98 protein-coding genes are annotated in these 111,074 nt (G+C 44.1%); 52 read left to right on the forward strand and 46 right to left on the reverse strand.

Annotated elements, in window-relative coordinates; all coding sequences use genetic code 11:
* Positions 1-81: 81 nt before the first annotated feature.
* From AAE02nite_RS17245 to AAE02nite_RS17265, 5 genes are all read right to left on the reverse strand, one after another.
* Positions 82-798: a sulfite exporter TauE/SafE family protein gene (locus AAE02nite_RS17245; RefSeq protein WP_146900432.1), complete on the reverse strand. Its 717-nt coding sequence runs from the start codon at positions 796-798 to the stop codon at positions 82-84.
* Between the two features lies 1 nt (position 799).
* Entirely contained in the window at positions 800-1,276 is a 477-nt protein-coding gene (locus AAE02nite_RS17250) for a FixH family protein (RefSeq protein WP_146900435.1), read from the reverse strand.
* Positions 1,277-1,300: 24 nt separating this feature from the next.
* A complete protein-coding gene (gene ccoG / locus AAE02nite_RS17255) occupies positions 1,301-2,701 on the reverse strand; it encodes a cytochrome c oxidase accessory protein CcoG (protein ID WP_146900440.1) in 1,401 nt (466 codons plus the stop codon).
* Positions 2,702-3,156: 455 nt separating this feature from the next.
* Positions 3,157-4,338, reverse strand: a complete 1,182-nt coding sequence (locus AAE02nite_RS17260; protein WP_146900443.1) for an MFS transporter — start codon at positions 4,336-4,338, stop codon at positions 3,157-3,159.
* A 39-nt stretch (positions 4,339-4,377) separates the two neighbouring features.
* The gene (locus tag AAE02nite_RS17265; RefSeq protein WP_146900446.1) at positions 4,378-5,946 is read right to left on the reverse strand and encodes an aryl-sulfate sulfotransferase; all 1,569 of its coding nucleotides are present in this window, start codon (positions 5,944-5,946) and stop codon (positions 4,378-4,380) included.
* 232 nt (positions 5,947-6,178) lie between these two features.
* Between AAE02nite_RS17265 and AAE02nite_RS17270 the strand changes: the two genes are divergently transcribed.
* Positions 6,179-6,859, forward strand: a complete 681-nt coding sequence (locus AAE02nite_RS17270) for a sulfotransferase family protein (protein ID WP_146900449.1) — start codon at positions 6,179-6,181, stop codon at positions 6,857-6,859.
* Positions 6,860-7,184: 325 nt separating this feature from the next.
* Here AAE02nite_RS17270 and AAE02nite_RS17275 read toward each other — a convergent pair whose 3' ends face one another.
* The 3 genes from AAE02nite_RS17275 to ccoN all read right to left on the reverse strand — a co-directional run bounded on the left by AAE02nite_RS17275 (position 7,185) and on the right by ccoN (position 10,896).
* Entirely contained in the window at positions 7,185-8,387 is a 1,203-nt protein-coding gene (locus tag AAE02nite_RS17275) for a c-type cytochrome (RefSeq protein WP_146900452.1), read from the reverse strand.
* Positions 8,384-8,581 carry a hypothetical protein gene (locus AAE02nite_RS17280; protein ID WP_146900455.1) on the reverse strand — a complete coding sequence of 66 codons (198 nt, stop codon included), beginning with the start codon at positions 8,579-8,581 and terminating at the stop codon, positions 8,384-8,386. Before AAE02nite_RS17280 ends, AAE02nite_RS17275 begins: the two co-directional genes overlap by 4 nt.
* A 131-nt stretch (positions 8,582-8,712) precedes the next feature.
* On the reverse strand, positions 8,713-10,896 hold the full coding sequence (ccoN, locus tag AAE02nite_RS17285) for a cytochrome-c oxidase, cbb3-type subunit I (RefSeq protein WP_146900458.1): 2,184 nt from the start codon (positions 10,894-10,896) through the stop codon (positions 8,713-8,715).
* 416 nt (positions 10,897-11,312) lie between these two features.
* Here ccoN and AAE02nite_RS17290 point away from each other — a divergent pair, with 416 nt between their 5' ends.
* From AAE02nite_RS17290 to AAE02nite_RS26565, 6 genes are all read left to right on the forward strand, one after another.
* Positions 11,313-11,636 carry an ArsR/SmtB family transcription factor gene (locus tag AAE02nite_RS17290; RefSeq protein ID WP_146900461.1) on the forward strand — a complete coding sequence of 108 codons (324 nt, stop codon included), beginning with the start codon at positions 11,313-11,315 and terminating at the stop codon, positions 11,634-11,636.
* Between the two features lie 6 nt (positions 11,637-11,642).
* Positions 11,643-12,113: an SRPBCC domain-containing protein gene (locus tag AAE02nite_RS17295; protein WP_146900465.1), complete on the forward strand. Its 471-nt coding sequence runs from the start codon at positions 11,643-11,645 to the stop codon at positions 12,111-12,113.
* Between the two features lies 1 nt (position 12,114).
* Positions 12,115-12,495 (forward strand): DoxX family protein, encoded by a 381-nt coding sequence (locus AAE02nite_RS17300; protein WP_146900470.1) that lies wholly within the window; start codon positions 12,115-12,117, stop codon positions 12,493-12,495.
* A gap of 10 nt (positions 12,496-12,505) precedes the next feature.
* The gene (locus AAE02nite_RS17305; protein ID WP_146900473.1) at positions 12,506-13,084 is read left to right on the forward strand and encodes a YdeI/OmpD-associated family protein; all 579 of its coding nucleotides are present in this window, start codon (positions 12,506-12,508) and stop codon (positions 13,082-13,084) included.
* A gap of 95 nt (positions 13,085-13,179) precedes the next feature.
* Complete coding sequence (locus tag AAE02nite_RS26560) at positions 13,180-13,353, forward strand: hypothetical protein (protein WP_218033514.1); 174 nt, start codon at positions 13,180-13,182, stop codon at positions 13,351-13,353.
* Positions 13,354-13,361: 8 nt separating this feature from the next.
* Positions 13,362-13,598: a hypothetical protein gene (locus AAE02nite_RS26565; protein ID WP_218033515.1), complete on the forward strand. Its 237-nt coding sequence runs from the start codon at positions 13,362-13,364 to the stop codon at positions 13,596-13,598.
* Between the two features lie 149 nt (positions 13,599-13,747).
* Here the strand turns inward: AAE02nite_RS26565 and AAE02nite_RS17315 are convergent, their stop codons facing one another.
* Complete coding sequence (locus AAE02nite_RS17315; protein ID WP_371863488.1) at positions 13,748-15,094, reverse strand: acetylxylan esterase; 1,347 nt, start codon at positions 15,092-15,094, stop codon at positions 13,748-13,750.
* 157 nt (positions 15,095-15,251) lie between these two features.
* On the opposite strand from AAE02nite_RS17315, the gene AAE02nite_RS17320 reads away from it, so the two are divergent.
* The 4 genes from AAE02nite_RS17320 (at position 15,252) to AAE02nite_RS17335 (ending at position 18,160) form a co-directional block, all read left to right on the forward strand.
* Positions 15,252-15,704 (forward strand): GNAT family N-acetyltransferase, encoded by a 453-nt coding sequence (locus AAE02nite_RS17320; RefSeq protein WP_146900476.1) that lies wholly within the window; start codon positions 15,252-15,254, stop codon positions 15,702-15,704.
* A 170-nt stretch (positions 15,705-15,874) separates the two neighbouring features.
* A complete protein-coding gene (locus AAE02nite_RS17325; RefSeq protein WP_146900479.1) occupies positions 15,875-16,939 on the forward strand; it encodes a methyltransferase in 1,065 nt (354 codons plus the stop codon).
* 7 nt (positions 16,940-16,946) lie between these two features.
* On the forward strand, positions 16,947-17,192 hold the full coding sequence (locus AAE02nite_RS17330) for a VF530 family protein (protein ID WP_146900482.1): 246 nt from the start codon (positions 16,947-16,949) through the stop codon (positions 17,190-17,192).
* A gap of 71 nt (positions 17,193-17,263) precedes the next feature.
* On the forward strand, positions 17,264-18,160 hold the full coding sequence (locus tag AAE02nite_RS17335) for a universal stress protein (RefSeq protein ID WP_146900485.1): 897 nt from the start codon (positions 17,264-17,266) through the stop codon (positions 18,158-18,160).
* A gap of 806 nt (positions 18,161-18,966) precedes the next feature.
* Here the strand turns inward: AAE02nite_RS17335 and AAE02nite_RS17340 are convergent.
* Both AAE02nite_RS17340 and AAE02nite_RS17345 read right to left on the reverse strand, forming a co-directional pair.
* On the reverse strand, positions 18,967-19,593 hold the full coding sequence (locus AAE02nite_RS17340) for a carbonic anhydrase family protein (protein ID WP_146900488.1): 627 nt from the start codon (positions 19,591-19,593) through the stop codon (positions 18,967-18,969).
* Positions 19,594-19,621: 28 nt separating this feature from the next.
* A complete protein-coding gene (locus AAE02nite_RS17345) occupies positions 19,622-20,026 on the reverse strand; it encodes a bestrophin family protein (RefSeq protein WP_146900492.1) in 405 nt (134 codons plus the stop codon).
* A gap of 637 nt (positions 20,027-20,663) precedes the next feature.
* Here AAE02nite_RS17345 and AAE02nite_RS17350 point away from each other — a divergent pair.
* Both AAE02nite_RS17350 and AAE02nite_RS26340 read left to right on the forward strand, forming a co-directional pair.
* A complete protein-coding gene (locus AAE02nite_RS17350) occupies positions 20,664-21,785 on the forward strand; it encodes a sulfatase-like hydrolase/transferase (RefSeq protein WP_146900495.1) in 1,122 nt (373 codons plus the stop codon).
* 367 nt (positions 21,786-22,152) lie between these two features.
* Entirely contained in the window at positions 22,153-22,320 is a 168-nt protein-coding gene (locus AAE02nite_RS26340) for a hypothetical protein (protein WP_170252629.1), read from the forward strand.
* A gap of 210 nt (positions 22,321-22,530) precedes the next feature.
* Here the strand turns inward: AAE02nite_RS26340 and AAE02nite_RS17355 are convergent, their stop codons facing one another.
* Both AAE02nite_RS17355 and AAE02nite_RS17360 read right to left on the reverse strand, forming a co-directional pair.
* A complete protein-coding gene (locus AAE02nite_RS17355; protein ID WP_146900498.1) occupies positions 22,531-23,481 on the reverse strand; it encodes an NADP-dependent oxidoreductase in 951 nt (316 codons plus the stop codon).
* 100 nt (positions 23,482-23,581) lie between these two features.
* Positions 23,582-23,839 carry a hypothetical protein gene (locus AAE02nite_RS17360; protein WP_146900501.1) on the reverse strand — a complete coding sequence of 86 codons (258 nt, stop codon included), beginning with the start codon at positions 23,837-23,839 and terminating at the stop codon, positions 23,582-23,584.
* Positions 23,840-23,988: 149 nt separating this feature from the next.
* Here AAE02nite_RS17360 and AAE02nite_RS17365 point away from each other — a divergent pair, with 149 nt between their 5' ends.
* The 5 genes from AAE02nite_RS17365 to AAE02nite_RS17385 all read left to right on the forward strand — a co-directional run bounded on the left by AAE02nite_RS17365 (position 23,989) and on the right by AAE02nite_RS17385 (position 30,994).
* Positions 23,989-24,456 (forward strand): MaoC family dehydratase, encoded by a 468-nt coding sequence (locus tag AAE02nite_RS17365; protein ID WP_146900713.1) that lies wholly within the window; start codon positions 23,989-23,991, stop codon positions 24,454-24,456.
* A 397-nt stretch (positions 24,457-24,853) separates the two neighbouring features.
* Positions 24,854-28,222: a UvrD-helicase domain-containing protein gene (locus tag AAE02nite_RS17370; protein ID WP_146900504.1), complete on the forward strand. Its 3,369-nt coding sequence runs from the start codon at positions 24,854-24,856 to the stop codon at positions 28,220-28,222.
* A gap of 265 nt (positions 28,223-28,487) precedes the next feature.
* Positions 28,488-29,030: an ester cyclase gene (locus AAE02nite_RS17375; RefSeq protein WP_146900507.1), complete on the forward strand. Its 543-nt coding sequence runs from the start codon at positions 28,488-28,490 to the stop codon at positions 29,028-29,030.
* A 164-nt stretch (positions 29,031-29,194) separates the two neighbouring features.
* Positions 29,195-29,512, forward strand: coding sequence for a hypothetical protein (locus tag AAE02nite_RS17380; RefSeq protein ID WP_146900510.1), 318 nt, complete (start codon positions 29,195-29,197; stop codon positions 29,510-29,512).
* 417 nt (positions 29,513-29,929) lie between these two features.
* Complete coding sequence (locus AAE02nite_RS17385) at positions 29,930-30,994, forward strand: alpha/beta fold hydrolase (RefSeq protein WP_146900513.1); 1,065 nt, start codon at positions 29,930-29,932, stop codon at positions 30,992-30,994.
* 264 nt (positions 30,995-31,258) lie between these two features.
* Here AAE02nite_RS17385 and AAE02nite_RS17390 read toward each other — a convergent pair whose 3' ends face one another.
* Together AAE02nite_RS17390 and AAE02nite_RS17395 are read right to left on the reverse strand one after the other, a co-directional pair.
* The gene (locus AAE02nite_RS17390; protein ID WP_146900516.1) at positions 31,259-31,783 is read right to left on the reverse strand and encodes an RES family NAD+ phosphorylase; all 525 of its coding nucleotides are present in this window, start codon (positions 31,781-31,783) and stop codon (positions 31,259-31,261) included.
* On the reverse strand, positions 31,776-32,180 hold the full coding sequence (locus AAE02nite_RS17395) for an Xre family toxin-antitoxin system antitoxin (RefSeq protein WP_146900519.1): 405 nt from the start codon (positions 32,178-32,180) through the stop codon (positions 31,776-31,778). The genes AAE02nite_RS17390 and AAE02nite_RS17395 overlap by 8 nt, the downstream gene beginning before the upstream one ends.
* Positions 32,181-32,376: 196 nt before the next feature.
* On the opposite strand from AAE02nite_RS17395, the gene AAE02nite_RS17400 reads away from it, so the two are divergent.
* On the forward strand, positions 32,377-35,265 hold the full coding sequence (locus AAE02nite_RS17400) for a PD-(D/E)XK nuclease family protein (RefSeq protein WP_146900522.1): 2,889 nt from the start codon (positions 32,377-32,379) through the stop codon (positions 35,263-35,265).
* A 260-nt stretch (positions 35,266-35,525) separates the two neighbouring features.
* Here the strand turns inward: AAE02nite_RS17400 and AAE02nite_RS17405 are convergent, their stop codons facing one another.
* Positions 35,526-35,819 (reverse strand): LysM peptidoglycan-binding domain-containing protein, encoded by a 294-nt coding sequence (locus AAE02nite_RS17405; protein WP_146900525.1) that lies wholly within the window; start codon positions 35,817-35,819, stop codon positions 35,526-35,528.
* 302 nt (positions 35,820-36,121) lie between these two features.
* Here AAE02nite_RS17405 and AAE02nite_RS17410 point away from each other — a divergent pair, with 302 nt between their 5' ends.
* From AAE02nite_RS17410 to AAE02nite_RS17430, 5 genes are all read left to right on the forward strand, one after another.
* Positions 36,122-36,529: a lipocalin family protein gene (locus AAE02nite_RS17410; RefSeq protein ID WP_146900528.1), complete on the forward strand. Its 408-nt coding sequence runs from the start codon at positions 36,122-36,124 to the stop codon at positions 36,527-36,529.
* Positions 36,530-36,667: 138 nt separating this feature from the next.
* On the forward strand, positions 36,668-38,173 hold the full coding sequence (locus AAE02nite_RS17415) for an ATP-binding cassette domain-containing protein (protein WP_146900532.1): 1,506 nt from the start codon (positions 36,668-36,670) through the stop codon (positions 38,171-38,173).
* Positions 38,174-38,427: 254 nt separating this feature from the next.
* Entirely contained in the window at positions 38,428-39,777 is a 1,350-nt protein-coding gene (locus tag AAE02nite_RS17420) for a DNA recombination protein RmuC (protein ID WP_146900535.1), read from the forward strand.
* A 91-nt stretch (positions 39,778-39,868) separates the two neighbouring features.
* Positions 39,869-40,747, forward strand: a complete 879-nt coding sequence (locus AAE02nite_RS17425) for a substrate-binding domain-containing protein (RefSeq protein ID WP_146900538.1) — start codon at positions 39,869-39,871, stop codon at positions 40,745-40,747.
* A gap of 19 nt (positions 40,748-40,766) precedes the next feature.
* Positions 40,767-42,554: a M2 family metallopeptidase gene (locus AAE02nite_RS17430; protein WP_146900541.1), complete on the forward strand. Its 1,788-nt coding sequence runs from the start codon at positions 40,767-40,769 to the stop codon at positions 42,552-42,554.
* Between the two features lie 101 nt (positions 42,555-42,655).
* Here the strand turns inward: AAE02nite_RS17430 and AAE02nite_RS17435 are convergent, their stop codons facing one another.
* Together AAE02nite_RS17435 and AAE02nite_RS17440 are read right to left on the reverse strand one after the other, a co-directional pair.
* A complete protein-coding gene (locus AAE02nite_RS17435) occupies positions 42,656-43,372 on the reverse strand; it encodes a pirin family protein (RefSeq protein ID WP_146900544.1) in 717 nt (238 codons plus the stop codon).
* A 166-nt stretch (positions 43,373-43,538) separates the two neighbouring features.
* Positions 43,539-44,312 carry an XRE family transcriptional regulator gene (locus AAE02nite_RS17440; RefSeq protein WP_146900547.1) on the reverse strand — a complete coding sequence of 258 codons (774 nt, stop codon included), beginning with the start codon at positions 44,310-44,312 and terminating at the stop codon, positions 43,539-43,541.
* A gap of 597 nt (positions 44,313-44,909) precedes the next feature.
* On the opposite strand from AAE02nite_RS17440, the gene AAE02nite_RS17445 reads away from it, so the two are divergent.
* Entirely contained in the window at positions 44,910-46,115 is a 1,206-nt protein-coding gene (locus tag AAE02nite_RS17445; RefSeq protein WP_146900550.1) for a S8 family serine peptidase, read from the forward strand.
* Between the two features lie 53 nt (positions 46,116-46,168).
* On the opposite strand, the gene recQ is transcribed toward AAE02nite_RS17445, so the two are convergent.
* On the reverse strand, positions 46,169-48,304 hold the full coding sequence (recQ, locus tag AAE02nite_RS17450) for a DNA helicase RecQ (RefSeq protein WP_146900554.1): 2,136 nt from the start codon (positions 48,302-48,304) through the stop codon (positions 46,169-46,171).
* A gap of 131 nt (positions 48,305-48,435) precedes the next feature.
* On the opposite strand from recQ, the gene AAE02nite_RS17455 reads away from it, so the two are divergent.
* Positions 48,436-48,783 (forward strand): four-helix bundle copper-binding protein, encoded by a 348-nt coding sequence (locus AAE02nite_RS17455; RefSeq protein ID WP_146900557.1) that lies wholly within the window; start codon positions 48,436-48,438, stop codon positions 48,781-48,783.
* Between the two features lie 71 nt (positions 48,784-48,854).
* Here AAE02nite_RS17455 and AAE02nite_RS17460 read toward each other — a convergent pair whose 3' ends face one another.
* The 10 genes from AAE02nite_RS17460 to AAE02nite_RS17505 form a co-directional block, all read right to left on the reverse strand.
* Entirely contained in the window at positions 48,855-49,193 is a 339-nt protein-coding gene (locus AAE02nite_RS17460; protein ID WP_146900560.1) for a phage holin family protein, read from the reverse strand.
* 66 nt (positions 49,194-49,259) lie between these two features.
* Positions 49,260-50,369, reverse strand: coding sequence for an agmatinase family protein (locus AAE02nite_RS17465; protein WP_146900563.1), 1,110 nt, complete (start codon positions 50,367-50,369; stop codon positions 49,260-49,262).
* A 490-nt stretch (positions 50,370-50,859) separates the two neighbouring features.
* Positions 50,860-51,492, reverse strand: coding sequence for a chemotaxis protein CheC (locus AAE02nite_RS17470; RefSeq protein ID WP_146900566.1), 633 nt, complete (start codon positions 51,490-51,492; stop codon positions 50,860-50,862).
* 43 nt (positions 51,493-51,535) lie between these two features.
* Positions 51,536-53,188: a chemotaxis protein CheA gene (locus AAE02nite_RS17475; protein ID WP_146900568.1), complete on the reverse strand. Its 1,653-nt coding sequence runs from the start codon at positions 53,186-53,188 to the stop codon at positions 51,536-51,538.
* Between the two features lie 18 nt (positions 53,189-53,206).
* Entirely contained in the window at positions 53,207-54,310 is a 1,104-nt protein-coding gene (locus AAE02nite_RS17480; protein WP_146900571.1) for a chemotaxis protein CheB, read from the reverse strand.
* A gap of 45 nt (positions 54,311-54,355) precedes the next feature.
* On the reverse strand, positions 54,356-54,721 hold the full coding sequence (locus AAE02nite_RS17485) for a response regulator (RefSeq protein WP_146900574.1): 366 nt from the start codon (positions 54,719-54,721) through the stop codon (positions 54,356-54,358).
* Positions 54,722-54,763: 42 nt separating this feature from the next.
* A complete protein-coding gene (locus AAE02nite_RS17490) occupies positions 54,764-55,282 on the reverse strand; it encodes a chemotaxis protein CheW (protein WP_146900577.1) in 519 nt (172 codons plus the stop codon).
* A gap of 5 nt (positions 55,283-55,287) precedes the next feature.
* Positions 55,288-59,976 carry a HAMP domain-containing protein gene (locus tag AAE02nite_RS17495; RefSeq protein ID WP_246151129.1) on the reverse strand — a complete coding sequence of 1,563 codons (4,689 nt, stop codon included), beginning with the start codon at positions 59,974-59,976 and terminating at the stop codon, positions 55,288-55,290.
* A 96-nt stretch (positions 59,977-60,072) separates the two neighbouring features.
* Positions 60,073-60,822: a ParA family protein gene (locus AAE02nite_RS17500; protein WP_170252630.1), complete on the reverse strand. Its 750-nt coding sequence runs from the start codon at positions 60,820-60,822 to the stop codon at positions 60,073-60,075.
* 286 nt (positions 60,823-61,108) lie between these two features.
* Positions 61,109-61,585, reverse strand: a complete 477-nt coding sequence (locus AAE02nite_RS17505) for a SixA phosphatase family protein (RefSeq protein ID WP_146900584.1) — start codon at positions 61,583-61,585, stop codon at positions 61,109-61,111.
* Between the two features lie 160 nt (positions 61,586-61,745).
* On the opposite strand from AAE02nite_RS17505, the gene topA reads away from it, so the two are divergent.
* Together topA and AAE02nite_RS17515 are read left to right on the forward strand one after the other, a co-directional pair.
* On the forward strand, positions 61,746-64,175 hold the full coding sequence (gene topA, locus AAE02nite_RS17510; RefSeq protein WP_146900587.1) for a type I DNA topoisomerase: 2,430 nt from the start codon (positions 61,746-61,748) through the stop codon (positions 64,173-64,175).
* 90 nt (positions 64,176-64,265) lie between these two features.
* The gene (locus tag AAE02nite_RS17515; RefSeq protein WP_146900590.1) at positions 64,266-64,961 is read left to right on the forward strand and encodes an SIR2 family NAD-dependent protein deacylase; all 696 of its coding nucleotides are present in this window, start codon (positions 64,266-64,268) and stop codon (positions 64,959-64,961) included.
* A gap of 128 nt (positions 64,962-65,089) precedes the next feature.
* On the opposite strand, the gene AAE02nite_RS17520 is transcribed toward AAE02nite_RS17515, so the two are convergent.
* On the reverse strand, positions 65,090-66,175 hold the full coding sequence (locus AAE02nite_RS17520) for an o-succinylbenzoate synthase (protein ID WP_146900593.1): 1,086 nt from the start codon (positions 66,173-66,175) through the stop codon (positions 65,090-65,092).
* 320 nt (positions 66,176-66,495) lie between these two features.
* On the opposite strand from AAE02nite_RS17520, the gene AAE02nite_RS17525 reads away from it, so the two are divergent.
* Positions 66,496-67,833, forward strand: coding sequence for an MATE family efflux transporter (locus AAE02nite_RS17525; RefSeq protein ID WP_307725553.1), 1,338 nt, complete (start codon positions 66,496-66,498; stop codon positions 67,831-67,833).
* 61 nt (positions 67,834-67,894) lie between these two features.
* On the forward strand, positions 67,895-68,467 hold the full coding sequence (locus AAE02nite_RS17530) for a DUF922 domain-containing protein (protein ID WP_146900597.1): 573 nt from the start codon (positions 67,895-67,897) through the stop codon (positions 68,465-68,467).
* Positions 68,468-68,722: 255 nt separating this feature from the next.
* Here the strand turns inward: AAE02nite_RS17530 and AAE02nite_RS17535 are convergent, their stop codons facing one another.
* On the reverse strand, positions 68,723-70,276 hold the full coding sequence (locus AAE02nite_RS17535; protein WP_146900600.1) for an FAD-dependent oxidoreductase: 1,554 nt from the start codon (positions 70,274-70,276) through the stop codon (positions 68,723-68,725).
* 201 nt (positions 70,277-70,477) lie between these two features.
* Between AAE02nite_RS17535 and AAE02nite_RS17540 the strand changes: the two genes are divergently transcribed.
* Positions 70,478-70,816: a tRNA-binding protein gene (locus AAE02nite_RS17540; RefSeq protein ID WP_146900603.1), complete on the forward strand. Its 339-nt coding sequence runs from the start codon at positions 70,478-70,480 to the stop codon at positions 70,814-70,816.
* Here the strand turns inward: AAE02nite_RS17540 and AAE02nite_RS17545 are convergent.
* Positions 70,808-71,179 carry a DUF4296 domain-containing protein gene (locus AAE02nite_RS17545; RefSeq protein WP_146900606.1) on the reverse strand — a complete coding sequence of 124 codons (372 nt, stop codon included), beginning with the start codon at positions 71,177-71,179 and terminating at the stop codon, positions 70,808-70,810. The two genes, AAE02nite_RS17540 and AAE02nite_RS17545, sit on opposite strands and share 9 nt — an antisense overlap.
* Positions 71,180-71,240: 61 nt before the next feature.
* Here AAE02nite_RS17545 and AAE02nite_RS17550 point away from each other — a divergent pair, with 61 nt between their 5' ends.
* The 5 genes from AAE02nite_RS17550 (at position 71,241) to AAE02nite_RS17570 (ending at position 75,391) form a co-directional block, all read left to right on the forward strand.
* Complete coding sequence (locus AAE02nite_RS17550) at positions 71,241-72,119, forward strand: DUF58 domain-containing protein (RefSeq protein WP_146900609.1); 879 nt, start codon at positions 71,241-71,243, stop codon at positions 72,117-72,119.
* A 10-nt stretch (positions 72,120-72,129) separates the two neighbouring features.
* Positions 72,130-73,047, forward strand: a complete 918-nt coding sequence (locus AAE02nite_RS17555; protein WP_170252631.1) for a hypothetical protein — start codon at positions 72,130-72,132, stop codon at positions 73,045-73,047.
* On the forward strand, positions 73,010-74,059 hold the full coding sequence (locus AAE02nite_RS17560) for a vWA domain-containing protein (protein WP_146900615.1): 1,050 nt from the start codon (positions 73,010-73,012) through the stop codon (positions 74,057-74,059). The genes AAE02nite_RS17555 and AAE02nite_RS17560 overlap by 38 nt, the downstream gene beginning before the upstream one ends.
* Before the next feature lie 259 nt (positions 74,060-74,318).
* Positions 74,319-74,996, forward strand: coding sequence for a YggS family pyridoxal phosphate-dependent enzyme (locus AAE02nite_RS17565; RefSeq protein WP_146900618.1), 678 nt, complete (start codon positions 74,319-74,321; stop codon positions 74,994-74,996).
* A gap of 2 nt (positions 74,997-74,998) precedes the next feature.
* Entirely contained in the window at positions 74,999-75,391 is a 393-nt protein-coding gene (locus AAE02nite_RS17570) for a DUF423 domain-containing protein (RefSeq protein WP_146900622.1), read from the forward strand.
* A gap of 188 nt (positions 75,392-75,579) precedes the next feature.
* Here the strand turns inward: AAE02nite_RS17570 and AAE02nite_RS17575 are convergent, their stop codons facing one another.
* The 6 genes from AAE02nite_RS17575 to AAE02nite_RS17600 all read right to left on the reverse strand — a co-directional run bounded on the left by AAE02nite_RS17575 (position 75,580) and on the right by AAE02nite_RS17600 (position 86,731).
* Positions 75,580-76,926 carry a M20 metallopeptidase family protein gene (locus AAE02nite_RS17575; RefSeq protein ID WP_246151131.1) on the reverse strand — a complete coding sequence of 449 codons (1,347 nt, stop codon included), beginning with the start codon at positions 76,924-76,926 and terminating at the stop codon, positions 75,580-75,582.
* 346 nt (positions 76,927-77,272) lie between these two features.
* Complete coding sequence (locus AAE02nite_RS17580) at positions 77,273-78,526, reverse strand: DcaP family trimeric outer membrane transporter (RefSeq protein WP_146900625.1); 1,254 nt, start codon at positions 78,524-78,526, stop codon at positions 77,273-77,275.
* Between the two features lie 1,498 nt (positions 78,527-80,024).
* Complete coding sequence (locus tag AAE02nite_RS17585; RefSeq protein ID WP_146900629.1) at positions 80,025-81,563, reverse strand: B12-binding domain-containing radical SAM protein; 1,539 nt, start codon at positions 81,561-81,563, stop codon at positions 80,025-80,027.
* Positions 81,564-82,190: 627 nt separating this feature from the next.
* On the reverse strand, positions 82,191-83,090 hold the full coding sequence (locus AAE02nite_RS17590; protein WP_307725554.1) for an NAD(P)-dependent alcohol dehydrogenase: 900 nt from the start codon (positions 83,088-83,090) through the stop codon (positions 82,191-82,193).
* A gap of 246 nt (positions 83,091-83,336) precedes the next feature.
* The gene (locus AAE02nite_RS17595; RefSeq protein WP_146900632.1) at positions 83,337-85,664 is read right to left on the reverse strand and encodes a helix-turn-helix domain-containing protein; all 2,328 of its coding nucleotides are present in this window, start codon (positions 85,662-85,664) and stop codon (positions 83,337-83,339) included.
* A gap of 329 nt (positions 85,665-85,993) precedes the next feature.
* Complete coding sequence (locus tag AAE02nite_RS17600; RefSeq protein ID WP_146900634.1) at positions 85,994-86,731, reverse strand: DUF4197 domain-containing protein; 738 nt, start codon at positions 86,729-86,731, stop codon at positions 85,994-85,996.
* Positions 86,732-86,800: 69 nt separating this feature from the next.
* Between AAE02nite_RS17600 and AAE02nite_RS17605 the strand changes: the two genes are divergently transcribed.
* From AAE02nite_RS17605 to AAE02nite_RS26345, 4 genes are all read left to right on the forward strand, one after another.
* Positions 86,801-88,042, forward strand: coding sequence for a competence/damage-inducible protein A (locus tag AAE02nite_RS17605; RefSeq protein ID WP_146900637.1), 1,242 nt, complete (start codon positions 86,801-86,803; stop codon positions 88,040-88,042).
* Positions 88,043-88,140: 98 nt separating this feature from the next.
* Positions 88,141-89,511 carry a dihydrolipoamide acetyltransferase family protein gene (locus tag AAE02nite_RS17610; protein WP_146900642.1) on the forward strand — a complete coding sequence of 457 codons (1,371 nt, stop codon included), beginning with the start codon at positions 88,141-88,143 and terminating at the stop codon, positions 89,509-89,511.
* 75 nt (positions 89,512-89,586) lie between these two features.
* On the forward strand, positions 89,587-90,093 hold the full coding sequence (locus AAE02nite_RS17615; protein WP_146900645.1) for a hypothetical protein: 507 nt from the start codon (positions 89,587-89,589) through the stop codon (positions 90,091-90,093).
* A 251-nt stretch (positions 90,094-90,344) separates the two neighbouring features.
* Positions 90,345-90,512, forward strand: a complete 168-nt coding sequence (locus AAE02nite_RS26345; protein WP_170252632.1) for a hypothetical protein — start codon at positions 90,345-90,347, stop codon at positions 90,510-90,512.
* A 208-nt stretch (positions 90,513-90,720) separates the two neighbouring features.
* Here AAE02nite_RS26345 and AAE02nite_RS17620 read toward each other — a convergent pair whose 3' ends face one another.
* On the reverse strand, positions 90,721-93,348 hold the full coding sequence (locus AAE02nite_RS17620) for a valine--tRNA ligase (RefSeq protein ID WP_146900648.1): 2,628 nt from the start codon (positions 93,346-93,348) through the stop codon (positions 90,721-90,723).
* Between the two features lie 130 nt (positions 93,349-93,478).
* Here AAE02nite_RS17620 and AAE02nite_RS17625 point away from each other — a divergent pair, with 130 nt between their 5' ends.
* Entirely contained in the window at positions 93,479-93,790 is a 312-nt protein-coding gene (locus tag AAE02nite_RS17625) for a hypothetical protein (protein ID WP_146900651.1), read from the forward strand.
* A 337-nt stretch (positions 93,791-94,127) separates the two neighbouring features.
* Here AAE02nite_RS17625 and AAE02nite_RS17630 read toward each other — a convergent pair whose 3' ends face one another.
* On the reverse strand, positions 94,128-94,478 hold the full coding sequence (locus tag AAE02nite_RS17630; RefSeq protein WP_146900654.1) for a 4Fe-4S dicluster domain-containing protein: 351 nt from the start codon (positions 94,476-94,478) through the stop codon (positions 94,128-94,130).
* 111 nt (positions 94,479-94,589) lie between these two features.
* Here AAE02nite_RS17630 and AAE02nite_RS17635 point away from each other — a divergent pair, with 111 nt between their 5' ends.
* The 11 genes from AAE02nite_RS17635 to AAE02nite_RS17685 all read left to right on the forward strand — a co-directional run bounded on the left by AAE02nite_RS17635 (position 94,590) and on the right by AAE02nite_RS17685 (position 104,637).
* A complete protein-coding gene (locus tag AAE02nite_RS17635; RefSeq protein ID WP_146900657.1) occupies positions 94,590-95,600 on the forward strand; it encodes an aldehyde dehydrogenase family protein in 1,011 nt (336 codons plus the stop codon).
* A gap of 382 nt (positions 95,601-95,982) precedes the next feature.
* Positions 95,983-97,254: a M20 family metallopeptidase gene (locus AAE02nite_RS17640; protein WP_146900660.1), complete on the forward strand. Its 1,272-nt coding sequence runs from the start codon at positions 95,983-95,985 to the stop codon at positions 97,252-97,254.
* On the forward strand, positions 97,255-97,896 hold the full coding sequence (locus tag AAE02nite_RS17645) for a trimeric intracellular cation channel family protein (RefSeq protein WP_146900663.1): 642 nt from the start codon (positions 97,255-97,257) through the stop codon (positions 97,894-97,896).
* A gap of 399 nt (positions 97,897-98,295) precedes the next feature.
* On the forward strand, positions 98,296-100,605 hold the full coding sequence (locus tag AAE02nite_RS17650) for a putative monovalent cation/H+ antiporter subunit A (RefSeq protein WP_146900666.1): 2,310 nt from the start codon (positions 98,296-98,298) through the stop codon (positions 100,603-100,605).
* Entirely contained in the window at positions 100,602-101,012 is a 411-nt protein-coding gene (locus AAE02nite_RS17655) for a Na+/H+ antiporter subunit B (RefSeq protein WP_146900669.1), read from the forward strand. Before AAE02nite_RS17650 ends, AAE02nite_RS17655 begins: the two co-directional genes overlap by 4 nt.
* A gap of 1 nt (position 101,013) precedes the next feature.
* Positions 101,014-101,376 (forward strand): Na+/H+ antiporter subunit C, encoded by a 363-nt coding sequence (locus tag AAE02nite_RS17660; protein ID WP_146900672.1) that lies wholly within the window; start codon positions 101,014-101,016, stop codon positions 101,374-101,376.
* Positions 101,366-102,895: a proton-conducting transporter transmembrane domain-containing protein gene (locus AAE02nite_RS17665; protein ID WP_146900676.1), complete on the forward strand. Its 1,530-nt coding sequence runs from the start codon at positions 101,366-101,368 to the stop codon at positions 102,893-102,895. The genes AAE02nite_RS17660 and AAE02nite_RS17665 overlap by 11 nt, the downstream gene beginning before the upstream one ends.
* Positions 102,892-103,371 carry a Na+/H+ antiporter subunit E gene (locus AAE02nite_RS17670; protein WP_218033517.1) on the forward strand — a complete coding sequence of 160 codons (480 nt, stop codon included), beginning with the start codon at positions 102,892-102,894 and terminating at the stop codon, positions 103,369-103,371. Before AAE02nite_RS17665 ends, AAE02nite_RS17670 begins: the two co-directional genes overlap by 4 nt.
* A 2-nt stretch (positions 103,372-103,373) precedes the next feature.
* Positions 103,374-103,649, forward strand: coding sequence for a cation:proton antiporter (locus AAE02nite_RS17675; protein WP_146900680.1), 276 nt, complete (start codon positions 103,374-103,376; stop codon positions 103,647-103,649).
* On the forward strand, positions 103,642-104,031 hold the full coding sequence (gene mnhG / locus AAE02nite_RS17680; RefSeq protein ID WP_146900684.1) for a monovalent cation/H(+) antiporter subunit G: 390 nt from the start codon (positions 103,642-103,644) through the stop codon (positions 104,029-104,031). Before AAE02nite_RS17675 ends, mnhG begins: the two co-directional genes overlap by 8 nt.
* A 321-nt stretch (positions 104,032-104,352) precedes the next feature.
* Positions 104,353-104,637, forward strand: coding sequence for a hypothetical protein (locus AAE02nite_RS17685; RefSeq protein WP_146900688.1), 285 nt, complete (start codon positions 104,353-104,355; stop codon positions 104,635-104,637).
* A gap of 23 nt (positions 104,638-104,660) precedes the next feature.
* Here AAE02nite_RS17685 and AAE02nite_RS17690 read toward each other — a convergent pair whose 3' ends face one another.
* The 6 genes from AAE02nite_RS17690 to pyrF form a co-directional block, all read right to left on the reverse strand.
* Entirely contained in the window at positions 104,661-105,542 is an 882-nt protein-coding gene (locus AAE02nite_RS17690) for a nucleoside phosphorylase (protein WP_146900691.1), read from the reverse strand.
* A gap of 91 nt (positions 105,543-105,633) precedes the next feature.
* On the reverse strand, positions 105,634-106,584 hold the full coding sequence (trhO, locus tag AAE02nite_RS17695; protein ID WP_146900694.1) for an oxygen-dependent tRNA uridine(34) hydroxylase TrhO: 951 nt from the start codon (positions 106,582-106,584) through the stop codon (positions 105,634-105,636).
* Between the two features lie 231 nt (positions 106,585-106,815).
* A complete protein-coding gene (locus tag AAE02nite_RS17700) occupies positions 106,816-107,448 on the reverse strand; it encodes a NeuD/PglB/VioB family sugar acetyltransferase (protein WP_146900697.1) in 633 nt (210 codons plus the stop codon).
* 41 nt (positions 107,449-107,489) lie between these two features.
* A complete protein-coding gene (locus AAE02nite_RS17705) occupies positions 107,490-108,764 on the reverse strand; it encodes a hypothetical protein (protein WP_146900701.1) in 1,275 nt (424 codons plus the stop codon).
* Positions 108,761-110,053: a DUF2851 family protein gene (locus AAE02nite_RS17710; RefSeq protein ID WP_170252633.1), complete on the reverse strand. Its 1,293-nt coding sequence runs from the start codon at positions 110,051-110,053 to the stop codon at positions 108,761-108,763. The genes AAE02nite_RS17705 and AAE02nite_RS17710 overlap by 4 nt, the downstream gene beginning before the upstream one ends.
* 37 nt (positions 110,054-110,090) lie before the next feature.
* The gene (gene pyrF, locus AAE02nite_RS17715; protein ID WP_146900707.1) at positions 110,091-110,918 is read right to left on the reverse strand and encodes an orotidine-5'-phosphate decarboxylase; all 828 of its coding nucleotides are present in this window, start codon (positions 110,916-110,918) and stop codon (positions 110,091-110,093) included.
* Positions 110,919-111,074: the final 156 nt, after the last annotated feature.

The raw sequence follows: 111,074 nt of genomic DNA on the forward strand, positions 1-111,074 counted from the left end.
TTTGCTTATCTACCTTTAAAGCTTAGGCAGGAATGGAGTATCTCATTACCTCATCCCTAACAACTTATAACTTATAACTAACTACTTCTTATGACAGCAAGCCAAAGAAGCCTGGTGATGCGGGGTGGCCGCCTGTGCTTTGGGGCTTACGTACGGAATACCTAAGTTCAGACCGCGCAGAATAAACAAACAGGCAATTACACAGGCCATATACGGCACCGCTTTTTTAAAGAAAAAACGGGTTTGCGGTTTTATTAATTTACCCGATAAAGAAACGAGCAACATCAGGGGCAGCGTTCCCAAGCCAAAGAGCGCCATGTAGGTCATCGCCAAAGGCAGGGTTTTCATGGCAATGGCCCCGGCCAAAGCAATATACACAAACCCGCAGGGCAGTAACCCGTTCAGCAACCCCACCACCAGCAGCGCGAACATATTCTGTTTCTGGTAATAACGCGCAAAAGTTTTCCGGACCCATAATAAAATTTTCTGAATAAAAGAAATATTACCCAGCGGCCGGGAGATGAGCGCGGGCATTACCGCCAGAATAAAAATCAAGACACCGGCTATAATCGAAACCAGTTGCTGAACGCCCACCAGTTGCAACGATTGGCCAAATGCCCCTGCCAGCAGCCCTAAACCGGCGTAAGTAATAATGCGACCACCATTGTATAAAAGGCGGCCGGTAACAAAATGCCAGCCCGAGCCCTTGCCAACAGGTAAAGCAACGGCTATCGGGCCGCACATGCCCAGGCAATGAAAACTGCCCAGTAATCCCATTAAAAAACCTGCCCAAACCATTTTACTTCAGCGTTATCCGGGTTTCGTTGTAATAATTTTGGTTGCCCCGGTTGTAGCTAATCTTTACCCGCCACAAACCTTTGGCTAACTTTTCGGTATTCAGTATCTGGTTCTGCGATTCGTTTAGATTTACCGGCACCTCAAAATCCTGAGAGCCATCGGATGGACGGAAAAAGCTGATGGTACCGGATATTTTTTCACCGGCAGCGGCCGGAATATGCAGGATAACCTGGTTGGTACCGGCCGGAGCGGCCACACTTACCTCCTGGTTTTGCGCGGCCGTGCGGTTCATAACCTCAATATGGTTCTGGTAGTCCAACTCCTGCTGGTAATAATCTTTGCTAACCAGATTCACTTCGGATCGCATGGCCTGGGTAACAAAGAATATAATATAGCTCATAAAACAGATAAAGGCGCCGGTAATAACATAGGGTAAAAACCACCCGCGTTTTCTTTTATTTACTGCTGTTGTATTCATTTTTAAAGTTCTCTAATATTGTTATTATTTGGCCGGCCCCATAAATTTGGTTTTCTCCACGGCTATTAATTTACCTTGGCTGTATACCCCTATTTCTATTTCGGAATTAATACCTTTTAAATATTGAAGCGGAATTTCGGCCAGGAAAACACCTTCGGTAATACCTTGCTTGGGTAATACCAGGTTATTTTTTACTACCTGAATGTTACCTTGGGCCGGTTCCATCAGTTTGAGGGTAATCGGCATCTCTTCGTTGGTTTTATTAATAACCGAAATATTATACAGGTTAATAATATTGCCTTTATCGCTTTTCTGGAACAGCATGCCCGGGGTGCGCAAAATGGTGGCATCTACGTTATTGCGGGTTACCAGCAGCGTTATCAATATTCCCATCAGCACCAGCAGCACGGCGGTATAGCCTTTAATACGGCTGGTTAATTTCCACTTCTCGCCCTTTTCAATGCCTTCCATGGAGTCGTAGCGGATTAAGCCCTGCGGTTTGTTTATCAGGTCCATGATGTTGTTGCAGGCATCAATGCAGGCGGTGCAGTTAATGCACTCCAGTTGGGTACCATTGCGGATGTCGATACCGGTAGGACAAACCTGTACGCATTGGTTGCAATCAATACAGTCGCCGGCGGTACGTTCCTGGCCTTTCCGTTGCTTTTCGCGGGGCTCACCGCGTACAAAATCGTAAGCAATAACGGTGGTTTTCTTATCCATCATTACCCCCTGTAAACGGCCGTACGGGCAAACAATGGTACAAACCTGCTCCCGGAAGCTGGCATAAACCCAGTAAAACATGCCGGCAAAAACCAGCAACGTACCCAAACCTGCCAGGTGGTTCAGCGGCGAATCCAGCACGATAGCTTTTAGTTCATCAATGCCAATAATATAAGCCAGAAACAGGTTGGCAATCAGGAAAGAGATAGCCAGGAAGATGGTGTGTTTGGTGCCTTTTTTTAATATTTTTTCGCGGGTCCAGGGGGCTTTATTCAGGGCCTTTTGTTTGTTGTAATCGCCCTCAATAAAATATTCGATGCGGCGGAAAACCATTTCCATAAAAATGGTCTGGGGACAAACCCAACCGCAGAAAACCCGGCCGTAAACCACGGTAAACAAAATAATAAATACCACCAGGGTTAAGAAAGCCAGCAACAAAATAAAGAAATCCTGGGGCCAGAATATTTGTCCGAAAATAATAAATTTGCGAGCCGGAAAGTTGAGCATTAGCACGGGCAAGCCATTTATTTTTAAAAACGGCACGGCAAATAAAATAGTTAGTAAACCATAACTTACCAGTTTGCGGGCATTAAAATATTTGCCTACTGGCTTCTTCGGATAGAGCCACACCCGCTTCCCCTCTTTGTCTACTGTAGAGACCGTGTCGCGGAAGTGGTCGAAATCGGTTGCAACGTTAGCCATAATTTTTATCTGGTTGGCCTAATTTAAGTAAGGCGCTTTTTCACTTTTTGACCTTACAAAATTGCTTATTCTCCTACCGGATTTTTATGACGGCGGTCACTATTATGGCTGATCTTAGTCAGGGAGAATTATTATGGTGGTAATTGATTGACAAATAGTTTCTAAGAACCTTTATCGCTTTTGGAGAAAAAGTTAAAATGGAATTTGCTAATTATGAATTTAAGTTGATGGTATTTACCCCGGTGCATTTTGTACTTCCCTTTTTGCATTAGGAAATCAGTTGTAAATAAATAATGATTTCAACTTATGATATACCCATCTGAGAGACTGATTAACCGAAATAAGCAGTTTTCCATCAGCCTTGATTTCGTTTCATTAAACTTACGTTTTGGGTCAGTTTTTATCAACCGAAATAAAGACAAATGGATACATTACCATTAAATAAAGGATGGAATTTACCTGGCCGGTAAACCAGGGGTGGTTTTGCTGGTCCGGCTTAACAGCGGAAGCAGAAACCCGATGGATAGGAGAAAAAGTAAACTCGCAGCCAGCATAAAAGTGGCGGGAAGAGATAAAATATTTAAAACCGGGTAAATAATAACCGGCGACAAGAACTGGCCCAGGAACCAAAAGGTGGTAAGCTTGCCAATTTCCTTTCCCCGAATTTCTGCCGGCGCAATTTTCATTACCCACATATTGGTATTCGGAATCATCATACCCATACCCAATCCGGTCAGCATCATGGCCAGTAAAACCAGTACATAAGTGCTGGCAATAGACAAAAGCGCAAAACCGCCAGCCATGAGTAAATATCCCATCGAAAATATAAAAAGCGCACTAAACCGATCTTTTATTTTAGCAAAAGAAAAAGAGGAAACGGCCGAAAAGGCGGTACTGATAGCAATAGCAGCGCCTGCTAAGGCATTTTTATCGATTCCCATAGCCCGCAGGTAAAACGGAATTTGTACCGGGATTAAAAAGAAAATAATCCACAGAAACATGGTATTTAAAAACAGCAGCCAGATTAAACCTGGTGATTTTACCAAGGATTTAGCCTGGTGATCTTTAGCTACTACTACCGGCTCATACAAAAATAAGATACTCAGGGGCAGAACCACCAGCGAAAATAAATAAAGCAGGAAGGGATAGCGCCAGCCCAGGTCGGCCAGAATACCGCCGAGGCCAATAAATAAAATGCCCCCCAGCGACATAAAAGCTATCTGGATTCCTACAAATTTTTGTCGCTCCTGCCCCTCAAAGTAATCGGCAATGAGGGTAATTACAATGGGCATTGACATACCCACCGCTATACCCAGTAATGCTCTGGAAATTAGCAGGTAGTACAGGTTGTGCAGGAAAAAGCCGCTGGCACCGGCCCCGGCATATAATACCAGCGAAACCCACAATATTTTCAATCGCCCGTACCGGTCGATGAAGCGCCCGGTTATAGGGGAGCATATGGCAATCATAAGGGCCGGCAAGGTTAATACCAGTTTAACCAGAAAGGCAGCATTCTTCACTTCCTTGAAAGCCTCAGCCATTTGGGGAATGGCCGGAGAAATGGTAATAACCGACATAATGGTCAGGCTACTTACCAGAAGCAGGGTAAGCTTTAATTTCCATTGGCTATTATTCATTGAGGTTAATTTACTTTTTCAAAGGAATTTGACTTACCATTATTTTTTAGCAACTGGTGGGGGCGGCAAAACAAAAGGTTTTGGTTGAGGCTTAAGGGGTTCCAGTTTGCGGTTGGCTAAGGCCGGATGACTGGCCGGAATAAAGGTAGCCCGAAACCCTGTATACGTCAGTGGCACGGGGGGAATTGGATCGCCGTTTGGTTTGCGAATATCCCCGCGGTAAGGATTTAAAAATTCCCACAGAATTTCACCTTCTTTATTCACCTCAAAAAACCGGCCTCTGGCTCCTTCATCAATAAAAGTATGGCCGTTGTCCATGCGGTGGGCCCCGGAAATAAAATCGCTCCAAAAAGAAATTGTATCGGAAGCTATATAGCTCCAAACCGGTTTAGCCGGACCAAATGCTTTACCTTTTTCTAAAACGTACGCTCCCGGTTTATTAACCGGAGGCGCTATTTCATATACGGCCGAATAGTTCAGACTGTCCCGGCCAGGTATGTCGTTATTAAATACCGTTAAATTACCGGCTCCGGGCTTTCCTTTTTCAATCCAGCGAATATCGTGCTGGTGGTGTAGAACCTGGTTAGTAGAATCTCCTCTGCGGTAATTGCCCGGGTTTCCCCACCGGTAGAGGAAATCACCGCCTTTTCCCCAGCGGCCTCCCTTATGGCCGGCGGCCTCCTGGGTGGTGGTGCTGTGGTCTATAATAAATATTTCACTTAAGTTCGGCGAACTGAAGGCTATCTGGTCTAAATCGGCATTATATTTAACTGCATTAAAATGGTAAATATCAGAACCTAAGTTTTCCGGGGTTTGGTTTCGCCAGGGTGCCATTTTCCCCAGCTTCCGCAAGGTATTCATGCTATCCCGCGTTATTAAGGGCTTAACCGGCTTACCCACATTAAAGTCTAACAATTCGGGGTGGTCGGCCGGGTTTCCGTAGTTCGCTTTCTTGGCGTCGTAATCCTGAACCAAATGGTCCATCATGTGCCATTCCCATACCACCTTTCCTCCCCGTTCTCCCTGCGGTTCTATTTCTACTATTTTGTCGGGCCAGATGCCGGCTTTGGGTATTAGTTCGGGTTTACGGCCGGCCGCCAGGGCTTCTGCCCCGGTTTTTGCCTCCCAGGCAATGGCCAAAATATTACCATTGGGTAGCACTGTAAAATCGTGGTGGGCATGGTATAATTCATTGGCGTATTCAAAATCCCATAATAGGTTGCTATCCCAGGAAATTTTCTGAATTCTACCGGTTTCACCCCCACCGGCAAATACCGGGAAATCCGGGTCGTGGGCATTTTGTATCAAAGAACCATCGTTGCTCAGGTAGGCGCCCATCACCCCATAATTTCCTTTCCATTCGTGCACGACCTCCCCTTTGCGATTAATCAGGTATACCGAAGCCGAGTTTGGTACGGCAAACATCACATAACCATCGGTTATCCCCTCGGTGGTTTTGGTTAGTCCACGCTTTATGCCATGGCCAAACATGTTCCGGTCTTTGCCGGTGAGTTGTTTTTTTTCAACTGTTTCTTTTTTATCAACCCCGCAGGAAAACCAGAAAAATATACTTAATGGTAGCAGGAAAAGTAAAAGTGGCTTTTTCATGGTACAAGAATAAGATTAAACCGAGGGTAAGAATTGAATTAAATAAAGGAGCGAAAGCTATAATCCAAGTGGGTTAGTCAATAACAATATTTAAGATTAATTTATAAAATATATTTATTTTTTCCAATTTTTTTATTAAATTGTCTGACTAATATTGCATATTTTCTTCTTATAATTATTTTTTTGCTCCGCTTACTAGTTCCCATCTTTCTAAATCCTAATGTTTAAAGTTATGTCAATTAAAATTATTGGCGCCGGATTACCCCGAACCGGGACAAATACCTTAAAAGCCTCTCTGGAGAAACTTGGTTATAATAAAACTTATCACATGAAAGAATTACTGGAACATCCGGATATGCTGCCTTATTGGCTGACGCTAAAAGAAACCGGAGAAACCGATTGGGAACAATTATATAATGGTTATGAGGCGACAGTAGATTTTCCGGGCTATCCGTGGTACCAAGAGCACATGAAACACTATCCCGACGCTAAAGTAATTCTGACAGTGCGGCCTTTTGATAAGTGGTACACCAGCATCCATAGCACCATCTGGCAGGCCGGCCCGCAAACCCTGCCCCAGAAATTAGCCATGATGACCAAACTGGCTTTTAATCCCCGGCTTCGTTCGGTAATAAAATGCGTAAAATTTGCGAAAGGAACCATCTTTGGCGTGCATTTACAAGGTAAATTTGAAGATAAAGCTTTTGCCGAAAAAGTATTTAACCAGCACATAGCCGACGTTAAAGCCTTTGTACCGGCTGACAAATTGCTCATTTACGATGTAAGCGAAGGTTGGGGACCGTTGTGTAGGTTTTTGGCTCTGCCGGAGCCGACAGAACAACTTCCGCATTTAAACAAGAAAGAAGATTTCAAGGAAATGCTGAGCGAATTAATGAAGGGTAATAAAGCTTAGAAAATTTGTTGGTTATAGCTTAAACGTGTTTCTGTTATTGAGGAAGAACACCAATTATATTATTTGGCGCAAACGCGCTATTGCCGGTAAGAGAAATAAATTGTACATATATCATCTTACCGTTAACTAAAAAATTAAGCCGATAAGAATAAAAAGGCGTTGGTTCTGATTTGATTTCAGTTTGGATTGGAACTATTGGACCATACCGTCAACCATACTTAGCTACCCTCAAAAGAAACATTTGGTACTTTCCGGAAAAAAATGCCGCCTGGCCAAAATTTGGACCAGGCGGCAGAAACAAGCTACTTTGTTTTTAACTTTCTTACTACTTTGTTGCTTTCTCGCCTTGCGGCTCTTTGGCGCCGGCCGGGTTAGAACCTTGTAAGCTCAAAATGTAACTGCTCACTTCCAGCATCTGGTCTTTAGAAAGTTTGCCGTTCCAGGCCACCATACCTTTTTCGGTTATACCAAACTTAATGGTTTTAAATATTTCGTTTACCTCGCCGCCGTGGAGCCAGTACTCGTCGGTTAGGTTCGGGCCAATTTTACCTTCGGCTGCCTGGCCGTGACAAGCCGCGCAGTTTTGCAGGTAAGCGGTTTTCCCTTTTTCTAAAGCGCCCGCATCCGTTAAAACTTTAAAATCGGTTTTTTCGTTGATGCTGCCTTCTTCGGTGGGCGGATGTAACAGCGCGGCGGTTTGCATTTCGGCTTCGTACTCGGCATCCTGCAGTTTACCACCCATTACATGGTAGTTCACCACGTACACCAAACTAAATACCACCGTTGCGTAAAACAGGTAGCGCCACCAAGGCGGCAAGTCGTTGTCGAATTCATGGATGCCGTCGTAGTCGTGGCCTTCCATGATAATATTCTTGTCTTTCTTAACCAGGAGCTGACCTTCGCCGCGGAAAACGTTCACCAGACGGGCCATAACGGAATGCTCATATTCTGGCTGTTGGTAAACTTTTGCCAGCAGCGGCGAAACCTGTTTTAAAATAACCAGGCCAAATAATAATATCACCAGCAGCAAAACAACCGCAAAAGACACAAGAACCAACAAAATAGGATCTACAGCCTGCAAATTAAATTCTGGTTCCGGTGCCGGAGCTGCCGCTGCGGCTTTCGTACCGGTAGTGACGGCCGGAGCAGCTTCAGCCGGAGCAGCCTCGCCGGGATTGGCCAGGTAAGCTACCAGCGAAGTTAATTGCTCTTCGGACAGGCTGCTTTCGAAAGCCGGCATTTGGGTTTTGTTGAATTTCTCGAACAAAGCCACCGCCTCTTTATCGCCGCTCTGGATTAATTTACTTGAGTTTTTGATAAAGTTCTTCACCCATGCTTCGTCGCGGCGCTCGGTTACCCCTTTCAGGGCCGGACCTACTACCTGGGCATCCAGGCTATGACAGGCGGCGCAATTATCGGTAAATACTTTTTTGCCGGCAGCTACCTGGTCCTGAGCGGCACCAGGTAGCGAAACCGCCATTCCAACTGCCAAAGCAGCTATTTTAAAATAATTGGTAAGTGTTTTCATGACCGGTAAACTCCTTCTTGTTGCAGTGAATCCTCATCGTTCTGGAGCGGCAGTTCGCTCATATTTTTCACCAGGTTTTTATCTACCAGAATCACGTACAGTATCAGGCCCAGGAAAAACCCAAAGAAGATAGCAAAGGAAATAATGGGGTATATTTCGATGCCGGCTATGGATTGCAGAATATTTTTATACATGGCTTTTTATTAGTTTAAAGGGGTTTGGTGTAAAGCTACTGTTGTGTTTTTTCCCAGGTTACTCTCCTGGCTTTACCCAGGAGAGGCCTGATTCGAAAAAACTAAAACGCACTTTTCACTCTTAATTTTTATTATTTTCCGGCTACTTCTTCTTTGGCTTTAATGTCGGTACCCAGGCGTTGCAGGTAAGCAATTAAGGCTACTATTTCTTTTTCGGGTTTTACTTCGATACCTTCTTTTCCTAATTCGACGGCTATTTCGCGGGCCTGGGTCATCAGGTGTTCGTTGGCATTTTTCTCGTACTGCTCGGAGTAAGGTACCCCCATCCGGCGCATCGCATGTATTTTATCCGAGGTGTTGGAGATATCCAGGTCTTTTTCGGCTAACCAGGGGTACGGAGGCATAATAGAGCCCGGCGACATGGTAGTGGGGTCTATCATGTGGTTGTAGTGCCAGGAGTGCGGATACTTACCGCCTACCCGGTGCACATCCGGACCGGTACGTTTAGAACCCCACAGGAAAGGCCGGTCGTACACAAATTCACCGGCTTTAGAATATTCGCCGTAGCGTTCGGTTTCGGAGCGGAACGGACGTACCATTTGCGAGTGACAGTTGTTACAGCCTTCTTTGATGTAAACGTCGCGGCCCTGTAATTCAAGCGAGGTATAAGGCTTCACGCTGCTGATGGTGGGCACATTAGACTCAATCAGGAAAGTCGGAATCATCTCGATTAAACCACCAATCAGGATAGCTACGGTAGCCCAAACGGCTAACTGAATCGGACGACGCTCAATCCAACGGTGCCAGTGTCCATCTAATTTGGCGCCTTTCGGCAATTTCTGTATAGGCGCCGCATGAGCTACTTCGTCGGCTAATAATTCGCCCTGACGAACAGTTTTGAACAGGTTGTAAGCCATTACAAAGGCACCCAGCAAATACATGGCACCACCAATACCGCGCAAATAATACATCGGAATAATCTGGAACACGGTTTCGAGGAAGTTCGGGTATTGCAGCGTACCTTCGGCGGTAAACTGTTTCCACATTAAGCCTTGGGTAAAGCCGGCCCAGTACATCGGGATGGCGTAGAACAAGATACCCAGCGTACCTAACCAGAAGTGGGTGTTAGCCAGTTTGTTGGAATATAATTTGGTTTGGAAAATGCGCGGGATTAACCAGTACAGCACACCAAAGGTTAAGAAACCGTTCCAGCCCAAAGTGCCTACGTGTACGTGTGCTACAATCCAGTCGGTGAAGTGGGCAATGGCGTTTACGTTTTTCAAGGACAGCATTGGGCCTTCGAATACCGCCATACCGTAAGTAGTAATGGCTACCACCATAAATTTCAGAACGGGGCTTTCGGCTACTTTATCCCAAGCACCGCGCAGGGTTAATAAACCGTTAATCATACCACCCCAACTGGGTGCAATCAGCATTACCGAGAACACCACCCCTAAAGATTGTGCCCAGTCGGGTAAAGCGGTGTATAACAAGTGGTGCGGACCGGCCCAGATGTAAATAAATATAAGCGCCCAGAAGTGAATAATAGATAAGCGGTACGAATATACCGGGCGGTTAGCAGCTTTGGGCAAGAAGTAGTACATCAGGCCCAGGTAAGGCGTGGTTAAAAAGAATGCCACCGCGTTGTGACCGTACCACCACTGCACCAGTGCATCCTGCACCCCAGCGTAACCCGAATAGCTTTTCAGGAAAGAAACCGGAATCTCGAAAGAGTTAACCAGGTGCAACACCGCTACCGTTAAAAAGGTAGAAATAAAGAACCAGATAGCTACGTACAAGTGGCGTTCGCGGCGTTGCAAAATGGTACCGAACATGTTCCAGCCAAATACTACCCAAATTACCGTAATGGCAATGTCAATCGGCCACTCCAGCTCGGCGTACTCTTTAGAAGTGGTAAAACCCAGGGGCAGCGTAATAGCAGCGGCTACAATAATGAGTTGCCAGCCCCAGAAGTGAATTTGGCTAAGCTTGTCGGAATACATCCGGGTTTTACACAGCCGCTGCAGCGCGTAATAAACGCCCATAAAAATACCATTGCCCACAAAAGCAAAAATGGCAGCGTTGGTATGCAGGGGTCTAATCCGGCCGAAGGTGGTATATTCGGTGCCCATGTTCATGGCCGGGTTGGCCAACTGGAACGCCACAATAACCCCCACCAACATGGCCACCAAGCCCCAACCAACGGAGGCGAAGGCAAAGTTGCGGACAATTTTGTTGTCGTAGTAAAAGGAATCCACAGCCGGTGCGCCCGGCGGAACTACTTTCTTTTCTTTTGGTAATGTTTCGAGTAACATAAGTGCTCTTTTGAATTTTTTCTGGTTCAAAATTCGTAAGAGAGCGCCTGAAGAAAGATGACGCAGATCATTTCCGGGGCTGATTGTTGTCAGGGAGGTAGGAGAAGGAACAAATAGTTACCGCTATGACCCAGCAAATGAGAAGGTAATTAGGCTAGGTTCGAGCCAGTTTTTATTCAAATAAACTATCGGTGTTTAATTCCTTAATCACCCATCTACTAAATATTATAATACCCTTAACATCTATTCTTCTAAAGGTATAAGCGCCGTGGGTTTATAAGCAAAGTAAAAGCTACAATATCGATACCACTACACAAATACTACCTCTTTAATATTTGCTGGTTAAACAAAAAATTTAAAAGAAAATTTGCGTAGTCAAATAACTACACATATATTTGTAGCCAAATAACTTCATAATGAATTTAAGACGTGACGTATTTCAGGCCATTGCCGACCCAACCAGAAGGGCAATTCTTCTTCTGGTAGCCTCACAATCAATGACTGCCGGTGCCATAGCGGCAAACTTTGACACGGCACGGCCAACGGTTTCTAAGCATTTACAAATTTTAACAGAATGCGAATTGCTAAAACAGGAACAAATAGGCCGGGAAGTTCACTACCATCTCAATGCTGCTAATATGAAAGTTGTTGCTGACTTTCTGGAGCCGTTCCGCCAGCTTTGGGATAACCGGTTTAATAAGCTGGAGCAGATTATGAAATCTTACAAACCTAAAAATTAAACTACTATGGAAAAGAAAACAAAGATTAATGCCGAGGACGGCAAACAGGAGATTGTAATTACCCGAGAGTTTGACTTACCAGTAGCGTTACTTTTTACAGCCTACGTGGAACCGGAAATTGTGGAGCAATGGATGGGCACCAAAGTACTGAAACTCGAAAATAAAAGACACGGAAGTTATCAATTCCAAACCACCGACCCAAAAGGGAATAAACACAATTTCAACGGAACGGTTCACGAATTTGAACCTGACCACAAAATTACCAGGACCTTTGAAATGGAAAACACAACGTTCCCTGTTCAGCTTGAATATTTGACTTTTGCGCCACTCACCATGCATACCAGCCAATTAACCATGCACATTGTTTACAAATCAGTAGCCGACCGCGACAATATGCTCAAACTGCCATTTGCCCAAGGCTTAAATATGGCGCACAACCGGTTGCAGGAAATTGTCAGCAAATTAAATAAACGGTAAAATGGCAAAGAGAAATAAAATCATTTATTGGGTTGCTACCATTTGGCTGAGCTTAGGCATGGTATCAACCGGCGTGGTGCAAATTATGCAACTGGAAGAAGAAGTTCAGAAAATGAACACCTTGGGTTATCCCATGTATTTCCTGACGATAATTGGGATTTGGAAACTATTGGGCGTGGTAGCTATCCTGCTTCCCAAAATACCATTGGTGAAAGAATGGGCGTATGCCGGTTTCTTCTTCCTGATGTCGGGCGCGATCTTTACCCACCTGGCCGTGCAGGACGGCGCTGCTGAATATTTTGGCCCTGCCTTGCTACTCCTTTTAACAGCCGTTTCGTGGTACTTCCGGCCAAACGAAAGAAAAATTGTTTTAAGTAATTAATCCAGCAGCTATGAATGCAAAAGTTGATTTGTTTTTAAGTAAGGCCAACAAATGGCAGGCAGAAATGACCTTGCTCAGGGAAATTATGTTCGAATGTAATTTAAGAGAAGATTTTAAATGGATGCATCCTTGCTATACCTACCAAAATAATAATATTATACTAATCCACGGTTTTAAAAACTACTGTGCTTTGCTTTTCTTCAAAGGCGTATTATTAGAAGACAAAGCGGGCATTTTAATCAAACAAACCGAAAATGTTCAGGACAGACGTCAGATTAGGTTCACGAATCTGGATGAAATATCAAATTCTAAATCTACCATTAAAGAATATATTTTGGAGGCAATACAGGTGGAGAAATCTGATCTGAAAGTTGAATTCAAAAAAACCGCAGATTATAACTTACCCGAAGAACTGCAAAAAAGATTTGACGCAGATAAGAATTTAAGAAACGCTTTTGCAGCACTCACACCCGGACGGCAAAAAGGTTATTTGCTGTTCTTCTCAGCAGCAAAACAATCCAAAACCAGGGAAAGCAGAGTAGATAAATATACTCCAAAAATTATGGCTGGAAAAGGGTTAGATGAGTAAATGAGAAAAGCCTTCCCATTATTTTGCTAAAGGCCAGCAGATTTGCTAATATTTTACCCCAACCATTTTAACCAGGAGATTAAAGCCCTTAACGCATGAAAGTAACAGAACAAATAGCAAAACACTTCCGGGAAATTCATTTTGGCGACAACTGGACTACCGTAAACTTGAAAGATAGCCTGAATGATGTGGATTGGCAACAAGCCACTACACAAGTTTATGGTTTAAACACCATTGCTGCCTTGGTTTTCATGCAAATTATTATGTAAGTGCCGTTTTGAAGGTATCACAAGGCGAACCACTAAATGCCAAGGATAAATTTAGTTTTGACCTGCCACCTATTCAATCGCCGGAAGATTGGGAAGCTTTATTAGATAAAACCGGGTGGTGCAGCAGTTACCAGAAAGCAAACTTTGGGAAACACTTACCGATGAAAAATACGGCAATTATTAACGAAATATTCACGGCATTATTGAGCATACCCACTACCACCTGGGACAAATTGTCCTGCTAAAAAAAATATTAGCACAATAAGCCATACCAGATGGCCTAAGGGAAAACAACTAAAGATTAAAAAAAACTGGCTGGTCATCAGACACAGCCAGGGCAGAACATACAGCCAAAATTTAAAACGAAAGGTTTACATAACGTAACAATAATCTTTTACTTCCTCGACTTTGTTTTAGCGGGTTCTTCCTTTACTAGTTTCGGCATTAGCCAAGCATCCGCTTTTTCATATTGTTCCGGGTAGGTCCAGTGGCCGGTTTCGGGTACCACAAATAAATCTTTGGGTGCCTTTAGCACATTATAAGCCGAATAGTAAGAGGTTGGCGGACAAGTTTCATCGTTGTAGCCCCAGGAATAAAAACCCGGCACTTTTACAAAGCGTGCAAAATTTACCACATCGTAGTAGCCTACGGTATTTATTTTATCTGGTGTTTCGTGTACGCGGTTGGTATTTTCAGCAAATAAATGCGGCCAGCCACCGGCCCGGCCATTCAGGTAACCGGTCATATCGGACAAGGCCGGGTAAAAAGCTACCAGCCATTTAATGCGGTTATCGAGGGCAGCCGTTACAATAGATAAAGCGCCGCCCTGGCTCCCACCCATTACGCTCATTTGGTTATCGTTTACCTGGGGCAAACTCGCCAGAAAATCGACGGCCCGCACACAGTTTAAATAAACGCGCTTGTAATAATAGCGGTCTTTGTTTTCGAGGTTAAACGCCGGGTAACCGCTTAAAGCCCCCGCCGATAAATTGTTGTACACGTCTAGGGGCATATCAACCGGAATGCCGTGGATGCCAATCTGGAAGGTAACCACGCCTTTTTCGGCGTGGCCCATATCGCCGCTGTAAGGCCGGATGCCCGCGCCGGGCACCTGCAGCAAAGCAGGGTATTTACCTTCTTTTTTTGGTACGCACAAAATGCCGTATAGCCGTGATTTACCATAGCCTTGCAAGTTTACGTGGTACACATTCACGTTCTCGGTGCAACGCTCGGGCATTAAGGTCATGCGTGCATCTAACGGAAGGGCCGCTAACTCGGCTTTCCCTTTTTCCCAAAACTGCGAAAAATCAGCCGGTAATTTCACGGTCGGCTGAATATTTGTGGGGTCGAATCCGGCAGTGCCCAAGCCTTTGTATTCTTTGCCATCTAAAGTGGCAAATACATCGCAGCGTAAAAAGCCGGCGGCCGGCATGGTGCCGCCGTCCAAAACTGCCTCGCCGTTGTTTAGCTGCAACGTGCCGGATTTAACCGGTTTCATCTTTTCGGGCATAATATTATACTTAACCGTAGCAGCCGGCACCGGTACCCCCGATTGCGTTACCAACACCCTAAACTTTACCGGCTCTCCGGGTTTGTAAAGCCAATTGGGGTGGTCGGGCGTTACCTGCACCTGGATGTAACTTTTCTGAATCTGGCCAAAGCCCAATTGAACCGACAATAAAAACAGTAGCCCCATCAGAAGGCTTTGGGAAGGCCGCACGGCCGATTTTACTTTAATCATGTTGGTTTATGTGATAAATTAATTATGCAGATATTGGGCCTAATGATAAGGAATTTAAGGGAAGGATGTACCTGAACAGGGAAAAAATTTAAAGGAACATATATTTAAGCGCTATTTATCCGGCGGTTCCGTAACTTCGGGCTTTAAGTTTTTAATAATGCATTTACATTACGAAATTGCTTCCCTGGGGCATTTACCGCAATTACTGGATATGCAGGAAGCATTTTATGCCATCGATAATTATCCGTTCGACCGGCCCAAAGCCGAAGGCGTAATGCGTCATTTTTTACAAACCCCTGCCTTGGGCATTATTTGGGTGGTGAAACCGGCCCCCGCAGCCGAAATATTCGGATACCTGGCGTTTACATTTTGCTACAGCTTTGAGTTTGGCGGCAAGATTGCTTTTCTGGATGAATTTTATTTAAAGGCTGATTTCCGCGGCCGGGGCTTAGGCAGGCAAATATTAAGCTATGCCCTTCAACAGGCGGCGGAATTAGGCTTGCAGGTAATTCACCTGGAAGCCGAACGGCATAACCAGGCGGGCAAATCGCTTTATCACAAATTCGGGTTCCGCGACCACGACCGCCACCTGATGACAAAAATTATATAACCAGCAATGTTAGACTTTTCAGCAAGCCGCAAGAAATCCTTCAAAAGGAAATTGGTTTGTAAGTCACTAACCAGTTTCTTCCTGAAGGATACCCGGTGGGCGTATTAAATATTAAAAATACATACGGTTCTTTATTGTTGTAGAAGCTTTTAAATCACCATAAAATATACATGCCAACACCACCTTTAGATCTGGCTCCTATCACCCGCCATTTAAGAGCAATGGCCGGTTCCCGCATTTTAATTACTGCCGTCCATCACATTCCGGTTTTCCAGGTTTTGCAAAACGGACCCAAATCTTTAGCCGATTTGGCGCAGCATTTAGGTTTGAAAGAACGCCCTGCCATGGTTTTCTTCCCGGCGCTCTGTGCCCTGGAAATGCTGGCATTTAATCCGGAAGGCAACTTAACTTTGACGCCACTCGGAAGATATCTGACCCAAACCCAGCAGCCCAATCTGGTTGGTTATACCGGCCTGGAAAAGAACGACCCGGGCGTACTGGCGCTAACCGAATTATTAATGAACGATGGGCCAAAGGATACCACCAACGGCGTAACTTATGTAAAAGACGACGATGCACCTTCGCCGATGGACGACCCGGAAGCTGCCCGTTTCCTGACCTTGGCGCTGGCGGGCCGGGCCGAATATTTAGCACGCGTTGTGGCCGAAAAACTACCTCAGCGCAACGGTCATTTGCTGGATGTGGCAGCCGGCACCGGCTTTTATACCTACGAGTGGCTCCTATCCAACCCCAAAGCGACCGCCACCGTTTTCGACCGGCCCGAAGTGTTAAAAGTAGCTAAGGAACTTCTGGACATATTCCGCAAAAGTGGCCGAAACGGCGCAGCCGAAGTGCGCCAAAGAGTGAGCTTTATGCCCGGCGATATGCTGACGGATGAACTGCCTGCAGCAGATTTAATATTAGCGGCCAGCCTCTTCCACGATTGGCCTACCAAAACCTGTATTTATCTTACACAAAAATTTGCCAGAGCGCTTAAACCCGGCGGCGAATTATGGGTACACGATGCTTTCCTGCACGATTCCTTGGATGGGCCATTAGCAGCTACTGATTATTCGGTGATGCTTTTTACCGGCACCAAAGGCCGGATTTATAGTCGTCAGGAACACCGCGAGTGGTTTTCTCAGGCAGGTTTAATTTCCACTGCCGAAAATTTCCCGACCCTGATGGACTATAATCTAATCTCGGCCCGTAAACCTGAGTATAGAATATTTTAGCTTAATAATGGAAGAACAGAAAAATAACCCGCTGCACGGCAAAACCCTAGAAATGATACTGGTTTACCTGGTAAACTACTATGGTTGGGATGAATTAGGCCATAAAATTAAAATAAACAGCTTTAACCACGACCCGAGTGTAAAGTCTAGTTTGCAATTCCTGCGCAGAACGCCCTGGGCCCGGCAGAAGGTAGAAGAACTTTACCTGAAAACCATCCGGCAGGCAAGCCGAGCGAAGGAAAAGGGCGAATAACCAACCGGTCAGCTTTGGTTCCGTAGAATATATAAATAATCTATATTAATAATTCTAATCTGCGCCCCCTTATGAAAAATATACTGGTCCCTACCGATTTCTCCGAGAATGCAGCCAATGCCCTCTCCTATGCTATCCAGTTGGCCCGGCGGGTACAGGGCCGTCTTATTCTTTTTCATAATGCCGATTTACCTGTGAGTTATGCCGCCACCAATATTTACGCATCAGCCGCCGGCGATGTGGGACTAGGCGCCAGCCCCTTATACCCCGGCGCCATTTACCCAGACCCCGAGTTAGAAAAAGTACAGCAGGAAAAATTAACCAAATTGGCCGAACAGGTCCGGCTGAACCAGCAGGAGGAGATTCCGGTGACGACCCATTTTAAATACGGCTCTTTTACCGGCAACCTGCAAGATATTTTGCAGGAGGAAAAAGCTGACCTGGTGATAATGGGCACCAAAGGCGCCAGTTCTTTCTTCGACCGCCTGATTGGCACCAATACGGCCTCGGTGATAAAAGAAATCCACGGTGTACCCGTTCTAGCTATTCCGTCCGAAGCCCGTTTTACCCCACCCCAAAACATCTTATTTGCGGCCGACCTGGAAGATGAAACTGAGATATACCTGAACCAATTGTTGGCTTTTGCCCAACCGTTCGGCGCTCAGATTACATTGGTGCATATTACCAGCCAGACCGAAACTGAAATCCTAAACGAAGAATTAATATTAGATGAACTGCGTAATCGCTTTCCGGGGCATCATTTAAGATTAATAGAACGCACCGATAAAACTGTAGCCCAGGGATTAGAAAAATATATAAAAGAAAACCCCACCAATTTATTGGCGATCGGTATCCACACGCACGGTTTCTGGCATTCGCTTTTTCACAGCAGCGTTACCGAAGATTTGGTTTTTCGGACTACCTTGCCTTTACTAGCCTTACCCGAAAAGCCATTCGCCAGGAGTTAATTTAACCACAGAAAAAGATTTGTTAAGTATTATCCTGGCCAGGGTTCACGTTCAATGTCCCCTAACCCTAACGTCTTTGCTGGTGTTGCCCTTCTTCCGGCCTCCGGCCGCTGAAAATTATGAGCGTTTAAATATTCGTTATTATACAGTAAGGCTGGTCAGGCATTTGTCTGGCATTAGATACTTTGTATTCGGTCTCATGTTATTCAATAATATAGGGCATATATTTGTTCGTTAGCTTTCGCTTATGTTATGCGCTTTTCTTTTTTGGCAGAAAATAACCCTTCCGCTCTCCAAGCACCTTCCCTGAATCAGGGAAGGAGTTCGGCCGAACCGAAACATTATGGAAAAGCTTTGTTGCGGAAGCTTATTATTTGATAAAGATTGAACCTGGAAAGGCATCAGCAAAACGCATACTACAGCAGTTTGGACAGCGAGGGCCTTTTGGAAGATGCTCTTCTGGGTTTCCGGTGCTTTAGCATTGCGAGGAACGAGGAAAGGAAAGCTGAGCAGCCCAAGCGGCCAAACGAGGCCCGCCCTCCCGGAGGCTACTTAGGAAGAAGTAGCCAGTTAGCATCTGACCATTGAAAGATTTCATCTTTCAAAAGATAGATTAATGAAACTTAAGGCCATTCATGTAATAGCTGGGATAATACATAATTTAATTGGGTAAACTGCCGCAACACTAAACTCAGAGACTTACTTTCTTTTTCTTCTTATGGGTTCGTCATAAGCAGTTAGAACGGCCGATTTTAGCGTAGTAACTTTAGTATAATGTTACTACGCTAAAATCATCTTTCTAAATTTTAGTCTTCAAAAAAATCTACCTTACCGGTATCAACATCGTAAACGCCACCCACAATTTTAATTTTACCTTCCTGCAACAGATCCACAATAATGGGGCTTTCGTCTTTTATTCTTTGGATGGTTAAGTGCACGTTTATTTCGGTTACATTATTTACAAATTCCGAGTTCTTGCCAGTCCGCTCGTTTTGGGTAACGGTTTCCTGCGCAATAGCCGGTTTTACCTTATCTAAAAGTTGGGTTAAACTTCCTAATTGTACGTTGTTACAGGCACCCACAATGGCGCCGCACTTGGTATGGCCCAATACCATAACAATCTTAGTACCTACCACCCGGCTGCCAAACTCCATGCTGCCCAATATGTCTTCGTTTAGTACATTTCCGGCAATCCGGATACTGAAAATATCACCTAAACCCTGGTCAAAGATAAGCTCGGCCGATGTACGTGAATCCATACAACTCAGGATAGTGGCAAAAGGGTACTGGCCATCGCGGGTTTCGTTTACCTGTTGCAACAAATTACGGTTCGCCCGCAGGTTCCGGACAAACCGGTCGTTGCCTTCTTTTAAATATTGAAAAGCTATTTCGGGAGTAAGCTTACTTTGATTTTCTTTCGAGTGGATGTACATAGGCTTTTAATATATTAAAGTTAAATTATTAAAGAATGTAAAATTCGGTTGGTTTGGCCGTTTCCGGCACCTCCTGCTCCCCTTGCAATTGCCGGATGTTAATCTCAATAGTACGGGCAATGGCCGAAACTGAAACATCGCTGGGCCGGTTTCGGAAGGGGTCCTGTAAATGGTAGGCGCTTTTCTCGATTAGGTAAAAGCTAGCCTTCCGGGCTTCCCACCACCGGTCGTACGACTGGCTCATTTTAAAAGACAGCAGAACCGAAATAGCCGTACCCAAAAAGGCCGGAATAGATAAGGGCATATCAGGCAATAAACTGCTAAATGCCCTTGCCAGGTAATTAGTTATCAAGCTAATCAGTAATACAAACAGCAGGTTGTGCTTAATCAGGTTAAAAATATATTTCAGGGGTATTCTTTTATCTAAAATCATACTTCAGCTTTTTTCTTACCCAACTAAAACAGTTTTGAACCAGACTTGGCTGTTAAAATTTTAAAATTAAATCTCCGGCACTTCTCCATTCCGACCAATTTGCGGGTGCCAATATATAACCAGGTTATTAAAATGAAATTAAAACGGAAATTTTATGCCCTTTTTTGGCGTTCGCTGCCCCAGTTAAACCAGCAGAAGAAATTTGATTAGCTTTTGCAGATGATTATATCTTTGTGCCTAAGCCTGTGATTCAGGATTAAAGATGAGGTGAGACTAATATTAATTTACCAGTGGTGGTTTGGTGGGCTTTTAGAATAGAGGCAGCTTAATATTTAGCTTAAAAGCTTGGGCAGTGCCATTAGTGGGGTTATCACCGCCAATTGTGAAGCTTCTGCCATTCTACTTGCTGGTGAAAACACTCAGCAAGGGCTACTGAACAGCAGATTTAAATGATAAACAGCTTCAATCGGTAAATATTAGGTTAGCCGGTGGCAGCAATATCCAGGCTAAAACTTTTCCGCTTAAAATATTTCGGGTAAGCGATACCAAAGCAGGCAAGTAACCATATTTTATATATATTGTTTCTTATATTTCTCGTATAACAACACATACCAAAAGCTTATTTTTAATTAAAAACATGCGCTTCAGAATTCTGTTTTCCTTTCTCCTTTTATCAATTTTTAATCACCTGAATGCCTTTGCTCAGCAAAAACTTAAAACCGAAAACGTGATTTTGATTACGCTGGACGGTCTGCGGTGGCGCGAACTTTTTACCGGGGCCGACGCCGATTTAATCCGGGATAAAGATTATGTGGACGATAGGGATGCGCTGAAAACTTTATACTGGGACGAAGACCCGCAGGTACGGCGGCAAAAATTATTGCCTTTTATCTGGAGTACTTTGGCCACGCAAGGGCAGCTATACGGCAACCGCCACCACCAGAATCTGGTAAATCTGCGCAACCAGCACCGCTTTTCGTACCCCGGCTACAACGAAATTCTGACGGGCTTTGCCGACGATGAGCGCATTAACAGCAACGATAAAAATGATAACCCGAACCGCACCGTGCTGGAATTTATAAACGAGCAGAAAGGCTTCCGGAAGAAAGTGGCAGCTTTTGGCTCCTGGGATGTTTTCCCTTTTATCATCAATGCGAAGCGTTCGGGTTTACCCGTTAATGCCGGCTTTGCTTCGGTCGAAGGACCGCAACTGACGGACCGGGAGAAGTTTCTGAACCAATTACAAACCCAGATTCCCAGCCCCTGGGGCAGTGTGCGCCTGGATGCATTTACCCATCATTACGCCCTGGAATATTTAAAGAAAAACAGTCCGCGGGTTATGTATATTGCCTACGGCGAAACCGATGATTTTGCCCATGATGGGCACTACGATGCTTACCTGAAATCTGCGCACCAAACCGATGCCTTTATAAAAGACCTCTGGACCTGGCTGCAACGCTCGCCCAGGTACAAGAATAAAACCACATTACTCATTACAACCGACCACGGCCGGGGCAATGGCAACGGCTCGTGGCGCAACCACGGCGCTAATGTTGCGGAAGCCGACCAAACCTGGTTTATGGTGATGGGCCCGGATACGCCGGCCTTCGGCGAAATGAAGCAACCGCAACAACATTATACCAACCAACTGGCTAAAACGCTGGCGGCTTTTTTGGGTATCAATTATATGGCCGATCGCCCGGTGGGTGAAGTAATAAACGGAGTAATCCCTACCCAAACTATTTCGGCTAATAAATAATAACGCTCATATTAAATATTTTCCCATCAATACTTTGGCGCAAGCGTCCGCTTGCGCCTTTTTGTTTATCCAGGACAAGCGTTTAAAATAACCTAACTCTCATAAAGCGGCTTCCATAGAAAATCTGGTTCAAACATTAATTTAAAATAAATGTTCTTTGTAGTCCGATGAAGGCTATCTGATATTTTAAACACTTCCCTGTTCTCTGGTTTTTGCCTGGGTGTAGGCCCCTAACTTTTCTGCTGGAAGAGCTTAACCCTTCCGCCCTTCGGGCATCTTCCCTAAATCAGGGAAGGAGTTCGGACAAATCTAGAAGCTATCAATTAGCTAAGATGAGTATTATTATTCTATTATTCATTAAAAATTGATGAGTTCAATAAGGCAGTTGCTATTGGCAACTGACAGCAGTTTGGGCGATGAGGGCCTTTCAGCTTTCCGGTGCTTTAGCATTGCGAGGTACGAGCAAAGGAAAGATGAGCAGCCCGAGTGGCCAAACGGGGCCCGCCGGCCGGGAGGCTTCTTAGGAGATTGCTAACTGTTAGCAATTGACCATTGAAAGATGGAATCTTTCAAAAGATAAACTATTGCAAATCAACCAATCAATGGAATACCATTAAGAAAAACAGTAATAAACAATACAATATTGAGTTAACAATAATAGCATTTTAAAACCTGCTTCTTTCATTATGAAAATGCATGAATTCCTAAAATAAAATAAACATGTTTTTAACCGTAAGACAAATATTTAAGGTTTAATAATAATTTTACCCGTAGTATGATGGGTTTCGATTTGCCGGAAAGCTTCTGGGGTTTCGTCGAGGGAGAACGTTTTACTAACCGGCACCCTTAATTTTCCGGCATCAGCCAGTTCGCGCAAATAATTTAGCTGCGAAGAATTAGGTTCCACAAACACGTATTCGAAATTGATATCGGCGGGTAAATTTTCGCCCTGGTTTAAAATAGAAACCAGCTTACCACCCGCTTTCAAGGCTGGCAGGCTCTGCTGCAGGGTTTCGCCGCTGGCACAATCAAATATTAAATCCACACCCGCCGGGAATATTTCTTTAACCTCCCGGGTTATTTGGCTATTGTTATAATCCAAGGTATAGTCGGCACCGAGGCTGCGCATGTGATCGTGATTTTTACGGCTGGCCACGCCGATTACATTAGCGCCTTTGGCCTTTGCCAATTGAATGCCCAACGAACCAACGCCACCTGATGCCCCCAGAATTAAAACCGACTGGCCGGCCTGTAAATTACCGGCATCGAACAAAGATTGATAAGCCGTTAAACCCACCAGCGGAATACCGGCTGCTTCTTCCCAACTTACCTGCTGGGGTCGCAGTGCCAGGTAGCTTTCCGGAATAACCAAATACTCCGCAAAAGTACCGTACTGCACCACAGGCCGGCGGGCATAGCCGTATACTTCGTCGCCGGGCTTAAACCGGCGGGCACTGAAACCACCGTCTTGTACAATGCCGGCCACATCCCAGCCCGATATAGCCGGAAATTTAACCGGAATAAAAGCGCTCAGATAGCCTTCCCGCACAGCCGCATCTACCGGGTTTATACCGGCTCCTTTTACCCGGATGAGTACTTCTCCTTCTTTTAGTTCCGGCACCGGCAGATTGCCTACTTTTATGTTCTCTATCGAACCGAACTCCTCGTAATAAGCCGCTTTGGTTATATTAGCCATTCTTTCATCCTCCTGTTTAGTATTAAACCTAAAATTACCTAGATACTCTCCGGCTAGGAAATAGGTTCTATGCAGAACGAGTATAGGCTGCTGTTTTAGCTTAAAAACTATAGAAATCCTGAAGCTGAATATCTTCGGTGTAAGGTTCCAGAATAGCCAGCGGGTTAACCGAACTATGAAAAGAACCAATAATTTCCAGGTTGGGCTTTACCCAAAGCTCTACAAAAAAATTATTCAAAGTATAAAGGGTGATGTCCCAATCCTTATGGTGCCTTTGGGCAACAACCGTCCCTTTTTTGGTTAAAACTTCTACCTGGCTCCAGGAAGGCAGCCGGTTAAACAAGGGATATTCTATCATTTAATTAATTAATGGCTGATCTAAATATATTAATTAAATAACCAATTATGTTAAAGATGAGTTCTGAAACGTCGTCTTTGCGCAGCATTCATCCGAAAAGTAAAAACATAAATTTAAAAACTGTAATTTATAAATTACTATGTTTGTACATGAGCCCACAGCAGATAAATAGTTTCGCCGAATTTCAGCAGTTTGAAGGTTCCGAATTAGGTGCGTCGGAATATCATACGATTACCCAGGACCAGATTAACCAATTTGCTGCCGCTACCCTCGATTACCAGTGGATTCACCTGGACCAGGAAAGAGCTAAAACCGAATCGCCGTTTGGCAGCACCATTGCCCATGGGTATCTTACCGTTTCGCTGCTGCCTTACCTTTGGGCCCAGATAGTAGAAATAGGCAACCTGAAAATGCAGGTAAACTACGGTATTGAAGAATTGCGGTTTAACCAGGCCGTTACTGTAAACAGCCAGGTGCGGCTGCGCGCGAAGTTGATTTCTTTGAAAAACCTGCGCGGCATTGCCAAAGCCCAACTGGAAGTTATCATGGAAATAAAAGATCAGCCCAAACCTGCCTTTACCGGTATTATCACTTTTCTGTACCATTTTAACAGTTAACAACTAAATTGCCGGTGTTTCTAAGGCAGACTAAGAAGCTGTTTCGTATTTAAACTAAAAGCAGATTTTGTCGGCACTGATGGTGTTATCCCACCAATTTTGCAGCCTTTGAAACCTCACCCTAAATTCCTCTCCCGGGTGGAAGCCACCTTTAAGGCGAGGGACTTAAATTACCTATCTGATAAATTATTTTTTAAATAATCTAACTTAGCCAGAAGAGTTGTAATTAGCCACCCATCAGACCGGCTCCCCTTCTCCCAGAGGAGAATGGGCTGGGGGTTGAGGTGTCCTAAAATCCCATTTTTAAATCAACCAAAAAAGCCTTAATTTTAATATTGCATTCGGGAGCTAAATTAAGTAAAAGCTTCCCTCCTACAGCCTTAAGCAATTTAAATCTGTGCCTCAGCAATTTAAAATATATTCTTCTTCTGCCGGTTCCGGCAAAACGTACCATCTTACCAAAGAATACCTGAAACTGGCGCTGCAAAGCGATAACCCCAGCTACTACCGCTCGGTGCTGGCCATCACGTTTACGAACGATGCCGCCAACGAAATGAAACAACGGATTTTATCGGCCCTACGGCAGTTTAATGATTCGAACCTGAGCGAAAAGCAAAAAGCCCAGAGCGAAGCCTTGCTGGCTTCTATTACAGCCGAAATTCAGGAAGAATACCCAGGCCAGGAAGTTTCGGAAGAAATTATTCGGGCGCGGGCGGCTCGCACTTTTGAGCAGATATTGTATAACTACTCCGAGTTCGCCGTGAGTACCATAGATGCTTTTGTAAACAAGGTGGTAACGGCTTTTACCCGCGAACTGAATATTCCTTACAACTTTGAGGTAGACCTGGACACCACCACCCTGCTGAATACGGCTGTATCGTTGCTGCTGGATAAGGTAAATAACTCTCAGGACAACGAACTGCTTTCCCGGACGCTGGAAAATTACGCTTTGGAAAAAGCCGATGAAGGCCGCAGTTGGAATAATTTACCCACCGAACTAGCCGCTTTTGCGAACAACCTCCTGAACGAACAGGTGTACGAAGCTATTTCGGAATTGCAGAAGCTGAGCTTGGAGGATTTTAAGAAAATCCGCCAGGACTTGTACGCGCAGAAAAACCAGATTGAAAGATCAATATTAGAAAGAGCTCAGGCAGCGATAGATTTATTCCAGCAGGCTCAGGTTGAACCCACATATTTACATTATAAAGAGCGCGGCATTTACGGGTTCTTTAGTAAATACCTGAAAGCTTTTGAATTTTACGAACCCAATACCTACGCCTGGCAAGCCATTAACGACGATAAATGGACCGGCGCCAAAGTGCCGAAAGATGTGGAAGCCCGGCTCGAAACCATCAAAGCTCCTTTAGTGAAATATTTCCGGGAGATTGAAGCTATCCGGCAAGAACAAGCGCCTTATTATATTTTAATTACCGAATTGCTGAAGCACTTGTACCAGGTTTCGGTGCTGAACGAGTTGGAAAAATGCATCCAGGAAATTAAGCAGGATAAAAACCTGGTGCACATCTCGGAGTTTAACAAGCGCATTTCTGAGATTGTGCTGAAAGAGCCGGTGCCTTTTATTTACGAGCGACTCGGTGAGAAATACAACCACATCCTGATTGACGAGTTCCAGGACACGTCTTCGTTGCAGTGGAATAATTTATTACCGCTCATCGAAAACTCCCTGGCTTCGGGTTACTTTAACATGGCCGTGGGTGATGCGAAACAAGCCATTTACCGGTGGCGCGGCGGCGACATGGACCAGATTTTGCACCTGTACAAACGCAACACGCCGGCCCTGTACCAGAACCGCAAATACCAGGACTTACTCGAAAGCCGCTACGATACCCTGGATTTAAGCCTCACCCCGGCCGACCTGAATACGAATTACCGCAGCACCCGCGAAATCATCGACTTCAACAACGAGTTGTTCGAGTTTATCAGTGCGTCGTACCCCGGTTACGAGATGCTGCGGAATATTTACGACGAAAACTTTAAGCAGGCGGTACCCGATGGCGCGGCCCGCACCGGCGGCCACATTCAGTTGCTGTTTACGCACCCCGACGATACTAATTACCAGCACGACCTGGACAACTGCCAACGCACCGAAACGCTGTACGAAGGCTACGAGAAACCCGAAATTTTGACTTACCAGGAAAGCACCCTACAAATGGTGTTACAACTAGTCCGGCAGGCCCAAACCGAAGGCTACGAACCCCAGGATATTGCCGTGCTGTGCCGCACCAACCGCAACAGCAAGCTGGTAGCTAATTTTTTAAAAGAAAAGAAATTCGATATTATTTCGCAGGATTCGCTGGCGCTGCAGTTTGCCGAAGTGGTGAACCTGCTCATTTCGTTGTTCCGGGTGTTTAACCGACCCGACGATACGCTGGCCCGCTCCGAAGCCATGTACCTGGTTTGCAAAGTGGTGCTGCAGGTGCAACCCGATAACCAGATGACCCAACTTATTGCGGATGTGGCCAACCACGGCAGTAACCAACTCTTCTTCGACCAGTTGCGATTCTTTGGCTTCAACCTCGAAGAAAAGGAAACCGGTAATTTATCGCTGTACGAGCTCACCGAAAAGCTCATCCGGATTTTTGATTTGCTGGGTAAAAACAACGAGTGCGAATATATTTTCCGGTTCCTGGATGTGGTGCTGGAATACAGCCTGAACCAAAGCAATAACCTGAATAATTTCCTCGAATACTGGGAAACCCACAAAGAAAAGCTGAGCATCAACTCGCCCAAAAATCGCAACGCCATTACCATTACCAGCATCCACAAAGCCAAAGGCTTGGCCTACCCGGTGGTTATCGTTCCGTTTGCCGATTGGTCGGTGGAGCCGCAACGGGGCGCTTTGCTGTGGGGCAACCTCCCTGAGGCCCTGCCGGGTTTAGGTAAAATGGCCTCGGCGGTGGTAACCATGAGCAAAAAGCTGGACGAAACGCCTCTAGCAGCCCAGTACCAGGCCGAACTCGAAAAAACCTTTATCGAAAACCTGAATATGCTGTATGTGGGCTTCACCCGCCCCCAGGACCGCCTGTACATCGTGAGCCAGAAAAAAGATTTTAATTCGGGTGCCAACCAGAAAACCATCAGCTACCTGCTTTACCGGTACTTGCAGCACAAAGAGCTGTGGCAGGAAGACCAGTTGTGCTACCAGTTAGCCAAAGGCCATGTTTCGCAAAAAGCCGCGGCCCCGGTTACTGAAGCCGTTTTTCACCTCGATACCTTTAGTTCCTATAACTGGCAGCAGCGGCTTCAGCTAAAACAGCACGCCAACAACGTTTTCGATTTTCAGACGCAGCAGGAACACCGCAAATGGAACCGCCGGCTGCACTACGCCCTCTCCCGCATTACCACCGCCGAGGAGTTAAATTTTGTAACAAAACAACTGGTAAATGAAGGCGTCATCAGCAGTAAAGAATTGCCGGAACTCCGCGACATGCTGAAGAAAATAGTAAAGCATTCGCAACTGGCCCGCTATTTCAGCAAAGACGTAGCCTTCGAAAACGAAAAAGAAATCCTGCACGCCAAAGCCACCCGCTACAAACCCGACCGCATTGTTCTCGATGGCACCCGCGTGGTTCTCCTAGACTTTAAAGCCCCGCCTTTGGAGCAGGAACATATCAAAAACCTGAATTACTACGCCAGTTTATTCAAGGATTTACTATTTGCGGAGATAAAATGTGTGCTGTATTATTTTGATGTGGAGGAAGTGGAGCAATGGGTGTATGCGGAGGAACTTAAAGTGGTAGATTAAAAAATGTGCTTTCCGACTGCAAAGCTCATTTACATAGCTGAATTATAAAGTGAATCCTTCAAAAGGGATGAATATTTGTTTAAATAAAAAATACTGATTTTTCAGTATTGCATGTATATTGAAAGGTTCGTAAACTAACAGGCAATTAAATATATAAAATAAAGAATCTATTTAAAGACTACATTATACAAATAAATTACATCCTCAGATATTTAGTTGAAATGCAGTACTTAATTCATTGACTTAAAGATAAATTAAAACTAAAATGAAAAATATTTTATTATCGTCTTTGATAATTTTATCTCTATATTCATGTAACGGTTCTGCCACAAATAGTCCATCTAAAGAAACAGTAAACAAGGAAAGTTTTATTAATCAAGAAGCAAAAGAAGAACATATTAAAAAAGCAGTTAAGGAGAGTACAGAAGCATTTAGTGCTCATAATGCTGCTGCTGCTGCTAAGGATTTTGCACCTGATTTCTTAGACTATGGAGATGGCAGTCAGCCTCCAGTAAAAGGTGTTGATAAATTTATAGCTTCTACTGGTGAATTTTTTAAAATTTTTCCTGACATGAAAGGTGAAAACTTACATTATGTAGCGGATGGGAATTGGGGTGTTGTTTGGGGTGACTGGAGTGCTACCTGGACAAATGATTTTATGGGACAGAAACCGACAGGAAAAAAGTTTAAGGTACCAGCTGCTGACTTTTTTAAATTTAACGAAGCCGGAAAAATAATTGAACATCGAGGCATAATATCATTTAGGGAAATAGCGAAACAAATTGGACTGAAATTACCTGATTCATAAACCCTAAGGCTTAAACAAAGCTTTACTTGGGCCTGTTTATGATTATAAGTTTTTAGGCTTGCTTTTATAAAAAGATGTAAGTGGCGCTTTATTATAAGCTTTTGCGCTAGAGGCAAGTCAACGAAAGTATTAACAGCAGCAAAGAACTGCCGGAACTCAGTGACATGCTAAAGAAAATAGTAAAGCACCCGCAACTGGCCCGGTACTTCAGCAAAGACGTAGCCTTCGAAAACGAAAAAGAAATTCTGCACGCCAAAGCCACCCGCTACAAACCCGACCGCATTGTTTTCGACGGCACTAGCGTGGTACTCCTGGATTTTAAAGCCCCGCCACTAGTGCAGGAGCACATTGATAATTTGAACAACTACGCTAGTTTGTTTAAGGATTTGCTTTTTGCGGAGATAAAATGTGTGCTGTATTATTTCGATGTGGAGGAAGTGGAGCAATGGAGTTTTGTAGAGGAAGCTAAGGTGGAGAGTTAATTAGATATATATGAAAGATAAAACAATAATAAAATTAAAGAGCCTATTAACTTCCTTTTAAAATAGAATGATTTAAAATTAAGTCTTTAGAATTTATGACATAAATCGATATAACAAGTTTACGAGTGTTGCAATAATTTTAATATTGAAGAAGAGCTTCTAGAACATAATATCTAAAAAATTCTCATGCACTATAGACAGGCAATTAAACAAAAATCTTAGAGAACTTAATTTATCATTTTAATATTGAATATAAAGATAAGATTCAGCCAATTAAATAAAATTTTAAATATGAATAATACAAAATAAAACCAAAATATCACAAAATTTCTCAACTAATATTATAATCTCTCGTAATCCTAATAATAGTTATTGCGAATACATTTAATAATACTCCTTAAATTTATTTATGGAAAGATGTATTATTATAAAAAACCATTTCGATACTTATTGACAATTGTTCTGCATCTTGTATTATTTACATACAGTACCAGTACATTTGGTCAAACCATGTTAATATCTCCTAAGCCACCACCTGCAACTCTTTCTACCTCTTTACCGCCTCAGCAAGCTCCCCTGCCACCTGCTCCTCCTGGGGTTTTACTTAAACAAGGTTATTTCAAAGGCGAAGAAGGTGTACAGCTTTTTTATCGGCTTGTGGGGTTTGGCAAAGACACCATTGTATTTATACATGGAGGAGGTGAAGGTATAGAAAGTGGTGGACTGGAGGTAGAGTTTTTAGCAACTAAAGGATACACTTTCATTGAATATGATCAAAGAGGAATGGCACGCTCAGAACTCGTTCAAGACACCAGCAAGTTGAAAGTGAATAACCATGTAAACGATTTAGAAAGCCTTCGTCTGTATTTTAAGCTTCAGAAAATGTCATTGATTGCCATGTCTTGGGGTGCCGCTATTATGACGTATTATGCCTACCAATTTCCTCACCAAGTTAGAAGTTTGGTTTATCTAAGTCCTATGCCCCCAACCGCTGAATTTGGAAGAAGACGGTCAATAGCAATGGATTCTGTTTTAGGTTCAGCTAAACTGAAAAGACTTGGTGAACTAGATAGTTTAATGCGTAAAGCTGATAGTACAACACTTCGCTTACTTAAAAAGGAGCGCAGTGGGATCACTGATCCTCTCTATGTTGCAGACCCTAAACATTTAACCCGCAAGCGTGGTAATAGTGATTTGTACCCAGATATAGCAAAGCAAAACAGAAAGAATATCTCTGTAAGAAGAGCTTTAGGTGGAGAATGGGACTTTCGCCCCTTGCTCAAACAAATAAATGCTCCAACTTTAGTCATTGAAGGGGAAAAGACCAGCATTCCACTGGATGCAACTAAGGTCTTTGCAGAAGAAATTAAAGGGGCAAAAATAATATTAATACCCGATTCTGGACATAACAGTTGGTTTGACCAACCAAAAGTTTTAATAAATAATCTAGATAAATTCTTTAGATCAATCCGTAAACGTTGAGGTGAACTATTTTAATAATTGCGATTACTTGTTCTGCCTATAACATAGGGATTTGGAGTTTTAGCTGGACAAAGTATAAGCTATCAGCTTTTCCTTCGCTATCCGGTAGTAGTTCCAAGATCGTCGAGCATTATTGAGCAAAACACCTATAAGTAATGCTTATAATTCGCGTATTGGGTCTTTAATCATTTACGGAAAGCCAATCATCTTTTTATTGTAATAGCTTTGATTTAATTTTTACATACAAAAATAAAACAAGCCTTATCAAATATTAGAGGTTTTGCCCCGCCACAAACGCGGATCGATGTTAAAAGCAGCAATTTTGACTACTTTAATTTGGGTGTAAGTCGGGTGTTCCGGGTGCAACAAATAATTATAAGATTCAGTTAACACTGCTGATGGCACTTGCAGCGCCAACACATCCGGCTTTTCCAGCCAACCGGCGAGTAGTTGGTGATTGGCTTCGTAGTTAGCGTACTCGCGCCATTGTGGCGGGAGTTCCGGCAAGGGCTTGGGCAAATCAGGTAAGGAAAGGGTAATTAAGAATAGCTGAGGTAAATCTTCAAATGGCAGAGCGGGCAAATGTACCAGTTGTTCCAGCAGAGCCAGTTCCGGACTTGCCGAAGTATATAAAATCCCCACACCGGGCGGGTTCCAACGGCCACCATACCGGCGGGCTCCTTCCGTAGATAAGGGAGCATCAATAAAACGCTCTTTTACTAAACGGTAAGCCAAAACCGGATGGTTATTTTCCGGAGCCGATAATTTACTTTCCTTACCCTCAGGCATAAATGCCGTGTTCAATTCGTCCGAGCACGGTATGTACCATACCTAAGCCGGTAGCCGTGTCCAGCAAGGTTAAGGGGGCTTGTCCCTGGAGTTCGGTTAAAGGTATCCGCAGCCATCTGCCTAACACATCTGCCCGTCCATCAAAAACCACTAAGCCGTGCTGTAGTAAGCTTTCCAGCAACAACAAACGCTCAGAAGCATTATTATCTAATAGCGCCTCCGGCCGGAGCCGATGCAGGGTCCGTTCGGAAATATTCAGAATCCGGGCCATATCTTTATCGGTCAATCCAGTTAACCGGGATACTTCGTCAACTTTCCCGCGCGCTACGCCAGCCCGAGCCTGCTGAATTACAGCGAAGTTGTCGGTGGTAGAACTTGTTCCAAAAAGTAATTCCATTTTGTTTGTATTTTGTCACTAATATACCTGCCATTTGGCATTTATCCAAATAACGCAGGCCGCTGCAATTTTGTTTATAATTTAAGTTAATATGGTTTGTTTTGGGTAATTCAAACCTGTAATTTAGAATCTGCTTACCTAATTTATAGAATAACTCTAAAGATTCTAAGCAGCCGTATTTACAAAAAATCCATAAATGAAATCATTCCTGCACCAGGCAGCCGAATATATTTATAACAAGTACCCCGAAAACATCAGCCAGATTTGCGTGGTATTGCCTACCCGCCGGGCAAGCATTTATTTTAAAAATGCGCTGGCCCAGGTAGCCACCGAAGGCATCTGGTCGCCGGAGGTTTCTTCCATGGAAGACTTTATCTGCCGGCTGGCCAAGGTAGAAGTACTCGAGCCCATTCACCTGCAACTCGATTTATATGATATAATGCTGGACCTGGATCAGCACCTGGATTTCGACCAGTTTGTAACCTGGGCGAGTACCTTGCTCGAGGATTTCAGCCGGATGGACCAGGAAGTGGTGGATACGAAAAAGCTGTTTGAATACGTAAGCGAGGCCAAAGCCCTGGAACGCTGGGACCCGCACCGGATGGGTTTTGAGATTTCGCCGCTGGTGCAGAAATATTTTAAACTCTGGGATAACCTGGAGAAAACTTATGAGCGGCTCCGGCAGAAGCTGAAAGCCGAAAAGCAGGCATATACCGGCATGGCTTACCGCTACGTAGCCGAACACATTACCGAACTCACCGCCCGCACCACCTGTCACCAGTTTGTTTTTATCGGCCTCAATGCCATTACGCGCTCCGAAGAAATCATTATCCGGACGCTCCTGCACGACAAAAAAGCCGAAGTGCTGTTTGATTCGGATGACTTTTACATGGAGGGGGATTCGCAGAACCGCGCCGGCCATTTTCTGAAAAGGTACAAAAAGCGCTGGCCCCTACCCGATTGGAAATGGCAGCAAAACCTGCTGCAAACCGATACAAAAGAAATTAACGCCATTGCCGTAGCCAACGCCAGCATGCAAGGCAAAATTGCCGGTCAATTACTGGGGGAAATCCGTCGCGAAAACCCCAACGCCCAGGTAGCCATTGTGCTGCCCGACGAAACCATGTTGCTGCCGGTGCTGCACTCCATCAGCGAAGACATTCCGGATTACAACGTTACCATGGGTTTAACCTTTAAAGGTACGCCCCTCTTTAATTTAATCGATTTGCTCTTCGACCTGCACCTGACCGGCGTGTTGCAGCCCAACGCCAGCGGGTACAAGGTAAACATGTACCACCACCTCACAGTAAATAAAATCCTCAGCCACCCTTTTATTCGGCGCTACGAAACTTACCTGAACAGCAAAGAAGACGAAAATCACCAGAACCTGATTAGCAACGCTGCATCTGAAATAATCCGGACAAACCGGGTGCTGTTGTCTGCGCGGGAATTATTGCAATTGGGTCAGGACCACCCGCTGTTTGTGGCCCTGTTTAAAACCTGGCGCAACTGCGACGATATTGTAGCCTCGTTCTACGACCTGATAGATTTGCTGAAAACCGTTTACCAGTTCCAGCAAGAAAACCCCATAGAAACCGAGTACCTGTATATATTTTATACGCTGGTTAAAAAGCTCGATACTATTTTCGATTGTCGGCAGCAGAAAATTTCGGTGCGCAGTTTTAAGAAATTTCTCTACGAAAATATTGCCCAAACACGTTTGCCGTTCAGCGGCGAACCCATTTCGGATATTCAAGTAATGGGGTTCCTGGAAACTCGCGCGCTTGATTTCGAGAACCTGATTATTTTATCGGTAAACGAGAATATATTGCCGCAGCCCAAAAAGCACAAGTCGCTGATGCCGTACGATGTGCTGAAAACCTTTGGCCTGCCCACTTACGCCGAGCAGGAAAGCATGACCTCGTATTATTTTTACCGGCTGCTGCAACGGGCCAAAAAGATAAACCTGCTGTATGTGCTGCCTTCCGATACTTACGGCTCCGGCGAAAAGAGCCGTTTTATATTGCAATTGCAGCACCACCTGGTACCGGCCAATCCCAATATTACCTTCCGCGATTTAACCGCCGTGGTGGAGCAGCAGGAAAGCAAAAATTACGAGCCCGATATTATTATTCAGAAAGACGAGCAGGTGCTGGCCAGCCTGAAAAAAGCGCTAGCTAAAGGCTTGTACCCGTCGCACTTGAACCTGTACATCAACTGCTCATTGCAATATTATTTCGCCAAAATAGCCGGCATCCAGGAAACCGTGGAAGTGGAAGAAGAAATTGGCGCCGACCAATTCGGGAATATTGTGCACAAAGTACTTGAAGATTATTTCCGGCCTTTCCAGGAAGGAAAAATATTGTTGACCGCCGCCGACATAAACAAAATGTTGGCGACTTTGCCGCAGCAGGTAAAAAAAGCTTTTAAAGCCGGTCCGCTGCAGCACATGCCGGAACAAGGCATGAATTACTTGCTCGCTAAAATTGCCATCCAAGTACTGGAAAATTACCTGCAAAAACAAGCCTCCTCACCAGATTTGCCGCTGCACATCTTAAGCTTGGAACAGGTGATAGAAACCATTTTGGCGGTTGAAATTGGCGGCGATATTGTGCTGGTAAAAATTGCCGGTAAAGCCGATCGCATTGATGCCAACGAAAAAGCCGTTCGGGTAATCGATTACAAAACCGGTTTGGTACAACCCGCTGACCTTAAAATAAAACCCGACCACGTAAAAGAACACTTGCTCACCGACCGCAAATACGCCAAAGTGCGGCAGCTGTGGTTGTACCGTTATTTAATGGCTAAACAGTTGGAGGCTGATGGTAAATTGGAAGGCAATATTCCGGCCCGGAAAGTTGAAGCCGGTATTATTTCGTTCCGGAACCTAAATGCCGGTTTAATGACTTCCGACATTTCTTTTTCCGACGAAACAACTGGCAGCCAGGCCAATTTTATTCAGACTACCGAAGAATATTTAAAAGAATTTGTACGGAACATGCTGGACCCAACGAAACCCATCCACAAAACGCAGGATTTGGAAGTTTGCCAGTACTGCCCTTACCGGGGAATTTGCGCCAGATAATGAGCTAATTAAAGAGGCCATCGAAGTCTACTATGGCGCTGAAATTACTTCCGTGACTTATTAAATATCCAAGCATAGATTTTCCAATGTTTTTTGGAAATAAGCTAAAAAAATAGAAGAATACTTTTTAGTAAACTATCCAAAAGTCGCGGAAGTAAATTCCGCGCCAAAATGAGGGCCTTTTAAATAAGAAAAGGAGCTTCACAGAGCTCCTTTTTTGTTATAAAAATCTAAAATACGAATATCGAATTTCCAAAAATCTATCTCGGAATCACCAATTTCTGGCCCGGATGAATCAAATTCGGATCTTTAATCTGGTCGGTATTAGCCTGGTGGATACGGTGCCAGGCGTTGGCATCGCCGTATAGTTGCTTCGCAATTTTAGACAAAGAATCGCCGCTTTTTACGGTATAATATTCTTTTTGCGGGGCAGCAGGTTGTGCTGGCTGTGCTGGTTGGGTAACCGGCTGATTCACTGGTTTGGCAGCAGCCGGTTTAGCTTGGGGCTGAACCGGTTTTTCTTCCCCCTTTTTCAAAAAATCAAATAATCCCATAGTTTTATTTCTTTTATATTTTTTAACAATTTAATTCAAAGCTATTTACAAGCCTTGTTGTTTTAAATCATACGCCCCCACTTTGTAATTAGTTATATTATTAAACTTTTATTTACGAAAAAATACCCGTATTTATTTGCTAATTTGTATAACTACGTAGAGTTGCAGATAAAAATAAAGCGGTGGTTTAACCTAAATAGGTAGAGAGCCGTAACATTCAAAAAACGTAATGTAATTTGCCGAAATCAGGTTACCAATTACAAGATGATTTTAACCTAAAATACATCCTTAAACCTAAAACTATGAAAATTTTGAACCTTAAAAATTACCTGGCTTATCTTACCTTATTTTTAATGCTGGTAGTTGCCAGTTGCCAGGAAAAAAGTAAAACGCCAACGGCTTCTATGATTTCCGGCGACACCAGCAAAACCTGGAAAGCTACCCGGGAAACCAATGCTGCCGGCGATAAAGATAAAATTACCGGCGCCGAAAAGAACGAAGTAATTCAGTTTTACGCCAACGGATCTTTTAGCATGCGGTCCAGTTCCCAAAACGCTTCGGGCAAATGGACTTTTGATCCAATGGCCAGAAATCTGACCTTGCAATTTGTGGGTTCAGACATGACTGAGAACTTCCAGGTAGTAAGTATAAATGAAGACGAAATGAAATTGCAAAGCCCCAGCGGCACCATGAATTTAGAGGCAGAATAAGCCTAAAATGATTTGTTGGATGAAGGCCGGAAATTTCCGGCCTTTTTATTTTAGGCTTATGGTTACCCCACTGGTTATTTTAAACACCTTTTATAGATATTAATTAAATTGCGCCCGTATTTTACCCGAATATTTTAGATGCAAACACTTGATCCGGTTAGTTTAAATAAACCTTTTTTGCGGTTACAGGATGTTTCGTTTAGTAAATTTGTTGGCCCGGCCTTTCATAACCTAAATTGGGTGGTGCAGCAGAGTGAAACCTGGGTTATTACGGGGCCCGGTGGTTCCGGCAAAACTATTCTGGCCGAAGCTTTAACAGGGCAACACCGGGTTCAAAAAGGCCAGGTACACTATTATTTTTTACCGGAAACGGAAAATACCTGGAACCTCAAAAAATACGTGAGCTTTATTTCTTTTCCGCCTTCCGAACGCCTGATTAATTACGGCAAATTTTATTACCAGCAACGCTTCAACAGTTCTGATACTGAAGGCATTGTTTCGGTAACTGAATTTCTGCAGAATACCACCGGCGTTACGGCTCAGGACGAGATATGGGCTAACATTGTTAACTTAATGAACCTCCGGGATTTGCTTCACCTGGAAATAATAAAGCTTTCGAACGGGCAGACCCGCAAAATGCTCATCGCCCAGGCGCTTTTACGGCAACCCAAATTACTTATCCTGGATAATCCGTATGCCGGTTTAGATAAGCAGACCCGTCACGATTTAGATGCCTTGGTAAAAAACCTGATTCAGCACGACACCGAATTAATTTTAATAACCGACCAACACGATATTCCGGTTTGGGCCACCCACGTGTTACTTTTAAATAATTTTAGCATTAAAGGGACTTATACCCGGGCAGAATATTTAAATAAATCTATTGCTGAAACTGGGGAAGAAAAGGAAAATAATCTACCGGCATTAAATACCTTGTTTCCGAACCACCAGGCCGCGCCCGAGTATAAAGTGGCGGTAAAAATGGAAAACACCACTATTACCTACGACGGCAAAAAAGTTTTAAATAATATAAACTGGACGGTAAACCAAGGAGAAAAATGGGCATTATTGGGGCCGAATGGCTCCGGCAAAACAACTTTGCTAAGTTTAATCAACGGGGATAATCCGCAGGCTTTTGCCAATAAAATATATTTATTCGACCGCCGCAAAGGCACCGGTGAAAGTATCTGGGATATTAAGAAAAGAATTGGTTTTATTTCACCGGAGTTGCATCTGTATTTCCGGCAGAATCTAATGGCCAAAACCGTAGCCGCCACCGGTTATACCGATACTTTGTTTCCAAAAGGGCAATTAAGCTCACAACAGGAACAAACGCTAAATAACTTTTTCGCTTTCTACGAAATAGAACACCTGCAAAAAAAACATTTTCTCCAGCTTTCGGCCGGTGAGCAACGGCTAGTATTATTAATCCGATCGCTGGTGAAAAATCCTGAATTGCTTATCTGGGACGAGCCATTCCAGGGTTTAAGCGCCGATTTAATTCAGAAAACCCAGGAATTATTATCGACTTATGCCACGCCTGCTAAAACCATTATTTTTGTGAGCCATTATGAACACGAAATACCGACCTGGATTAACAAAAGAATATACCTGGAACAAGGCCAAATAAAAGAATTGGTTTAGCACCTCATTCCCCAACCCCTTCTCCCCGGGGCGAAGGGGGAGCCTGCCTGAAAGTAATTCAACTACAACTCCTTTGATTTATATAACGGGATTATTGTTTGATGAACAATCATTTTAAAAGTAACTCAAGTCCCTCGCCTTCTGGAGAGGGATTTAGGGTGAGGTTTAGTAACAAAACAATATTCCCCCTTCCGGTTGGGTTAAGGAAAATAGACTTATTTGCGAGCCATTCCTTTTTCGCTTAACTTCACCAGATGGACATTTTAATTGGATTTTTAGGTTTTGCCGCGGGTATCATCCTAACCTATATTTTTCTAAGGAAAAAAACCGAGCAACTGCAAACAGAAGTAAACCGGGCGCAGGTTGCCCAATCGGTTGTACAAGTACAAATCCAGGAGAAACAACAGGAGAACAGCCAGTTAAAAGAGCAAATCCGGGTACAGGCGGCTACGGTGTTAAGCCTGCAAACCGAACTCACCAAAACCGAAACCGACCTGTACCACCTGAAAGGAAAGCTAAGCGACCAGAAAGCTGAACTCGAAGAACTGAGAAGTTCTTTTCTGCAGCAGTTTTCCAGCGTATCGAACCAGGTGTTGTTGCACAATGCCGAACATTTTAAAAAAGCATCGGCCGAAAACCTGGAAACGATTTTAACACCTTTGAAAGAGCGGATTAAAGAATTTGAAACAAAGGTTGATCACACCTACGAAAAAAGCCTGAAAGAAAATATTGCTCTGAAAGAACAAATTACCATGCTGGCCGGCCTGAACCAGCAAATGAGCCAGGATGCCATTAACCTGACTAGAGCTTTAAAAGGTGAACGCAAAACGCAGGGCAATTGGGGGGAATATTTACTCGAAGTATTACTCGAAAAATCTGGGCTGCGGCCAGACGAGCATTATTTTAGGGAAACAGTTTACAAAAATGAAGATAATAAATATTACCGCCCCGATGTGGTAGTGAACTTACCGGGTCAGAAACATTTAATAATCGATTCTAAAGTTTCGTTGCTGGCTTACGATGCTTACTGCAATTGCGAAGACGAAGCGCTGCAGCAGGCGCATTTAATCAGCCATATACAATCTATCCGGAACCACTACCAGGAACTGAGTAAAAAAGAGTACCATCACCTGATAGGTTTAAATTCGCCGGATTTTGTGCTGATGTATATTCCCATTGAGCCGGCTTTTAACCTGGCCATGCAGCACGACCGTGAATTATTTATCCACGCTTTGGACCAGAATATTGTTTTTGTAACTACTTCTACCCTGCTGGCAACCTTACGCACCGTAGAAGGCGTTTGGAAACAGGAAAACCAAAAAAACAACGTACTCCGGATTGCCAAAGAAAGCGGCTTACTCTACGATAAATTTGTGGGATTTGTAGAGGATATAAAAGCCATTGGTCGCCAACTCGAAAACAGCCAAACCAGTTACCAATCGGCTTTAAGCAAATTAACGGAAGGCAAAGGCAACCTGATAAAAAAAGTAGAGCAGCTAAAGAAACTAGGGGCCCGCACAAGCAAATCGCTGGATGCCACTTTGGTAAAAGAAGCCGAAGACGATCCCCAGTTAGCTTTGCCGGAATATTCCGAAGAAAGCTAATTATAAAATATGGCGCTTCCGCTTCAGAATAACCTTTTTCTTGATTTAAAAGAATACATTACTCGTTCTAATCTTTTATTAAAATAAAACAATGAATTCAATTACTTTAAAGATAGGTGGCGTACCCGAGCACTTTAATATTCCGTGGCACCAGGCCATTGAACAAGGTTTGTTCCAGCAGCAGGGCTTGGAAATAAAATGGCAGGATTATCCCGGTGGTACTGGGGCTATGGCCAAAGATTTGCGCAGCAGCGATTTAGATGTGGCGGTGCTGTTAACCGAAGGCATCGTGGCCGATATTGTGAAAGGTAATCCGAGCAAAATTATCAGTGTTTATGTAGCTTCTCCCCTGATTTGGGGTATTCACGTGCCAGCCCATTCGAATTTACAGGATGTAAATGAGCTGGAGGCTAAACGCTACGCCATCAGCCGCTTGGGTTCGGGATCGCACTTAATGGCGTTTGTTAATGCCCAGCAGCAAGGTTGGGCCCCCTCTAAATTGGAGTTAATAACCGTAGGCGATATAAATGGCGCCCGCCAAGCCTTCCTAAACAACGAGGCTGACGTATTTATGTGGGAGAAATTTATGACCAAGCCCCTGGTAGATAGCGGTGAATTCCGGCGCGTGGGCGAATGCCCGACCCCGTGGCCTTGCTTTGTAATTGCTGCCCGTCAGGAAATAATTGATAACCATACACCAGCGTTACAACAATTATTAGCCGTCATTCACCAGGCCAACCAGGCGTTTATGCAAAACCCAGCAGCCCCGCAACTGGTAGCCGAAAAGTTTAATTTACAACCCGAAGACGCAGCAACCTGGTTTGCAGCTACCCAGTGGGCTACAGAGGCAACGGTACCATTGGATATGATGGAAACGGTAATAGATACTTTACATTCCTTAAAAATAATATCGGAAAAGCCCAAGGCAGCATCACTGGTAGCCAACTTAACCGGCGTTCAGCCGTCCTGATTTTACACGTAAATATTCTATGAAAAAAATATTCATTCCTGCTTTGGCGCTTACATTGGTATGGTCCTGCGGAGATAAGAAAAATTATCAACAGGAAGCTGATACCTATATCCAAGCGTATAGCCAACAGTTCCAGAAGCTATATACCCAATCATCGGAAGCCGAATGGACTTCTAACACCCGCATTGTAGAAGGCGATTCCACCAATGCCATTGCCACCCGGAAAGCGAACGAAGCCATGGCCGCTTTTACCGGCAGCGAAGAGAATATTAAGAAAACCCGCGAACTGCTGGAGCACAAAGAAGACCTGACGGATATACAGGTGAAGCAATTGGAAAATATGCTCTTTGCCGCCGCTAACAACCCCCAGACCATTCCGGAGGTGGTAAAAAAACGCATTAAAGCCGAAACGGAGCAAACCGAAAAATTATACGGATTCAACTATAAATTAAACGGCAAACCGGTTTCTACCAACCAGCTGGATTCTATTCTGCGGGAAGAAAAAGATTTAGCCAAGCGGCAGCAAGCCTGGGAAGACAGTAAAGAAGTGGGCAAGGTACTAAAAGGCGGACTGGTTAACTTACGCAACCTCCGCAACGAAACCGTGCAAGCCTTGGGTTACGATGATTATTTCAGCTACCAGGCTTCAGACTACGGTATGAAGCGGGAAGAAATGATGGACCTGATGCGGCGGATTAATAAAGAATTAATGCCACTATACCGGGAACTGCATACCTATGCGCGTTACGAATTAGCCAAAAAATACAATCAAAGCCAGGTACCGGATTTATTACCGGCGCACTGGTTACCCAACCGCTGGGGCCAGGACTGGAGCAGCATGGTAGACGTTGCCGGCATTAACCTGGATGGTGTATTACGCGCCAAAGGGGCCGAGTGGCAGGTACAGCAAGCCGAACGCTTTTACCAAAGCCTGGGCTTTCCGGCTTTGCCTAAGAGTTTTTACGAAAAATCGAGCTTATATCCGGTACCAGCCAATGCCGCTTACAAGAAAAACAACCACGCATCGGCCTGGCACATGGATTTGGATAAAGATGTGCGCAGCCTCATGAGCGTTGAGCCGAATGCCGAATGGTACGAAACAACCCACCACGAACTCGGCCACGTTTATTATTACATGACCTATTCTAACCCGGATGTACCTCTTTTATTACGGGGTGGAGCTAATAGAGCTTACCACGAAGCAATGGGCAGCTTAATGGGTTTAGCTGCCATGCAAAAGCCTTTTCTGGCGCAACTAAATTTGGTTGATAAAAATACCAAGACGGATGAGGTGCAAACTTTGTTAAAAGAAGCTTTAAACTACGTGGTGTTTATACCATTTGCTTCGGGCGTAATGAGTGAATTTGAACACGATTTATACGCCAAGAAACTGGCTCCGGAAAACTTTAACCAACGCTGGTGGGAATTGGCGGCACAATACCAGGGCATGGCGCCTCCAACGCAACGCGGACCGGAGTACGCTGATGCCGCTTCCAAAACTCACATTAACGACGACCCGGCGCAATATTATGACTACGCCCTCTCTTACGTTATTCTATTCCAGCTTCACGACCACATTGCCAAAAACATCCTGAAACAAGATCCGCACGCGACCAACTATTATGGCAATAAAGAAGTGGGTAAGTTTTTAGCCAGCATCATGTACCCCGGCGAAAGTGCCGACTGGCGCAAAGTGCTGAAAGAAAAAACCGGAGAAGATTTAAGTGCCCGCGCCATGGTTGCTTACTTCCAACCTTTAATGACCTACCTGAAAGAGCAGAATAAAGACCGGAAATATACTTTATGATTATGGTTAAGCCCAATATTAGCCATTTAAAACCAAAAGAGCCGGACTTTATCCGGCTCTTTTCGTTTAATGATTTTTATTAAATTTAATACAAAACTGAATCAGTAGTTTGCCTGTACCATAGGTACATCTATTAAAATAAAATTACTGTCTTTGGCTGCCTTAATAGTAACTAAATCTACATCGGTTATCCGGAGCTGATCATTTTGCAAGAGCTGGTGACCGTTTACAAATAGTTCGCCTTCGGTCAGATAAAGCAGGGTTCCGCGTATATTAAAGGTTTGGAAATTATATTCCTTATCGTCCCGGAAATTGCCGTAATAAACAGTAGAATTTGAATTCATAAAGACCACGTCTTCTAAAACCTTCTGGCCGGTTACCAACGGAATTAATTCATTTTTCGCATCCAGAAAGTCTATCCGCTTTTGCTCATAAGAAGGCTGTAACCCTTTTTTGTTCGATAAAAACCACAACTGGTATAAATGTAGTTCCTTGTCTTGGTTGTTTTGCTCGGAATGAGTGATACCAGTTCCGGCAGTCATGCGCTGCACTTCGCCCGCACCAATCGTAGTTTTATTGCCCAGGCTATCTTCGTGGGCTACCTCTCCGTCCAGCACAATGGTAATAATTTCCATTTCGGAGTGCGGGTGCTGCGGAAAGCCGCTTTTAGGTGCAACAACATCATCATTAAAAACCCGCAGTGGCCCGAAATGGACATTATTGGGGTTGTAATAATCAGCAAAAGAAAATAAGAAGTGCGATTTAAGCCAGCCAGTTGCAGCAAAATGCCTGTCGGTCGCTTTTATAAGTTCTGTCATAGTTTCGGAGTTTTATTACCCAAGTGATGAGCATCTATAGCTAAAAAAATATATAATAGTTACGGCATCCGAAACCTTTGGTTATTCTGGTTCTATTACAAAGGCTTATAAATAAAAAACCTCCTGAAAATTTTCAGGAGGCCTTTCATGGCTGCCAGGTTATAAGTTATGCTTTTTTGAGTTTAATTACTTCCTGCTGCAAATCCATTACAATGGAAGTAAGTTTACTCAAAGAAAAATCAGCAATTGGGAAACTATTGCTGATATAGGCCTTGGCTTCCCATATTTCGTAAATATTATCTATACCCAGTTCATAAGGATGGTAAACCGGATTATCGGAGTGCAACCGCAGGGTAGCTTCGGTTTTGATTTTATTGTACACGCGCTTAAACACTACCCCTTCCTGCTGGCTAACCAATATACACGGGGTACCATCTTTAATAGAAGACCAATCTTCCACAAACTTGCCAATTATTACCGTACCCGAAGCAATCGGCAGCATCGAATCGCCTTTAATCTCAAAGGCCCGGTGCGTACCCGTAGTATTTAACATAGGTAAACGGAACTTAGGCAATTCCTCAATAAACTCCGGATCGGCATATCCGTTCAGGTAGCCCGCACTGGCTTTATGTGGCACTAACTCTATATTCTCGCGATTATCCTGGTCTACCGTAATAGCCAACACCCTTAGTTTGCCTTCGTTACCGGCATTGTTTTCTTTTACCAGTTCCAGGCCATTTTTACTTAAATCTCTGGTTACAAATTGGTCCAAAGAAATATCAAAAAGCCGGGATATATTTACCAGGGTGCTTAACCGGGGTTCGGCTCTTCCTTCTTCGTACGCTCCGATTAAAGACCTTTTTATGTTCAGTTTTTCAGCTAACTGGGCCTGGGTTAAGCCATTTTTCTTGCGGAGAAACTTTAAGTTGCTATCAACCATAAGCCTTAATGAATAAATTTTTTATATAATTGGTTATTACGTAAATATAAAATATACAGAGCAAATTTACTAATAATTTTAGTTAATTTATTCTGATTTATGCTATTACCTTAGCAAACCAGGCCACTTAAGCCGGTATTCTTCATAAGTAAACTGTTCCAAAACTATCTTATCCAACATCCTTTATTTCTTATATTCAGAATTTTACCTCTTGTTAAATGAACAATCAGAAAAATTTTGAAACATTTTTTTTAATGAATTTTTCTCATATTATAATATGTAATGATAAAATCCTATTTTAAATTATTTTAATCTGAAAGGACTAAATATTGGTTTTAAAATAAATATTTAGGGCATAAAGGTTATTTTAAACTAAAACGTTTACTTCAAATCCAAAATTTGGAAGACAGATTTGTATAAACAATTTAATAATACTTAAATATATATTTTTATATATTTTTACCTGTTCTGAACTAAATGCAAAAAAAATATTGTTGGCGAGACATCAGTAAAGAATAAAATGCTTAATTTTAGATAACCAAGGTTTACCTAAACAAACAAGACTTACTAAATTTTTTATAAACCATTTTTTATTTTATGAAGGCAACAAAATTTAAAAAAGCAGTATCTTTTTTCGCCCTGGCTTCGGTATTTACAATGGCTGGTTGCCAGAATGAGGATAAGTTGTTGGAAGAGCAAGCACCAAAGATAACTGCCGCAGAAACTCCTAATACTGCGAATATTATTCAGGGGAAATATATTGTTGTTTTCAAAGATAAAGGAGAAAAAACTACTGAGATTATTGATGATCTGGTTTTCGCCAAAAAAGTTAACCGCACCAACATCAGCGAAAGCTTAGAGGGGAGAATTCAGGGCTTTACCGGTAAATTGTCTTCCGACCAACTTAAAGATTTAAGAAATAATCCCGAAGTAGCATCTATCGAACCGGACCAGGTAATTTCTTTAGATCCATCCGGTAAATCCAGCCTCACGGCTTATTCTACGGAAGCTCCCAGCGCAACTTATACCATGCCGGCCCAACCAGCCCAAAGCGTGCCTTGGGGCGTAAACATGGTAGGCCGCGGCGATGGCACAGGCAAAACTGCTTGGGTTATTGATAGCGGCGTTGATGTTTATCACCCCGACCTCAAAGTAGATATTGCCCGCAGTGTGAGCTTTGTTACCGGCTTAACTTCTGTTCAGGATGGTTATGGCCACGGCACTATGGTTGCTGGTATAATTGGGGCTAAAAATAACACCATTGGAGTAGTTGGCGTGGCCGCCAATGCTACCATCGTTGCGTTGCGCGTTTTAGATAATAATGGGGCCGGTTCCCTTTCCAACCTTATCCGGGCGGTAAATCACGTTGGCACTTACGGCAAAGCCGGCGATGTGGTGAATATCAGCATCGGTGCGGCCGCTTCCTCTATCCTGGATAATGCCATTAAAACTGCCGCAGCCAAGGGCATTTATTTTTCGATTGCGGCGGGTAACAGCGCGGTAGATTGCAGCAACACTTCTCCGCAACGGGTTAATGCCACTAATGTTTATACGGTTTCGGCAATGGATGCTAACAAGTATTTCTGGAACGCCTCTAACTTTGGCGCGCCGGTCGACCGGGCAGCACCTGGTGTAAATATTACTACTACCGGCAAAAACGGCACCTATACTTACGGCCACGGTACTTCTTTTGCCGCTCCACACGTGGCCGGTTTATTATTACTCAGAGGAAATTATATTGGTACGAACGGTACTGTTATCGGCGACAAAGACAGCTGGACTGATCAAATAGCCAAATTATAAAGTTTATTACAAACTGTTAAATAACAAAAAAGCCGCTGTATGCGGCTTTTTTGTTATTTAACAGTTTGTTTTTTCTTTTTGTAAATAGCTATACTCAGCCTGATTTTAAAATAATCGATTGCCTGGTGCAGGGCCTCGAATATATCTTTTAAATTTTGGTCAGTCCCATGCCAGTTAAAATAATCTTCGAGGATCCGGTATTCAGCGGCCGTTAAATATTTGCCCAGGTTTACGTCATAGTTCTGCTCGTACAAAGTAGCCAGGTGCGAATAAATGGTAACCAGGTTTAAGTTGCGTTGGGCGGCAATCTGTTCGGGCCGCAGACCTTTTTGGTAAGCTTCGTAAGTTACTAAATGGGTAGCGCCTTTTACTTTACTGCCCTGTTCCCGCCGGTCGGTTATAAACCCGATAATTTCATTAATAAAACTGTGACCGTAATTTTCGAACTTAACCATACCTACACCCGAAATAGCCAGCATGGCAATCCGGTTGGTTGGTTTTTCGTCGGCCATTTCGAGCAAGGTACTGTCCGAAAAAATAACGTAGGGCGGCACTTGCCTTTCGTCGGCTAAACTTTTGCGTAGCGCCCGCAGGCGTTCAAATAATTCATCTTTAATAAATTCTTTTTTCGGCCGGCGTTCTACCTTTTCTTCTTCTTTTTCGGCTACCGGCTGAAATTTAACCAGCTTTACCTTTTGGTTAGAAAATAATACTTCCCGGCTCCGGTTATTCAGTTTCAGGGCATAACCCTCTTCGTAGGCCATTTCGAGCAGACCGGCGTTTAGAAACTGGTGCAAATAACTTTGCCAGTCCTGGTGCGGCAGGTCGCGGCCGGCCCCGTAGGTTTTAATTTTGTCGTAACTTTTCTGCAAAACGGCCTGGTTCCGGGCACCGCGCAGCACATCTATTAACAAGCTCATATTTACTTTCTCCTGCATCCGAGCCACCGCCGATAAAGCTTTTTGTGCCAATAATGTACCATCGAAGGTAGCGGGCGGATTGCGGCAATTGTCGCAGTTCCCGCAATCTTTTTCCAGGGTTTCGCCAAAATACTGCAATAATATTTTACGCCGGCAGGTAGCGGCTTCGGCAAATTGCTGCATGCGGTCCAGTTTGGCAATTTGCAGGCTTACCTGCTCCGGGTTTCCCTCTTTAAACATATCGCGCAGGCGCATTACATCGGAGTAGCTGTAAAAAAGCAAAGCCCCCGCCCGGGCGCCATCCCGGCCACCCCGCCCTATTTCCTGGTAATAGCTTTCAATATTTTTGGGCAAATTATAATGAATTACCCACCGCACATTCGATTTATCGATCCCCATGCCAAAAGCGATGGTTGCACAAACAATCTGCACATTATCTTTCAGAAAGGCTTCCTGGGCTTTTGAACGGGCCTGCGCTGGTAAACCCGCATGGTAGGCCGTTGCCTTATAACCCTCGCCCATTAACTTTTGCGCTAGTTGTTCGGTGCTGTTACGGCTGAGGCAATATATAATGCCCGGTTGTCCGCGATGAGATTCTAGAAAATCCAGAATAACCTTGAACCGGTTTTTGGCAGGTAAAACTGTTAAATTAAGATTAGGGCGATCGAAGGACGAAACAAATACTTTTGCGGAGGGCAGGCCTAATTGCTTCAAAATGTCCTGCCGGGTCAGACGGTCGGCGGTGGCGGTAAGCGCCACTATGGGTACTTGGGGAAACTGCTCTTTTATATACTTAAGTTGGGTGTATTCGGGCCGAAAATCGTGGCCCCAGGCCGAAATACAGTGGGCTTCGTCGATGGCGAATAAATTGACCGTCAGACGCTTTAAAAAGGAAAAAAATCCCGGTGATAACAATTTTTCCGGCGAAACATACAACAGTTTGATTTTATCGGCCAGGCACTCGTTTTCCAGTTCGTACTGATCTTCGGCGCTTAAAGAGCTGTTAAGATAACCCGCCGGCACCCCGTTGGCCAGCAACGCTTCTACCTGGTCTTTCATGAGCGCAATCAGCGGCGAAACCACCACACAGATACCCGACATCACCAGCGCCGGTACCTGGTAACAAAGCGATTTGCCACCGCCGGTTGGCATTAACACCAGGCAATCCTGGCCAGCGAGCACCGTTTGAATAACGGATTGCTGCATGGGCCGGAAAGCATCGTAACCAAAATATTCTTTTAAAATTGTCTGCGCGCGCTCACTCATCATTGCTCTCTGAATCGGATTACAAAAATACTTAAATCTGTCCGCATCGCCACACCGCCTGCCTCAAAACCGGTAAAAATAACCATGCAGCCTCCGGGCCGTATTTAAATATACTTGAACTTAAACCCAAAACTATGAAATCGGAATTAACGAACAACCTGGAGCATGTCTTGATTAAATGTATTACCGCCTGCGAAACCTGTGCCACCCTTTGCCTGCAGGAAGACGATGTAAAAATGATGGTGCCTTGTATTCAATTGGATCGGGACTGCGCCGATATTTGTGCTTTAACTGCCCGTTTTGTAGCCCGGAATTCGGTGCATGCGCCCCATGTAATGCGGGAGTGTATTGAAATTTGCCAGGCCTGCCACGATGAGTGTGCCAAACATGATCATGACCATTGCCAGAAATGCGCCGAAGCGTGTCAGGAATGTGCCGATGCCTGTCGTAACTGGCTCAAAACTAAAAATATAACCTTCTAAATGGAAAACTTATAAAGCAAAAGAAAAGCCCATTCTTATAGAAATGGGCTTTTCTTTTGCTTCAGAAAGAACTAATAGCCCCGGATTACATCTATCAGGCCCGTTACCAGCGATAATATTAAACTGAAAATGAGCGCCCAGATAAACCCGTTAACGTGAAAACCTGCCAGCAAATAATCGGCTAACAAAATAATTAAAGCATTAATCACCAATAAAAATAATCCCAGGGTTACAATGGTAACCGGTATGGTCAGGATAACCAGAATGGGCCGAACCAAGGCATTCAAAAAGGCCAGCACCAGGGCTAATATAATCGCACTAACAGCACCGTCTAGTTCTACGCCAGGTAAAATAAGGGCGGAAATGGCTGCCGCAATAGCTGTAAACAAAAGTTTAATAATAAATCCCATAGCTTTACTTTTAAGTGGAAGTAAAATTTAATATTAAAACTTTAGAAAGGTGCTGCTTACCTTTTCTTACTTTTCGCCGGTATTGTAACCCGCTGCATTTAATTTATTTTGCGAAACGGCCATCCAGTTACAAAGCTTGTACAACAGCCGGGCGCCTACATTTCCATTCCACTGGTCGTTGCCCGGCGCTACTTCGCACAAATCAAAGCCAATAATTTTACAGCCGCTCCGCACCAAAGCTTTAATCAGGTAAATAGCTTCTTCAAACTGCAAACCGCCGGCTACCGGCGTACCGGTGCCCGGGCATAATTTGGGGTCTAAGCCGTCGATATCAAAACTAATGTAAACCTTTGGCGGAAGCTGGGCAATAATTTTTTTACACTGCTTTTTCCAGGTATCGCCTTCGTACATATTCTCTTTCAGCAGGGCATCGTAGAAAGTAATGACGCGGCCATTAGAGGAACGGGCCAGTTCCACTTCCGATTCGGCTATGTCGCGGATGCCTACCTGCACCAGCTTTTTAACTTGCTTCAGTTTTAAAGCGTTGTACATAATGGAAGCGTGCGAATATTCAAACCCTTCGTAAGCGTTCCGTAAATCGGCGTGCGCATCTATCTGTAAAATGCCAAATTCTTCGTGTTGCTCAGCCAATGCATGAATCAAACCCAAAGGCGTGCTGTGGTCGCCACCCACTACCCCTACACATTTGCCCTGGTTTAAATAATTTAAAGATCTTTCTTTCAGCCAGTTTAACAATTCCTGCCCTTTCTGGTTAACTGACTGGGTTAGTTCTGTTGCGGTAGCTTCGGAAATCTGATCGCCGCCACCTTCTAGCCATTGAATATACGTCTGGGTTTTGTGCCGCAAGTCGGTACTTTCGTGCAGCCAATCCTCCGATATTTCTTCCATGGCTATCCCTAACTTCCAGGCATTTTCAATATTCGGGTCAAACAAATCGAGTTGGTAAGACGCCTCTTTAATAGCTTCGGGGCCGCGGGCCGTACCGGCATTATAAGAAACAGTAACTTCCCAGGGCACCGGAATAAGCACTACTTCGGCTTCGTCGATGGAAAATGGGAGGCCAAACATGCCACTACTGATATTGCCTACGCCACTGGGGTCGAACTGTTCTATTTTTTGTTTTTTAATTTCCGCAATTGCTGATTTGTCTTGCATAGGGTGTGTAAAGAAAATTAGGTAGGGCGCATCAGGCTTTATTTTAAACTTTTGCGCTTTGGGGTTTAAATATATACAACCGAGTAAAACAACTGTTCAAGCATTTTACTTTCTTTCGGGTATTCAGGTTGTTTTGGTTTCAGGTGCTTGGTTTAAACCAGTTAAGCTAAAAACGGTGGAACTATTTTATTTCCTTAACCGAAGTTACCGGCTATTTACACATCCTTAAATTAGTTTAAACCATTAATAATCAGACATTAAACCTGCTATTAATGGTATAGAAACTCTTAAACTTTTTTAAGGAAAGAACAAGTAGCTTTTTTTAAATATTATAGTACTTTCTAAAATTATCTTTTTACCGCTTCATCCTTCTCCTGACTCCAAAGGGAGGCTATTCAATAACTTTGCGTAAGTCCTATATTGAAAAAAAGGTCATCTTCCTAATAGCTATAATGCCTGGAAAGCCAACTTATACTACGTTCAGTTAGGTTTAATTATTTAATTCATAAAAATTGTAAGACCGGATTATTTCCAGAATTTTGCCAAATGTTTCGGTGTCGAAGAAAAGGAATAAGGGTAATTCTACCATTTCTTCGAAATTGGTGAAGTGGGTAATTACCGTAAAAATTATTGGTTGGTAAAAAGGATGGCTATCAAAAATATGGTTCAGCGATCCGCCTAAATTTCCTTTTTCCGGGTGCACCGGCGGCGAGCCGTAAATATTGGCTTTTAAAATATTAGCTAACTGGGTTACAAAAGCCCCGGTAATGATATTGCTGATTTCGAGTAGCAGCGATTCCTGCATAGCATTTAGTTCCTCAGGAAAGGGAGATTTCATGTTTAAACAAACCTCCGAAAGCTTTTGAATATGCAAATGCGAAAAGATCATCAGGGTGGTACCGTTAAAATCACCTTTAATATCGGACTGAATAATCTGGTGGGTAGCTTCAAACTGCTCTAAAGTTGCTATAACTTCTTTAGCACTTATGAGTTCCATATTGGGTACCTTCAGCAAAACCCGGTCGCGGGAAATGGAAGCAAAGGAATCTGCTGCCCGCGCTAGTCCTATATTCAAAATTTCCTTGATAATATCTTTCTCTAGTTCACTTATTCTAAGTTCCATGCACGAATCTTTAATATAGGTAACTTTGCTTTCAGCGTATCTTTTACTTCTTAGTTAAAAAATAACGGGTTAGCGCCGGCACATCCAACACTAAACAAACTTTTCCGGAGCCCAATAAGGTAACACCACCGTAAATTTCAATGATATCAACCGGTTTATTTAAAGCTTTTACTACAATATCCTGCTGCCGGAATAATTTATCGACAATCAGGCCCAATTTCCGGTTATTATAAGTAACTATTATAATGTTTTGCACCACTCCCTGCAGCTTAGCTTTGCTGCCCAGGTTCATGGTCTTCTCATCAGCGGTTAAAAATTCATTTAACGAAATTACCGTGATGGTTTCATTTTTAATATCGGCTACCAGCAAACCGCCAATTTCGTGTAATTCATCTTTATCCAAAGCCACCACCGAGTCGGTATGCATCAGTGGGATGGCGTAAAAACTACTGTCTACCTCAAAAAGCAAAGCGCCTTTCACCGCGATTGAAGTAGGCAAATGCAAGGTAAAGGTAGTGCCTTTGCCTTTTTCCGAATCAATCCGGATGCGGCCACCGATGCTGTCGATGGCATTTTTTACTACATCTAAACCTACTCCCCGGCCTGATACTTCGGTAATTTGCTTGGCCAGCGAAAAACCTGGCTCAAAAATATAAGACAGCACTTCCGAATCGCGTAGTTCATTCGCCGCCTCGGCCGGTAAATATCCTTTCTGCACAATGCCCCGGCGCACATCGTTTAAATCAATGCCTTTGCCGTCGTCGCTCAGTTTTATCTGCACCATATCCCGGTCGCTTTGGGCCGATAAGCTAATATTGCCCACCGCCGGCTTGCCGGCGGCTTCCCTTACCTCGGCCGGCTCAATGCCGTGCGAAATAGCATTCCGCATAATGTGCAACAGCGAATCCGTAATAATCTGCAGAATATTCCGGTCAATTTGGATGTCCTGACCGGTAATATCCAAATGAATTTCTTTTTTCTCGGCTACCGCAATGTCCCGCACAATCCGCGGAAATTTATTAAACAAAGAACCAATCGTAACCAGCCGCGCATCCATTACACTAAACTGCAAATCCTCGGTTAGCCGATACAAATGCGAACTCACAGAGGTTAAATCCGGGTGGTCTAATTCTTTACTGATAGAAATAATCCGGTCTCTATCTATAATCAACTCACCCACCAGGTTTAGTAAATGGTCCAGCTTTTTAATCTGGATATAAATCAGGTCAGATAACTGAATATTTTTAGAATTCAGGTATTTGGGCCCTTTGGCAACTTCTACCGCTTTATCGCCCGGCTTATTGCCGCTCTCCCCCGTCTGAACGATAATATCCAGGTTCCGGATGATATTTTCGTCCTGGGCCTGGTAATCTTCCTGGTCCAGGTTATTTATCAGCTCGCCCAGCAAATCAATGCCGTCGAATAATATAGTTACGGCTTCGTCGGCAAAAGCTAATTTTTTATTCCGAATCAGCTCAAAAGCAGTTTCGAGTTTATGCGATAATTCTGAGATATGGATATAACCAATAGCTTTGGCATTGGCCTTCATGTTATGAAGCAAGCGAAATATTTCGGCCAACAGCGAATCGTTTTCCGGATTTTTTTCCAGATCGCTGATGTGCCGGTTTAAGGCATCGTAATATTCCAGCGCTTCGCCAATAAATATTTCCTTGTATTCTTCTTCTCTCGATTTCATCCGTAAAAGTCGGCTGGCCTAAATCTGGTGGTATTCGGCAAACCGGTTAATGTAATCTGGTATTTGGGTTAAGTTTAATATTTTCTTAATACTTCTGTTTTCAATTGCTGATTTGGCCATGCCAAATATCACCGACGATTCCTCGTCCTGAGCCACAGTATCGCCGCCGTTATTTAAAATGGTTTGGGTGCCGATAGTACCATCTTTACCCATACCGGTTAAGATTACGCCCAACGTACACGGCCCTGCCAACGCGGCCACCGAGTTCATCAGAATATCTACCGATGGACAGTCAAATTCATTAGCCGGCTCTTCGGAAAAACTTATCCGGAAATCGTTCCGGAGCCCTAAGTGCCGGGTGATAACCATATTTTTATTTCCGGGCGCTACAATTACTTTACCGGCCTCCAGGCGCGTACCTATTTTACCTTCCATTACTTTTAAAGCGGTTAAGCGCTTTAAACGCTCCGAAAAAATACCTGTAAACCGGCCCGGCAAATGCAAGGCCACGAGAATGACGGTTTTTAATTCCGGTTTAATCCCGCCTAATATATATTCGATGGCCTTTGTGCCGCCCGTAGAAGCGCCAATTACCACAAATGATCGCGGTTGCTGGTACCGGTTACTTCTCCTGGCAGCTACTTCTGAATTATGGCCAATTCCGCTTTTATTCGCTGGTTCTGCCAGCGATTGCTGGAACTTTTTTATTTCCATTACCGCTCTTGCCTTCAACAGTATTTCTTCCTGTATCTTCCGGAACTGCGGCAGAATCGTATGGGCCGGGATTTTAACATAATCGTAAACCCCTACTTTCATGGTTTGGAAAATAAAATCTTCGGCCACGGTATCGCGACTAACCAACAGTAAAATGGGTATCTGGTAATCCTGCTGGATTCGCCGGAAGCAATACAGACGGCTGTTCTTCGGCAAATCATAATCGGCTATTACCAGGTCCGGTTTTTCCGCTTTTATTTTCCGGAGCAGATCATCCCCGTTTTCGGCCGTGTCCAGCACCTCCAGATCTACTTCGGCATTTAAAATATCAGTTAAGACCAGCCGCGTAAAACCTGAGAAATCGGCAATAATTATTTTTATTTTCTCGATAACGCTACCCCAAATCAAATGTTATCCAACTTCAACACCAACCAACTCGTGTTTTGCTGCTGACTAATTTTTCAGGGCATTGCCCACTACCTCCAGCACTTTGTCTTCGGAGAAGGGTTTTACTATGTAAGCCAATGCCCCGTTTTCGATGGCTTCGGTTACAATTACTTCCTGGCCAACGGCGCTAACAATTATCACTTTCATGTCGGGCTGGTCTTTCCGGATGCCTTTCAGTACATCTAACCCGGTATTGTCGGGCAATATAACGTCCAGCGTAATCAGGTCCGGATTGGTCTCTTTGGCCATCTGCAAAGCCGTTTGGCCATTCGGCGCTTCGCCTACAACCTCGTAACCTGCATCCGTCAGCATGTTTTTCAGCATGGTCCGCATGTAAAAGGAATCATCAACTATCAATATTCTTTTTTTCATATTTTAGAAACACTGTTATTAAATAATAAACGACTGCATCTTTCAGGATAACACTCTTAATTGCTGTAATTCATCACTGGTAAGAATACGCAGAATATCCAGTACAATTATCAACCGGCCGTTTATTTTACCAATTCCTTCAATAAAATTTTCATTAATATTTAAATCCTGGATAAAAGCCGGCGTTTTATCTATCTGCGAAATAGGAATGGTTAAAGATTGGGGCATTTCCCGCACAATTAAACCAATTGTATAATCGCTGGCCTCCAAGGTCAGGGTGTACGTATTTTTGTAGTTACCCAAGCTTATGGCATCGTCCGGCAGCCGGATATGAAATCTCTCTTCCAAATCCATAATGGCAATAATATCACCCCGGATGTTGGCAATGCCTTTAATAAATTTAGGCGTTTTGGGCATCCGGGCAACTTCGGGGGTTACTGTTACCTCCTTGACCTGCTCTATCCGGATGCCGTATTCTTCTGAACCGAGTTTAAATACTATTAAGTGAACCATGGGTTCTACTTTCCGGTCCCGTTTATCTTTCCGCTCTTCCTGTTCCATCCAACTTAAGATTTTGATTTAGGGGCGCCCTTTTTTGCAGAGCCCTTCTTCGCATCATCTGATAAGGAAGAACCAGAAGCCGCATTACCTAAATTTCTGCTACCCGAACGGCCGTTTCCGGAAGCATCCTGGTTACCAAAACGATCGTCCGGCGCGGCAAATGATGAATTTCTTATGTTTGTAAACCGGTTTGATTCCTGCGACCGGGGCGGAGATACGAGCACTTCACGGTTATAGGTTGGGAAGCCCATTTTGCGGAAAGCCCGGCCATGCGGAATATAACTGCCGTTAATCAGCTTAAAGGCCGAAATAGCTACCTGTAAATCATCGGCAATTTCGTTTAGTTGCTGGCTGGAAGACGTAAGCTCCTGCATTGAACCGGATAATTGCTTGGCAGTACCGGCTACCTGCTGGGTACCGTTAGCCGTTTGCTCAGCAATGGCCACCACTTCTTCTACGTATTTAACTACATCCGAAATAGAAGATTTCTGGACTTCGGTGGCTGTTAAAATATCCTGGGACGACCGCAAGGTTTCGCCAGTGGAAGTGGCAATATTTTTAAAGGCGCCGGAAGCTTCAAAAGTGGCATTTTTCCCTTTTAATACCCGGCCTTCCATGGTCGAGATCGCAGCGGCGGCCGATGAGGTATCTTTTTTCACGTCGTCTACCAAGGTCGCAATTTCGTTCGCCGATTTGCGGGAGCCCTCGGCCAGTTTCCGGATTTCTTCAGCAACTACCGCAAATCCGCGGCCTGCCTCACCAGCCCGGGCGGCTTCGATGGCCGCATTCAGGGCCAGTAAGTTGGTTTGCGAAGCGATATCGGTAATAACGCCCAGTGATTTAGATATTTCCTGGGAACGGGTACTCAGTACTTCAATGGTTTTGGCAGTGAGGGCCGCCGCCGTTGAAATTTCCTCCATATTTTTCACCACTTCAGCCACCGTTTTCAGACCTAATTGGGACGTTTCCTCACCCATAATCGCGGCTTTGTTTACCACATCGGCTTTGTTTGCGGTTTCTTTAGTGGCTTTCATAATTTCCTCGATCAGTTTAAAGGCCTGATCGGTTTTTAGCGCCTGGTTGGCGGCACCTTCGGCCATTTGCTGCATCGATAACGCCACATCCACCATTACCCGGCTCATATCTAACCCTTTGTTCGCCATTTCTTCAGAAGAGCTGCCTACTACCAAAGAGCTGTCGTTAATTTCGCCGAGGAGCGAGTTGAGGTTATCTACCGCCAGGTTAACCGCGTTGGCCATAGCCAGAATATCACCGGCCGTATGAATTTCAACTTTCTGGGTTAAATCTCCTTCGGAAATAGCCCGTACAATCCGCGACACTTCCAACACCGGCGATACAATTGATTCGAGCAGGTCGTTGAGCGTATCTACCAGTTCTTTCCAGCTACCACTTACGCCCAGTACTGTGGCCCGTTCGGTTAATTTACCTTCCACGCCGGCTACCCTGGCTACCCGGCTTACTTCACCGGCTAAACGGTTCAGGTCGTCCACCATGTTGTTGATGGTTTCAGCCAAATCAGCCATTTCACCTTTGGTTTCGAGGGTTAGTTTTTGGGTAAGGTCGCCTTTCGATACGGCGGTTACAATTTTTACAATGCCCCGTACCTGCACCGTCAGGTTGGTAGCCATGCGGTTTACGTTATCGGTTAAGGCTTCCCAAACACCGCCCACATTCGGCACACTAGCCTGGCCGCCCAGTTTACCTTCAGAGCCTACTTCCTGCGCCACGCGGGTTACTTCACCGGCAAATACATTCAGCGAATCTACCATTTGATTCAGAATATTCTTCAGCTCCAGAATTTCGCCTTTCACATCTACCGTCATTTTCTGGCTTAAATCACCGCGGGCCACAGCGGTAGCTACGTTGGCAATATCGCGTACCTGACTGGTCAGGTTGGTGGCCATGGTGTTTACGTTGTTGGTGAGTTCTTTCCAAACACCGCCTACGTTGGGCACATTGGCCTGGCCGCCCAGTTTACCTTCCGAACCTACCTCCCGGGATACCCGGGTTACCTCATCCGCAAAAATATTTAAAGAGTTCACCATCTGGTTGATGTTGTCCTTCAACTGCAACAACTCGCCGCGTACATCTACCGTAATTTTCTGGCTCAAATCACCGCGGGCTACGGCCGTGGCTACGTTGGCAATATCGCGCACCTGGCTGGTTAAGTTGCCCGCCATGGTGTTTACATTTTCCGTTAAGGCCTTCCAAACCCCGCCTACGTTAGGTACATTGGCCTGGCCGCCCAGTTTACCTTCGGAACCTACTTCCTGGGCCACCCGGGTTACTTCGTTGGCAAAAATATTCAGGGAGTCCACCATTTGGTTTGTATTCTCCTTCAGTTGCAGCATTTCGCCGCGTACATCCACCGTAATCTTTTTACTTAGATCGCCTTTGGCCACGGCCGTGGTAACGGTAGCAATATCCCTTACTTGCAGCGTCAGGTTGCTGGCCATGGTGTTTACGTTATCCGTCAGCACTTTCCAGGTTCCGCCTACGTTAGGGACATTGGCTTGTCCGCCGAGCTTACCTTCGGAGCCTACCTCCCGGGCCACGCGGGTTACCTCATCGCCGAATATATTCAGCGAGTCCACCATCTGGTTGATGTTCTCTTTCAGTTGTAAGAGTTCGCCTTTTACATCTACCGTAATTTTCTGACTCAAATCGCCCCGTGCTACGGCGGTGGCTACGTTGGCAATATCGCGCACCTGACTCGTCAGGTTTCCCGCCATCGCGTTTACATTATTCGTGAGTTCTTTCCAAATCCCGGCTACATTGGGCACACTGGCCTGACCACCCAGTTTACCTTCGGTACCCACTTCCAGGGCCACGCGGGTAACCTCACCGGCGAATACGTTCAGCGAATCCACCATCTGGTTCAGAATATTCTTCAGCTCCAGAATCTCGCCTTTAACATTCACGGTCATTTTCTGACTCAAATCGCCTTTGGCTACGGCCGTGGCTACGTTGGCTATATCGCGTACCTGGCTGGTCAGGTTGCCCGCCATAAAGTTCACGTTATCGGTCAGCTCTTTCCACATGCCCGCTACGTTCGGCACCTTGGCTTGTCCGCCTAATATTCCTTCGGCGCCTACTTCCAGGGCCACGCGGGTTACTTCCCGCCCAAAAATATTCAGGGAGTCTACCATCTGGTTGATATTCTCTTTCAACTGCAACAGCTCGCCGCGTACATCTACCGTAATTTTCTGGCTCAAATCACCGCGGGCCACGGCCGTCGCTACGTTGGCAATATCCCGTACTTGCAAGGTCAGGTTGCTGGCCATGGCGTTTACGTTTTCAGTCAGGTCTTTCCAAACCCCGGCTACGTTCGGCACTTTCGCTTGTCCGCCGAGCTTACCTTCGGTACCCACTTCCAGGGCCACCCGGGTTACCTCACCGGCAAATACGTTTAGCGAATCCACCATCTGGTTAATATTTTCTTTCAGCTCCAGGAATTCGCCTTTTACATTTACCGTAATCTTTTGCCGCAGGTCACCTTTCGCCACCGCCGTGGCAACGTTGGCAATATCGCGCATCTGGCTGGTCAGGTTGCTGGCCATGGTGTTTACGTTGTCGGTCAGCACTTTCCAGGTTCCGCCCACGTTCGGTACATTGGCTTGTCCGCCGAGCTTACCTTCGGAGCCTACCTCCCGGGCCACGCGGGTTACTTCATCACCGAAAATATTCAGCGAGTCCACCATCTGGTTGATGTTCTCTTTTAACAAAAGCATCTCCCCTTTTACATCTACTGTAATTTTCTGGCTTAAGTCGCCACGGGCTACGGCCGTGGCTACGTTGGCAATATCCCGAACCTGTAAGGTCAGGTTGCTGGCCATGGTGTTTACGTTGTCGGTGAGTTCTTTCCAAACGCCGGCCACGTTGGGCACCCCGGCCTGGCCACCCAGTTTACCTTCGGAGCCTACTTCCAGGGCCACCCGGGTTACTTCACCGGCAAAAATATTCAGGTTATCGATGGTACGGTTAATGGTTTCGGCCATTACTTTAAAATCACCGGATACCGGAATCTGGAAGCTTTCGTCGAGATTACCCCGCGAAATATTCTTCAATACTTTACCTACCTCCAATACCGGAACCGCAATCGAATCAACCAGCCCATTAATATTATTGATCATGTCTTTCCAGAAGCCGGCGGCATTTTCAGCCGAGGCGCGGGCTTTCAGGTTACCTTCCACTCCGGCTACTTTTGATATACGGGATACTTCGCCACCTACACCCCCAATCATTTCTACCATGGAGTTATAGGCTTCGGCAATATCGGCAAAAATATCGTTGTGCTGCTTGGTTAAACGCACCGAAACATCGCCCTTTTTAAAGGCATCCAAGGCAAATAGAACCCGGTTTAGCTGTTCGTTTACGTACTCATCGTCCAGGCCCTTAAAACCGTTTTTTCCATTAAGGTTGTTTACAGGGCTGTCTTCGGCCATTTTATCCTTCCCTCTTTTATTTTCCACTGGCTCTGCCAACACGGCTACCTCAGCCGGTGTAGCTTTAGGCCGGGCACTGCTCCGTTTAGTTGCTTCGGCCGGATTGGGTGGCATAAAGGCGGCATCATTGGGGTCAGGTGCTAAAGCCCCCTCCTTTTCAGCTGCCGGCCCTGGTGTTACCTCCTCGCTTCCCGGTTTAGAGATCAGTTTATCTTTATTCAACTTCATGTTTTTTCCTAAAGCCATATGCTTGACCCTGTGTATATTATAAACTAATGGAATTTAAATTTTAAGACTGTTATTCCCCGGCCGGGGGAAAACAGGTTATTTTGTTATTAAAAATTCGGCAGCCAGCGCCTGGTAATCCTGGGCACCGTAAGAACCCGGATCGTAATCCAGTACACTTTTACCAAAAGAAGGCGCTTCGGCCAGCTTTACGTTCAGGCGAATACGGGTTTTAAATATTCGTTCGGCTATATTCTGCTCCAGGTACTCCTGAATTTCCGAGCTAAGCTTCCGCCTTTTATCAAACATCACCACTACAATGCCCTTCACCTTTAATTTGGCATTAAATGCCGAACGCACTTGTTTAACGGTATTCAGAATCTGGCTTAAACCCTGCAACGTTAAAACCTCCATTTGCAAAGGAATTAAAACTTCATCGGAAGCTACCAGGGCATTTACCGTAAGCAGCGACAGCGAAGGCGGACAATCTATTAAAATAATATCATAGCCTTTTGCTTCGGCCAATATATTTTTCAGAAACTTTTCCCTTTCGGGTTGGGTAACCAGCGAAATTTCAATATCAACCAGCTCATTTGCCCCCGGGGCAATGCTTAAATTACCTTGATTTACAATTATCTCGTTTAAACTTTTGCTGCCGGTAAAAACATCGGCCAGCGTGCCCTGCGGTTCTTCCACCCCTAAAGAATAAGAAAGATTGGCCTGGGGGTCTAAGTCTATCAGCAATATTTTTTTTCCGGTTTTACTTAAGGCACTTCCTAAATTTATAGTTGTAGTAGTTTTTCCTGTGCCACCTTTTTGGTTAATCACAGACACTATTTTTGGCGCCATTCGGTTGCAGAAAAAGTATTTAAAATAATATTGCTGATTAAGTTGGTTATGCGGATAAAGAAGAATAAGGCTACTGCCCGCAACTACAAATTTTATCATTTTTAGAGTAGTTACCAATACTTGTTACCCGTAATTTACTATAAAATTACAAAAATTTATTCGCAATACAGGATGGCTCAATTTAATAATCTGAAACCCAGTTGAATAAATCTTTTGCTTAAATAACTTACCCGAACTGATTTCTATAAAAGGGAACAGGTGAAATTATGCAGGTAACTCTAATCCCTTAATAATTAATTTTTAATCTGTACGGCGACCATTCCACCGATGCCCAGTCGGTAGCTTCCGAAATAAAGTAATTACAACCGCCTGTGGGCACATAAACTTTGCTGCCAGTGAAATCACTAACTAAATGCGAGACTGCCGGATTATGGCTTATCAGAATAATGGTTTGGGCAGATTCAGGTAAAGCAGCCATTTCTTTTAACAAAGTAGTAACCGAAGGATAATATAATTCCTGGCGTGATTTTAGCTTACTTAAGTCATAATGAAGGACTTCGGCAATTTTCTGGGCGGTTTGGCGGGTTCGGGTGGCGCTACTATGTATTATACTGTCGATGGTAAGCCCAAAACCTTTAATAAAAGTACCGGTTTGGGTGGCTTCCGCCATTCCGGTGGCAGAGAGCTCCCGGTCGATATCTGGTTCAATTGCCAGCGCTTCGCGGGCATGCGCATGGCGGCACAGAAATAAGTTTTTAGCCATAATACAAAATAACAGTGCTTATACGGCAGTACTTATAAAAGTTACGTATTCTAAATATTTTAGAACTTTCAAAAGGAATACCTAGTTGTTTTATTAAAAAAAAAATATTCATCTTTGAAAAAAATTGGCTGGAAGGGTCGGAATTACAGTAAAAGGAAGAATGGTTAAGAATTTAGTTATAGTTGAGTCGCCGGCAAAAGCCAAAACGATTGAAGGTTACCTGGGTAAAGATTTTATAGTAAAGTCCAGCTTTGGACACGTGCGCGATTTACCGAAGGATAATAATGCCATTGATATTAAAAATGGATTTAAGCCTACTTACGTGGTCTCGGCCGATAAAAAAGAAATTATTGCCCAGCTTAAAAAATTAGCCAAAGAAGCCGACACGGTTTGGTTAGCATCCGACGACGACCGCGAAGGAGAAGCTATTTCGTGGCACTTATCCGAAGCGCTGAACCTGAACGATGCGAAAACGCGGCGGATTGTATTCCGGGAAATTACCAAAAATGCCATTCTGAACGCCATTGAATCGCCGCGCAAAATAGATATAAACCGGGTAAATGCGCAGCAAGCCCGCCGGGTACTTGACCGCCTGGTTGGTTTTGAGCTCTCGCCGGTTCTCTGGAAAAAAATTAAAACCGGGCTTTCGGCCGGCCGGGTGCAATCGGTAGCGGTGCGCCTGGTAGTAGAGCGCGAGCGTGAAATAGAAAAATTTAAAGCCGAATCGGCTTTTAAAATAGTAGCTTACCTGTTGGTAAACGGCAAGCAACTGGAAGCAGAATTGCCGACGCGATTTAAAACCCAGGCCGAAGCGCAAACCTTTTTAGAAAACTGCCAAGGTGCTACTTATACCATTGAAAACTTGGAGAAAAAACCGGTTAAAAGGAGCCCCGCCGCACCGTTTACCACATCTACCCTGCAGCAGGAAGCCAGCCGAAAACTGGGCTATTCGGTAGCCCAAACCATGACGGTGGCCCAGAAGCTTTACGAGGCCGGTAAAATTTCTTACATGCGTACGGATTCTACTAATCTGTCGCAGGATGCAATAAACGGGGCCGCTGCCGAAATTACCCAGGCATTTGGTGCTGATTACGCAAAAACCCGGCAGTATCGTACCAAATCCAGCTCGGCGCAGGAAGCCCACGAAGCTATCCGGCCAACCGATTTTAATGCCAAACAAGCCAGTACCGACCGCAGCGAGCAACGTTTGTACGAATTAATCTGGAAGCGCGCTATTGCCTCCCAAATGGCCGATGCTGTAATCGAAAAAACCACGGCTACCATTGGCATCTCCACCCAGCCAAATGCTAAATTAGTTGCTACCGGCGAAGTAGTTACTTTTGAAGGATTCCTGAAAGTATATATCGAATCGAAAGACGACGGCGAACAAAACGACGATATCAAAGGGATGTTGCCGCCCTTATCGGTTGGTCAGGTTTTAAACTTAGACCGGCTACAGGCTACTCAAAGGTTTACCCGGCCCGCTCCCCGCTATACCGAGGCCAGTTTGGTAAAAAAGCTGGAAGAACTGGGGATTGGCCGTCCTTCTACTTATGCCCCCACTATTTCCACCATTCAGAAGCGGGGCTATATCGAAAAAGATAACCGGGAAGGTAAAGAAAGAACTTACCAGGTGCTTACCTTGGTTAACAACGCCTTAAAATCCGAAACCAAAACTGAAATTACCGGCGCCGAAAAGGGGAAATTATTCCCGACTGATATGGCCATGGTGGTAAACGATTTTCTGGAAGATCATTTCCCGGCAATTATTGATTACAAGTTTACAGCTAAAGTAGAAGAAGAATTCGACCAAATTGCCACCGGTAATAAACAGTGGGATAAAATGCTCGAAAACTTTTATGGTCCTTTCCATGAAACTGTAGAATCGAGCCAGAATATTGAACGGTCTACGGTGAGCGGTGCCCGTGATTTGGGCGTGGACCCGAATACCGGCAAAAAAGTATTTGCTAAACTTGGCCGGTTTGGTCCTTACGTGCAGTTAGGCGAAGAGAACGAAGAAACGAAAGAAAAACCGGTTTATGCCAGCCTGCGCAAAGGCCAGTTTCTGGAAAGTATCACCCTAGAAGATGCACTCGAATTATTTAAATTACCCAGGATTTTAGGCACTTTCGAGGATAAAGAAATGACAGCGGCTATTGGCCGGTTTGGACCTTTTATCAAGCATAATAATAAATTTATTTCTTTACCCAAGCAGTACGACCCGTACACGGTAAATGCCGAAGAAGCCATTGCCATTATTGAGGCCAAGCGCAAAGCCGACGCTGAAAAATGCATTAAAACCTTCGAAGAAAACCCGGAAGTTCAGGTGCTGAATGGCCGGTTTGGACCGTATATTGTAGTGGGCAAGAAAAATGTAAAAATTCCGAAAGGCAAAGAACCTGGTGAGTTAACGCTGGAAGAATGTTTAACGTTAGCCGAGCAAACACCCGATAAACCAACGCGGGGAGGCTTTAAAAAGAAAACGGTAGCCGAAAAACCAGAGAAAGAAGCGCCGAAAAAGAAAGCGGCGCCGAAGAAAACGGCTTCAACCGCTACTAAAAAAGCAGCCGCTACAGCTAAAAAGAAATAATTTTTTTCTAAATATTTCTGTCGCCTCTAACTTTTATATTTTTCTGCCGAAGAATATAAAAGTTAGAGGCTTTTTATTTATACACTTAATATGGAAAGAAAAAAACTGGTGGTGCTAACCGGAGCGGGAATTAGCGCCGAAAGTGGCATTGCTACCTTTAGAGACGCCAATGGATTGTGGGAAGGGCACGATGTAATGGAAGTTGCGTCGCCGGAAGGATGGCAAAAGAACCAAGCTTTGGTGCTCGATTTTTATAACCAGCGCCGCAAGCAAGCTTTTCAGGCTAAGCCCAATCCAGGGCACCTGGCGTTAGCCGAACTGGAAAAGAAATTTGCCGTTACCGTTATCACCCAAAACGTAGATCACCTGCACGAACAGGCCGGCTCTACCAACGTTATTCACCTGCATGGCAGTTTGTTTCAGTCGCGCAGCACCGCCGACGAAAGTTTAGTTTACCCGATTAAAGGCTGGGAACTGAAATTGGGCGATAAATGCGAGAAGAATTCCCAGCTTCGGCCCAATATTGTCTGGTTCGGCGAAATGGTGCCGCTCATGGACCAAGCCATTGCAGAAACGCAACAAGCGGATATTTTTATGGTTGTGGGAACATCGTTGATGGTATATCCGGCGGCTGGTTTGGTGCATTATGTACCCGCCAAAGCACCTATTTATGTCATCGATCCGAATCTGCCTGCCGTAAACAAGCGGACCAATATGCATTTAATTTCGGAAAAAGCCGGCGTGGCCTTACCTGAACTAGCCCAAAAACTTTTGCAGGCCGTTTAAAGCTAAGGTTGTAAGTATCTTTATAGTAATATTATTATAGCTGAATTCACTTTACTAAAATATTCATAAAACCTTAAATTATTTAATTACTTCGAAACATACAATCTTATAATAGTCAGCGATTTGTTTCATACAAATAAATCAAGTTCCCATTCCTGGTTATCTTCATAGAATAAATGCCCTTGCTGGATAGAAAGCGGAGAGGGAATATTATTATTGTAGAGTTGTCCGGTTCCTAACCCTTGTTCCCGCGCAATAGTATATTGGGCCGTAAACTGGCTAATGGCATTTAGGCCAATATTTGACTCGAGCGCCGAAGTAATCCACCAGTCAATGCCAAACCCGCCGGCAATATTTATCCATTCTGCTGTTGCCTGCATTCCGCCCAACAACGTAGGCTTTAATATAATGTAAGTTGGGGCAATGGTCCGGAGTAAATTTTCTTTCTGACTTAACTCTGTTATGCCAATGAGTTCCTCGTCTAAAGCCACCGGGACCGGCGAGTTGCGGCAAATCTGCTGCATCTCCTCCCATTGGCCGGCCCGGATAGGCTGTTCAATAGAATGCAAATCAAAAGCCGATAACTGCTCTAATTTACTTAGAGCCTCGGCCGGCAGAAAAGCACCGTTGGCATCTACCCGGATCGTTAAATCTTTGGACGTCGCTGCTTTCCGGATAGCTGCCAATATTTCCAACTCGGTGTTAAAATCTAAGCTGCCAATTTTAAGCTTCAGGCAGGAATAACCGTCATCTAATTTCTTTCTGATTTGCTCCTGCATAAAAGCTTTATCGCCCATCCAGATTAGGCCATTAATCGGAATACCAGCTTTTCCCTGGGTAAAATCATTATGGTAAAGTATTCTTTGGCCACCCCTTTCCAAATCGAACCAGGCGGTTTCCAAAGCAAATAGCAGCGATGGAAAAATAATAAGTTTATTACTATAAATTATTGATTCTAAATTTTGTACTCCTTCTTTTATAAATATTTGATTTAACTCCTCTATTTGCCTGAATAATTTCGCTTTAAAATCGGGTGTGTACTCGGGGCTTAAACCAGGCAGTGGGGCGCATTCTCCTATCCCAAATATTTCTTTCTGCCGGGTATCATATAATTTTAAATAGAATACCTGGTGTTGCTGCATGGCTCCCCGCGAAGTGCGGGCATCAAACTTAAATTGCAATAAATGCGGTATTATCTCCAGTTGTAAACTCATATAATATAGGATGATACATTGACAAGGCACGGGGATAAGGCTTAAACCACTTACCCTTTCACATTTAAAATTTGCCTAAATTTACTTTCTGCAAAAAAGAGAACCTAGAAAAAACAACTGGCTCAAAAATAAACCTGGCTTTCCCATTCTGCCGCATTTTGCTGGGGATATTTTATTAACGGTGCTTAGAGAATATTTAACCCTAACATGGCCTCTTTATTCTCCGGTAAATGCATCCTTTCGTTTTAAAACAACTTTTTACTTAAAGTAGAATAGCCCCGTAAAGCTTATTACCTTTGCATCCCCAAATTTGGCACTGCATGATGCTTTCTTCTGATTACAAAAAACATTTCCAGGAAAACTTCTTTCTGGCCTATCCGGTAGTTTTAAGCCAGCTCGGACACGTTTTGGTGAGCGTGGTAGACAGTATTATGGTGGGGCAAACCGGAACGTTGCCCCTGGCAGCGTCGTCGTTGGGTAACAGTATCTTTACCGTGGTTATGGTATTGGGCTTAGGGCTTTCCATCAGCATTACGCCCTTGGTTGCCGGGGCTCACGGCCGCAAAAATAAAAAGCGGATATCGCTGCTCTTAATAAATGGAGTGCTGGTCTGCACCGCAGGCGGGCTGCTGCTTTTTTTATCGGGCTATTTAATTTCCCCCTTGCTCCGGCATTTAAACCAACCGGTGCAGGTCGTTAACCTAGCCATCCCCTACTTTCATATTCTTTGCTTTTCGATGTTACCCTTAATGGTTTTCCAGGGGTTCAGGCAATTTGCCGAAGGATTGTCGCTCACAAAGCAATCGATGTATATCTCGGTTATTGCCAATGCGCTGAATGTAGTTGGCAACTATATGCTCATTTATGGTAAATGGGGCGCCCCAGCGCTAGGCTTAAACGGAGCGGCAATCTCTACCATGCTTTCGCGGGTAATAATGGCTTTCATGATGGGTTATTACGTGATGAATGCAAAACGACTTAAAGTTTACCGCCTCCGTTGGAAACGTAAGTTCATTTCGGTTCGCCACATGAGCCGGATAATAAAACTGGGGTGGCCTATATCGCTGCAAATGGCCTTTGAGGTGGGAGCTTTTAGTTTTTCAGCTATTATGATTGGGTGGCTCGGCGCCCGGGAACTGGCTGCGCACCAGATTGCCATCAGTATTGCTTCTTTAACCTATATGATGGCCGGGGGCATTGCCGCGGCGGCCACCATCCGGGTGGGTAATTTATTTGGCCGGGGCCAGGTAACCGAAATGCAGAAAGCCGGCTACAGCAGCCTGATGATGGTAATCATTTTTATGAGCACAGCCGGATTGATGCTGATATTACTTAATAATTTTATACCGCAACTTTATGTAAAAGATCCGGAAGTAATAAAAGTTGCTGCCGGCCTGATTATTATTGCCGCACTTTTCCAAATTTCGGACGGTGTGCAGGTAGTAGGGCTGGGCACTTTGCGGGGCCTGGAAGACGTAAAAATCCCCAGTATGATCTCGTTGCTGGCGTATTGGGGGGTGGCGTTGCCCATCGGTTACGTGCTCGGTTTTACGCTGGGCGGCGGCGCCAACGGTATCTGGACCGGCTTATTAATAGGCCTGACCATAGCCGCTATTTTACTTTTTTTTAGATTTAGGAAACTAAGTTTAGAAAAATAGTTTTAAGGAAGAGAATAATTTTTTATTTTAAGGTTCCGAAAAAGAAACTTGTGTAGACTGCATGGTAACAAATCTGCTATTCCTGATCCTTTTCTTACTAAACCCATTTATATCTGATTCTAAAAATCCGGCTTCTGCTACCAATGAAGAAACCGGTATTCTCTGGACAAACAGCCGCCGCCTGACCTGGGATGATTTTAAATCGCCGGCCGATGAGAAAGAATCGCTTCATGCCATGACCTCCACCAATATTGCGGTCAAGGCAAATTGCATTGGCAACCAAATGCGCTTTGAGGTGAAATGCGTGTTTGTCACGAAGGATTCCTGGACCAAAAACCGAATGTCGCACAAGCTGTTGGCACACGAACAAATGCATTTTGACTTAACCGAAGTGCATGCCCGTTTGCTCCGGCAAAAATTAAACGAGACAGCCGCTGTTTGTGGAAACAGCCGCCTTAAGCTTGACCCAATTGTAGAGAAACATTTTGCTGCCTGGAAAAGCGAGCAAGACCAGTACGACGAAGAAACCAACCACGGCTTGCTGGAAGAGAAACAAAAAGTCTGGGAAGAAAAAATTGCTAATCGGCTGGCACAGTTAGAATCTTTTAGTTACCGCACCTACGCTTTAAAATAATTAGTTACTGGTAAATAGACACCGGTAAAATAAAAATGCCCGCCTTTCATCCGGCGGGCATTTTTGTTTAGGAGGCTGTTTGGTATTTAGCTTAAAAGCATAGACGGCCGCCATTGGTGGTGTTATCACCGCCAATTCTGAAGCTTCTGCCATTCTACTTGCTGGTGAAAACACCCAGCAAGGGCTGCTGAATAGCAAATTTTTAAAATGTTAAACAGCTTCTAGGTATATTAATCAAGCATTCAGATTTATTCATCACGCCGGTTTCCCCAGACCAACAATTGCCGGACCGGCCAAAACTTCGCCGGTGGCATCAAAACGCGAGCCATGGCAAGGGCAATCCCAGGTTTTTTCTACCTCGTTCCAACGCACAATACAACCCATGTGCGGGCATACTGCTGACATTTCGTGCCGTTTACCGGATAAATCGCAATATACGGCCACTTTGGCTACCCCGCGCCGGATTACATTACCAGTACCGGGGGCCACTTCACCGGCATCGGCTACTTCGCCGGGTGTCACATAATCTTTGAACTGGGCAGCCACGTTCAGGTTTTCTTTTAAAAATTCCGGAGCTGATTTTAACACTATCCGTCCGGGATCATATACTTCTTCCCAGGCGTTGGGCCGGTTCATAATTAAATCGGTAATTAAAACGCCGGCAATGGTACCGTGCGTCATACCTTGGCCAGAATCGCCGGTGGCTATGTATACATTGTCGTCACCAGGGTTGCGGCCAATATAAGCTACATAATCGGTAGGCTCCAGTACTTGCCCCGACCAGCGATATACCACATCGCCGGCCATTGGTAACTTTTCGCGTATCCATTGTTCCAGGCAATCCAGCCGTTCCTGCTCGCTGTCCTCCTGCCCGGTTTTATGATCTTCGCCGCCCACAATCATTACATTATAACCTTCTTCGCCGGCATTCAGGCTATCGGGGTGCCGGTCTTTCACCAGCCGGATATAATGGTAAGGTTCGGAATTATCCCAGTATAGGGCATTGGGTACGGCATCGTTAAATATTTTAACCCCAATTACATAAGTGCGGTAAGGTGCTTGTTTGGTATGAATGGTTACCCGGTCGTTAATAGGTGAGTTGGTAGCTACCACCAGGTGATTGGCCGTAATGGTATAGCCATCGGCGGTTTTTACCCGTTGCAAACCATTTTCAGCCGAAAATTCCTGCGCGTGGGTATAAGTAAAGATAGCGCATTTCTCATTATCTAATATAGCCCGGCTCAGGCCGGCCAGGTAACGGAGCGGATGAAAAATGGCCTGGTTCGGAAAACACAGGCAGGCCCCTTGGGATAAAGAAGGTACCGGACATTGCTGCAGCTTTACCAAGTCATGAAAACCCAACTGGCGGGCAGCCTCCAGTTCCTGGTTCAGGTAATCTTCAGAATCGCTGGGTTGCGCAAATAAATAACCGTTTACCCGTTCAAAATCGCAGTCGATATTTTCTTCCTTTGCAATTTCCTCTATTTTCCGGATGGCGTAGGTATGGCTCTCGGCCAGCAGGCGCGCTGTTTTTTCGCCGCGTAATTTATTCATCACATAATACCGGTCGTCGAAAACATTAGACAAATGGGCTGTCGTGCGGCCGGTTTCACCGCCTCCAATGGTTTTGGAGTCTATCACCACTACAGCTTTTCCTTCCTTGGCGAGTAAATAAGCGGTGGTTAAGCCCGAAATGCCGGCTCCTACCACGCATACATCGCAGGTAATATTTTCGGCTAAGGCAGCGGTATAAGGCATTTCTACGCCGTGCATCCAGATAGAATGGGTTGAACCTGTATTACTTTTCATAGTTTTATTTTTGGGTTAGTTTTTTTCTCCATTGTACAACCGGTTTTGCGCGCTTTGGTTTTATTTTTACCGGGCACTCTAAACCGGTTATACGGAGCTTACCCGATTAAGCGTTGTATAGCCGGCCTAAACTACCCGAAATAACCCCGGTTTTTCTTCCCGGTTATGATGTATTATTTAAATGAACCTAGCAATTTGTAAATGGAATATATAGAATGGGCCGAATTTGAGAAAGTAGCCCTCCGGGTAGGTACCATTGTGGAGGTTACGGATTTTACCGAAGCCCGGAAACCGGCTTATAAAATTAAAGTAGATCTGGGTCCGGAACTGGGCATTAAAAAATCGAGCGCACAGGTAACGGCTAATTATACCAAAGAAGCTTTACTGGGCAAACAGGTTATTTGCGTAACTAACTTTAAGCCCAAACAAATTGCCAATTACGTATCAGAAGTATTAATAACGGGTTTTCCGGATGCCCAGGGAAATGTGGTACTTGCCCAACCGGCTAGCCCGGTAGCCAACGGTGCTAAATTATTTTGATACCCGGAGCGTATCTTTGGGCTTATCAAACTCAACTTCCTGTACGGTGAGGCTGTCAATTACTTTTTCGTACATTTTATCCAGTTCGCTCACATTGTGGAGGTAGTAATCGTAGCTTTTGTAAAATTTTTTTTCAGATACGCCGTGCTTTTTCAGGATGCGCCCCTGCAGTTCTTTGTAATAAACGGCCCCGGTATCCAGCATAATGCCCATGCGTTCTATGCGCGCTTCGGCCACGTGTAAATCAAATAGAATACCGGTCATCTTCTTTTCCGGAATTAAATCGGGTGGTGGCGGACTAATAGGAGAAGTGCAGGTATAAAAGAGTAAACTGGCAGCTAAAAGGAAGAAAGCGTTTTTCACGGAGGAAAATTAAAGAAATAAGTCTAATTTTAAAATATTAACGCTGCCGCAGACCAGTAGTATGAAAGAGTTAATAAAAAAATTACAGAAATACGAAATCCGCATCCGGAAAGTAATTAACGACCAGATGCACGGTGATTTCCATTCGGTGTTTAAAGGCACCGGCCTGGAGTTCGACGATGTGCGGGCATACCAGTACGGCGACGATGTGCGGGCCATTGACTGGCACGTATCGGCTAAAGGACACGGCACTTTTGTAAAAACCTACAAAGAAGAAAAAGAACAATCGGTGTTTCTCATTCTGGATGTGAGCGCCTCGCAGGCCTTAGGCAGCCCCGGTCAGCAGAAAATTCAGGTGGGAAAAGAAATTTGCGGCGTACTGGCCCTGGCAGCCGCGCGCCAAACCAGCCAGATTGGCATGGTTTGCATCAGCGACCAGAAAGAGAAATACCTGAAACCCGGCCGGGGCAACGACCACGCTTTTTCGATGATTAAAGCCCTATTTGAACTTACACCGGCTTCTGATAATACTGATTTGGCCGGCGGCATTAAACTGGCTTTAAACCTGATAAAGCGCCGGAGCCTAATTTTATTGATTTCGGATTTTATAGATGTAAATTACGAGCGCGAAATGAGTATGCTGGCCCGCAAACACGATTTGGTGGTCATTCACCTGATGGATAAGCGGGAAAAAGCTTTGCCGCCCATGGGTATAATTCCGTTGCTGGATAAAGAAACCGGCCGCACAGTTTGGGTAAATACTTCGTCGGCGTACTTCCAGGAAACTTACCTGGCCAACAATGCGCAGAATCAGGAAAAAATATCTAAAATTTGCCGGAAACAAAAGGCCAATTACCTGGCCATAAATACCGACGATGACTATGTGCCGCAACTGGTTAATTTATTCAGGCTTCGGAATAAAACAAGGAAAAGTGCTTAAAAGGATTTTTTTGCTCCTTGCCTGCTGGCCAATGTACTGCCTGGCGCAGGAAGCTCAACCCCAACTGCCGCAGGGTTTATTTCAGGAAGATTCTGTTAAGATTGGGCAAGAAGTTAATTTTTTATTTTTCTACCGGCACGCGGCTACAGAAGAAATTATTTTTCCGGATTCTACCTACAACTTTGCCCCTTTTGAATATGTAAACCGAAGATATTTCCCGACGCGCACCCGCAACGGCATTAGCCACGACAGCGTGGTTTATACCTTGCGCACCTTCAGCATAGCGCCGGTACAAACGCTGGCATTACCGGTTTTTAAATTGCAGGACCAGGACACCGTAAATATTACAGCCCTTCCCGCCGAAATATACCTGCGTCAATTGGTAAAAGGCCCCGCCAGCCTGGCCCAACTCAAAGACCAAACCCAACTGGCCCCTATTCCGGAGCGTTTTAATTTTGCCTACTGGCTTATTGCCGCCGGCTTTCTGGTTTTGGTAGCCGTTCTGGTTTGGATATTATTCGGTAAAAAAATAATTATCCGGTACCGGTTGTACACGCTGCAAAAACATCACCAATCGTTTATCGCCAAATTCAATGCCTACATCGATCGGTTTAATAAATCGGAATCGTTGCAGATTGTAGAGCAGGCTATTACCCTCTGGAAAAATTATTTAACCACCCTCGAAGGCAATGCTATCAACAGCTTTACCACCCGCGAAATTGCCGCTTATTACAACGACGACGAAGATGTAACCACCGCTTTACGCCTGTTCGATAAAGCCATTTACGGCAATATTGTCTCGGATAAATCTTCTGAAACCATTATTGCCTTTTTCCTGCTCCACCATTTCGCCGACCGGCGGTATGAGTTTGTAAAAGATTTAACCAGAAATGCAGCAACCATTCAAAACCCTGTTCAACTGGTTTGACCCGGATTGGTTCCGGTTCAGTACCTTTAGCTCTTATGATTGGGTAGAGCCGGTGTTTTTATATTTTATTCCGGCCGTGCCGCTACTTCTAATATTGCGGTGGCTGCTGGCTTTAGAGGTACGCCGCAAACTCGAAATAGCTTTTTTTAAAGGCAGCATTACCTGGCACTGGAGCAGTTTACTGCGGTTTATACCCGATATTTACCTGATGGCATTTTTAATGCTGGTGCTGGTAGCCCTGGCCCGTCCGCAGCGCACCGACGAAAGGGTAACCCAATATACCGAAGGCATTGACATTATGCTGGTGCTGGATACGTCGGGCTCGATGGCCTTAAAAGATTTTAAACCCAACCGCCTGGAGGCCGCGAAAGAAGTTGCCCTTAATTTTATTAGCGGCCGCTCGCAGGATCGGATAGGTCTGGTGGTTTTTGCCGGCGACGCCTACTCCCTTACGCCGCTTACTTCTGATTATGATTTGCTCCGCGAAAATATTAAATCTATTAAACTGGGGCTTATTTCGAATGACGGCACGGCTATTGGCAGTGCTTTGGGAGTAGCCATCAACCGGATGTGCGAATCTAAAAGTAAATCGAAAGTAATTATTCTAATCAGCGACGGCGAAAATACGGCGGGTAATATTGACCCGGCCACTGCCGCCAAACTGGCTTACGGCTTTAATATTAAAATTTATACCATTGGCATTGGCAAAGACGGTCTGGTACCGTACGAAAGTGATAACGGTCAGGTAAATTATATTCAAACCCGCCTCGACGAAACCGCCCTCCGGGAAATTGCCCGAACAGCTACTGGCGCCTTTTACCGGGCTTCCGATAAAAATTCATTAAACCTGATTTTCCAGCGCATCAACCGCCTGGAGAAAGCCGAAATAAAAGAAAGCCGATTCCGCAACACCCAGGATTATTACCAGGTTTACCTCAAATGGGCCATTCTGTTGTTTCTAATCTGGCTGCTACTAAAATGCACTTTTTTATCAAACGCCCTGGAAGATTAGAGATTATGTGGTCCGTTCTACGTTGTACGTAATAGGTTTTGCGTGGTAAGGTCGATGCTTTAACCGTTAAACTACTTAATTAGATAAGAAATCTTAATTTTGCGAGCGTTCTAATATTTAAAGATGGGATAAATGAAGGTGCCATTTTTAGCACCCTCCGTTGAGGCCTAACTTTTCTTCTTTAAACCAGGAACCAGGAACGGAACAGTTTAATTTTAAGCGTATCACGTACAATGTAATACGTCAAACGTCAAAACTCATGTCGATTGCCAAAAATATTGCTGAATTTCAGGAGAAACTCCAAAACACTAATTGCCGGTTAATTGCTGTTTCTAAAACCCAGCCCAAGGAAGCAATTCTGGAAGCCTACCAGGCCGGACAAAAAGTTTTTGGCGAAAATAAAGTACAGGAACTGGTGGCTAAACAGGAAGCCCTGCCTGCGGATATAGAATGGCACTTAATCGGGCATTTGCAAACCAATAAGGTAAAATATATTGCGCCGTTTGTGCATACCATTCAATCGGCAGAAAGCCTGAAGTTATTGCAGGAAATAGAGAAACAAGCGGCTAAGCACGACCGCCGGATAAATTGTTTGCTGCAGATTTATATTGCCGAAGAAGAAACTAAATTTGGTTTATCGCCCGAGGAAGCCAAAGCTATTCTGCAATCGGCAGAATACAAAGCCATGCGGCACGTAAATATTGCCGGGGTCATGGGTATTGCTACTAACACTTCTTCCGAAACCCAGTTGCGCAAAGAATTCCGGTATTTAAGAAATTGTTTCGACCAACTGAAAGCCGAATTCTTCCCGGAAAACGCTGCCTTTAAAGAAATATCCATGGGCATGAGTTCCGATTACCAACTGGCTATTGCCGAAGGCAGCACCATGATTCGGGTAGGAAGTTCTATCTTTGGGGCCAGAAACTACGCTATATAAAAATGTCGCATAAAGGAATATTAGTAGCCGGGGCTTTATTCGGAGCCTTGGGCGTAATGATTGGGGCTTTTGGCGCCCACGGATTAGCTGCTTTATTAGAGAGCCACAACCGGGTAGCTACCTTTGAGACAGCCGTTAAATACCACATGTACCACGCGCTGGCTTTGCTGCTTACCGGAGCCATGCTGTTTCACATACCGGCCAAACCACTGCGCCTGGCCGGCTTATTTTTTACTATTGGCCTGCTAATCTTTTCCGGCTCGTTGTATATTCTCTGCCTGACTAATATTAGCTGGCTGGGCGCTATTACGCCCATTGGCGGCTTATTTATGATAGCGGGCTGGCTAAGCCTCGGGCATGGCATATTACATAACTGGCCCGGCAAGACCGTATAATTTTATGTATTAGCCAGGAGCAAAATTAAATCTAGTCCCCTGCTCAACACTGCTCTCTCCTTTATTAATTAAGATTTGGGAAATCATAACCTCATTCCGAAAAACCTGATTTTACAGTAACAATAAGAATTTCGGAATATATTTTTATAAATTCAAAAAATTTGGCGTGTAAAGGGTAGATGTAGGCCTTAGTTATTTTTGTTCAAATAATCCAGGATAATCTGGACTTCGGTTTTCACGCCGTTTTGCAAAGCGCTTTCATCAACATCAAATTTTGGATTGTGATTAGCGGCGCCATCACCAATGCCGAGGGTATTGAAGCTGACGGGAGCTATTTTTCGGTAGTAGGAAAAATCTTCACTGGCGGTCATCATGGGTGCTTCAAAGACCTGGTCTTTTCCCAGAGCGGCAACAGCACTGTTCCTCACCTCCGCCGTAAGGGCTGCATCGTTTTGTATGGCCGGATAGGTAGCAATGTAATCTAGTTTGTAGGTAGCGCCATAAGCCTTGGTAATGTTGTCAATCATAGCTTTTATTCTCGCTTCTACCAGTTTCCTGGTTTCTTCGGATGTGGTGCGAATACTAGCCGCCAGTTCTGCCTGGTCGGCTATTACATTTGGCGCATGGCCCGACTGAAATTTACCTATCGTAACTACCGTCATTTCTCCCGGCGTAACATTCCGGGACACAATTGTTTGTAAAGCATTAACAATGGCCGAACCTACTACAATCGGATCAATTCCAAGATGGGGCATGGAGCCATGTGAGCCTTTGCCGATAATGGTAAGGTTAAAGATATCTTGGGCAGTAGAGGCCGCTCCTACCGGCAAAATGCCTACATGTCCGGCGGGGAAGTTAGGTAATACGTGCATCCCAAAGAAGGCATTTACTCCTTTTAAAGCACCTGAGTTTACAATATCCAAAGCCCCTCCGGGTGGCTCTTCTTCAGCGTGCTGAAAAATAAAGTACACCGTTCCATTTAGCTGGTCCTGCATTTTGGATAGCGTAGCGGCAGTTCCCAGCAGCATAGCCGTATGGGCATCATGGCCGCAGGAGTGCATCACATTTTTTACTTTTGAGCTAAAAGGCAATCCGGTTGCTTCCTGCATGGGCAAAGCATCCATATCGGCCCGGAAAGCAACCGTCTTGCCAGGCTGGGCGCCTTTCAGAATACCAATAACACTTGTCTTAGCGGGTTTAATAATTTCTATGTTGGTAAAAGATTTGAGAACTTCTTCTACGTACTTACTGGTTTGCTCTTCTTTAAAAGAAACTTCGGGGTTTTGGTGAATGTGCCGCCGCCATTTGATAACGTCTTCTACCGGTATATTTTTTGCCCAGTTGGGGTTGGGTGCATTTTGCGGAGTACTACTGGGCTTTTTCGTTTGGCCCTGAAGCGAAGTTCCTGCTTCTGTTTGAGTTTGTGTTTGTGCCTGCGTTTCGGATGCAGTTTCGGTTTTGGTTTTATTTTGATTGCAGGCCTGCACCAGAGCAAACAGGCATGTCAAATAAAAGAACGTCAGAATATTTTTCATATAATTTATGTATTTACATTGCCTTTATATATTAGTTGAAATTGATGACGTGCATTCGTAGGATAATTAGGAATGGAGGTTTTTACCTATTTACTATATTGCCCAGGTATTAATAAATGATTAAAAATGCATCCTATACCTCCTAAAACAAGTTGGCAATTATCTATATTCCTTTTATAAAGCTAAATATTTACACTTTCTTAAAACCTTAATATTCAGTAAATTACATTTACTTAGTAAAAGCTATACTGGCTTGTTTATGGTTATAATTTTGTGGGCTTGATTTTAAACTGCGGCTTTAATTTTTAAAGTAAAAGTAGGCGCATATCTTTTAACAAAAAGGTGATTACTTATTCGAGACCCCCACCTCCGAAGGTACATGCTCGAAAAGCGAATGGGAAAAACTGTATTTAATTGATAACTGTACTCTAATGGTAGATGAGTCAAAACCATCACTGAAATTATTTCTTTTAGCCCATTGCAATTCAGCCCCGGTTCTAAACTGAGAAAAAGGCTGGTATAGTAAATTGAGAATGGCATAATTACCGTTTTTAAAAGCATCAGGAGCCTGCGCATCTGAATTGTAAATACGCACCCTTGAATAGCCCAGCGTGCTGCTCCATCTGTTGTCCCAATCATGTTCCAGAAAGGCTAATCCACCTATTACGGGCAAAGCAACCCCTAATACCGGGGTGGTAGGATCGCTTAAATTGTTTTTGATGCCAATATCCGGTCCAGCATCAGTTAAATGGTTCTCTATGCCCTTACCGTAGACAAATTGTCCCTTAAAAAAGGTTTTGGTAGTTAATTGCTGGGTGGAGCTGATGTTAAAACCCCACCCTATTTCGTGTCCGGTAAGATCAATGGTATTATTGCCGGTGTCTTCCCACCCAATCCGCTTTAGTGCGCCGGCTAACTCAATATAGCCATTCCCGGTAATTCTGCGGTATTCGGCCGAAACGTCCGGCAGTTTGAACTCAGGCCGCACATTTTGAAGTTCTATCCGGTCGGCATAAATGCCCTGCTCTGTAACGGCACCCGGCTGTTCCAATGCTATTCCCCATCGGTCCTGCTCCCTAACCTGCATGTATCGCACCTGTATAGGGCGCAGGAACGGCCGGCTGGGCGGTGCCCCGAAATCCAGCGTGGTTGGAGTTACATCAACATCTGAGAAAAGGCTTAAGGTTTGCCCAAAAGTAAACTTTCCCAGCTCTATATAAGCCGCCCGGAAGCGAAAAGTGGTTTGCCCTACATCCGGTCCCACTCCAAAAAGGTCGAACTCAAAATTGGCTTTAAGTCGCCCCAAGGGAGTCTGCGACCAAGTATTTAACCCCAACCTTGTTTGACGCAAACTGAAATATAACTTCCCATCCGGCGCAAATTGGTCTTTAAACTGCGGAAGTTTGGTAACCCTTAATACATCAAACCAATTAGGATCAATTTGCTGGAAATTATAGATGGCATCGGCATTCACATAACCGTATACTTCAAGGCCTTTTTCCTGTTCCTGGGCTTTTGCCTGATTTATAATATACAGTAAGGGTAGCAGGAACAATGCCAGGCGAGACTTCATGCTTAACGAAAAACTGAAATAATTCATCTGTTCAGTATATTAATTTAACCTAATACATAAATTAAATTCTCGCCAGCGGAAGAATATACTTCTCGTGGGTGAAACCAATTACCCGTACATTGGCTGTTTTTGTCCTGCGCTGACTTTCCACTTAGTTTTACCCCTCTTGCTAATTACTGGCACATACACATTTTAATTTTCAGTTTGTCCAAAAAATACCCCATTCTGATTCACAATGGCGTTTAGTTGGCTAAATAATTTATTTCTTTCTTCTACATTTATATACTAAACTGAGGTGTGTTGCTGTTGGATTAAATATAGTATTAACAACAGCGTAATTTTAATTATCCAGATTTACGCAGAACTTTGGAAAGTTAATTCCTGCCGAATCAAAAGCTAAGGATAGTTGTGCAACAGGATAAGGGCGTACTAAATGGCTGTAATAGCTTGCCAACAAAATATGGTTGATAATAGAACCGCCCTGGTGGAGAAAACTTCTTTGGCCCATATCCGCATTTTCGATATTTAAATGACTAGTTATTCCGAAAGGCTGCCTTGGCAGTTCTTACCTAAAAAGAAGTAGAATATTGTCTTTGTATAGTCGCAATTGGAGTTACGGTTAGTATAATAAAAAAGGCAATATTAATTGGTATTTATTTTATAAATATTGGCAAAGTTAAATATCACAAATATTTTGTTCACTTACAACTTTTATTGAAACTATGCTGTGATAAGGATGGCATCGGACAACATTAACATTATTCTGTAGTAGCCCCCCTAGTAAAGATTTTATGAAACTGAAAAAGATAAAGTAATTAATTACCTAAATAAAGAGCAGGCTCTTAATCTGCTTACAGTATATAAGATTTACAATTTACCTTTTCCCCATATTATATCAGTTCAGCCGGTGATGCATTTGTATTGCCCTCTTGCAGTATTAAACGGATCAAAAAATTGTGATATTACTATTAAACTGCAGTTGGCAAAGGGGTACTTCTTTCTGCTTTCCTTTTTGTCACCCGCACCTCCACTGAAATAACACCGGCAGAACTTAAAAAGCGGCCGGATGGGAAAATAGAAGAACAAAAATCACCCAAAACCCTTAAAGGAAACCAGGTAACTACCCGGCTTAACTATTTAAATCTATTTTTGTAAATATTAAATGAGATTACAGGATTAAATTGGTTCGTAGAAGTAGTTTATCGCTGTTTTTATGCTTCTAATAAGTCTATAAAACGGATTGAGTACACTATTTAATTATTATACATTCACTTCTGTTTTCGGGAGCCATTCAGTGGTACCGCTCATTTGATTAACCTAGGGCTTGTACCGGACCAACTTTACCGGGCGTTTGAAACCTCCCTTAAAGCATCAGATTACTAAGCGGGAATTCTTCTCAGGGTAAGCTTTCTACTCTTTTTCATGACCATAATGCGTTCATAGCGGTGCCGGAGAACCATAAATCCTGTTCTTCTTATATCAGGAGGAATGTTAAACGCTAAGGCAAACTCAGGGCGAGGCAGAACTAAACGGCTGCCGGAGATTTTTTGTGAAGGTAAGCATTTGGATTATGTTCTAAGGCCCCTGCCGGAAGCCATTGCCACCAAACGCCTAAATCTTTCTGAATGATGTTCTTGTAGAAAGCGGGCAACTGCTGTGATTCTCCTTCGAAGTATTGCCGGAAAGGTTTATCCTCTGCCAGGTTTTTCCGTACCTGACGGTAAAAACGCAAGCGGCCGTACCCTTCTGAGGAAACAGCTCGCATCAGGTTCATCCACTTAGCGGTGGAAGTAGGATTAGCCCTAAAGCGCTGGTAAATAGCTTTTTTTGAGAAGGTATAAGCCGTCAGGTCAATCACTTTATCATAAAAATCTAACCACTCATAATGCTGGGGTTTAATATTCATGGCCAAGTGATTATTGAGGAAATGAAAAGGGAAAGGTAACACCCGGTTTGCTCGTTGGTATTCCAGGTTCAGGGGAGCCGCCTCACCAAAAGCACTTAACAGCGAATAGCCAGGAAAAGCCCCCGGAGATAAATCGACAAAACGCTTGGTCAGTTCGAAGGGCTCATTTCCTTCATCACTGTCCAGCCCCAGGACAAAGTTAGTCTGTACATATGGCACGTAGCGGAACATCATATTAACATGCTCCGAAATGCGTTTTACTTTTTCTTCCCCAACCATGCGGGCGGTGCGGGATTTATTGCCTAGTTCATACCAGGATTCTATGCCGGGCAACAAGGCATCAAAGCCATTTCGTTGCATAACCTTCAGGTGCTCTTCGGTTAAGATAGATAGGCTGCTTTCGGCAAAAAAACGGAAGCTTTTTAATGGAGCCGCCGCCGCAATTGCTTCCATATTATCCTCAAAGCGGACCCCAAAATTTGGGTCGTGCCAGCCAATAGTGGGCTTCTTAAATTTAGTCAGCAGAAAACGCAGGTCTTCTTTTATAATCTCAAAATTCAGGGGCTGGTAATCTACGGTAGCATCAATGCAGAAAGAGCAGGTATAAGGACAACCTACGCTCCCCAGCATAGGCACCATCTGAAGAAAGGGGGCTTTCTTTAAAGTTGGTTCGATGAACTTCCACCGCTCTTTTACACCCGGCAGGTGTGCGGGCTGCCGAGCGGCAGAGAGGTGCTTGCCTTTGGGCTTCTGAGGGCTGCAATTCTGCAGAACTTCCAGAACAGTAGCCTGGTGGGTGAACCCCAGTACGTAGTCAAAGTACTTCACTGCATCATCCGGATAGCAGCGGGCATGAGGGCCTCCTAATACTGTAACTACACCCTGACTGCGAAAATAATTACTCAGCGCATAAGCTAATAGAGCAGCTTGGGTGAAAGAGCAGATAAAGACCAGATTAACGCTCCTCGGAAGTTCTTTTTGCAGGTCTTCCTGGCCGGTGTAACAAATCAGGGTTACTTCATGGCCCTGCTGCTCACACCAGGTAGCTACTACCTGCGGCATGATGCTGGCCAGGTTTGCATGCATTACTTTGGCCCACAAGGTATTAGTCGGACCTTTACTTACTAAATCAATTACGCCAATCTTTAATTTAGCCATCAGTAGCTTATTAGGTGGTTCAGGTTCCGGAAAGTAGGCTTTTGAAGAAATTTATCGTGCTATAAAAGGGTAATCGTGAATAAGTTATTTTAAAGTAGTGATTATAATAATACCACCAAGCAGATTTAATATAAATTATAAATTGGAACTTATAAGCTTTTTGTAAATTAATTATTTTACATGGCGTTTAAGCGCCAAATGAGAAAGAGTAGGCAGTTTTCATACATGCTGTTTCATACAAAAACAATTTCATATCTATTTTACAAACGACCTAGTAAATAAATTTAGAAAACTCGAATTTTCATTTTAAACTGGTTTATGATTAACAAATTTTACACTTATCAATATTAACCATAACAACTATTAAATGCATCTTAAGAAGTCAGCTACAACCAATACCGGAAAGCTCAGAATTATTGTTGCGAATAATTCAGCCTGGGCCGGGAAATTGATAATGGTAGTTGAATAACCAAACCAAGCCAACCATTTTGGTATAATGCTGACCTTCAGCCGGGCCACGAAAGCTATCGTCGTCTGAACAAGATAATTAGTTGACCCGAATGGTTTGTTTTCTTTTATGCTTTTTTTGCTAGGCCTTGTTGGTGGCTGTTGTCCCCATACCATCCTTTAATTTATGGTTATGGCTACATTTCCTTTCTTGTGGCCCTTTTCGACATACTTGTGTGCTTCTGCCATATGCGCCAAAATATAAGTTCTGTCGATTACCGGTTTCAACTTGCCCGCTTCGATAAGTTCTTTGAGGAAAATCAGGTCTTCCGCTTTTTCGCTAATTACGCCGGTAATTACTTTCCTGGTACTTGTTAGGGAAACCCACAGGCCTTGCAACATTTTTGACAAACCCGCTGCTCCCAAAATCAATATTCCTCTTTCGTTTAGCAGCTTTAAACCAGGTGAAAACAGGCTTTTATCAACTGTGTCAAAAATAACATCATAAGTTATCCCATTTTGGGTAAAATCCTCCTGAGTATAATCTATTACATGGTCTGCTCCTAAAGCTTTTACCAGTTCCAGATTTGCAGTGCTCCATACGCCCGTTACATGGGCCCCAAAATACTTGGCGAGTTGAATGGCAGCCGTACCTACTGCTCCGGAAGCGCCGTAAATCAGAACTTTTTGCCCAGATTTTATATGTGCTTTTTTAAGGAAATGTAAAGCGGTTAACCCGCCAAATGGAATTACGGCGGCCTCCTGATGCGTAATATTTTGAGGCTTTAGGGCTAAAACGCCGTTTTCAGGTAAACTTTTGTACGCTGCATAAGTTCCAAACGCCATACCTGTAGAGCCAAAAACCTGGTCGCCCATTTTAAGCAGCGTTACATCTTTTCCAACCCCTTCCACTTCTCCGGAAAGAACACCCCCCAAAATATTCTTTTTAGGTTTCCTTAAGCCAAAAAATAATCTCACTGCGAAAGGTTCGGCTTTGCGCAAACGCCAGTCGGCTGAATTTACAGCGGTAGCTTTAACTCGTATAAGTATTTCGATATACTGGAAATGGGGCTTTTCAATGTCTTTTTATTGGAGAACTTCTGGAGATCAGTATCTTGTATATATTACCGCTTTCATCATCTGTTTTTAAGGGTTCTCATTTGAATTGGGAGGAGCCGGATGGCATCCTTCCTTTTTTATAATCTTCCGTAAAAATCAGCATTAGTTAAGGGTAAATTGTGTCGGATTACATAATTGTGAACGGATTTATATATTCATACTTGTTCAGTTAGCAGAAAATAAACAAGATACTATAAAATTGGCAGCTTAGGGGTGCGCTTTAAGGTATTGTTTAGGCGTAAGTCCTGTTTCCTTTTTAAAATAGGTGTTAAAAACCGATTTGGAATTAAACCCGCTTTCGTAAGCGAGGCCCGTTAAGGTGAGGTGAGCATTTTTGGGGTCTCTAGCAATATGTTTAAAATCCTGCACACGGTAATGATTCACAAACTCACTAAAATTTTTCCCAATGCTTTCGTTGAGTAACCAGGAAAGCTGATTAGGATGAATGTCGATTTGTTTCGCAAGCGCACGTAATGACAGGTTTGGGTCTAGATAGGGTCGTTCCTCCTGAATATGATTGTTTAATCGCTCGGTATATTGCGTAATTACATCACCGTTAAGCAGCGTATTTTTATTATTTCTAGATTCCTGCGGGTCTGTTTTAGGAAACAATATTTTTTGAAAATGAGCATATCGGGCATCGGTTCTTAAAGCGCTGACCAGCGGATCTACAAAATGAATAAGCAATATAGGAGATTTGTATTCAATTGCTTGTCTGATCCATTCAAATGCTTTTTCTTTTTCTCCTAAAGCCGCGTAGATAAATAAAAGATAAGAGCTCGCCCGAAAACCTTCGGGAGTGGCGGCATGCACAATTAATTCCTGCAAGTATTTTGTAGCATTATCTAGGTCATTTTTTAGCGTATAGGCGAGTGCGGTTATGCCTAACTTATCTCCAATCGCTACAATTCCCGGAGCCTGTTTTTTAAAATAATTCAGCACCTCATCAAAGCGGCCGAACTTAAGTAAACAATAAAATTTTACGGTAAGTGCCGGAATATTCCTCGGATTGTGCTGTAAACATCTATTCAATTTCTCCAGACAGGCCGGGTAGTTTTCAGACATGTAGTCGAAATAGGCACTGAAAAATATCGTCTCTTGAGAAAGCGGATCGATGGTTATGGCTACTTTTAAATGCTGCTGGGCTTTACTTTTTTCACCGGCAATCAGGTATAAAAAAGAGAGATACTGTTGGGCTTCTACATAGTTAGGGTTTAAAAATATTGCTTTTAAGGTTGCCTGTAAAGCTCCGGTGTAATTGCATTGGGTAAAAAAGTAGAGGTTTGCCTGTTGATAATAGCCATCAGCTAATTGGTCGTTTAATTCCAGACCCTTTTGGGTTAATGCAGTCGCTTTTCCCCATGCCTCCTCAAAAGGCAAAAAACCAATGGTAGCTAAAAAACTATAGCAATCAGATAACCCAAGTATCGATTCGGCGTGATCCGGATCTAATTGGAGGGCCTTTTCATAAAGGCCGATAGCAGTTTGAACATCATTAGCACTCCATTTTCTACGATAGAATTTTGCCTTCAAAAATAATTCGTAAGCCTGGTACTGGTCGGTTTGTTTGTTTACCAGATGTTCCTGTATTTCAAAATGCCCCAAATACTCTCTTAGTTTTTCGGCAATTAAAAGGCTTATTTCATCCTGAACTTCAAATATATTTTCCAGTTTTCGGTCCCAGGTCTGCGACCAGAAATGAAAATCTTCCTCCGCCTGGATTAATTGTGCCGAAATCCGAAGGGTATCACCAGACAAACGGACACTGCCTTCCAGAATAGTGGAAACATTTAATTCTTTGCCAATTTGTTTAAGGGGGATATTCTTGTTTTTAAAAAAGAAAGAAGAAGTCCGGGAAGTTACCCGTAGGTTTTTTACTTTAGACAGGGCGCTGATAATTTCTTCGGTGATGCCGTCGCTAAAATATTCGTTTTCCTGGCTGGTGCTCCTGTTCACAAAAGGAAGTACCGCAATGGTTTTGTTTTTTATCTCCTGCTTTCCCTGAAGTTCTGCTGCCAGCGGAACCTTAATTCCTTCGTTCGAAATCGCAAATACTTCTACTGCATTCGCAATGTTTTTCAGGTCAAAGTGGCCGAGGGAGGTGGTTAAAATATTTTGATGATTCTTGAGTTCATCGTTTAATTTCCCGGAAACTAATATAGCCCCGGCCACACCCAGACTCTCGATGCGGGAGGCAAAGTTTACGCCATCTCCATAAACTTCTGTTTTGTCAAAAACAATGTCTCCCAGGTGCAAGCCAATTCTAATGGGCACTGGGTCACCTTCCCGCAAAAGTCTCTGAATATCTATAGCACAATTAGCAGCTTCTATGGCACTTTTAAATACACTTAAAGCACCATCTCCGTAATACTGAATAATCTTTCCATGGTGTAATTTGTGCTGTTGCTGAAACACTGCACGGTGCCGCGCCCTAATAGTTGAGGCAACGTGTTCATCTCTTTGCATCAAAGCAGTATACCCTACAATGTCCGCAAACATGACAGCTGCAAGTTGGCGCACTTTTTTCTCCTTCATGGCACAACCTTTTAGTGGTTATCTAAAATTCAATTTATTTACTCCTAAATGGCAGTTGCTGAAAACCGCTTTACGTGGCTATATGCGTTTGCTGGACTTTGCAGTTCGGCAGGCTGGTGGTCATTGTAAGTCGCTGTGAGTACTCAGCTTGGGTATCTTGTAAGTAAGATAAATATTTTTTAGGACTAAAGCTACAAGTTTGTTTTAATTGGACTTCCGATAAAGGTGGTTAAGATTGCATTACTTAATAATAGCCCGGAAAACTACCTTACCCGAAACAAAAAAGGCATCAACTTACGCTGATGCCTTCTTTAAAGATAAAAGAGGTGTTAAGGTTTATCCTGCTTCGCAAATACTCTCTTTAATAACTGAGTAGTGCGGGCAATCGGGTTCTCCCGAATATTAGCTTCCTCCTGAGCTACCAGAATAAACAATCCATCAATCGCTTTTTGGGTAGCATAGCTGGTCAGGTCGGGGTTTACACGTTGTACCGTTGGGATGCGGTTATAGGCCGAAATAATATCCGTATAATATTTGGTAGCATTAACTTTCTCCAGAGAAGTTTGGATGCGCGGTGTAAAAGCGGTGGTTAACTCTTCGCTGGTAGTACGCTTCAGGTATTGCGTAGCCGCATCTTTACCCCCGGTTAATATTCCCCAAACGTCCCGGATGGTTAATTTTTTAATCGCATCTAAAAATATGGGCTTCGCACTCTGGGCAGCATCTTCGGCCGCCCGGTTCAGCGACAAAACAAAATCATCAACCAAACTACCCATGCCCACTGCCCGTAAGGTAGATTCTACCTTTTTTACTTCCTGCGGAAAAGAAATCCGGATTAAAGAATTTTTAAAATATCCATCGGTTTGGGAGGCCGTGGTAGCGCCTTTGGAAATGCCAATGGATAAAGCCTCTTTTAAACCGCTGGCTACTTCGGCATCTGAAACCGGCACATTTTTAAGGACGGCATCGCTGACCGAAGGCGGAATTTGAATACCCTGGGAAGTAGTGGCACAGGAAAACATACCCAACGAAATAAAAAACAAAGCGGGTACCAGGTAGTTCTTCATAAAATCTTACTGTTAATTTTGAGCTGTAATATTATAGTTTCTGCATAAATCGAACCAAAAATTAAACGCATGCTTGCTGATATCATTACCATTGGAGATGAAATATTGTACGGCCAGATTGTAGATACCAATTCGGCCTGGCTGGGAACCGAACTGGCTAAAATCGGGATTAAAGTCCGGCAGATTACTTCTATCTCGGATAGCCCGGAACATATTATAAAAACGCTGGATGAGGTAAAACAGCAAAGCGAGGTAATATTGATAACTGGCGGCTTAGGCCCTACCAAAGACGATTTAACCAAACACACCCTTTGCCGCTACTTTAATACCGAACTGGTACTAGACGAAGGCTCTTTGGAGCACGTAACCGAACTTTTCCGGTCGCGTGGGCGCGACTTAACCGAGCTAAACCGGCAGCAAGCCTTTTTACCAGCCAATTGCAAACCCATTCTTAATATTCTGGGTACCGCCCCGGGCATGTGGTTCGAAGAAGAAGGCAAAATATTCATATCGATGCCGGGCGTGCCGTTCGAGATGAAGCGTATTATGCGCGATACGGTTTTGCCGGAGTTGCAAAAGCGATCTAACCAGGAACAGATTATACACCGGGTTATTCAAACAGTTGGTTTAGGCGAATCTTTCCTGGCCGAAAGAATAGGCGAATGGGAAGAAGCCTTACCGCCGCATATTAAACTGGCTTACCTGCCTTCACTTTCTGGCGTTCGGTTGCGCCTGACGGGCCGTGCCGCCGGCTCGGCTAATTTGGAAGAACAAATGGATGCCCAGGTAGAAAAATTAAAAACCCTGATTCCCCAGCATATTTTTGCGCTCGGCGAAGTACCTCTGGAAGAAGCTGTAGGCCGGTTACTCAAAGAAAAAGGCTTTACCATTGCCACCGCCGAAAGTTGCACGGGTGGTCACCTGGCGCATAAACTCACCAGCATCGCCGGCTCTTCGGAATATTTTATGGGAAGTATATTGGCTTACCACAATCACATCAAAATAAATCAGTTAGGCGTAAGCGCCGAGGATCTAACGCAATACGGCGCGGTTAGTGAGGAAGTGGTAAGCCAGATGGCTGCGAATGTACGTAAACTCCTGAACACCGATATTGGCTTAGCCACCAGCGGCATTGCCGGCCCCAGCGGCGGCACACCCGAAAAGCCGGTTGGCACCATTTGGGTTGCTTACGCCGATGCCGAAAAAACGGTAGCTAAGAAAATATTTTATAACAAAGAACGGCTGCTAAATATCGAATTTACAACGTATACCGCTTTAAACCTGGTAAGGCAGCAAATAATGGGAGTTTAAGAATATTTTATTTTTTATACCTTTGGTCTGTTTCCGTACCAGCACGTAAATTCCAAACCGACGGCGGAACGAAAAAATAAACTCTAAACCGAAAATTAATGGCACTGGTAGAAATGTTGATGCCCAAAATGGGAGAAAGTATCATGGAGGGCACCATTCTGAAATGGCTTAAAAAGGTTGGTGATGATATTGAAGCAGATGAATCGGTACTGGAGGTAGCTACCGATAAAGTTGATACCGAAGTACCCGCCATTCAGGCCGGTAAATTATACGAAATACTGGCCCAGGAAGGCGAAGTAGTAGCCATAGGCAAACCCATTGCCATTATCGAAACCGAAAGTGGTGATGCCACCGTAAACCCGTCAGCGCATATTACCCAGGCGAACCTGCAGGATCCGGTACATACCGAACCAGCTCCGGAAACTGAATCTGTAACAGACGCGCAACCAACTCCTACGTCGGAACCTGTTTCGGCAACAAAACCCGCTAGTTTTACCGAAGGTCGCTTTTATTCGCCGTTGGTGATGAATATTGCGCGGCAGGAAGGTATTCCCATGCGGGAACTGGATCAGGTGCCCGGAACCGGTTTAGAAGGCCGTGTTACGAAGCACGATATAATGGCTTACCTGGAAAACCGAAAAACGCCGGCAGATCAGCCGGCTCCTGTTCAACCAGCAGTACAACCAGAGGCTACCGTTGCGCCAACTCCTGCACCGGCACCCACTCCTACCCAGAAGCCAGCTGCTGTTTCGGTAAGTGGTAATTCCGAGATAATAGAAATGGACCGGATGCGCAAAATGATTGCGCAGCGCATGGTAGAAAGTAAACAGATTTCGGCACACGTTACTTCGTTTGTAGAAGCTGATGTAACCAATATGGTGCTGTGGCGCAACCGGTACAAAGATGCTTATCAAAAACGAGAAGGTGAAAAACTCACCTTTACTCCCATATTTATTGAGGCGGTAGCCAAAGCCATCAAAGATTTCCCGATGATCAATATTTCGGTTGCGGGTGATAATATTATTAAGAAGCGGGATATTAATATTGGAATGGCCGTAGCTTTACCTTCGGGTAATCTGATTGTACCGGTTATTAAAAATGCCGACCAGATGAACCTGAATGGCTTAGCCAAAAAAGTTAACGACTTAGCCAACCGCGCCCGCACGAATAAACTCACCCCCGACGATTTATCCGACGGCACTTACACGATTTCCAACGTAGGCACTTTTGGGAATGTAATGGGCACACCTATTATTGTACAGCCACAGGTAGCAATTCTGGCTTTAGGTACCATTAAAAAGAAACCGGCAGTAATTGAAACCCCCGAAGGCGATTTAATCGGTATCCGGCATTTTATGTTTTTATCGCACTCCTACGACCACCGCGTTGTTGATGGCTCTCTGGGCGGTATGTTTGTGCAGCGGGTAGCGCATTACCTCGAATCTTTTGATAGTCATACAACCATATAAGTAAAGATGAAAATTATCCGGAAGAGCCTGTTTTAATTAAAAGCAGGCTCTTTTGAGTTAAACCCCAGAGTTCTTATGAAAAATATAGTATTTCTGCTTTTTTGTGCCTTCAGTTTATTTCTGGCCATTTACTATTACCGCCAGTACGATGAAACGCAAAGGCAATTAGAATTAGCCAACCGCCGGGTACTAGACCGCGATACCATGATATATGGCTTGCAGAAAAAAGTGGAACAGCGTGGCTTAGCAGATTCCTCTTCTGTAGATGCGCCCGAGGTGGTTCCTAGTCCCAGCACCCTCGGCAAATTAAGCCCTGGTGAAATCAACCGGCTAAAGGCAAAAGGTTTAAAAAATCCGGAAGCGGATTTAAAAACTAATTTAACCGAAAACCAGCAAAATGTACTCCAGCAAAAAGGCACCTTAGGCGGTACCATGGCTATCCGGGATATTCAGATTTTAAACGAACGCTATGCCCTGGCTTATTTCGAAGATGGCCATCAGGGCGGCTACATGATATTAAAGTACGAAGTACAGCCGACTGGCCGCATTGCGTGGGTTGTTTTAGATAGTTATCAGATCTAAAACATTTGAAACTAACTTAAATAGAGATTATGTATCAGAAACTAGGTTAAAGCAATAAGTTAGTGTAGCTCGCCCAAATTAATTTGATGTTCTTTAGTCTCGAAATCATTGACTTTTGCCTGTGGTACAAAACTTATTTTTCTCTTGAAAGAGTTTAACCCTTCCGCCCTCCGGGCACCTTCCCTGAACCAGGGAAGGAGTTTGGCCGAACCGTAATATTATGAAATAGCTTTGTTGCGGAGGCTTAATTAATGATTGAACCTGGTGAGGCATCAGCTAAGCGCATACTACAGCAGTTTGGACAGCGAGGGCCTTTCAGCTTTCCGGTGCGCAGCATTCCGACGCAGGAGGAAAGGAAAGATGAGCAGCCCGAGTGGCCAAACGGGGCCCGCCGGCCGGGAGGCTTCTTAGGCTTCTGAAAACAGTTAGCTCCTGCCCATTGAAAGATGGAATCTTTCAAAAGATAAACAGATAAAAATTAAATTATTCAAGCAGTACCAATTATAGAAGTTGGTATAAGCAAGTTGGAAACCTCCAACCTTAACGGAACGGTTTAGTAAGAACTAAAAAGCCTGAATAGAAAAAAAATCTCTATTCAGGCTTTATGTATTTAAATAAATACAGTCTTTACCCAATAGCCGCTAAGCTTTGCTCCAAAGCTTTTATTTTAGCTTCAGCATCCGCTTTCTTCTGCCATTCTTTTTCCAGCACCACTGGCGGGGCGCCATTTACAAAGCGCTCATTGCTTAACTTTTTATCTACCGAAGCCAGAAACCCCTTGGTGTATTCCAGTTCTTTTTGCAGGCGCTCCCGCTCCACTTCCGGGTCAACGGCACCTTCCATCGGTATAAAAAATTCGTTACCTCCAATCACAAAGTTTAGGCTCCCTTCCGGTCCTTCGTTTACATAGCTGATTTCAGTCAGGTTAGCCAGCTTTTGGATTAAAGGCTCGAACGGTGCCAATAAGGCTTGCTCCTGGGATTTAATGGCTAAGTTTAACGCTTTGGTTTGCGGAATGTTTTTAGAATTCCGAACGTTGCGAATACCCGCAATAATATCCTGGGCTTTGTCCATCCGCTCCAGCAAAATAGAATCGGCAGTACCTGCCATTGGCCAAGGTGCTACAATTAAATAATCTTTGTCGCCGCGTTCTTTAATATCCTGCCAGATTTCTTCGGTAATAAAAGGCATAAACGGATGCAGCAATTTCAGTAGATTTTCCAGGTAATTAAGGGTAGTGTCCAGCGTAGCTTTATCAATCGGGCTCTGGTAAGCCGGTTTTATCATTTCGAGGTACGAGGAGCAGAAATCATCCCATACCAGCTTGTAAACGGCCATGAGCGCATCCGATATCCGGAACTTGGAAAAGTGATCTTCTATTTGCTCGAAAGCCACATTAAACCTGGCAGCAAACCAATTGATAGCCAGTTCGTTCGGATTCGGAATGTTCTCATCAACCTGCCAGCCTTTAATCAGACGGTAAGCATTCCAGATTTTATTACTGAAGTTACGGCCTTGTTCGCATAGCTTTTCGTCGAAGAGCAAATCGTTACCGGCTGGCGAACTAAACAACATACCGGTTCTAACGCCATCGGCGCCGTACTGGTCAATCAACCCTAAAGCATCCGGCGAATTACCCAGCGATTTCGACATTTTCCGGCCCAATTTATCACGTACAATACCCGTCAGGTACACGTTGCGGAACGGTACCTCTTTGCGGTATTCCAAACCAGCCATAATCATACGGGCCACCCAGAAGAACAATATTTCGGGGGCGGTTACCAGGTCATTAGTAGGGTAATAATATTGGATATCGGCGTTATCGGGGTCTTTAAAGCCGTCGAATACCGAGATAGGCCACAACCACGACGAGAACCAGGTATCGAGTACGTCTTCGTCCTGCCGCAAATCCGAGAGCGTTAGATCTGCATTGCCGGTTTTTTCTTTGGCTTGGGCCAAAGCATCTTCCGCATTAAGGGCTACCACGTAAGAGCCATTTGGCAGGTAATAAGCCGGAATGCGTTGGCCCCACCACAACTGCCGCGAAATACACCAATCCCGGATATTTTCCATCCAGGAACGGTACATATTTTTAAACTTAGGCGGGTGCAGGCGAATGGTATCATCCATTACCACGTTCAGGGCCGGGTCGCGCAACTGTTCCATGCGCAGAAACCACTGCATCGAAAGTTTTGGCTCAATTACCGCATCGGTTCGCTCCGAAAAACCAACATTATTGGTCAGGTCTTTTGTGTTTACCAAACGCCCTTTTTCTTCCAGCTCTTTGGCAATTTTTTTTCTTACTACAAACCGGTCTTCGCCTACGTACAGCTGCGCATTGCTGTTGAGCGTTCCATCGTCGTTCAGAATATCGATTACCGGTAAATTATGCTTAACACCCAGTTCGTAATCGTTCAGGTCATGGGCCGGGGTTACTTTCAGGCAGCCGGTTCCAAACTCCATGTCCACGTACTCATCAAAAATAATCGGAATCGGCCGGTTAACTAAAGGTACCAAGGCCTGCTTCCCTTTCAGATGCTGGTAGCGGGTATCGTTGGGGTTAATACAAATAGCGGTATCACCCAGAATGGTTTCGGGCCGGGTGGTAGCTATGGTGATATAATTCTCGTCCTCACCGGCTATCTGGTAATTTATATAGTACAGCTTGGAGTTTACCTGCTTGTAAATAACTTCTTCATCGGAAAGCGCCGTTTTCCCCTGCGGATCCCAGTTTACCATGCGCACTCCCCGGTAAATATGTCCTTTGCGGAATAAATCTACAAACACCTGAATTACCGCGCTGCTCATTTCGGGCTCCATGGTAAAGCGGGTGCGATCCCAGTCGCAGGAAGCGCCTAATTTTTTAAGTTGCTCCAGAATTATACCGCCGTACTTTTCTTTCCATTCCCAGGCATATTTCAGAAATTCTTCCCGGCCAATATCTTTTTTAGAAATACCTTTTTCCTTTAGCATGGCCACTACCCTAGCTTCAGTCGCAATAGAAGCGTGGTCGGTACCAGGGACCCAGCAGGCTTCTTTTCCCTGCATCCGGGCGCGGCGCACCAATATATCCTGAATGGTATTATTGAGCATGTGGCCCATGTGCAAAACGCCGGTAACGTTAGGCGGCGGAATTACCACGGTATAGGGCTCTTTTCTGGAGTTCGGTTTAGAGCGGAAAAAGCCCTTCTGCTGCCAGTTAGTGTACCACTTCTCTTCTACTTCTTTCGGATTATAGGTTTTAGAAATTGCCATTGGGGTTCAACATATAAGTTTGCAAAAGTAAGGAATATTGCGGTAGCTTGAAAATTATTACCTCCAACCCATTTTCTAAAGCAACTATAATTATATTTATGAAATTATATATACTAAAGATCAAAAAGTCATGAAGCTATTTAAATTTCTATTAATATTAATTTTGGTTGGCATTATTCCTTTAGCCTGTTGCACCAATCAGGATGGTCCTTATAAACTGGAATTATCAAGTGTGCATCTTCAAAAAAACATGAATAGCGCTAATTATGCAGATTGGTTAATTGAAAACGACGTTTATAAAGAAGATACCTTAAAGATTTATTTAGTTTTCTATTATGAATTACTCTCTCAGGTAACACCTTCTTTTAGCCTAACGCCGTTTGCTATGGCTACAAGCTGTGGAGACCCATATTTTAGAGATTTAAAAGATAAAATTAACTAAATTGAAATAAGCAGTGATACAATATTTAACAACATTGCTGCTGGAAATAGCTTAAACAATAAAGTAAAGTTTTATAATTCTGTATCTAAATCGTTTTTAGGAATTGATGAACTGATTAAAATATATAATACCAAATATGGAGATGAAGCTATTTCCAGTGATGTTCAGCATCTTTATATAGTTGAAAAACCAGAAAGTCGGCAAAGACATAAGTTTAAGGTTACCATTGATTATGAAAGTGGAAAACAACAAGTAGCAGAAACACCTCGCATCTATTGGCAATAACAAAAAAGCCTGTTCCGGAACAGAACAGGCTTCATATATTTTTGGTTTTTGATTACACTTCGGCGTGTAACCATTGTTTTTTAGCCAAAAGCTCTTCTTCTGTTTCGCGATAGTCGGGGTCATCGACGCAGCAATCTACCGGGCAGACTGCCGCACACTGCGGCTCCTCGTGAAAACCGGTACACTCGGTACACTTATCCGAAACAATGTAATAATATTCTTCAGAAATGGGATTTTGTGGGGCATTACCAGCCACAATCTCACCACCGTCAATTTCCACTTCGGTTAACGCTGTACCACCGCCCCAGGTCCAGGCCACACCACCTTCGTAAATAGCAGTGTTCGGGCACTCTGGTTCACATGCGCCGCAGTTAATACATTCGTCCGTGATCATTATAGCCATTATCGTATCTCCTATATATTTTTATTATTTTTGTATGCCAAAAATTTTCGGCAAAAGTAGAAACAATCCGTAACACATCAAATATTTCCTTCTAATAAGTTTAAATAAACCATGACTCTACCAGAACGTATTGCCGCTTTTGTGTCGCTCGGCGAAGAATTAAAAAACCTGACACCGGAGCAAAAGCTCCAAATTAGGGAACGGGCCGGCAATGGTAATCCCTGGTTCGACGAAAGGAATATTACTAATGCCTTTAACGGAATAATTTACCTATTGGATAAGGAAAACCTCGAGGATTGGCTTTTTGTTTACGATTTGGAAAATATTACCCCGAAAAATGTGGGCGTTATTATGGCCGGCAATATTCCCATGGTGGGCTTTCACGACTTTTTAACGGTCCTGATTTCGGGACATTATTTGTATGCCAAACTCAGCAGCGAAGATACTTTTCTGATGAAAATGCTGGCCGAACGCCTGGTAAAAATTGAGCCGCGATTTGCCGAGCGGATACAATTTGTAGCGTTGCTGAAAGAAGCCGATGCCATTATTGCTACCGGTTCTGATAACACCGCCCGGTATTTTGAATATTATTTTTCGAAAAAGCCACATATCATCCGGAAAAACCGCACGAGCCTGGGCATCCTGTCCGGCAACGAAACACCCGAAGATTTCCGGGCATTGGGCGAAGATATTTTCACCTATTATGGACTGGGTTGCCGCAACGTATCAAAATTACTGGTACCCGAAAATTATTCTTTTACCGGTTTTTACGAAGCTATAGAGCCTTTTAAATACATCCTGGACCACAACAAGTACCAGAATAATTACGATTACAACAAATCTATTTTGCTGGTAAACCGCGCCCCGCACTTAGATAACGGTTTTTTACTCCTGAGCGAAAGCGACCAACTGGTATCGCCGATTAGTGTATTATTTTACGGAACTTACGCGAATGCCGACGATCTGAAAAATCAATTAGTGGCAGTAAAAGACAAAACCCAGGCCGTGGTTTCGGTCGGTGCCTGGTACCCCAACAGTATCGCTTTTGGGCAAGCACAGTGCCCCGCCGTTTGGGATTATGCCGATGGCGTAGATACGTTGGCCTTCCTTAGCAAACTTTAAAGACTAAGGTTCTGCCGGCTGGATTAGGTAAAACACGAAGACCTCAATACTGGCTTTTGCCTGGAAATAAACACATTTTTTTATCCAAAAAACCTTTTCTTTTTTCTACAGTTAAATAGAAACAAGTTGCTTAGGGTGCTTTCTTTAAAAAGTCTTTTTAACGCCTTTTTAGCTAAAAAATAAGTAAAACCCGTGGTATCAGGACGATGTTACGATAAATTTTCAGGAGCCATTCTGAGGAGGCGCGGCCACCGGCTATGCGCATAACTTGGTTAAGAGTGGTGGGTTGCTGATATCTAAAACCTAATAAAAGGAAGAATCGTTTGCCTTCCTGATAAGGAAGGGCAATAGCAATGAAGGTAATGCTTAAATAGCGAGCATCATGACCATTACACAAATCAACGCCCTCAATGCTGAAATGGACAGCGCTCTTGAAGCGATGCTTCCGGAGATGGAAGAAATCTATAAAGACCTTCATCGCAATCCCGAACTCTCGATGCAGGAAGTGCGTACGGCCCGGATTGCGGCCGACTACCTGAAAAAATATAATTGGGAAGTAACAGCCGGTATAGGCGTTACAGGTGTATTAGGTCTCCTAAATAACGGGGAAGGGCCAACTGTAATGCTGCGTGCTGATATGGATGCGTTACCGGTTACAGAGGCTACTGGATTGCCTTATGCCAGTACAGTAAGGGCTGTAGATGAAGATGGAACTGAAGTAGGTGTTTCGCACGTTTGCGGCCACGATTTTCATGTAACCTGGTTAATGGGAACCGCCCGGCTATTGGCCGAGCATAAAAACCTGTGGAGCGGAACGATTCTCGCCGTTTTCCAACCGGGCGAAGAAGTGGGCCGCGGTGCGAAAGCGATGATAGATGATGGCATGATGACCCGTTTTCCGAAGCCGGATATTATACTAGGGCAGCATGTGATGGTAGGTATTGCCGGATATGTGGGACATCGCAGCGGCGCAATTCTGGCTGGTGGCGATAGCCTGAAGGTGCAAATATTTGGCCGCGGCTCGCACGGTTCACAACCCCAAACTGCCATTGATCCGGTAATTATGGCGGCCGCTACTACCATCCGTTTGCAGACAATTGTATCGCGGGAGATTGACCCGAATGATAGTGCGGTGCTAACGGTAGGCGCCCTACAAGCCGGCACCAAGGAAAATATTATTCCGGATGACGCTACGCTTAAACTCAACATCCGTACTTTTGATGAGGATGTACGCAACCATATTATGGCTGCTGTAAAACGGGTTTGCTGCGCCGAGTGCCAGGCCTCCAATGCGCCGCAGGAACCGGAGTTTTCGACCCTGAGCCATTACCCTTTAACCGTAAACGATGCGGAGGCAACCGCCAAAGTTGCAGTAGCTTTCGAGGCCCAATTTGGTGATCGTTCTTACGAAACGCCCCGCAAATCGGCAAGTGAAGATTTTAGCGTTTTCGGCCGCGCCTGGCAGGTGCCTTATGTATTTTGGTTTGTAGGCGGTACCGATAAAGCTACCTTTCTGGAAGCGCAGAAAAACAAAGCCATTAACACCATTCCCAGCAATCATTCACCTAAGTTTGCTCCGGTACTGCACCCCACCTTAAAAACCGGGTTTGTAACCATGATAACCGCCGCCGCTGTTTGGCTAAACGCACACTAGATGATAAGTGAATCGTATAATATTTACCCATTGCTGGATCTGATGGGGACTTTTATATTTGCGCTGAGCGGGGCAGTTGCCGCGAGAAAAAAGGGGCTTGATATTTTTGGCATTTTTTCTATTGCCTTTACTGTAGCCTGTGGCGGGGGCATTATTCGCGACTTGTGTATTGGCGCTATCCCTCCGGCCGGTTTAACCAATTGGCTTTACTTAGTGATGGTACTGGCGGCTACCCTGATCGGTATTGTTTTTAATCGCACCGTGAATATTTTAAATCATCCGGTATTGGTATTCGATGCCGTGGGACTATCAGTTTTTGCCGTTTCCGGAGCGCGTAAAGCCATTGTCTTCGAGCATAATTATGAAGTCGCCATTCTGCTTGGAATAGTTACGGCCGTTGGGGGTGGAGTGATCCGGGACATATTGCTAGACCGGGTTCCGGTTATATTAAGAAAAGAAATTTACGCATCAGCCGCAATGGTAGGCGCAACAATTGTGGTAATAGGAGAATATTTACATTATTCTTTAGAAACCGTTTCGGTAGTAGCAATAGTAGTTTGTTTTGGTTTACGCTTCTTAGGCCTGCATTTTCATTGGAACCTTCCCTCTTTTCCGGATAAAGAATCCGAAAAAGATAAATAATACTTCTCTCGGATTGTAGTATTCCGCTTCGTTTTTAGACCCGGCAAGCTTTTCCGAACCGCTGAATAAGTGCGGTGGAAATAGTTATACCCTACCCGTAGTAAAAGCCAGGCAACTATTCGCGGCAGATGGAGTGAAATTAAAATTCTTTAGCATTATGATTAAAATTAACATTCCATTTTTTTGGATTACGTATAGGGTTTTGAAGCTTTTATGAAGAACATCATTATTAGCAACATAAAAGCAAACGCAAAGCCATCAGGTTTTAGTATTTTATATAACTGGCTAAGATTTTTTGTATTACCACAGGCCAGGCGAGCTGGGCTAATTTTCATTTAGTGTATTTATAAATAATGATTTGCGGGCAATATTGCGCTTGCCGGTCCTAAATTATCATGCATGTTATTAGCTGTACTTTCCGGATTTATCATAGCTTGCTTTGTTCCGCTTTTGGGGAAACAGTTGCGTGGAAAATGGTCCTTAATCATGACCGCGCTCCCGCTAAGCCTGTTTATTTATTTCCTAACCTTTATTAATCCGGTATCCCGCCAGCAAAAATTATTTTTTTCCTATAACTGGGTGCCTTCCATGGGCATTAATTTCGATTTTCTAGTCGACGGGTTATCTCTACTTTTTGCCCTGATGATAACCGGTATAGGGGCTTTGGTCTTTTTATATACGTCAGCCTATATGCAGGGAGACCGTTATCTGGACCGGTTTTATGGATACCTCTGCTTATTTATGGGGGCCATGCTGGGAATGGTTTTGTCGGATAATATCTTTACCCTGTTTGTGTTTTGGGAATTAACAAGTATCAGTTCTTTTTTTCTCATCGGGTATAATAATGAAAGTAAAGCATCCCGGAAATCAGCTTTAATCTCGCTTACTGTTACGGGCTTAGGCGGGTTCTTTTTGTTGGCAGCTTTCGCGCTTATCGGAAATATTACCGGCACTTACTCTATTAATGAGATGATTGGCTCGGCAGCGGTATTGAAAGCGCACGAGCTGTATTTATTAATTATTATTTTTCTTTTTATTGCCGCCTTTTCTAAATCTGCCCAGTTTCCGCTGCACTTTTGGTTGCCCGGCGCCATGAAAGCCCCCACACCTGTTTCCACGTACCTGCATTCCGCCACCATGGTGAAGGCCGGTATTTATTTGCTGGCCAGGTTTACCCCGGTATTAGGGGGTGTGCTGGTATGGAATAATACTTTAACCATTGTGGGTGGCTTTACCATGGTTTATGCCGCCTTTCACTCCATCTTTAAAAAAGACCTGAAGGAAATTCTGGCCTTCTCTACCATTTCGGCGCTGGGCATGTTGGTGTTTTTATTAGGCTTGGGCACATCTGAGGCGCTACTGGCTGCCACTGTTTACATTGTAGTACACGCATTATATAAAGCCGGTTTGTTTCTGGTTACTGGCATAATAGATCATGAAACCGGTACAAGAAAAATATTCAAGTTATCTGGCTTAAGAAAAGTGATGATGCCGGTGGCTATAGCAGGATTATTGGCCATGATATCTAACGCAGGTATTCCACCCAGTTTTGGTTTTATAGGTAAAGACCTGATTTATGAGTCTGCCTTGCAATTAAATATGAATGCAACTGTTTTAACGGCAGTAGCCGTATTAGCCAATACATTGCTGCTATACGCCAGTATTCTGGTAGGTATCAAGCCTTTTGCGGGGCCCTTACCAGATACTTATAAAGAGGTGCATTTACCTGATTGGCGCCTGTGGGTGCCTCCGCTGTTCTTGGGCGCTGTTGGTATAATCCTGGGTTTGTTTCCTGTTATCGTGGAAGGAGGCATCATCACGCCGGCGCTTCTTTCTATGCATCCAACAGCACCCAAAATTCACCTGAAGCTATGGCATGGGTTTAATTTAGTACTGGGGTTGAGCGCAGTAACCATAATGGGCGGCCTGCTGTTGTATTTTTCATTAAAGCCTTCCATCCGGCACGAAGTCTGGTTGGCGAAGTTCAATAAATTATCTCCGCAAAATTTAGCCATTTACCTCAGTCGAAAATTCAGAGACTTTGCCGGGCTGTGGACACGACTGCTGCAGAATGGCTACGTACGCATCTATGTACTGGTCATTATCTCTTTCCTGACCGCCTTACTGGCCTACCAATCCTTTACCCAGGTTAGGTTTTATGTAGATCCGGCAAAAATATCGCCTTTAACCTCTGCTGAGATGGTGGTTATGCTTATTCTTATTACAGCTATCCTCTATTTGGTTTATACGCCATCGCGGCTGGCAGCGGTGGCGGCCATGGGTGTTATCGGTTATTGCATATGCCTGATTTTTGTTTTTTATAGCGCGCCGGATTTGGCCATGACCCAATTTGCGGTAGATACCTTAACCGTAATTCTTTTTGTTCTGGTACTCTACCGGCTTCCCAAATACATTACTTATTCCAACTGGTTAATAAGATTACGCGACGGACTGGTTGCTCTGTTTTTTGGTTTGCTTATAACCATATTGGGCCTAGAAGTACTAAATGAACCTACCAGTAAGGAAACCACTCAGTTTTTCGCAGAAAATTCTTATACCCTTGCCAAAGGAAAAAATGTAGTGAATGTAATTCTGGTGGATTACCGGGGAATAGATACCATGGTGGAAATAACCGTGTTAACCATTGCCGCCTTAGGCGTGTTTGCCCTGTTAAAGCTACAGCTAAACAAATACGACCAGGAATTATGAGACACTTAACCTTTAAAACCGCCACCAATTTTTTACTCCCCCTCCTGCTCCTGTTTTCCATTTTTATTTTGTTAAGAGGCCATTATTTGCCGGGCGGTGGTTTTGTAGGCGGTATTATAGCGGCCATTGCTTTTGTATTGCATGCCTTTGCCTTTGGTTTAAAAGATACCCGTAAACTTCTTAAAATAAAGCCCATGAGCCTAATGCCCGCCGGATTGGCCTTGGCCGTTTTCAGCGCTATTCTTCCCATCTTTCAGGGTTTGCCCATCATGACCGGCCTGTGGATGAATGAACCCATACCTGTAATTGGGTTGATAGGGACAGCTTTATTGTTTGACTTGGGGGTATACATTGTTGTACTGGGGGTGGCATTAACCATTATTTTCACCATTTCAGAATCGGTGTAGCATGGAAATAATTCTGGCAATAATTGTGGGCCTTCTTTATGCTTCGGGCATCTACCTGATGTTGCGCCGTAGTTTGGTAAAATTAGTGATTGGTCTTGTTTTGCTGGGAAATGGGGTGAACCTACTGATATTTTTATTAGGCGGGCTGGTTAAGGGCAAGCCACCTATCATTCCGCCAACCGATACGGTGTTAGGACAGATTTATGCCGACCCTGTACCCCAGGCTTTAATCCTGACCGCCATTGTCATCAGTTTTGGTTTGCAATCCTTTGCCATAGTTTTAATCAAGCGCACCTATATCGTATTAGATACCGACGATTTGGATCAAATACACTCAGCAGAAGAAGACGAAGATGACTATTAATCTGATCATATTACCGGTTTTGCTTCAATTTTTACTGGCTATTATTCTGTTGTTTTTCTGGACAAGAACGTCTATTCAAAAAATTATCAGTATTGCAGGCAGTATGTTCTCTATTTTGGTGGCAGTATTGTTGTTCAGCGCGGTTTATAATAATAAAATTATAACGATGCAGGCCGGCAACTGGGGGCCGCCTTTCGGTATCACCTTTGTGGCCGATACCTTCAGTACCACCATGGTGCTGCTGGCTTCCATCTCAGCTGCAGCGGTTACGGTTTTTTCATCGGTCACCATAAAAAAAGCCCGGATGAAATTTGGTTATTTTCCAAGTTTTCACTTCCTGCTAATGGGGTTGAACGGCGCATTTCTGACCGGTGACATCTTTAATTTATATGTCTGGTTCGAGGTGGTTATTCTTTCCTCTTTTGTATTTATTACCCTGGGCGGTAAAAAGGTTCAGATAGAAGGGGCTGTTAAGTACTTCACCCTTAATTTCCTGGCTTCCATGATTTTTCTTACGGCCATAGCTGTCTTATACGGACTGGCGGGAAGCCTGAACATGGCGGATCTGTCGGGTAAAATTCAAAACATCCAGAACCAGGGGCTGGTACAGGTAACCGCCGTTTTATTTCTGGTAGGTTTTGGTATTAAATCTGCCATGTTTCCACTGTATTTCTGGCTGCCGGATTCTTATCATACCCCCCAGGCAGCCATATCTGCCATCTTTGCCGGGCTGCTGACCAAAGTTGGAATATATGCTCTGTTACGTGTTTTCAGCCTGATCTTTATTCCGGACCTGTTTATGAAAAACTTGATAGTAATTTTGGCCGGGCTTACCCTTTTCAGCGGCGGGTTAGGGGCACTGGTGCAGGTAAATATGCGCAAAATGCTCTCTTATTTAATCGTTTGCCATATCGGATATATTATTGGCGGGTTGGGCATGTTTACGGTTGCTGCTTTGTCGGGCGCCATCTTTTACCTTATCCACGATATCATTATCAAAACCAATCTTTTCCTGGTGGCCGGCGTCATTTATAAAATAAATGGAGAGCTGAACATGAAACGCATGGGTGGCATTTATGCTAATTATCCGGCTTTATCCCTTTTAATGGCCATCCCGCTTTTCTCCCTCATCGGTGTACCGCCATTATCCGGCTTTTGGCCAAAAATCGATCTTTTTAAGGAGAGTTTTACTACCGCTAATTATTTCTTGCTGGGCTGTTTTATATTCGGAAGCGTTATAACCTTATTTGTCATCAGCAAGTTATGGTCCGAAGTTTTCTGGAAAAAAATGAAAAATCCAGTCCGGAAACCTTACATCAGATATTATGATGAGATGCCACAAAACCAAAAGGTGCTGCTAATCCTTCCTATAATCTTTCTGAGTTTAATATTGCTGTATATAGGATTAGGCGCCGAAAATATTTTTCAGTTGTCAAATAAAATTGCTACTGAGCTGATGGATACCACTGCTTATAAAAATGCTGTTTTAGGCACAACAAAAATCCATATAACGCCATGATGCAGAATAGATTTCTCCTGAATGTTGTATTAACACTGATATGGATGGCGCTTACAGGTGCCTTTACCTACATCAATATCTTTATCGGCTTTGTAATAAGCTTTTTTATTCTCTGGGTCATTAGCAGAAACAGTGAAGACAATCGTTATTTTACCATAGCATTTAAAATTGTGGGGTTTTTCTTTTTCTTTTTATGGGAAATGCTTAAAGCAAACTGGCAGGTAGCGTACGAAGTCATGACCTCTCATCTTCATATGAAACCGGGCATTGTAAAAATAGAACTAGACGCAAAAACAGATCTTGAGATTACCCTGTTATCCAACCTTATTGCGCTTACACCGGGCACTTTGGTAGTGGATGTTTCTGATGACAGAAAAGTCATGTATGTGCATGGCATGTACCTGGAAGACAAAGCCAAATTTATTCAGTCCATAAAATTAGGACTGGAGAAACCATTGCTTGATATTATGCGCTAGTTATGAACTTACACAATTATTTGTTATATTTTATTCTGCCGGTACTGTCACTCGCTACCATTTTGGTCTTTATTCGTTTTATAAAAGGCCCCAACATTGGCGACAGAATAATTTCGCTGGATTTAATGGTAACTATCGGGATTGGAGCCATTGCGGTTTACAGTATGTTAACCGGACAGTCTACCTTTTTAGATATTGCTATGGTGGTGGCTTTAATCGGATTTTTATCAACGGTGGCTTTTTCTTACTACCTGCAAAAAAGGAACAACAATGATTAATGGCATTATCATATTATTCTCTGGCATTGGTGCTATTGCCATCTTACTGGCCTCTATCGGGATGCTGCGTATGCCTGATCTTTACCTGCGGTTATCGGTAACCACAAAAGCGGCTACCCTAGGCGTAGGAATGATTTTATTAAGCGCTGCTCTTTTTTTTCAAAATGTTGGCGTAACCTCCCGTGTATTGGCCATAATATTTTTTATTACGGTAACGGCTCCTGTTAGTGCACAGCTTATTGGCCGGGCAGCTTACCTTATTAAAACTAAAATGTGGCAGCATACCATTATCGACGAACTGGATGGCATGTACAATAGCACAACTAATACTTTGCACAGCATTGAACCACCGGATGAAGATGCCCCAATAATTGAAAAGTAGCGGCTGCCCAGATTCATTTAGAAAGCGTAAATTCATTTTTAGCAATTATTCGAAAAAAAAGGTGTGTCTTTACAAATGGGCGGGTTTAAATAACTCAAAAAGCCGAAAAAGAGGTGTTGGTGGCCATACTCATGAGAAAAAAGCAGGTGCCGTTCACGACGTTTAAATATCTATAAAGCATTGATCGGCGAAAAATTTCTCTTGGTATTTTTAAAACAAAAGTCTAACCACTATTGCTTTAATCTGTTTTACTTCCTTCAATATTTTTCGTATTAGGATTATGAAACAGACAAAATTTTAATACAACATGCAATGGAACACATGACTTATGTTACTGTAGAAAAAGAGCAAATACCTGCCTTAAAGTTTAGGAATACCGATGTACTTACCAATTTGCATGAACGCAAGCAACGGATGCACCATGTATCGCGGGCTACTGTTTTGGGTAATGGCTACCACGGCAAAGTAGAAATATTTTTTGAAACGGCCGACGGCGAACCCAAGCGGGTAGTTACCACTATCTGGGATTGCGACCAGGAGCATCTTATACTAAAATCCGGCGCCTGTATTCCGCTTCGGGCCGTTACCGGTATAGAATTTTATTAACCAGGTTTTAAGTATCCCGATTCTTAGCTGGTTAGTGCCAGCCGGTCCAGTGTCTTGCGAATTAAATCATCGATTACCTGATCCGTAGTCGGGTGAAAATTGTAGGAAAACCGGTTGGCTACAATGGCATTCAACGAAATTACTTCGTGTTCTAACATACGGCCGAGCGCGTACAAAGCGGCCGTTTCCATTTCAAAATTGGTTAGGATAAAGCCATCAATATTTTCTTCCATCACGGTAAATTTCTGCAACAGCGGCATCAGGTTTTCAATTTTTAAGCCCAGCCGTAATTCCCGGCCTTGTGGGGCATAAAAGCCCGGACACGTAACGGTATGGCCCGGCACCAGATCATAACCCAACTGCTCTCGTAGTATATCGGAGCCCCGCACGCAATACGGCTGAAAACCCAGATTTAAAGTTTGCTGTAACGCCTCACAGATGGTGGTTTCGTAACCAGTTTGCACCAGCGGATAAAAGTGCATCAAAGAATCTAAACCAATGGCGTACTCCGTAACCAAATGGCTGCCCAGCGGAATACTTTCCTGAATGGTACCGGAAGTACCGATGCGGATGATGTGCAGGTGAATTTTTTCTTCGTTTACGGTGCGGTTTACCAAATCAATATTTACCAGCGCATCCAGTTCGTTCAGCACAATATCAATATTGCCGGTACCAATGCCCGTAGATACTACGGTAATACGCTTGCCTTTATAATAACCCGTGTGGGTAATAAATTCGCGGCGTTGCACCTGTACCTCCATCGAATCAAAATACTGGCTTACCAAAGCTACCCGGTTGGGGTCGCCGACGGTAATAATGGTATCGGAAATATGTTCCGGAAGTAAATTGAGATGGTACACACTGCCATCGGGGTTTAAGATCAACTCAGATTCCGGAATTCTCATAGCTTTGAATTTTAGGTTAGTTAATTAAAAGAAACAAAAGGTGCCGAAAACAAGAGAGCATTTAAGTTATGCTTAAATGCTCTCTTGTTCTTTATTTTTTCTCTTTACGATACAACCCTTTAAAAGGGTTATAACCATTGGTTTCTTTTTGGTAATAACCGGTGCCATTGTAAGGCCGCTTTTCCGGATCGTGCTTGCAGGTATCAGAGCAGGCGCCTTCCATAGTAGCCCCACAGGCTTCGCACATGGGCACGTGAATATTGCAAGTCGGGTTCGCGCAGTTTACCATCCGGTCGCTGGGCTCCTGGCAAATATAGCAACGGGATATTACCTTGGGGTTCACCCGGTTTACGTCTACGGTCAGGCGGTTATCAAACACGTAACATTTGCCTTCAAAGTCTTCGCCACCTTCTTCCAGGCCGTATTTAATAATACCGCCGTGCAACTGGTATACATTCTGGAAGCCCTGCTCCAGCAAAAATGCGCTGGCTTTTTCGCACTTTACGCCGCCGGTGCAATAGGTAATAACTTTTTTATCTTTCAGCGGTTCTAATTCGGCCACTTTTTCCGGAAAATCCCGAAAGTTCTCGATATCTAAAGTCAGCGCATTTTTGAATTTGCCCACCAGGTGCTCGTAATCCGATCTTACATCCAGCAGTACTACGTCTTCCTGATCCTTCATTTTCTTGAAATCGGCCGGCGATAAGTGAATACCGGTTTTTTCCTGGGGAGCCAGGTGTTTTAAACTGGAATGCACAATTTCGGGCTTGTAACGCACGTGCAGTTTTGTAAATACGTGTTGCTCCGAAGGCTCCACTTTAAAATCAATGTCCTTAAACCGGGGATCGGCCTTTACAGTAGCCATGTATTTCTCGCAGTCTTCGCGTAAACCAGATACTGTTCCGTTCAGGCCTTCGGCGGCCACAATAATGCGGCCTAATAAATTCAGTTCCAGGCAAAGTAAATGGTGCTCTTCCCGGAAAGCTTCCGGATCAGCGATAGGCGAATAGCAATAGTAAAGCAGGATGCTGTAATCTTTCATAACGGGCTTAGTTTCAGGCTAAGTGTTTGGTTTAAATTTTGCGCAAAATTAATTTAAAATAAACATCTGCACAAAGATTAAAGTTTATCTGCCCTAAAAATCTAGGAAAGTATCTTTAAAGTATTTGCTGATTTTATAAAAATAAGCGGTGAACTTTAAAAGTCCGGATGAATAAATAAAAAAAGGTAGGCGCAATTGGTTACACCTACCTTTCTTTAAATGGAATATTTATTAAACCTTTTTAGCTGGGTTACCAAAAACAGTTTGGTTAGCGGGCACATCGGCAATAACTATGGCTCCCGCCCCTACACGTGCCTTTTTGCCAATTTTAACACCCGAAACTATAATAGCACCTGAGCCTACAAAAGCATCATCTTCTACTTTTGCGCCGGCATTAATAACAGCGCCTGCTCCTATCTGTACATTGTTGCCCACTTCGGCCTCGGCATCTATTACGGCCTTGGAATGAATAATACAGTTATCGCCAACTTTAGCATTGGCATTGATTACAGCACCGGCATTTATTAAAATGCCGTGCCCCAGCCAGGCATGCTCCGAAACCGAGGAAAAATTATGGATAGCATTAACCGGCACTACCTGGTATTCTTCTTTTAAGAGGGTAACCATGCTTTTGCGGGCGGCCGATTCTTCGGAAGCCACAAACACCTCGCACTTTTTACCCAATAGTTTCAGAAACTCCGGATCTTCGGTGCTGCTCATAACTGTAATATTATTTACTTCCTGCTGCTGTAGTTCCTGGTTATCTTCCAGAAAACAATACACCACCACATTATTACTCATAAAAACATCCAGCGCCATTTTGCCTAACTGCTGGGCTCCTACTATTATTACCGGATTTTGCATAATCTAAATTTTTAGCAAAGGTATTTATTAAAAACAGTCATTCAAATTAGCTTTCGGCCAAACCATTTGTACTGGACCACTAAAAGTAAAAATACCAGAAACGGCAAAACCGCTACCCGGTACCGAAATAAAGAGCCGATGTTAGGTGTAGACAAACCAATTAAAGCCGCTATAACTACCACGTAAATTAAAATTACTACCACTCCCAGATTCAGCCACCCGGTACCATTACGGAACAACCTGAACAACGCGGCAAATAACAGCAGGAGGATAAATAAATTTTCGAGCCCGGCGAGTAAGTAAAAGAAAGAATGGCCTTCCCAAATAAAAGGGCGCGTAATAACATGGAATACCGCAGCCGGACTATGACTAATAATACTACGCAAGTTTGGCTGTAAGTCCGGAAAAGAAACAAACGGCTTGCCAGCAGAACGTTCGGCTAAAACAACATTGCTGTTGATGAGTTGTTCTATAAAGTAATCTATTCGGATCGCCTCCTGCCAACCCGAAACAATTACGCCTCCGATTAGCGCTGTCAGACAAAAGAGAATAATCTTGTTACGCTTACTTTTAAAAATATTAAATCGCCTTTCTAAAAAGATAACAGCGCTATAAGCTAGCAGCAAAGCAAACACCAAAATGGCAAAATAAAACTTTATTTTCCAGAGCAGGTAGCCGGCAACTAGCACAAATAAAACATTTAGCCAAACCCGCCCGGATAAAGAATATACCAACCGCAACATAGCGGCAATCAACCAGCCCAAGCTACCTAAGTAAACGGCTTCTTTTGAAATGCCCGATGACCAGAAAACAACTGAAGGGAAAAATAAAAACGCGATAACAGCTGGTAAAAAAAACATGGAGTTAAGCCGGCCTAAAACTTTAACTAATTGGTAAAGACCCCAGAAAGAAAATAAGGAAAAGTAAAGGCCATTAAGAAAAATATGCCCGCCCGTCAGGAAGTTTAAAAAGCTGAGCAGCATGATTGTGAAATACGAATTAGAATACCAGTAAAAGGTCAAAGCGCTGCGGAGGGTTTCGCTCTCGAACTTTCGGGTAAGGAGCAGACGCACGTAACTGGCTGGACTCACCCGGGCGTACTCAGTTACTAAATTAGCCTGGTCCTGGAATACCTGAATATCGCCGCCCCCAAAGTAAACCTGGTAAAAAACACCTAAAAGGATGCCGCTGGTTATTTTTAAAACTAAAGCGGGTAATAAATATTTTTTTAAAGGTGATGCAAGCTCTCGTTGCCAGATCAGGTAACATAAACCGCCTACTACCAACACATTTAACAGGTAAAAGAAATAAGTCATGGGGCAGGTTTCTGCTTTTTTAAAATATAATGCCCAATACTGCACAATAAGCATTGGCGGGGTGCGCAATATTGCTGGTTTAATTGCAGAAAGGCCTGCGAATCCTGCGCCGATTTATTTCTAAAATTAAGCTGCTGGTAAATTTTGGTTATTGCATTGTGTTCCGCCGGAATATTTTCGAGCAAAGCTAAGGCCTTATCAATTAAATTCTGGTTATCTATAGACCGCGCGTAGGCGTACAGTAACGGAATAACGGTGTTGATGATGATAAGGTAGATACTATCTTTGCCGATACCGGCAACCGGCGTTTTAAGTGGCCGCGCGGGCATGTAGTGAGTTTGCCAGTAAGGGCTTACCGGTGCAGAGAAAAAATTAATAAAAGACGGAATAGTTTCCGATTCCAGCAAGGCCGAAAACAAATAATCTTTGTTATGTAAAAAGGCTGCGAGTTGGGCCAAGCGTACTGTGGGGAAATTAGCCGGCCGTAGCCGTAAAGAATTCCAGTCGGCTTTTTGCAAACCCGCTGGCAAGGCATATTTGTGCTTTAAATATCCGAATTCCTGCCGGAGTTTATCCAGGTATTCGTCCTGGCAATATTCTTCGGTTAAAAAGCCGGCTTGCCCAAACAACAACGCCTCCAGCTGAAATAGCTGCTGCCGATGCCGTCGCAAAATGGCGTAAGGCAAAGCTTTACTTAACCGATGGAAAGGTTCTTTGTTAATTTTAAATCCAAAATTCGCTGCTATCGCCTGGTAGGTAATTTCTTCCCAATGCTGGTTGTGGTGGCCCAACTGCTCCGTTAACAGGCTCCCCTTGTGCTCCAGGCGCTCCAGCAATACCCGATCCAGCATTTGCAACTTGGTTATTTCGGGTACTTCTGCCAGAAACGGGGTGCACGGAATTAAGTGCGGGTCACTTTTCAGGTTTAGGTACGTTTGCAGCAAGGCAGGAGCTACCCGGTTTTTAAGTTCTATCACCGGAATGGGCGTTCCGTCGGTGCGGTGTAATGGTTGATCGTTTTCCCAAACCACGTGCAGAATAACCTGGTCGTAGCGGGTATCCAGTTGGTGTTGGTGTTTTAGCCAGTCCGATGCTTTCAGGTGTATTTCTACGCTGCCGCTCCAGGTTTCCTGCCCAATTTTTACCTGCGCATCTAAAAAATCCGGACCCGCATTGGTGTTCCGGAAACCGGTTTTATAAACCTGCACGGCCTCCTGCGTAGCGGTACCTAAATCTTTTTTATCGAAATATTGATGCTGCCAGACGTAAACCAGGAAATCTTCTTTCATAAATACTAATACGGAACAGCCTAATTTAAATAAAATATTACACCGGCAGGTACTCGCCCAGGTAACGTTCCATTTCCTGCTGCATCCGCTGGGCTTCCAGGCGGGCCTGTTGGCCAAAATCAGTACCGTTGCCGGCATAGATAATATTCCGCGCCGAATTAACCAGAAGTCCGCATTGTTTATTCATACCCAAACGGCTGATTTCGGCTAAACTGCCGCCTTGGGCACCCACGCCGGGAACCAGTAAGAAATGTTCCGGCGCCAGGGCTCGCACACGTTCCAGATAATCGGTGCGGGTAGCGCCTACTACAAACATCAGTTGTTCCGGAGAGGCCCAGGTTTGGCTTTTCTGAATAACTGCCTCGAATAAATATCTATTTTTTTCGCCATTATAAGTTTGCAACTGAAAATCCTGGCTGCCGGGGTTAGAGGTAAGGGCCAGCAGAATGACCCACTTATCCGGTTTAATTAAAAACGGCTTCACCGAATCTTCGCCCATGTATGGCGCTACCGTAACCGAATCGAAATTAAAATAATCAAAAAAAGTTCGGGCATACAGTTCCGAGGTATTGCCAATATCGCCCCGCTTGGCATCGGCAATGGTAAATATATCTTCCGGAATATACTGCAGGGTTTTTTCTAAACTTTCCCAACCTTTCGGGCCTAAAGCTTCATAAAAGGCAATATTGGGTTTATAAGCCACGCATAAATCGGCAGTGGCATCTATGATAATTTTATTAAATTCAAAAATGGGGTCGGCCGTATTTAATAAATGCGACGGAATTTTTTTAAGGTCGGCATCCAAGCCCACACACAGGTAAGATTTTTTGGTTTGAATATTCCGGAAGAGTTCTTCTTTGGTCATGGCTAGCTTTTGGGTTTACAAAACTAGCTTTATTCTGGTTTTTTACCAGTTAAAATTATTCTTGAATCCTAAATTCACCTTTTTAAAATTACGAAAAGGTTTGGGTTGGTAGCGCAACCGTGGGTATTATTACTTTAACTTTACCCCCATTACAAA

This window comes from Adhaeribacter aerolatus, from assembly GCF_007991635.1.
Taxonomy (GTDB): domain Bacteria; phylum Bacteroidota; class Bacteroidia; order Cytophagales; family Hymenobacteraceae; genus Adhaeribacter; species Adhaeribacter aerolatus.

What these genes read in the sequence shown, in the direction of transcription:
- AAE02nite_RS17245 (WP_146900432.1), bottom strand. Translation starts at nt 798, where the DNA reads ATGGTTTGGGCAGGTTTTTTAATGGGATTACTGGGCAGTTTTCATTGC.
- AAE02nite_RS17250 (WP_146900435.1), bottom strand. Translation starts at nt 1,276, where the DNA reads ATGAATACAACAGCAGTAAATAAAAGAAAACGCGGGTGGTTTTTACCC.
- ccoG (WP_146900440.1), bottom strand. Translation starts at nt 2,701, where the DNA reads ATGGCTAACGTTGCAACCGATTTCGACCACTTCCGCGACACGGTCTCT.
- AAE02nite_RS17260 (WP_146900443.1), bottom strand. Translation starts at nt 4,338, where the DNA reads ATGAATAATAGCCAATGGAAATTAAAGCTTACCCTGCTTCTGGTAAGT.
- AAE02nite_RS17265 (WP_146900446.1), bottom strand. Translation starts at nt 5,946, where the DNA reads ATGAAAAAGCCACTTTTACTTTTCCTGCTACCATTAAGTATATTTTTC.
- AAE02nite_RS17270 (WP_146900449.1), top strand. Translation starts at nt 6,179, where the DNA reads ATGTCAATTAAAATTATTGGCGCCGGATTACCCCGAACCGGGACAAAT.
- AAE02nite_RS17275 (WP_146900452.1), bottom strand. Translation starts at nt 8,387, where the DNA reads ATGAAAACACTTACCAATTATTTTAAAATAGCTGCTTTGGCAGTTGGA.
- AAE02nite_RS17280 (WP_146900455.1), bottom strand. Translation starts at nt 8,581, where the DNA reads ATGTATAAAAATATTCTGCAATCCATAGCCGGCATCGAAATATACCCC.
- ccoN (WP_146900458.1), bottom strand. Translation starts at nt 10,896, where the DNA reads ATGTTACTCGAAACATTACCAAAAGAAAAGAAAGTAGTTCCGCCGGGC.
- AAE02nite_RS17290 (WP_146900461.1), top strand. Translation starts at nt 11,313, where the DNA reads ATGAATTTAAGACGTGACGTATTTCAGGCCATTGCCGACCCAACCAGA.
- AAE02nite_RS17295 (WP_146900465.1), top strand. Translation starts at nt 11,643, where the DNA reads ATGGAAAAGAAAACAAAGATTAATGCCGAGGACGGCAAACAGGAGATT.
- AAE02nite_RS17300 (WP_146900470.1), top strand. Translation starts at nt 12,115, where the DNA reads ATGGCAAAGAGAAATAAAATCATTTATTGGGTTGCTACCATTTGGCTG.
- AAE02nite_RS17305 (WP_146900473.1), top strand. Translation starts at nt 12,506, where the DNA reads ATGAATGCAAAAGTTGATTTGTTTTTAAGTAAGGCCAACAAATGGCAG.
- AAE02nite_RS26560 (WP_218033514.1), top strand. Translation starts at nt 13,180, where the DNA reads ATGAAAGTAACAGAACAAATAGCAAAACACTTCCGGGAAATTCATTTT.
- AAE02nite_RS17315 (WP_371863488.1), bottom strand. Translation starts at nt 15,094, where the DNA reads ATGATTAAAGTAAAATCGGCCGTGCGGCCTTCCCAAAGCCTTCTGATG.
- AAE02nite_RS17320 (WP_146900476.1), top strand. Translation starts at nt 15,252, where the DNA reads ATGCATTTACATTACGAAATTGCTTCCCTGGGGCATTTACCGCAATTA.
- AAE02nite_RS17325 (WP_146900479.1), top strand. Translation starts at nt 15,875, where the DNA reads ATGCCAACACCACCTTTAGATCTGGCTCCTATCACCCGCCATTTAAGA.
- AAE02nite_RS17330 (WP_146900482.1), top strand. Translation starts at nt 16,947, where the DNA reads ATGGAAGAACAGAAAAATAACCCGCTGCACGGCAAAACCCTAGAAATG.
- AAE02nite_RS17335 (WP_146900485.1), top strand. Translation starts at nt 17,264, where the DNA reads ATGAAAAATATACTGGTCCCTACCGATTTCTCCGAGAATGCAGCCAAT.
- AAE02nite_RS17340 (WP_146900488.1), bottom strand. Translation starts at nt 19,593, where the DNA reads ATGTACATCCACTCGAAAGAAAATCAAAGTAAGCTTACTCCCGAAATA.
- AAE02nite_RS17345 (WP_146900492.1), bottom strand. Translation starts at nt 20,026, where the DNA reads ATGATTTTAGATAAAAGAATACCCCTGAAATATATTTTTAACCTGATT.
- AAE02nite_RS17350 (WP_146900495.1), top strand. Translation starts at nt 20,664, where the DNA reads ATGCGCTTCAGAATTCTGTTTTCCTTTCTCCTTTTATCAATTTTTAAT.
- AAE02nite_RS26340 (WP_170252629.1), top strand. Translation starts at nt 22,153, where the DNA reads ATGAGTTCAATAAGGCAGTTGCTATTGGCAACTGACAGCAGTTTGGGC.
- AAE02nite_RS17355 (WP_146900498.1), bottom strand. Translation starts at nt 23,481, where the DNA reads ATGGCTAATATAACCAAAGCGGCTTATTACGAGGAGTTCGGTTCGATA.
- AAE02nite_RS17360 (WP_146900501.1), bottom strand. Translation starts at nt 23,839, where the DNA reads ATGATAGAATATCCCTTGTTTAACCGGCTGCCTTCCTGGAGCCAGGTA.
- AAE02nite_RS17365 (WP_146900713.1), top strand. Translation starts at nt 23,989, where the DNA reads ATGAGCCCACAGCAGATAAATAGTTTCGCCGAATTTCAGCAGTTTGAA.
- AAE02nite_RS17375 (WP_146900507.1), top strand. Translation starts at nt 28,488, where the DNA reads ATGAAAAATATTTTATTATCGTCTTTGATAATTTTATCTCTATATTCA.
- AAE02nite_RS17380 (WP_146900510.1), top strand. Translation starts at nt 29,195, where the DNA reads ATGCTAAAGAAAATAGTAAAGCACCCGCAACTGGCCCGGTACTTCAGC.
- AAE02nite_RS17385 (WP_146900513.1), top strand. Translation starts at nt 29,930, where the DNA reads ATGTATTATTATAAAAAACCATTTCGATACTTATTGACAATTGTTCTG.
- AAE02nite_RS17390 (WP_146900516.1), bottom strand. Translation starts at nt 31,783, where the DNA reads ATGCCTGAGGGTAAGGAAAGTAAATTATCGGCTCCGGAAAATAACCAT.
- AAE02nite_RS17395 (WP_146900519.1), bottom strand. Translation starts at nt 32,180, where the DNA reads ATGGAATTACTTTTTGGAACAAGTTCTACCACCGACAACTTCGCTGTA.
- AAE02nite_RS17400 (WP_146900522.1), top strand. Translation starts at nt 32,377, where the DNA reads ATGAAATCATTCCTGCACCAGGCAGCCGAATATATTTATAACAAGTAC.
- AAE02nite_RS17405 (WP_146900525.1), bottom strand. Translation starts at nt 35,819, where the DNA reads ATGGGATTATTTGATTTTTTGAAAAAGGGGGAAGAAAAACCGGTTCAG.
- AAE02nite_RS17410 (WP_146900528.1), top strand. Translation starts at nt 36,122, where the DNA reads ATGAAAATTTTGAACCTTAAAAATTACCTGGCTTATCTTACCTTATTT.
- AAE02nite_RS17415 (WP_146900532.1), top strand. Translation starts at nt 36,668, where the DNA reads ATGCAAACACTTGATCCGGTTAGTTTAAATAAACCTTTTTTGCGGTTA.
- AAE02nite_RS17420 (WP_146900535.1), top strand. Translation starts at nt 38,428, where the DNA reads ATGGACATTTTAATTGGATTTTTAGGTTTTGCCGCGGGTATCATCCTA.
- AAE02nite_RS17425 (WP_146900538.1), top strand. Translation starts at nt 39,869, where the DNA reads ATGAATTCAATTACTTTAAAGATAGGTGGCGTACCCGAGCACTTTAAT.
- AAE02nite_RS17430 (WP_146900541.1), top strand. Translation starts at nt 40,767, where the DNA reads ATGAAAAAAATATTCATTCCTGCTTTGGCGCTTACATTGGTATGGTCC.
- AAE02nite_RS17435 (WP_146900544.1), bottom strand. Translation starts at nt 43,372, where the DNA reads ATGACAGAACTTATAAAAGCGACCGACAGGCATTTTGCTGCAACTGGC.
- AAE02nite_RS17440 (WP_146900547.1), bottom strand. Translation starts at nt 44,312, where the DNA reads ATGGTTGATAGCAACTTAAAGTTTCTCCGCAAGAAAAATGGCTTAACC.
- AAE02nite_RS17445 (WP_146900550.1), top strand. Translation starts at nt 44,910, where the DNA reads ATGAAGGCAACAAAATTTAAAAAAGCAGTATCTTTTTTCGCCCTGGCT.
- recQ (WP_146900554.1), bottom strand. Translation starts at nt 48,304, where the DNA reads ATGATGAGTGAGCGCGCGCAGACAATTTTAAAAGAATATTTTGGTTAC.
- AAE02nite_RS17455 (WP_146900557.1), top strand. Translation starts at nt 48,436, where the DNA reads ATGAAATCGGAATTAACGAACAACCTGGAGCATGTCTTGATTAAATGT.
- AAE02nite_RS17460 (WP_146900560.1), bottom strand. Translation starts at nt 49,193, where the DNA reads ATGGGATTTATTATTAAACTTTTGTTTACAGCTATTGCGGCAGCCATT.
- AAE02nite_RS17465 (WP_146900563.1), bottom strand. Translation starts at nt 50,369, where the DNA reads ATGCAAGACAAATCAGCAATTGCGGAAATTAAAAAACAAAAAATAGAA.
- AAE02nite_RS17470 (WP_146900566.1), bottom strand. Translation starts at nt 51,492, where the DNA reads ATGGAACTTAGAATAAGTGAACTAGAGAAAGATATTATCAAGGAAATT.
- AAE02nite_RS17475 (WP_146900568.1), bottom strand. Translation starts at nt 53,188, where the DNA reads ATGAAATCGAGAGAAGAAGAATACAAGGAAATATTTATTGGCGAAGCG.
- AAE02nite_RS17485 (WP_146900574.1), bottom strand. Translation starts at nt 54,721, where the DNA reads ATGAAAAAAAGAATATTGATAGTTGATGATTCCTTTTACATGCGGACC.
- AAE02nite_RS17490 (WP_146900577.1), bottom strand. Translation starts at nt 55,282, where the DNA reads ATGGAACAGGAAGAGCGGAAAGATAAACGGGACCGGAAAGTAGAACCC.
- AAE02nite_RS17495 (WP_246151129.1), bottom strand. Translation starts at nt 59,976, where the DNA reads ATGAAGTTGAATAAAGATAAACTGATCTCTAAACCGGGAAGCGAGGAG.
- AAE02nite_RS17500 (WP_170252630.1), bottom strand. Translation starts at nt 60,822, where the DNA reads ATGGCGCCAAAAATAGTGTCTGTGATTAACCAAAAAGGTGGCACAGGA.
- AAE02nite_RS17505 (WP_146900584.1), bottom strand. Translation starts at nt 61,585, where the DNA reads ATGGCTAAAAACTTATTTCTGTGCCGCCATGCGCATGCCCGCGAAGCG.
- topA (WP_146900587.1), top strand. Translation starts at nt 61,746, where the DNA reads ATGGTTAAGAATTTAGTTATAGTTGAGTCGCCGGCAAAAGCCAAAACG.
- AAE02nite_RS17515 (WP_146900590.1), top strand. Translation starts at nt 64,266, where the DNA reads ATGGAAAGAAAAAAACTGGTGGTGCTAACCGGAGCGGGAATTAGCGCC.
- AAE02nite_RS17520 (WP_146900593.1), bottom strand. Translation starts at nt 66,175, where the DNA reads ATGAGTTTACAACTGGAGATAATACCGCATTTATTGCAATTTAAGTTT.
- AAE02nite_RS17525 (WP_307725553.1), top strand. Translation starts at nt 66,496, where the DNA reads ATGATGCTTTCTTCTGATTACAAAAAACATTTCCAGGAAAACTTCTTT.
- AAE02nite_RS17530 (WP_146900597.1), top strand. Translation starts at nt 67,895, where the DNA reads ATGGTAACAAATCTGCTATTCCTGATCCTTTTCTTACTAAACCCATTT.
- AAE02nite_RS17535 (WP_146900600.1), bottom strand. Translation starts at nt 70,276, where the DNA reads ATGAAAAGTAATACAGGTTCAACCCATTCTATCTGGATGCACGGCGTA.
- AAE02nite_RS17540 (WP_146900603.1), top strand. Translation starts at nt 70,478, where the DNA reads ATGGAATATATAGAATGGGCCGAATTTGAGAAAGTAGCCCTCCGGGTA.
- AAE02nite_RS17550 (WP_146900609.1), top strand. Translation starts at nt 71,241, where the DNA reads ATGAAAGAGTTAATAAAAAAATTACAGAAATACGAAATCCGCATCCGG.
- AAE02nite_RS17560 (WP_146900615.1), top strand. Translation starts at nt 73,010, where the DNA reads ATGCAGCAACCATTCAAAACCCTGTTCAACTGGTTTGACCCGGATTGG.
- AAE02nite_RS17565 (WP_146900618.1), top strand. Translation starts at nt 74,319, where the DNA reads ATGTCGATTGCCAAAAATATTGCTGAATTTCAGGAGAAACTCCAAAAC.
- AAE02nite_RS17570 (WP_146900622.1), top strand. Translation starts at nt 74,999, where the DNA reads ATGTCGCATAAAGGAATATTAGTAGCCGGGGCTTTATTCGGAGCCTTG.
- AAE02nite_RS17575 (WP_246151131.1), bottom strand. Translation starts at nt 76,926, where the DNA reads ATGAAAAATATTCTGACGTTCTTTTATTTGACATGCCTGTTTGCTCTG.
- AAE02nite_RS17580 (WP_146900625.1), bottom strand. Translation starts at nt 78,526, where the DNA reads ATGAATTATTTCAGTTTTTCGTTAAGCATGAAGTCTCGCCTGGCATTG.
- AAE02nite_RS17585 (WP_146900629.1), bottom strand. Translation starts at nt 81,563, where the DNA reads ATGGCTAAATTAAAGATTGGCGTAATTGATTTAGTAAGTAAAGGTCCG.
- AAE02nite_RS17595 (WP_146900632.1), bottom strand. Translation starts at nt 85,664, where the DNA reads ATGAAGGAGAAAAAAGTGCGCCAACTTGCAGCTGTCATGTTTGCGGAC.
- AAE02nite_RS17600 (WP_146900634.1), bottom strand. Translation starts at nt 86,731, where the DNA reads ATGAAGAACTACCTGGTACCCGCTTTGTTTTTTATTTCGTTGGGTATG.
- AAE02nite_RS17605 (WP_146900637.1), top strand. Translation starts at nt 86,801, where the DNA reads ATGCTTGCTGATATCATTACCATTGGAGATGAAATATTGTACGGCCAG.
- AAE02nite_RS17610 (WP_146900642.1), top strand. Translation starts at nt 88,141, where the DNA reads ATGGCACTGGTAGAAATGTTGATGCCCAAAATGGGAGAAAGTATCATG.
- AAE02nite_RS17615 (WP_146900645.1), top strand. Translation starts at nt 89,587, where the DNA reads ATGAAAAATATAGTATTTCTGCTTTTTTGTGCCTTCAGTTTATTTCTG.
- AAE02nite_RS26345 (WP_170252632.1), top strand. Translation starts at nt 90,345, where the DNA reads ATGATTGAACCTGGTGAGGCATCAGCTAAGCGCATACTACAGCAGTTT.
- AAE02nite_RS17620 (WP_146900648.1), bottom strand. Translation starts at nt 93,348, where the DNA reads ATGGCAATTTCTAAAACCTATAATCCGAAAGAAGTAGAAGAGAAGTGG.
- AAE02nite_RS17625 (WP_146900651.1), top strand. Translation starts at nt 93,479, where the DNA reads ATGAAGCTATTTAAATTTCTATTAATATTAATTTTGGTTGGCATTATT.
- AAE02nite_RS17630 (WP_146900654.1), bottom strand. Translation starts at nt 94,478, where the DNA reads ATGGCTATAATGATCACGGACGAATGTATTAACTGCGGCGCATGTGAA.
- AAE02nite_RS17635 (WP_146900657.1), top strand. Translation starts at nt 94,590, where the DNA reads ATGACTCTACCAGAACGTATTGCCGCTTTTGTGTCGCTCGGCGAAGAA.
- AAE02nite_RS17640 (WP_146900660.1), top strand. Translation starts at nt 95,983, where the DNA reads ATGACCATTACACAAATCAACGCCCTCAATGCTGAAATGGACAGCGCT.
- AAE02nite_RS17645 (WP_146900663.1), top strand. Translation starts at nt 97,255, where the DNA reads ATGATAAGTGAATCGTATAATATTTACCCATTGCTGGATCTGATGGGG.
- AAE02nite_RS17650 (WP_146900666.1), top strand. Translation starts at nt 98,296, where the DNA reads ATGTTATTAGCTGTACTTTCCGGATTTATCATAGCTTGCTTTGTTCCG.
- AAE02nite_RS17655 (WP_146900669.1), top strand. Translation starts at nt 100,602, where the DNA reads ATGAGACACTTAACCTTTAAAACCGCCACCAATTTTTTACTCCCCCTC.
- AAE02nite_RS17660 (WP_146900672.1), top strand. Translation starts at nt 101,014, where the DNA reads ATGGAAATAATTCTGGCAATAATTGTGGGCCTTCTTTATGCTTCGGGC.
- AAE02nite_RS17665 (WP_146900676.1), top strand. Translation starts at nt 101,366, where the DNA reads ATGACTATTAATCTGATCATATTACCGGTTTTGCTTCAATTTTTACTG.
- AAE02nite_RS17670 (WP_218033517.1), top strand. Translation starts at nt 102,892, where the DNA reads ATGATGCAGAATAGATTTCTCCTGAATGTTGTATTAACACTGATATGG.
- AAE02nite_RS17675 (WP_146900680.1), top strand. Translation starts at nt 103,374, where the DNA reads ATGAACTTACACAATTATTTGTTATATTTTATTCTGCCGGTACTGTCA.
- mnhG (WP_146900684.1), top strand. Translation starts at nt 103,642, where the DNA reads ATGATTAATGGCATTATCATATTATTCTCTGGCATTGGTGCTATTGCC.
- AAE02nite_RS17685 (WP_146900688.1), top strand. Translation starts at nt 104,353, where the DNA reads ATGACTTATGTTACTGTAGAAAAAGAGCAAATACCTGCCTTAAAGTTT.
- AAE02nite_RS17690 (WP_146900691.1), bottom strand. Translation starts at nt 105,542, where the DNA reads ATGAGAATTCCGGAATCTGAGTTGATCTTAAACCCCGATGGCAGTGTG.
- trhO (WP_146900694.1), bottom strand. Translation starts at nt 106,584, where the DNA reads ATGAAAGATTACAGCATCCTGCTTTACTATTGCTATTCGCCTATCGCT.
- AAE02nite_RS17700 (WP_146900697.1), bottom strand. Translation starts at nt 107,448, where the DNA reads ATGCAAAATCCGGTAATAATAGTAGGAGCCCAGCAGTTAGGCAAAATG.
- AAE02nite_RS17705 (WP_146900701.1), bottom strand. Translation starts at nt 108,764, where the DNA reads ATGACTTATTTCTTTTACCTGTTAAATGTGTTGGTAGTAGGCGGTTTA.
- AAE02nite_RS17710 (WP_170252633.1), bottom strand. Translation starts at nt 110,053, where the DNA reads ATGAAAGAAGATTTCCTGGTTTACGTCTGGCAGCATCAATATTTCGAT.
- pyrF (WP_146900707.1), bottom strand. Translation starts at nt 110,918, where the DNA reads ATGACCAAAGAAGAACTCTTCCGGAATATTCAAACCAAAAAATCTTAC.